The 109,154-nt window shown below is 54.4% G+C and carries 119 protein-coding genes, 1 tRNA gene and 2 pseudogenes (2 of these 122 running past the window's edge); 64 read left to right on the top strand and 58 right to left on the bottom strand.

What is annotated here, in order from left to right:
* The 9 genes from ACYQ04_RS06505 to ACYQ04_RS06465 all read left to right on the top strand — a co-directional run.
* Positions 1 to 207, top strand: the 3' portion of a protein-coding gene (locus tag ACYQ04_RS06505) for a DUF3194 domain-containing protein (RefSeq protein WP_460130001.1). 102 nt of this gene lie to the left of the window's left edge; 207 of the gene's 309 nt are visible here — the last part of the coding sequence; its start codon lies beyond the left edge, outside the window; the stop codon is at positions 205 to 207.
* Positions 208 to 240: 33 nt separating this feature from the next.
* Entirely contained in the window at positions 241 to 561 is a 321-nt protein-coding gene (locus ACYQ04_RS06500; protein ID WP_460128237.1) for a nucleotidyltransferase domain-containing protein, read from the top strand.
* A gap of 27 nt (positions 562 to 588) precedes the next feature.
* Positions 589 to 1,572, top strand: coding sequence for a DHH family phosphoesterase (locus ACYQ04_RS06495; RefSeq protein ID WP_460128234.1), 984 nt, complete (start codon positions 589 to 591; stop codon positions 1,570 to 1,572).
* Positions 1,573 to 1,577: 5 nt separating this feature from the next.
* Positions 1,578 to 1,904 carry a hypothetical protein gene (locus ACYQ04_RS06490; protein WP_460129999.1) on the top strand — a complete coding sequence of 109 codons (327 nt, stop codon included), beginning with the start codon at positions 1,578 to 1,580 and terminating at the stop codon, positions 1,902 to 1,904.
* Positions 1,905 to 1,939: 35 nt separating this feature from the next.
* Positions 1,940 to 3,061, top strand: a complete 1,122-nt coding sequence (locus ACYQ04_RS06485; protein ID WP_460128230.1) for a tetratricopeptide repeat protein — start codon at positions 1,940 to 1,942, stop codon at positions 3,059 to 3,061.
* Positions 2,988 to 3,713 (top strand): tRNA-binding protein, encoded by a 726-nt coding sequence (locus ACYQ04_RS06480; RefSeq protein WP_042689100.1) that lies wholly within the window; start codon positions 2,988 to 2,990, stop codon positions 3,711 to 3,713. The genes ACYQ04_RS06485 and ACYQ04_RS06480 overlap by 74 nt, the downstream gene beginning before the upstream one ends.
* Before the next feature lie 216 nt (positions 3,714 to 3,929).
* Positions 3,930 to 5,015: a hypothetical protein gene (locus ACYQ04_RS06475; protein WP_460128227.1), complete on the top strand. Its 1,086-nt coding sequence runs from the start codon at positions 3,930 to 3,932 to the stop codon at positions 5,013 to 5,015.
* Between the two features lie 128 nt (positions 5,016 to 5,143).
* A complete protein-coding gene (locus ACYQ04_RS06470; protein ID WP_460128224.1) occupies positions 5,144 to 6,121 on the top strand; it encodes a hypothetical protein in 978 nt (325 codons plus the stop codon).
* Between the two features lie 5 nt (positions 6,122 to 6,126).
* Positions 6,127 to 6,432, top strand: a complete 306-nt coding sequence (locus ACYQ04_RS06465) for a hypothetical protein (protein WP_460128222.1) — start codon at positions 6,127 to 6,129, stop codon at positions 6,430 to 6,432.
* Positions 6,433 to 6,459: 27 nt separating this feature from the next.
* Here ACYQ04_RS06465 and ACYQ04_RS06460 read toward each other — a convergent pair whose 3' ends face one another.
* The 9 genes and pseudogenes from ACYQ04_RS06460 to ACYQ04_RS06420 all read right to left on the bottom strand — a co-directional run bounded on the left by ACYQ04_RS06460 (position 6,460) and on the right by ACYQ04_RS06420 (position 12,963).
* Positions 6,460 to 8,319 (bottom strand): aldehyde ferredoxin oxidoreductase family protein, encoded by a 1,860-nt coding sequence (locus ACYQ04_RS06460; RefSeq protein ID WP_460128218.1) that lies wholly within the window; start codon positions 8,317 to 8,319, stop codon positions 6,460 to 6,462.
* A complete protein-coding gene (locus ACYQ04_RS06455; RefSeq protein ID WP_460128214.1) occupies positions 8,319 to 9,146 on the bottom strand; it encodes an aldo/keto reductase in 828 nt (275 codons plus the stop codon). The genes ACYQ04_RS06460 and ACYQ04_RS06455 overlap by 1 nt, the downstream gene beginning before the upstream one ends.
* A gap of 84 nt (positions 9,147 to 9,230) precedes the next feature.
* Entirely contained in the window at positions 9,231 to 9,419 is a 189-nt protein-coding gene (locus ACYQ04_RS06450; RefSeq protein ID WP_042689110.1) for a hypothetical protein, read from the bottom strand.
* Positions 9,420 to 9,443: 24 nt separating this feature from the next.
* Positions 9,444 to 9,737 (bottom strand): ArsR/SmtB family transcription factor, encoded by a 294-nt coding sequence (locus ACYQ04_RS06445; RefSeq protein ID WP_460129997.1) that lies wholly within the window; start codon positions 9,735 to 9,737, stop codon positions 9,444 to 9,446.
* A gap of 77 nt (positions 9,738 to 9,814) precedes the next feature.
* A complete protein-coding gene (locus tag ACYQ04_RS06440) occupies positions 9,815 to 10,015 on the bottom strand; it encodes a translation initiation factor IF-2 N-terminal domain-containing protein (protein ID WP_460129995.1) in 201 nt (66 codons plus the stop codon).
* 192 nt (positions 10,016 to 10,207) lie between these two features.
* Positions 10,208 to 10,456 (bottom strand): annotated as a pseudogene (locus ACYQ04_RS06435) (DUF4405 domain-containing protein); the annotation flags it as partial.
* A gap of 22 nt (positions 10,457 to 10,478) precedes the next feature.
* Entirely contained in the window at positions 10,479 to 10,652 is a 174-nt protein-coding gene (locus tag ACYQ04_RS06430) for a hypothetical protein (RefSeq protein WP_167913541.1), read from the bottom strand.
* Positions 10,653 to 10,697: 45 nt separating this feature from the next.
* Positions 10,698 to 11,525 carry a DUF2202 domain-containing protein gene (locus tag ACYQ04_RS06425; RefSeq protein WP_460128210.1) on the bottom strand — a complete coding sequence of 276 codons (828 nt, stop codon included), beginning with the start codon at positions 11,523 to 11,525 and terminating at the stop codon, positions 10,698 to 10,700.
* A 202-nt stretch (positions 11,526 to 11,727) separates the two neighbouring features.
* Positions 11,728 to 12,963, bottom strand: coding sequence for a 2,3-bisphosphoglycerate-independent phosphoglycerate mutase (locus ACYQ04_RS06420; protein WP_460129992.1), 1,236 nt, complete (start codon positions 12,961 to 12,963; stop codon positions 11,728 to 11,730).
* Positions 12,964 to 13,056: 93 nt separating this feature from the next.
* Here ACYQ04_RS06420 and ACYQ04_RS06415 point away from each other — a divergent pair, with 93 nt between their 5' ends.
* From ACYQ04_RS06415 to ACYQ04_RS06405, 3 genes are all read left to right on the top strand, one after another.
* Positions 13,057 to 13,989 (top strand): sodium:calcium antiporter, encoded by a 933-nt coding sequence (locus tag ACYQ04_RS06415; protein WP_460128207.1) that lies wholly within the window; start codon positions 13,057 to 13,059, stop codon positions 13,987 to 13,989.
* A 47-nt stretch (positions 13,990 to 14,036) separates the two neighbouring features.
* On the top strand, positions 14,037 to 14,531 hold the full coding sequence (locus tag ACYQ04_RS06410) for an HIT family protein (RefSeq protein WP_460129990.1): 495 nt from the start codon (positions 14,037 to 14,039) through the stop codon (positions 14,529 to 14,531).
* Positions 14,532 to 14,606: 75 nt separating this feature from the next.
* The gene (locus ACYQ04_RS06405; RefSeq protein WP_460128205.1) at positions 14,607 to 14,831 is read left to right on the top strand and encodes a TRAM domain-containing RNA chaperone; all 225 of its coding nucleotides are present in this window, start codon (positions 14,607 to 14,609) and stop codon (positions 14,829 to 14,831) included.
* 6 nt (positions 14,832 to 14,837) lie between these two features.
* Here ACYQ04_RS06405 and ACYQ04_RS06400 read toward each other — a convergent pair whose 3' ends face one another.
* Both ACYQ04_RS06400 and ACYQ04_RS06395 read right to left on the bottom strand, forming a co-directional pair.
* Positions 14,838 to 15,524, bottom strand: coding sequence for an STK_08120 family protein (locus tag ACYQ04_RS06400; RefSeq protein ID WP_460128202.1), 687 nt, complete (start codon positions 15,522 to 15,524; stop codon positions 14,838 to 14,840).
* A gap of 65 nt (positions 15,525 to 15,589) precedes the next feature.
* Positions 15,590 to 15,685, bottom strand: a pseudogene (locus tag ACYQ04_RS06395) (FAD-dependent thymidylate synthase); the annotation flags it as partial.
* Positions 15,686 to 16,020: 335 nt separating this feature from the next.
* Here ACYQ04_RS06395 and ACYQ04_RS06390 point away from each other — a divergent pair.
* A complete protein-coding gene (locus tag ACYQ04_RS06390) occupies positions 16,021 to 17,265 on the top strand; it encodes a radical SAM protein (RefSeq protein WP_460128199.1) in 1,245 nt (414 codons plus the stop codon).
* On the top strand, positions 17,262 to 18,827 hold the full coding sequence (locus ACYQ04_RS06385; RefSeq protein WP_460128196.1) for an ABC transporter ATP-binding protein: 1,566 nt from the start codon (positions 17,262 to 17,264) through the stop codon (positions 18,825 to 18,827). The genes ACYQ04_RS06390 and ACYQ04_RS06385 overlap by 4 nt, the downstream gene beginning before the upstream one ends.
* Positions 18,828 to 18,885: 58 nt before the next feature.
* Here ACYQ04_RS06385 and thyX read toward each other — a convergent pair whose 3' ends face one another.
* Positions 18,886 to 19,620: an FAD-dependent thymidylate synthase gene (gene thyX / locus ACYQ04_RS06380; protein ID WP_460129988.1), complete on the bottom strand. Its 735-nt coding sequence runs from the start codon at positions 19,618 to 19,620 to the stop codon at positions 18,886 to 18,888.
* A gap of 218 nt (positions 19,621 to 19,838) precedes the next feature.
* Here thyX and argF point away from each other — a divergent pair, with 218 nt between their 5' ends.
* Positions 19,839 to 20,786 (top strand): ornithine carbamoyltransferase, encoded by a 948-nt coding sequence (gene argF / locus ACYQ04_RS06375; protein WP_460129986.1) that lies wholly within the window; start codon positions 19,839 to 19,841, stop codon positions 20,784 to 20,786.
* A 162-nt stretch (positions 20,787 to 20,948) separates the two neighbouring features.
* Entirely contained in the window at positions 20,949 to 21,878 is a 930-nt protein-coding gene (locus ACYQ04_RS06370) for an NOL1/NOP2/sun family putative RNA methylase (protein WP_460128194.1), read from the top strand.
* Here ACYQ04_RS06370 and ACYQ04_RS06365 read toward each other — a convergent pair.
* The gene (locus ACYQ04_RS06365; protein ID WP_460128188.1) at positions 21,875 to 22,861 is read right to left on the bottom strand and encodes a hypothetical protein; all 987 of its coding nucleotides are present in this window, start codon (positions 22,859 to 22,861) and stop codon (positions 21,875 to 21,877) included. The genes ACYQ04_RS06370 and ACYQ04_RS06365 overlap by 4 nt on opposite strands.
* Complete coding sequence (locus tag ACYQ04_RS06360) at positions 22,861 to 23,433, bottom strand: metallophosphoesterase (RefSeq protein WP_460129984.1); 573 nt, start codon at positions 23,431 to 23,433, stop codon at positions 22,861 to 22,863. Before ACYQ04_RS06360 ends, ACYQ04_RS06365 begins: the two co-directional genes overlap by 1 nt.
* Before the next feature lie 97 nt (positions 23,434 to 23,530).
* Here ACYQ04_RS06360 and ACYQ04_RS06355 point away from each other — a divergent pair, with 97 nt between their 5' ends.
* The 8 genes from ACYQ04_RS06355 to speB all read left to right on the top strand — a co-directional run bounded on the left by ACYQ04_RS06355 (position 23,531) and on the right by speB (position 30,449).
* Positions 23,531 to 24,604 (top strand): saccharopine dehydrogenase family protein, encoded by a 1,074-nt coding sequence (locus ACYQ04_RS06355; RefSeq protein WP_460129982.1) that lies wholly within the window; start codon positions 23,531 to 23,533, stop codon positions 24,602 to 24,604.
* The gene (locus tag ACYQ04_RS06350; protein WP_460128184.1) at positions 24,582 to 25,244 is read left to right on the top strand and encodes a 16S rRNA methyltransferase; all 663 of its coding nucleotides are present in this window, start codon (positions 24,582 to 24,584) and stop codon (positions 25,242 to 25,244) included. Before ACYQ04_RS06355 ends, ACYQ04_RS06350 begins: the two co-directional genes overlap by 23 nt.
* A gap of 95 nt (positions 25,245 to 25,339) precedes the next feature.
* Positions 25,340 to 26,719, top strand: coding sequence for a sodium-dependent transporter (locus ACYQ04_RS06345; RefSeq protein ID WP_460128179.1), 1,380 nt, complete (start codon positions 25,340 to 25,342; stop codon positions 26,717 to 26,719).
* Between the two features lie 67 nt (positions 26,720 to 26,786).
* Complete coding sequence (locus ACYQ04_RS06340; RefSeq protein ID WP_099210243.1) at positions 26,787 to 27,197, top strand: translation initiation factor IF-5A; 411 nt, start codon at positions 26,787 to 26,789, stop codon at positions 27,195 to 27,197.
* A gap of 55 nt (positions 27,198 to 27,252) precedes the next feature.
* Complete coding sequence (locus ACYQ04_RS06335) at positions 27,253 to 27,798, top strand: adenine nucleotide alpha hydrolase family protein (protein ID WP_460128174.1); 546 nt, start codon at positions 27,253 to 27,255, stop codon at positions 27,796 to 27,798.
* A gap of 9 nt (positions 27,799 to 27,807) precedes the next feature.
* Positions 27,808 to 29,085 (top strand): ArsB/NhaD family transporter, encoded by a 1,278-nt coding sequence (locus tag ACYQ04_RS06330; protein WP_460128171.1) that lies wholly within the window; start codon positions 27,808 to 27,810, stop codon positions 29,083 to 29,085.
* Between the two features lie 9 nt (positions 29,086 to 29,094).
* Positions 29,095 to 29,541 (top strand): universal stress protein, encoded by a 447-nt coding sequence (locus tag ACYQ04_RS06325; RefSeq protein ID WP_460128169.1) that lies wholly within the window; start codon positions 29,095 to 29,097, stop codon positions 29,539 to 29,541.
* Between the two features lie 38 nt (positions 29,542 to 29,579).
* Positions 29,580 to 30,449, top strand: coding sequence for an agmatinase (gene speB / locus ACYQ04_RS06320; protein ID WP_460128166.1), 870 nt, complete (start codon positions 29,580 to 29,582; stop codon positions 30,447 to 30,449).
* Here speB and ACYQ04_RS06315 read toward each other — a convergent pair.
* From ACYQ04_RS06315 to ACYQ04_RS06305, 3 genes are all read right to left on the bottom strand, one after another.
* Positions 30,444 to 31,769, bottom strand: a complete 1,326-nt coding sequence (locus tag ACYQ04_RS06315; RefSeq protein WP_460128164.1) for a cation:proton antiporter — start codon at positions 31,767 to 31,769, stop codon at positions 30,444 to 30,446. The two genes, speB and ACYQ04_RS06315, sit on opposite strands and share 6 nt — an antisense overlap.
* Before the next feature lie 149 nt (positions 31,770 to 31,918).
* On the bottom strand, positions 31,919 to 33,634 hold the full coding sequence (locus tag ACYQ04_RS06310; RefSeq protein WP_460128161.1) for a chloride channel protein: 1,716 nt from the start codon (positions 33,632 to 33,634) through the stop codon (positions 31,919 to 31,921).
* Between the two features lie 5 nt (positions 33,635 to 33,639).
* Positions 33,640 to 34,110, bottom strand: coding sequence for a hypothetical protein (locus tag ACYQ04_RS06305; RefSeq protein ID WP_460129980.1), 471 nt, complete (start codon positions 34,108 to 34,110; stop codon positions 33,640 to 33,642).
* A gap of 90 nt (positions 34,111 to 34,200) precedes the next feature.
* On the opposite strand from ACYQ04_RS06305, the gene ACYQ04_RS06300 reads away from it, so the two are divergent.
* From ACYQ04_RS06300 to ACYQ04_RS06260, 9 genes are all read left to right on the top strand, one after another.
* A complete protein-coding gene (locus ACYQ04_RS06300; protein WP_460128158.1) occupies positions 34,201 to 35,466 on the top strand; it encodes a TIGR00375 family protein in 1,266 nt (421 codons plus the stop codon).
* A complete protein-coding gene (locus ACYQ04_RS06295) occupies positions 35,463 to 36,416 on the top strand; it encodes a thiamine-phosphate kinase (protein WP_460128156.1) in 954 nt (317 codons plus the stop codon). Before ACYQ04_RS06300 ends, ACYQ04_RS06295 begins: the two co-directional genes overlap by 4 nt.
* A 17-nt stretch (positions 36,417 to 36,433) precedes the next feature.
* A complete protein-coding gene (locus tag ACYQ04_RS06290; RefSeq protein ID WP_460128155.1) occupies positions 36,434 to 37,312 on the top strand; it encodes a lysylphosphatidylglycerol synthase transmembrane domain-containing protein in 879 nt (292 codons plus the stop codon).
* Entirely contained in the window at positions 37,288 to 38,433 is a 1,146-nt protein-coding gene (locus ACYQ04_RS06285) for a glycosyltransferase family 4 protein (protein WP_460128154.1), read from the top strand. Before ACYQ04_RS06290 ends, ACYQ04_RS06285 begins: the two co-directional genes overlap by 25 nt.
* A complete protein-coding gene (locus ACYQ04_RS06280; protein ID WP_460128153.1) occupies positions 38,426 to 39,148 on the top strand; it encodes a polysaccharide deacetylase family protein in 723 nt (240 codons plus the stop codon). Before ACYQ04_RS06285 ends, ACYQ04_RS06280 begins: the two co-directional genes overlap by 8 nt.
* Positions 39,149 to 39,172: 24 nt before the next feature.
* Positions 39,173 to 40,222 carry an AmmeMemoRadiSam system radical SAM enzyme gene (gene amrS, locus ACYQ04_RS06275; RefSeq protein WP_460129978.1) on the top strand — a complete coding sequence of 350 codons (1,050 nt, stop codon included), beginning with the start codon at positions 39,173 to 39,175 and terminating at the stop codon, positions 40,220 to 40,222.
* A 2-nt stretch (positions 40,223 to 40,224) separates the two neighbouring features.
* Complete coding sequence (locus ACYQ04_RS06270) at positions 40,225 to 41,058, top strand: hypothetical protein (RefSeq protein WP_460128152.1); 834 nt, start codon at positions 40,225 to 40,227, stop codon at positions 41,056 to 41,058.
* A gap of 190 nt (positions 41,059 to 41,248) precedes the next feature.
* Positions 41,249 to 43,228 carry an S-layer protein gene (locus ACYQ04_RS06265; protein ID WP_460128151.1) on the top strand — a complete coding sequence of 660 codons (1,980 nt, stop codon included), beginning with the start codon at positions 41,249 to 41,251 and terminating at the stop codon, positions 43,226 to 43,228.
* Positions 43,229 to 43,282: 54 nt separating this feature from the next.
* Positions 43,283 to 44,080 (top strand): hypothetical protein, encoded by a 798-nt coding sequence (locus ACYQ04_RS06260; protein ID WP_460128149.1) that lies wholly within the window; start codon positions 43,283 to 43,285, stop codon positions 44,078 to 44,080.
* Here ACYQ04_RS06260 and ACYQ04_RS06255 read toward each other — a convergent pair.
* The gene (locus tag ACYQ04_RS06255; protein WP_460128148.1) at positions 44,070 to 45,815 is read right to left on the bottom strand and encodes a radical SAM protein; all 1,746 of its coding nucleotides are present in this window, start codon (positions 45,813 to 45,815) and stop codon (positions 44,070 to 44,072) included. The genes ACYQ04_RS06260 and ACYQ04_RS06255 overlap by 11 nt on opposite strands.
* Before the next feature lie 59 nt (positions 45,816 to 45,874).
* Between ACYQ04_RS06255 and ACYQ04_RS06250 the strand changes: the two genes are divergently transcribed.
* Complete coding sequence (locus ACYQ04_RS06250) at positions 45,875 to 46,396, top strand: ferritin family protein (protein WP_460128146.1); 522 nt, start codon at positions 45,875 to 45,877, stop codon at positions 46,394 to 46,396.
* On the opposite strand, the gene rsmA is transcribed toward ACYQ04_RS06250, so the two are convergent.
* The 6 genes from rsmA to ACYQ04_RS06220 all read right to left on the bottom strand — a co-directional run bounded on the left by rsmA (position 46,374) and on the right by ACYQ04_RS06220 (position 51,479).
* Positions 46,374 to 47,207 (bottom strand): 16S rRNA (adenine(1518)-N(6)/adenine(1519)-N(6))-dimethyltransferase RsmA, encoded by an 834-nt coding sequence (rsmA, locus tag ACYQ04_RS06245; protein ID WP_460128145.1) that lies wholly within the window; start codon positions 47,205 to 47,207, stop codon positions 46,374 to 46,376. The two genes, ACYQ04_RS06250 and rsmA, sit on opposite strands and share 23 nt — an antisense overlap.
* Positions 47,204 to 47,824 carry a DUF655 domain-containing protein gene (locus tag ACYQ04_RS06240; protein WP_460128143.1) on the bottom strand — a complete coding sequence of 207 codons (621 nt, stop codon included), beginning with the start codon at positions 47,822 to 47,824 and terminating at the stop codon, positions 47,204 to 47,206. Before ACYQ04_RS06240 ends, rsmA begins: the two co-directional genes overlap by 4 nt.
* Before the next feature lie 70 nt (positions 47,825 to 47,894).
* On the bottom strand, positions 47,895 to 48,263 hold the full coding sequence (locus tag ACYQ04_RS06235; RefSeq protein WP_460129976.1) for an RNA polymerase Rpb4 family protein: 369 nt from the start codon (positions 48,261 to 48,263) through the stop codon (positions 47,895 to 47,897).
* A gap of 2 nt (positions 48,264 to 48,265) precedes the next feature.
* Positions 48,266 to 48,562 (bottom strand): 50S ribosomal protein L21e, encoded by a 297-nt coding sequence (locus ACYQ04_RS06230; protein ID WP_460128142.1) that lies wholly within the window; start codon positions 48,560 to 48,562, stop codon positions 48,266 to 48,268.
* A gap of 178 nt (positions 48,563 to 48,740) precedes the next feature.
* The gene (locus ACYQ04_RS06225) at positions 48,741 to 50,258 is read right to left on the bottom strand and encodes a CGP-CTERM sorting domain-containing protein (protein ID WP_460129974.1); all 1,518 of its coding nucleotides are present in this window, start codon (positions 50,256 to 50,258) and stop codon (positions 48,741 to 48,743) included.
* A gap of 60 nt (positions 50,259 to 50,318) precedes the next feature.
* Complete coding sequence (locus tag ACYQ04_RS06220) at positions 50,319 to 51,479, bottom strand: tRNA pseudouridine(54/55) synthase Pus10 (protein ID WP_460128141.1); 1,161 nt, start codon at positions 51,477 to 51,479, stop codon at positions 50,319 to 50,321.
* A gap of 44 nt (positions 51,480 to 51,523) precedes the next feature.
* On the opposite strand from ACYQ04_RS06220, the gene ACYQ04_RS06215 reads away from it, so the two are divergent.
* Positions 51,524 to 51,817: a transcriptional regulator gene (locus tag ACYQ04_RS06215; RefSeq protein ID WP_460128139.1), complete on the top strand. Its 294-nt coding sequence runs from the start codon at positions 51,524 to 51,526 to the stop codon at positions 51,815 to 51,817.
* On the opposite strand, the gene ACYQ04_RS06210 is transcribed toward ACYQ04_RS06215, so the two are convergent.
* Positions 51,818 to 52,789, bottom strand: a complete 972-nt coding sequence (locus ACYQ04_RS06210; RefSeq protein ID WP_460128138.1) for a glycosyltransferase family protein — start codon at positions 52,787 to 52,789, stop codon at positions 51,818 to 51,820. It lies immediately after the preceding gene.
* Between the two features lie 84 nt (positions 52,790 to 52,873).
* On the opposite strand from ACYQ04_RS06210, the gene gatD reads away from it, so the two are divergent.
* The 4 genes from gatD (at position 52,874) to ACYQ04_RS06190 (ending at position 57,307) form a co-directional block, all read left to right on the top strand.
* Positions 52,874 to 54,193, top strand: a complete 1,320-nt coding sequence (gene gatD, locus ACYQ04_RS06205; protein ID WP_460129972.1) for a Glu-tRNA(Gln) amidotransferase subunit GatD — start codon at positions 52,874 to 52,876, stop codon at positions 54,191 to 54,193.
* Positions 54,194 to 54,198: 5 nt separating this feature from the next.
* Complete coding sequence (gatE, locus tag ACYQ04_RS06200; protein ID WP_460129970.1) at positions 54,199 to 56,091, top strand: Glu-tRNA(Gln) amidotransferase subunit GatE; 1,893 nt, start codon at positions 54,199 to 54,201, stop codon at positions 56,089 to 56,091.
* Positions 56,092 to 56,121: 30 nt separating this feature from the next.
* Entirely contained in the window at positions 56,122 to 56,625 is a 504-nt protein-coding gene (locus ACYQ04_RS06195) for a hypothetical protein (protein WP_460128137.1), read from the top strand.
* 109 nt (positions 56,626 to 56,734) lie between these two features.
* Entirely contained in the window at positions 56,735 to 57,307 is a 573-nt protein-coding gene (locus ACYQ04_RS06190; protein ID WP_460128135.1) for a hypothetical protein, read from the top strand.
* On the opposite strand, the gene hmgA is transcribed toward ACYQ04_RS06190, so the two are convergent.
* Positions 57,304 to 58,524 carry a hydroxymethylglutaryl-CoA reductase (NADPH) gene (gene hmgA, locus ACYQ04_RS06185; RefSeq protein ID WP_460128134.1) on the bottom strand — a complete coding sequence of 407 codons (1,221 nt, stop codon included), beginning with the start codon at positions 58,522 to 58,524 and terminating at the stop codon, positions 57,304 to 57,306. The two genes, ACYQ04_RS06190 and hmgA, sit on opposite strands and share 4 nt — an antisense overlap.
* A gap of 16 nt (positions 58,525 to 58,540) precedes the next feature.
* Entirely contained in the window at positions 58,541 to 59,284 is a 744-nt protein-coding gene (locus ACYQ04_RS06180; RefSeq protein WP_042689209.1) for a MinD/ParA family ATP-binding protein, read from the bottom strand.
* Positions 59,285 to 59,476: 192 nt separating this feature from the next.
* Here ACYQ04_RS06180 and tdh point away from each other — a divergent pair, with 192 nt between their 5' ends.
* From tdh to truA, 5 genes are all read left to right on the top strand, one after another.
* Positions 59,477 to 60,526 (top strand): L-threonine 3-dehydrogenase, encoded by a 1,050-nt coding sequence (gene tdh / locus ACYQ04_RS06175; RefSeq protein ID WP_460129968.1) that lies wholly within the window; start codon positions 59,477 to 59,479, stop codon positions 60,524 to 60,526.
* Positions 60,527 to 60,594: 68 nt separating this feature from the next.
* A complete protein-coding gene (pheS, locus tag ACYQ04_RS06170) occupies positions 60,595 to 62,094 on the top strand; it encodes a phenylalanine--tRNA ligase subunit alpha (RefSeq protein ID WP_460128132.1) in 1,500 nt (499 codons plus the stop codon).
* Between the two features lie 5 nt (positions 62,095 to 62,099).
* Positions 62,100 to 62,324 (top strand): DUF2283 domain-containing protein, encoded by a 225-nt coding sequence (locus tag ACYQ04_RS06165; protein ID WP_460128131.1) that lies wholly within the window; start codon positions 62,100 to 62,102, stop codon positions 62,322 to 62,324.
* 2 nt (positions 62,325 to 62,326) lie between these two features.
* A complete protein-coding gene (gene pheT, locus ACYQ04_RS06160; RefSeq protein ID WP_460128129.1) occupies positions 62,327 to 64,033 on the top strand; it encodes a phenylalanine--tRNA ligase subunit beta in 1,707 nt (568 codons plus the stop codon).
* Positions 64,034 to 64,271: 238 nt separating this feature from the next.
* The gene (gene truA, locus ACYQ04_RS06155) at positions 64,272 to 65,075 is read left to right on the top strand and encodes a tRNA pseudouridine(38-40) synthase TruA (protein WP_460128128.1); all 804 of its coding nucleotides are present in this window, start codon (positions 64,272 to 64,274) and stop codon (positions 65,073 to 65,075) included.
* Here truA and ACYQ04_RS06150 read toward each other — a convergent pair.
* Complete coding sequence (locus tag ACYQ04_RS06150) at positions 65,022 to 66,410, bottom strand: DEAD/DEAH box helicase (protein ID WP_460129967.1); 1,389 nt, start codon at positions 66,408 to 66,410, stop codon at positions 65,022 to 65,024. The genes truA and ACYQ04_RS06150 overlap by 54 nt on opposite strands.
* 73 nt (positions 66,411 to 66,483) lie before the next feature.
* Here ACYQ04_RS06150 and ACYQ04_RS06145 point away from each other — a divergent pair, with 73 nt between their 5' ends.
* A complete protein-coding gene (locus tag ACYQ04_RS06145) occupies positions 66,484 to 67,749 on the top strand; it encodes a UbiD family decarboxylase (RefSeq protein WP_460128126.1) in 1,266 nt (421 codons plus the stop codon).
* Between the two features lie 5 nt (positions 67,750 to 67,754).
* Here the strand turns inward: ACYQ04_RS06145 and ACYQ04_RS06140 are convergent, their stop codons facing one another.
* The 6 genes from ACYQ04_RS06140 to ACYQ04_RS06115 all read right to left on the bottom strand — a co-directional run bounded on the left by ACYQ04_RS06140 (position 67,755) and on the right by ACYQ04_RS06115 (position 72,123).
* Positions 67,755 to 68,672: an ABC transporter ATP-binding protein gene (locus tag ACYQ04_RS06140; RefSeq protein ID WP_460129965.1), complete on the bottom strand. Its 918-nt coding sequence runs from the start codon at positions 68,670 to 68,672 to the stop codon at positions 67,755 to 67,757.
* A 5-nt stretch (positions 68,673 to 68,677) separates the two neighbouring features.
* Entirely contained in the window at positions 68,678 to 69,532 is an 855-nt protein-coding gene (locus ACYQ04_RS06135; protein ID WP_460128124.1) for an ABC transporter permease subunit, read from the bottom strand.
* Between the two features lie 76 nt (positions 69,533 to 69,608).
* On the bottom strand, positions 69,609 to 70,397 hold the full coding sequence (locus ACYQ04_RS06130) for an N-glycosylase/DNA lyase (protein WP_460128121.1): 789 nt from the start codon (positions 70,395 to 70,397) through the stop codon (positions 69,609 to 69,611).
* The gene (locus tag ACYQ04_RS06125) at positions 70,394 to 70,771 is read right to left on the bottom strand and encodes a HEPN domain-containing protein (protein WP_460128120.1); all 378 of its coding nucleotides are present in this window, start codon (positions 70,769 to 70,771) and stop codon (positions 70,394 to 70,396) included. The genes ACYQ04_RS06130 and ACYQ04_RS06125 overlap by 4 nt, the downstream gene beginning before the upstream one ends.
* Positions 70,747 to 71,148, bottom strand: a complete 402-nt coding sequence (locus ACYQ04_RS06120) for a nucleotidyltransferase domain-containing protein (protein ID WP_460128119.1) — start codon at positions 71,146 to 71,148, stop codon at positions 70,747 to 70,749. Before ACYQ04_RS06120 ends, ACYQ04_RS06125 begins: the two co-directional genes overlap by 25 nt.
* A gap of 3 nt (positions 71,149 to 71,151) precedes the next feature.
* Positions 71,152 to 72,123: a beta-ribofuranosylaminobenzene 5'-phosphate synthase family protein gene (locus tag ACYQ04_RS06115; protein ID WP_460129963.1), complete on the bottom strand. Its 972-nt coding sequence runs from the start codon at positions 72,121 to 72,123 to the stop codon at positions 71,152 to 71,154.
* A gap of 48 nt (positions 72,124 to 72,171) precedes the next feature.
* Here ACYQ04_RS06115 and folP point away from each other — a divergent pair, with 48 nt between their 5' ends.
* On the top strand, positions 72,172 to 72,990 hold the full coding sequence (gene folP, locus ACYQ04_RS06110) for a dihydropteroate synthase (protein WP_460129962.1): 819 nt from the start codon (positions 72,172 to 72,174) through the stop codon (positions 72,988 to 72,990).
* Here the strand turns inward: folP and ACYQ04_RS06105 are convergent.
* From ACYQ04_RS06105 to sppA, 3 genes are read right to left on the bottom strand one after another with little or no spacing between them, the layout of a single operon-like run.
* Positions 72,968 to 73,972, bottom strand: coding sequence for an AI-2E family transporter (locus ACYQ04_RS06105; protein WP_460128117.1), 1,005 nt, complete (start codon positions 73,970 to 73,972; stop codon positions 72,968 to 72,970). The two genes, folP and ACYQ04_RS06105, sit on opposite strands and share 23 nt — an antisense overlap.
* Positions 73,962 to 74,441 carry a PH1570 family protein gene (locus ACYQ04_RS06100; protein ID WP_460128116.1) on the bottom strand — a complete coding sequence of 160 codons (480 nt, stop codon included), beginning with the start codon at positions 74,439 to 74,441 and terminating at the stop codon, positions 73,962 to 73,964. The genes ACYQ04_RS06105 and ACYQ04_RS06100 overlap by 11 nt, the downstream gene beginning before the upstream one ends.
* 4 nt (positions 74,442 to 74,445) lie before the next feature.
* Positions 74,446 to 75,432, bottom strand: a complete 987-nt coding sequence (sppA, locus tag ACYQ04_RS06095; RefSeq protein WP_460128115.1) for a signal peptide peptidase SppA — start codon at positions 75,430 to 75,432, stop codon at positions 74,446 to 74,448.
* 93 nt (positions 75,433 to 75,525) lie between these two features.
* On the opposite strand from sppA, the gene ACYQ04_RS06090 reads away from it, so the two are divergent.
* Positions 75,526 to 76,332, top strand: a complete 807-nt coding sequence (locus tag ACYQ04_RS06090; protein ID WP_099210327.1) for a sugar phosphate isomerase/epimerase family protein — start codon at positions 75,526 to 75,528, stop codon at positions 76,330 to 76,332.
* On the opposite strand, the gene ACYQ04_RS06085 is transcribed toward ACYQ04_RS06090, so the two are convergent.
* From ACYQ04_RS06085 to ACYQ04_RS06070, 4 genes are read right to left on the bottom strand one after another with little or no spacing between them, the layout of a single operon-like run.
* Complete coding sequence (locus ACYQ04_RS06085; protein WP_460128113.1) at positions 76,318 to 76,722, bottom strand: ribonuclease III family protein; 405 nt, start codon at positions 76,720 to 76,722, stop codon at positions 76,318 to 76,320. The genes ACYQ04_RS06090 and ACYQ04_RS06085 overlap by 15 nt on opposite strands.
* Positions 76,723 to 76,728: 6 nt before the next feature.
* Positions 76,729 to 77,016, bottom strand: coding sequence for a DNA-directed RNA polymerase subunit L (locus ACYQ04_RS06080; RefSeq protein ID WP_460128111.1), 288 nt, complete (start codon positions 77,014 to 77,016; stop codon positions 76,729 to 76,731).
* Complete coding sequence (locus ACYQ04_RS06075; protein ID WP_460128110.1) at positions 77,006 to 77,635, bottom strand: DUF2067 family protein; 630 nt, start codon at positions 77,633 to 77,635, stop codon at positions 77,006 to 77,008. The genes ACYQ04_RS06080 and ACYQ04_RS06075 overlap by 11 nt, the downstream gene beginning before the upstream one ends.
* Positions 77,632 to 78,225 carry an exosome complex RNA-binding protein Csl4 gene (locus ACYQ04_RS06070; RefSeq protein WP_167914705.1) on the bottom strand — a complete coding sequence of 198 codons (594 nt, stop codon included), beginning with the start codon at positions 78,223 to 78,225 and terminating at the stop codon, positions 77,632 to 77,634. Before ACYQ04_RS06070 ends, ACYQ04_RS06075 begins: the two co-directional genes overlap by 4 nt.
* Before the next feature lie 112 nt (positions 78,226 to 78,337).
* Here ACYQ04_RS06070 and ACYQ04_RS06065 point away from each other — a divergent pair, with 112 nt between their 5' ends.
* Positions 78,338 to 80,218 (top strand): threonine--tRNA ligase, encoded by a 1,881-nt coding sequence (locus ACYQ04_RS06065; protein ID WP_460128107.1) that lies wholly within the window; start codon positions 78,338 to 78,340, stop codon positions 80,216 to 80,218.
* Here the strand turns inward: ACYQ04_RS06065 and ACYQ04_RS06060 are convergent.
* Genes ACYQ04_RS06060 through ACYQ04_RS06045 form a run of 4 tightly spaced genes read right to left on the bottom strand, consistent with a single transcriptional unit; the run spans position 80,177 to position 83,004 of the window.
* A complete protein-coding gene (locus ACYQ04_RS06060; protein WP_460128106.1) occupies positions 80,177 to 80,941 on the bottom strand; it encodes a hypothetical protein in 765 nt (254 codons plus the stop codon). The genes ACYQ04_RS06065 and ACYQ04_RS06060 overlap by 42 nt on opposite strands.
* Before the next feature lie 3 nt (positions 80,942 to 80,944).
* The gene (locus ACYQ04_RS06055) at positions 80,945 to 81,619 is read right to left on the bottom strand and encodes a TBP-interacting protein (RefSeq protein WP_460129960.1); all 675 of its coding nucleotides are present in this window, start codon (positions 81,617 to 81,619) and stop codon (positions 80,945 to 80,947) included.
* Positions 81,620 to 81,679: 60 nt separating this feature from the next.
* Complete coding sequence (gene uppS / locus ACYQ04_RS06050; protein ID WP_460129958.1) at positions 81,680 to 82,474, bottom strand: polyprenyl diphosphate synthase; 795 nt, start codon at positions 82,472 to 82,474, stop codon at positions 81,680 to 81,682.
* A gap of 5 nt (positions 82,475 to 82,479) precedes the next feature.
* Positions 82,480 to 83,004: a gamma carbonic anhydrase family protein gene (locus ACYQ04_RS06045; protein ID WP_460128105.1), complete on the bottom strand. Its 525-nt coding sequence runs from the start codon at positions 83,002 to 83,004 to the stop codon at positions 82,480 to 82,482.
* Between the two features lie 71 nt (positions 83,005 to 83,075).
* Between ACYQ04_RS06045 and hjc the strand changes: the two genes are divergently transcribed.
* The 6 genes from hjc (at position 83,076) to ACYQ04_RS06015 (ending at position 88,145) form a co-directional block, all read left to right on the top strand.
* Positions 83,076 to 83,474: a Holliday junction resolvase Hjc gene (gene hjc, locus ACYQ04_RS06040; RefSeq protein ID WP_460128104.1), complete on the top strand. Its 399-nt coding sequence runs from the start codon at positions 83,076 to 83,078 to the stop codon at positions 83,472 to 83,474.
* Positions 83,464 to 85,029 (top strand): Ig-like domain-containing protein, encoded by a 1,566-nt coding sequence (locus ACYQ04_RS06035; RefSeq protein WP_460128102.1) that lies wholly within the window; start codon positions 83,464 to 83,466, stop codon positions 85,027 to 85,029. The genes hjc and ACYQ04_RS06035 overlap by 11 nt, the downstream gene beginning before the upstream one ends.
* An 82-nt stretch (positions 85,030 to 85,111) precedes the next feature.
* Positions 85,112 to 86,152, top strand: a complete 1,041-nt coding sequence (locus ACYQ04_RS06030; RefSeq protein WP_460128101.1) for a lysyl aminopeptidase — start codon at positions 85,112 to 85,114, stop codon at positions 86,150 to 86,152.
* Positions 86,153 to 86,199: 47 nt separating this feature from the next.
* Positions 86,200 to 86,763: an archaemetzincin family Zn-dependent metalloprotease gene (locus ACYQ04_RS06025; RefSeq protein WP_460128099.1), complete on the top strand. Its 564-nt coding sequence runs from the start codon at positions 86,200 to 86,202 to the stop codon at positions 86,761 to 86,763.
* Complete coding sequence (gene cyaB / locus ACYQ04_RS06020) at positions 86,760 to 87,296, top strand: class IV adenylate cyclase (RefSeq protein WP_460128096.1); 537 nt, start codon at positions 86,760 to 86,762, stop codon at positions 87,294 to 87,296. The genes ACYQ04_RS06025 and cyaB overlap by 4 nt, the downstream gene beginning before the upstream one ends.
* A complete protein-coding gene (locus ACYQ04_RS06015; RefSeq protein WP_460128094.1) occupies positions 87,297 to 88,145 on the top strand; it encodes a hypothetical protein in 849 nt (282 codons plus the stop codon). It abuts the gene before it with no gap.
* Here ACYQ04_RS06015 and ACYQ04_RS06010 read toward each other — a convergent pair.
* On the bottom strand, positions 88,048 to 88,881 hold the full coding sequence (locus tag ACYQ04_RS06010) for an energy-coupling factor ABC transporter ATP-binding protein (RefSeq protein WP_460128093.1): 834 nt from the start codon (positions 88,879 to 88,881) through the stop codon (positions 88,048 to 88,050). The genes ACYQ04_RS06015 and ACYQ04_RS06010 overlap by 98 nt on opposite strands.
* Positions 88,878 to 90,356 carry a TrkH family potassium uptake protein gene (locus ACYQ04_RS06005; protein ID WP_460128091.1) on the bottom strand — a complete coding sequence of 493 codons (1,479 nt, stop codon included), beginning with the start codon at positions 90,354 to 90,356 and terminating at the stop codon, positions 88,878 to 88,880. Before ACYQ04_RS06005 ends, ACYQ04_RS06010 begins: the two co-directional genes overlap by 4 nt.
* A 90-nt stretch (positions 90,357 to 90,446) precedes the next feature.
* Here ACYQ04_RS06005 and map point away from each other — a divergent pair, with 90 nt between their 5' ends.
* Positions 90,447 to 91,334, top strand: a complete 888-nt coding sequence (gene map, locus ACYQ04_RS06000) for a type II methionyl aminopeptidase (protein ID WP_460129957.1) — start codon at positions 90,447 to 90,449, stop codon at positions 91,332 to 91,334.
* Between the two features lie 280 nt (positions 91,335 to 91,614).
* Here map and ACYQ04_RS05995 read toward each other — a convergent pair.
* Positions 91,615 to 91,701, bottom strand: a tRNA-Ser gene (locus ACYQ04_RS05995).
* A 136-nt stretch (positions 91,702 to 91,837) separates the two neighbouring features.
* Between ACYQ04_RS05995 and ACYQ04_RS05990 the strand changes: the two genes are divergently transcribed.
* Entirely contained in the window at positions 91,838 to 93,013 is a 1,176-nt protein-coding gene (locus ACYQ04_RS05990) for a CBS domain-containing protein (protein WP_460129956.1), read from the top strand.
* On the opposite strand, the gene ACYQ04_RS05985 is transcribed toward ACYQ04_RS05990, so the two are convergent.
* From ACYQ04_RS05985 to ACYQ04_RS05975, 3 genes are read right to left on the bottom strand one after another with little or no spacing between them, the layout of a single operon-like run.
* On the bottom strand, positions 93,006 to 94,121 hold the full coding sequence (locus ACYQ04_RS05985) for a DUF835 domain-containing protein (RefSeq protein ID WP_460128090.1): 1,116 nt from the start codon (positions 94,119 to 94,121) through the stop codon (positions 93,006 to 93,008). The two genes, ACYQ04_RS05990 and ACYQ04_RS05985, sit on opposite strands and share 8 nt — an antisense overlap.
* On the bottom strand, positions 94,118 to 95,374 hold the full coding sequence (gene glmU, locus ACYQ04_RS05980) for a bifunctional sugar-1-phosphate nucleotidylyltransferase/acetyltransferase (RefSeq protein WP_460128089.1): 1,257 nt from the start codon (positions 95,372 to 95,374) through the stop codon (positions 94,118 to 94,120). Before glmU ends, ACYQ04_RS05985 begins: the two co-directional genes overlap by 4 nt.
* Positions 95,371 to 96,141: an undecaprenyl-diphosphate phosphatase gene (locus ACYQ04_RS05975; protein ID WP_460129954.1), complete on the bottom strand. Its 771-nt coding sequence runs from the start codon at positions 96,139 to 96,141 to the stop codon at positions 95,371 to 95,373. Before ACYQ04_RS05975 ends, glmU begins: the two co-directional genes overlap by 4 nt.
* Before the next feature lie 55 nt (positions 96,142 to 96,196).
* On the opposite strand from ACYQ04_RS05975, the gene ACYQ04_RS05970 reads away from it, so the two are divergent.
* Positions 96,197 to 96,991, top strand: a complete 795-nt coding sequence (locus ACYQ04_RS05970) for an MBL fold metallo-hydrolase (RefSeq protein WP_460129952.1) — start codon at positions 96,197 to 96,199, stop codon at positions 96,989 to 96,991.
* Positions 96,992 to 97,054: 63 nt separating this feature from the next.
* Positions 97,055 to 98,128: an NOG1 family protein gene (locus tag ACYQ04_RS05965; RefSeq protein ID WP_460128087.1), complete on the top strand. Its 1,074-nt coding sequence runs from the start codon at positions 97,055 to 97,057 to the stop codon at positions 98,126 to 98,128.
* Positions 98,129 to 98,204: 76 nt separating this feature from the next.
* Here the strand turns inward: ACYQ04_RS05965 and ACYQ04_RS05960 are convergent, their stop codons facing one another.
* Entirely contained in the window at positions 98,205 to 98,597 is a 393-nt protein-coding gene (locus ACYQ04_RS05960; protein ID WP_460128086.1) for a 30S ribosomal protein S8e, read from the bottom strand.
* Between the two features lie 108 nt (positions 98,598 to 98,705).
* On the opposite strand from ACYQ04_RS05960, the gene ACYQ04_RS05955 reads away from it, so the two are divergent.
* Positions 98,706 to 99,554 (top strand): hypothetical protein, encoded by an 849-nt coding sequence (locus ACYQ04_RS05955; RefSeq protein ID WP_460128085.1) that lies wholly within the window; start codon positions 98,706 to 98,708, stop codon positions 99,552 to 99,554.
* On the opposite strand, the gene pyrG is transcribed toward ACYQ04_RS05955, so the two are convergent.
* The 4 genes from pyrG to ACYQ04_RS05935 form a co-directional block, all read right to left on the bottom strand.
* Positions 99,548 to 101,146, bottom strand: a complete 1,599-nt coding sequence (pyrG, locus tag ACYQ04_RS05950) for a glutamine hydrolyzing CTP synthase (RefSeq protein ID WP_460128084.1) — start codon at positions 101,144 to 101,146, stop codon at positions 99,548 to 99,550. The two genes, ACYQ04_RS05955 and pyrG, sit on opposite strands and share 7 nt — an antisense overlap.
* Before the next feature lie 59 nt (positions 101,147 to 101,205).
* The gene (locus ACYQ04_RS05945) at positions 101,206 to 101,583 is read right to left on the bottom strand and encodes a DUF555 domain-containing protein (protein ID WP_042689311.1); all 378 of its coding nucleotides are present in this window, start codon (positions 101,581 to 101,583) and stop codon (positions 101,206 to 101,208) included.
* 10 nt (positions 101,584 to 101,593) lie between these two features.
* Entirely contained in the window at positions 101,594 to 101,881 is a 288-nt protein-coding gene (locus ACYQ04_RS05940) for a DUF357 domain-containing protein (RefSeq protein ID WP_460128082.1), read from the bottom strand.
* Between the two features lie 546 nt (positions 101,882 to 102,427).
* A complete protein-coding gene (locus ACYQ04_RS05935) occupies positions 102,428 to 102,679 on the bottom strand; it encodes a hypothetical protein (protein WP_460128080.1) in 252 nt (83 codons plus the stop codon).
* Positions 102,680 to 102,981: 302 nt separating this feature from the next.
* Here ACYQ04_RS05935 and ACYQ04_RS05930 point away from each other — a divergent pair, with 302 nt between their 5' ends.
* Positions 102,982 to 103,482 carry a hypothetical protein gene (locus ACYQ04_RS05930; RefSeq protein ID WP_460128078.1) on the top strand — a complete coding sequence of 167 codons (501 nt, stop codon included), beginning with the start codon at positions 102,982 to 102,984 and terminating at the stop codon, positions 103,480 to 103,482.
* Positions 103,483 to 103,550: 68 nt separating this feature from the next.
* Positions 103,551 to 103,802: a hypothetical protein gene (locus ACYQ04_RS05925; RefSeq protein ID WP_460129951.1), complete on the top strand. Its 252-nt coding sequence runs from the start codon at positions 103,551 to 103,553 to the stop codon at positions 103,800 to 103,802.
* Here ACYQ04_RS05925 and ACYQ04_RS05920 read toward each other — a convergent pair.
* Complete coding sequence (locus ACYQ04_RS05920; protein WP_460128075.1) at positions 103,783 to 105,003, bottom strand: WD40 repeat domain-containing protein; 1,221 nt, start codon at positions 105,001 to 105,003, stop codon at positions 103,783 to 103,785. The genes ACYQ04_RS05925 and ACYQ04_RS05920 overlap by 20 nt on opposite strands.
* A 71-nt stretch (positions 105,004 to 105,074) precedes the next feature.
* Here ACYQ04_RS05920 and ACYQ04_RS05915 point away from each other — a divergent pair, with 71 nt between their 5' ends.
* The gene (locus tag ACYQ04_RS05915; protein WP_460128072.1) at positions 105,075 to 105,836 is read left to right on the top strand and encodes a 7-carboxy-7-deazaguanine synthase QueE; all 762 of its coding nucleotides are present in this window, start codon (positions 105,075 to 105,077) and stop codon (positions 105,834 to 105,836) included.
* On the opposite strand, the gene ACYQ04_RS05910 is transcribed toward ACYQ04_RS05915, so the two are convergent.
* A complete protein-coding gene (locus ACYQ04_RS05910; RefSeq protein WP_460128070.1) occupies positions 105,823 to 107,577 on the bottom strand; it encodes a hypothetical protein in 1,755 nt (584 codons plus the stop codon). The two genes, ACYQ04_RS05915 and ACYQ04_RS05910, sit on opposite strands and share 14 nt — an antisense overlap.
* Before the next feature lie 220 nt (positions 107,578 to 107,797).
* Between ACYQ04_RS05910 and ACYQ04_RS05905 the strand changes: the two genes are divergently transcribed.
* Positions 107,798 to 109,072 carry a RuvB-like domain-containing protein gene (locus tag ACYQ04_RS05905; protein WP_460129949.1) on the top strand — a complete coding sequence of 425 codons (1,275 nt, stop codon included), beginning with the start codon at positions 107,798 to 107,800 and terminating at the stop codon, positions 109,070 to 109,072.
* Between the two features lie 70 nt (positions 109,073 to 109,142).
* Positions 109,143 to 109,154, top strand: the 5' portion of a protein-coding gene (locus ACYQ04_RS05900) for a hypothetical protein (RefSeq protein ID WP_460128068.1). 672 nt of this gene lie beyond the right edge of the window; 12 of the gene's 684 nt are visible here — the first part of the coding sequence; its start codon is at positions 109,143 to 109,145; the stop codon falls past the right edge of the window.

Raw genomic sequence — 109,154 nt, 5'->3', positions numbered from 1 at the left:
TTCGACGCCCTCAATCGAAGCGACGTCAAGGACATCGAGGTGACCACGAGAATAAACCGGGACGAAACGCTCAACCTCGAAATCGAGGTCTACCTCGAAGTCCCGGTCTTCGTCAAGGTGGACGTCGAGAGGCTGATTGACGAGGCCCTCGAGAAGGCCTACGAAGCGGTAGAAAGAAAGCTGAGGGAGATTGCGGGTAAGGGTTAAATTCAGTTTTGACAACATCTTCTCGGTGGGAGAATGAGGCACAGGGAAGTAGCCGAGGCCTTCGCAAGGGACGTCAGGAGACTGCTGGGAGACAACGTCGTCGAAGTCATACTCTTCGGCTCCGTCGCGAGGGGAGAGGCCAGTGAGGAAAGCGACGTTGATATCCTCGTGATTGTCAAGAAAAACCCTTGGGATAGCCAAAAGAAGCTTGCCGACCTCGTCGTTGATTATCTTCTCAAGTACGGCGTCTACGTATCTCCCAAAGTTCTGAGCGTCGAGGAGTTCGAGTTCATGAAGGGCATAAACTCGGCGTTTTACATCAACGTGAGCAGGGAGGGTTTGAAGGTTGCATAGCGCCAAAAACATCATGGAGGAGCTGAAATGAAGGGAAAGCTCAAGCTTAAGCGCTTCCTCCAGCGCTCGCGGGATAAATCTTACCTCCTCCTCTGCCACCACAACGCCGACCCCGATTCCCTTGGCTCGGCGATAGCCTTCGCCCGCTACCTCAGGTTTATCGGCGTTGAGAGGGTCAGGATAGGCGTTGCCCAGAGCGTTTCCTCCTACGCGAAGAGGCTTTTGACGCTCTCGCCCGTTCCCGTTGAGAAAAACCCGACCGTTGAGGAAGACGTCGTCGTAATCTTCGACACCTCCTCCCTCGAACAGCTCGAACCGATTGAGATTCCGAAGGGGAAGACGGTAATCCTGATTGACCATCACGTCGAGAAGGAGAGGCCGATTAAGGCCGACATAGCGGTCGTTGACTCCTCAATGACATCAACCGCCGAAATCGTGTGGGAGCTGTTCAGGTACCTTGGATTTGCCGACGAGGAGAGCGCGAGGGCCCTTTTGGCGGGAATCGTTACCGACACGGCCAACTTCCGCTTCGCCAACGCGAAGACCTTCAAAGCGGTGAGCGAGATACTGGAGAGGTTTCCGCTCCAGATGGGGGAGATATTTTCCCTCGTTGCCCCTTCCAGCGACGAAAACACCGACAACGCCCGGAGGATGGCCGTCCTAAAGGCCTGCCAGAGGCTCGAAATCAGAAAGTTCAGGAAGTACATCATCGCCGTCTCGAAGGTCTCGGCCTACGAGTCCTACGCCTGCAAGGTCTTCCTCCAGCTTGGGGCCGACATAGCAATAGTCGGAAGCGAGAAGAAGGGCGTTAGGATTTCCGCGAGGGCAAAGGAGAGCCTCGTGAAGAAAGGTCTCCACCTCGGGAAAATCATGGAGAAAGTGGGACCCGTTATTGAAGGCTCTGGCGGTGGCCACGCCGGAGCCGCTGGGGCGAACGGAAAGGCCAACCTTGATAAGGCCATAAAGCTAATCCTCAAGGAGATTGAGAACTTCCTCAGGGAGAACGGGTGATTGAGATGGCGAAGTGCCCGCTGTGCGGAAAGCCCCTCGACTGGGGGAAGCTGATTGAGCAGATGCTGAGCATTGAGAACGCCGAGGAGACGCTGAAGGACCGCGAAAAGTTTATCGAGGCCGTCGAGGGCTTTGCCTTCAAGTGCCCCCACTGCGGTGAGGAGTTCTACGGCAAGTATTTGCCGAGGGATGAAGCGGAGAAGGTCTTCGAGCTCCTCAACGAGTTCAAGGGCTCGATAGACTGGGAGAACAAGCGTGTCCGCCTCAGGCTGAACAGCCTCTTAGCTCTTGACAAGATGCTCGAGAACTGGGACAGGAAGATGAAAGGGTAACCCTTTTTAGGTTTTGGCACTATTTTAATCGTCCGGTGGTTTCTGTGGAATCGGTGAAGGAGAGGCTCAACGCCGGTGACTTCAAGGGCGCCCTTGAGCGGGCGAGGTCCTTAGACGACCCTCTGCAGAGGATTTTAGCGCTCAGCCTGGTCATGACAGAGTTCCCGCGCGAGGAGGTTCTCTCCGAGATGCTTGAGTCGGTTGAGAAGGTCACCGGCACCTACGAGAGGGCGATAGCGTATTCGCTCGTCGGCAGAGCTTTTTACATCCTCGACCGCGAGAAGGGTGGTTCCTTCTACTTCGAGCGGGCGGTGAGCCTTGCGAAGTCCCTTCCATCGCCGAGGCTCAGGGGCGAGGCTTTGGCGGGAATCGCGAGGAACCTCGTTTTGGCCGACAGGTACGGCGATGCCTACATACTCTTCAGCGAGGCCGTTGATGAAATCCAGCGCGCGAGGGGGTTAAGTTCAAGGGCCCTTGAAACGCTCCGCAGGGTCGCGAGGCTAATCGAGAAGAGCGCCGACGAGATTCCCAACGAGAAGGCCTTAGCATTTTACCGGCTCGCCCGCGACATCTACGACTCCCTCTTCTTCAAGCTCCAGGCCAAACACCTCTCAGACAAGATTGCGCTCATCGAAGACGTTCTCAAGCACGGCAGGGCCGTCGTCACCGAGCTGATAGAGAAGGGCGACGTCGAGAGGGCCATCGAGGTGATGCGCTTCCTCCCGCTGGAGGACAGGGCCGTCGAGATGCTCCACCTGAGCTACTGGCTCTTCCTCCATGAGAGACCCTACCTTGCGAGAAAGGTCTTCAACGACGCGCTCGATTTAATCCTCGTCGGCAAGTTCCAGCCGAGGGACGGCGAGATTCTCTCGATAGCCAGGAAGATGCTCAAAATCGGCCGTCTCGAGGAGCCCCTAATCCTGGCCGGCGTCATCAGGGACGTGGGGCTGTCATCGGAGCTCCTCGGCGAAGTTGCACTAGCCTACTCCCGGAAGAACCCGGCGAGGGCGCGCTCGATAGCCGAGGGGATAAGGGACGAAAGCGTTAAGAGACGGGTTTTGAATGCCCTCGAGGGTGGTGAAGATGTGGGACACGAGCAAGGACTACCGCTTACTGGTGGCGGAGAAGGCGATAGAGCTCTTCCTGAAGACGGTTGAAGGGGCGAAGTTCAAGGGTCACTGGGACAAGAAGAAGGCGATAAAGCTCGGCAAGGAGATGCTTCCGGAGATACAGGCGATGCGCTACAGCTACATAGAGCCGAACGAGCTAATCGAAACCCCCCAGATGAAGGCCCTGAAGGAGAAGGCCCTCGGAATAATCGAGGCCCTTGGTGGAGAGGACTGGCACCACAAGTTCATAAGCAACGCCTCAAAGGACGAGCGCGAGAAGGTTGAGGAGCAGGTTGCGAAGATTCGCTTCTTCCTGAACACGATACTCGGCCTCGACAAAAGGCTCGCCCTCGGCAAGATAAACGACCCGGTTATAGCTGTCGACATCAAGGTCGGCGAGGTGATGAGCGTCGCCAAGCACCCCAACGCCGACAGGCTTTTGGTTACGAACGTCAACATCGGCGACAGGGCGATAACGGTCGTCACCAACGACTTAACGGTTAAGGAAGGAAACCGCGTGGCGGTCGCGTTGCTCCCGCCGGCCAACTTCAGGGGGATAGTCAGCGAGGGCATGTTCCTTGGTGCTGGAGAGGGCGTTCTCAAGGACGTCAAGGGCGAAATCGGTGGCCTGCCCAAGGGCATTCCGCTGGAGGCCTTAAACGAGACGAGGAATCTCGTTGAGGCGTTTTTGAAGGGCTAAGCTTTTGGCTTTTTGTTCCGATGTATTCACTAGCTTACTCGATTACTCTTCTTTCTTTTGGATTATTCTTGTCGTAAAATCCAACTCTGAATAAATTCATACTCGAAAAAAAAGGAAGAAGCTTTACTAATAGTAAACGAAAAAGCTTATATATGCTAACATTTCCATAAGTGTAATGAAAACTCTCAGGAGGTGAACCACTTGAGGTGGAAACCTATGTTAACAGTCCTCTTGGGGCTGCTGATAGTTGAGATGATTGCAACATCGAGCTACAGCATCGCTACTGGTCTTCAATCCTCTCCCTCCACAAAGTTACCACCGTTAGAGCCCCCCAAAGAGCTATCCAAAGTCTTTACTGGAAAAAATGCCGTATCTCAAGCAAAGGCCTTCCTTGCTAGGAAGCATCTAACATTGATTATTAAATTCGACTCAATGAAAAACGTGACTTTCGTGGGAATAGCTCTTAGGCCAGTAGGTGATGATGCATATATACCCGCTTACTACATAGTTGAGGGAGCAAAGCCATCACAATATCAACTCCTAAGAAAGAAGTTTGAAACATTTGCTGAGGCTCATTTCAAGGCTGAAGTCTCTAACGTTAGAGTTAATTCTGCAATTGAGCCTAACGTGAACTGGAACTATGCCGGCTTAGTAGACTGGATAACATCAACGACATCTTTTCTTAACCAAAAAGGGGTTCTTGAGCTTAAAGGGTTTTACTACTATTATATCGTAGATTCAAACACAATTGAGTACTACGCAGTAACAAAAGTTCGCGGGGACGTATCATCGTCTTGGGTATCTCTTAAAGACCTTCGCCTGCATGTAAGCAGGGAGGAGACCTATGAGGCAATCGATGATTTCCTCCCAGATGGACACATCGGGCCAACTACAAGCTATTCGGAGTCAATATTAATTGGATTAAGTTCTGATAAAACTGCCCAGATAAGTGCCAGCGCTAGTTATACTGTAAATACTAACGACAAATATTACTTCAGGATGGACACCCATACGTTGAATCCAAACGAGTACGTTGACTTTCATGCATATGACTTTAAGAAAAACGTAAGATTTGCACCGGACCATCCAGCATGGGGTAAGTCTTTCTACTTTAAGACTGCCGTTACAATGCATGTTAACTCACCTGACAATGCCTGCTACTTTGGAGTTTTCAAATATGACGCAAGTGCGGAATTTTATTTCCAAGTGCCCGTAGGTTTAGTGCCAGTAATAACAAAATCACCAAACGACATAAAAATCTCTGTATATGTATATCCTCCACATACAGTGTTCCATAGTTAACATCTCTCTTTCCTTTCTATATTTTTTCTATCTTTGCTGAGCCGTTTTGAAGAGCTAACTTCTTGCTTTTGACTACTTTTTGAAGAAAAAGTTATAATCTTGAGTGACAATATCTTTTAGGTGGTGTTATGCCAAAGTATCGGGTTATTCTGGCCGTGCTCTTGATACTTTTCGTAATTGGAATGGCCTCTTTGGGCTGGAATTCAAACCCGATGAATACGAGCTCAGTGAACAACAGTGGGGAGAGGGACACTCACCGCCCGGCGTGTTCCCTCTTGAAATACGGTCATTATAGAGGAGAGCCGATTGGAGTTTTCAACGGCACGGCGGTTTATAGGTTAAGCGACGGATTCTCGATTGGTGTTGAGAACTCAACCTACCTAATCAACGCGAGCAGGGTTTTCTTCTTTGACTGGGGCTTCGTTGCCTTCAGAAACGAGAGCGAAGTTAACACTGTCCCCCTTGTAAAGTTCATCGTCGGCCAGTATGGCAAAACGAACGTGAGCACCGGCAACGTGACGGCAGAGGTGCCGGTCGTGGTTCTAAAGGCTTGCACCCACGATGGAAACCCCCTCTGGAACCTCACGCTTTCCGGCTACGCCTGGGCCTACGATGGTGGAAGATATGGCGTTAAATCAAACGGAACGGCCCTTCCTACCCTCCTTGTAGCGAATACGAGCGACTACCTCTACGTTCTCGTTTATCAAACCACACCGAGGTCTTATTCTGAATTTAGAAACTACGTGCACATCAACGACTACTTCTACGTTCTCGGCAAAAACGGGACGGTCAGGAAATTTGACCTTGGGCGGGGCTTCGTTCCCATCAGGAACACATTCCTTATCTCCAACGGTAGCTACGTGCTTATGGGCTTTGAAAGACCCCAACCCGATGGTTCTCCGATGTCCGGCTACGTCATGATTCTGAACGGGACCGAGGTCGTCTGGAGCAGACTCTTCCAGATGAACGACCCGAGCTGTCTTTGCTACGTCATTCCCGGCTGGGGCAGGATTAACGAAAACGGCTGTGCTGTATTTGGCCTCTACGACGGGGAGGGCAGATACTGCGACGGAAAGTTCATCTACGTGGCCAACACAACGGGGTGAATAAAATGAAGGTTGAAGACGCTATCACGGCCATTCTCTACGGTATCTTCCTCCTCTTCGCCGTTCCCTTCTTCCTCTACTGGAGCTCGGCCATCGTTGACACGCTCGGCGTCGACCGGCACCTTCCTTTGGAGGTCACGCCCATTCTCGTGGTTGCCATGGCGTCGTTGGCTTTCACCGGCGTCGCTCTGATACCCGGGATTGCGTTTAGAAGCCGGAAGGACCTTAAAAAGCCCGCCGTTGCGTTCTTCTCGGTGAGCTTTACTTTTTCCCTCTTCCTCCTCTGGCTCGGCTTTTTGAGCACAAAATAAAAATGACAAGAAAAGAAAAAGACCTTATTATTCCATGCCCATTCTCTTTCTCACTACCTCCAAAGCCCTCTCCGCGTCTTCCTTGAACTCTGGATAGCCGAGCTCCTCCATCGTCTCAGGCAAGGGAACGCCGAGCTCCTCGTGCCAGCCCCTAAGCCTGTAGAACTCTCTCCTCGCCTCAAGGAAGTCGTTGTAGTCAATGAAGGCCTTGTTGCCCTTGGCCGGTCCGTCCGGCTCCGGCTCCCACCAGCGCGGTGGAATCGTGTCGTCGAGCGGAGGCGTCACCCAGTCGAGGGCGTCGTGGATTCTGGCTATGCTCTCAACGGCCTGGGCAATTTTCCTGAGCCTCTCAACAGTCCACTCCTCGCCGGTCGCGAGCGAGTAGAACTTGGCAAGGTCCTCCATCTTGTAGGACACGAACTTGCACGTTCCGAGCATGTCGGTGATGTAACTCTCGTCCCTGCCCTCTATGAGCGAAGGCACGAGCTCCTTTGCCGGTCCCTGGTTCGGTAGCTGATGGGGTCTCGGCCAGCCCCTCAGGTGAGAGGCCCCGACGTCGGCGGTGGCGTAGCTGAGGGCGTAGGTCCTCCTTCCGCGCGGGTCCCAGGCTGGACTTTCCATGCCCTTTACGTGCACGGCGAACTCGCAACCTCTACCGAGCCTCTCGCAGGCCCTCTTCACGCCATCGGCAAGAATCGCCCCGATGCCCTTCCTCTCGGCCATCAGCTTGATGAGCCTCTCCTCGGCCTCCTCGTCACCGAAGCCCTTGACAGGGAACCCTATCTCCTCCTCGCTTATGAGGCCCCTCTCGACCAGCTCAAAGAACCAGCCTATCGTCGCTCCCGTCGCTATGCTGTCGAGGCCGAGGTTGTTGACGAGCCAGTTGAAGTAGGCAACTGCCGGGAAGTTGAAGACGCCCGTTGCCGCTCCAAGCATCGCGATACTCTCGTACTCGGGCTTGACGCGGATTTTCCTGCCCCTGTATTCGACCTCCACGTAGCGGGCACACTTAATCGGACAGCTCTTGCCGTGAACGAACCACTCCGGCTCGACCTCGTACTTCTTAACCTCGTCCCCGCTCAGCTTCTCCGCCAGCTCCTCCGGAATGTAGGGCCTTGAGAAGTTGTAGGCCGGGCTCATTCCGAGCGAGGCGGAGCTCCTAACTCCGTCGCTCGTCCCGTAGTTTCTCAGGTGTTCGTACTTCGGGTCTGTCGCGAAGTGCTCGTAGAACTCCTGCCAGAGCCTCTGAAACTCCTCCGGGTTGGCAACCTCCGGCTTTTCACCGGGCTCAACAACAACGGCTTTAACCTTCTTGCTTCCAAGAACTGCTCCAAGACCGCCCCTCCCACTCGCGCGCTCGGTGTCGTAAATCACGTTGGCAATCCTGCTGAGCCTCTCGCCGGCCGGGCCAATCATCGCCATGCTGGCCTTCGGGTGCTCCTTCCAGAGTTCTTTGGCCACCTCATAGTTGCCCCTGCCCCAGAGGTGCTTCGCATCCCTGATTTCCACCTCGCCGTCGTGGACGTAGAGGTAAACCGGCTCTTCGGCTTTCCCCTCGATGATTACCGCATCGAAGTGTCCCTTGAGCTTCGGCCCGAAGGCGTCTCCACCGCTGGAATCGCTTATCAGTCTCGTCTCGGGGCTCTTGCTCACCGCGATTACCTTGCTCGAACCCGGAATCAGGCCGGTTAATCCACCGGTGGCAAAGACGAACTTGTTGGCCGGGCTGAGCGGGTCGGTTCCCGGCGGAACCTCCCGGTAAATCAGGTAGTAACCGAGGCCCTTTCCGCCGACGAACTTCCTTATCACCTCGTCGGGCAGTTCCTCGTAGGTTACCTTTCCCTCGGTCAGGTTCACTCTCGCTATCCGGTTCTTGTATCCGTACATCAGACACACCTCCTGGCTTTCTCTCTATCCTCTTCACTCAACCTCCAGCCCATAGCGCCGGCATTCTCTTCCACGTGTTCCTTCCTGCTGGCCTTGGGAATTGCTATAACGTTCTCCTCCCAGATGAGGTAGTTGAGCGCGACCTGGGCCGATGTTTTTCCGTATTTTCTCCCAATCTCGGCTAAGCACGGGTTCCTCGCGAGGAAACCCTTCTCCAGCGGGGTGTAGGCTATGAGAGCTATCTTCTCCCTCTTCATGTAGTCGAGCAGACCGCTCGTTTCGGGCCAGCGGTCGCGGAGCGAATACTTCACCTCGTTGGCAACTATCTCGTACTTCCTCATTGCCTCTTGGGAGCGCTTGAGAAGCTCCAAATCGAAGTTGCTGACGCCGATGTAGCGGATGAGGCCTTCATCAACCAGCTCCTCAAGGGCGTGGAGAGTTTCTTCTATCTTTTTCCAGCTATCGCCGGGCCAGTGGAGAAGGTGCAGGTCGATGTAGGTGCCCAGTCTTTTCGCGCTCGCCCTTACCGCTCTCTTCGCCCTCTCGTAGCCGAAGTTCGTGGGCCAGACCTTGCTGATGATGAAGAGCTCGTCCCTGTCAACGCCCTTAATTGCCTCGCCTACGAGCTCCTCCGAGTGGCCGGCGCCATAGAACTCGGCGGTGTCTATGAGGTTTATGCCGAGTTTGAGGCCGTATCGGAGAACCTCAACGTTCTCCTCGTCCAGGGAGTAGTCGGGGCTCTCGTAGCCACCTATTCCCCAGGTGCCGAGGCCTATGGCGGTTACCCTGTCAGAGCCGATGACCTTAGGGTCTCGAAGGGCACCCACGCTATCACCTAATAAAATAGAAGCGTTTAACCCCTTTTAAGGTTTCCGTTTGAACGCTAAAATCTATGTCGCAAAGTTGTGGAATCAGACCTCTTCGAGCTTCTTCCTGACTTCCTCGGTGTTTCTCCTGGTTTCCTCAAGGGCGTTCTTAAGCTTCTCCAGCTCGACCTTAAACTCGTTCAGGGTCTTGTTCACTTGGTAGAACGCGAATATGAGCACGACGAGTATAATCAGACCGAGGATTATGCTTATCCATCCGCTTGGGGTCGACATATGCTCACCTCCCCAGGGCATTTTTCATCCCTCCAGAGTCCTTATCAACTCGTTGTCTATGACTACCTTGAAGGACTTGGCCCGGTAGTACTTTTTGGCCCTCGGGTCATCTGGCTCGAGACGAAGTTCGCTTTCAACTAATCCTGCCTTCTCAAGCTTTTTGAGGTGGAGATACAGGAGTTGCCTCGATATTCCAAGGGTTTTGGCGAGTTCGTAAACGTACCACTCCTTTTCGCAGAGTAGCTTGAGTATCTTAACCCTGACGGGATTTGAGAGTGCATCGCAGACCTTTGCCAGCTCCTCGACGCTCTGGACCATGGTCAACACCGCTGATTGGGCCTGAATGGAGTTAGGAAAAGAGGGATAAAAGCTTTCCGCTGGGAACTTGGCACTCATCAGGACCCTCTGAGTTCCGCAATAGCTTCCTCCAGCAGGGCCTTGAACTCCTCCCTGTCCAGGTCGTACTTGTACTCAATCTCAACGAGCTTCTCGTCGGGGGTTGCCTCTATTCCCTTCTCCTTTAGCTTCTTTACCAGCGCGTCCGCTGAGACGTTGAACTCGTCTGCCAGTTGTTTGACCGTGTAGTCTTTTATCATGGTGCCCGTGATGTAGACCGTTGAGTTCGTGGACTCCTCGTAGTAGGAGTCGTAAGTCGTATCGCTCTCCTCACTGCCAACGTAGGCCGAAAAGGCCTGGTATCCTCCCGCGAGGAGCAGGAGTGGTATTATCAGCCCCGCGATGGTCTTTACCTTAGAGCCCCTGAAGGCGGACTTCAACATGACCCACATGCTCTTGAAGCCGACGACCAGATGAACGGCTACGAGGCCAATCATCACGAAGCCAAGGTATGTGTGAACGTTGGTCAGCGTGTCCTTGTCCATTCCGAGGAACGTCCATCCTGTTGTGTGGGCAATCCTCCCACTTGGTGCCAGGTACAGGCCTATTCCCGTTATCGCTATCGCCACGAAGACTACCAGGAGGAGCAGGTCAACGACTCCCCTGAGGAGTGCGGAGGCCCTCATTGGACCACCTCCGGTGGGGTTGGGCGGAGCATCTTTTTCACCTCATCAACGCGTATATTATGAGCCCTATCACGATGAAGGGCAGGAGCAGGAAAGCCAGCTTGGCGAATATTATCAGCAGGGCGAAGGGGAGGAACAACCAGCCGAAGCCGAATCCCCTCCTCCCGTGCATTGGACCCATTACCGGGCCGAATCCCCTCGGCATTTTCACCACCAAATCACGATATCAAGGCTCGACGAAAAGAAATGAAAGGCTTCAGATGCCAAACCTTCCGAGGAATCCCCTCATCCACTTCCAGGCGTGGGCGAAGGCGTTGGTGATTGTGCTGGTTATGCCTCCGTCCTGGGCAGTGTTCATCTGACCACCCATGGTGCCGTGGCCGTGGCCCATTCCGCCCATACCGCCCATTCCGTGGGCCGGTGCGGAGCTCAGTATCTCGTCAACCTGCTCCTGCGGAAGCACCTGGGCGGTGTAGTTCACGCCCATCGCCTCGAGCTGGCCAACGAAGGCCCTGAGGTGGTTCTCACTGCCGGCCATGAGGTTGCTGTAAACGGTCTTGATGTCCTCGTTGTCGGTCTTGGCAATCCAGTCCTCAAGGTCCTTTATGTCGGTCTCCTCGATGAGGGCACCAACCTTGAGGGCATCCTCGGTGCTCTGGCTTCCCATCTGGACGAGCTGGTCGTAGAGGTTCTGGAGCTCCTCGTTCTGGAAGACTCCGACCTGGTTGAGCGTGTCCGGGGCGGTCAGGTTGTACTTCTCTATAAGGCTGAGCACCATGTCCATATGAGTCTGCTCGCTCTGGGCTATGTTGCTGAAGACGACGAGGCCGGTCTCGTTGTAGAGCGTCAGGTAAACGTCCCTGGCAAGCTTCTCCTCCTCAACCATATAGAGCAGGCCGTTAATCTCGTCCTCGCTCAGGGGTGCGTAGTAAGTGGTTAGCGTGCTGTTAAGCATGGGCGCCGTCTGGGTGCTCCGGCTCGCGTAGGGATTGGGTCCCGGCTGACCGCGCCACGCCGCGACTCCTCCCAAGGTCATTCCTATTAACAGGGCAATCAGCCCCAATCCAAACCACATCTTTCTCATGTTCTCAACCTCCTCCATGTGTAACTTTAATGTTACATATGCATGGATGGTTTATAAAGTTTGCGGTTCTTGAGGACGATAACTCGGGAGTCTAAAATGGCACCATCGAAAGGGAAGGAGAATACTCCGTCCGGGAAAATCCGGCCAGAAAATCCGGTGGGAACTCGTCGCGGTTTAAATAAGAGAAATTTGGAGAAAAGGGTCAGGCTCCGAACTTCTCGGAGCGGTTCATGAGGTCCATCATCATGGGCACTATGTCGTGGCCCCTTATCCTGCCGAGCCCGCCACGCATGCACTCGCGCTCGCCGAAGCTCTCGGTGTAGTCCGGCCTGACGCCACCGCCGGCTATGAGAACCGGAACGGGGTCCCCGCTGTGGTTCATGACCTCACAGGGCGTGCTGTGGTCGCCGGTTATCGCTATAACCACGTCCTCAAGGTCAACGTGCTCGATGATGTATCCTATCATCCTGTCGGCCTTCTCAATCATCTCCGCTTTGAGCTTCGGGTTGTTGTCGTGGCCGGCAGCATCGGTCGGCTTGAAGTGGAGGAACACGAAGTCGTACTCCTTGAGCAGTTCGACGGTCTTCTTTGCTTTAGCCATCTCGTCGGTGTTGTACTCGCCGGTTGCCCCCTCTGGAGTGTAGACGTCGAAGCCTATCGCCCTGGCGACGCCCTTGACGAGCGAGACCGCTATGACGGCTCCGGCCTTGACCTTCCACTGCTCGGTGAACTTCATCGGAATGTTCGGGTAGGTTCCGGCTCCCCTTATCAGGAGGTAATTGGCCGGTGGCTTTCCTTCCTTCCTGCGCCTCTCGTTGATTGGGTGCTTCTCAAGAACCTCGTGGGCCTGCCTGACGAACTCCTCAAGGATTTCTGCAACTTTTTTGCTCTCCTCGTCTTCCCAGGTGAACCTGTGGGGGGGCTTTCCGGCCTCGTGGGGGTCGTTCTCGCCGACGCGGTAGCCCCTGGCCATGCCTTTGAGGACCAGAACGGCCCTGTGACCGGTGGCCCCAACGAAGATGAAGTCAACCGGGAGCTTTACCTTCTCCTGAATGGCCTTCGCGAGCTCGTGGGCTTCCTCGGTGCTTATCCTCCCGGCCCTCCTGTCAACGATTATCCCGTTCTCGATTGTTGCGAAGTTAACCCTAAAGGCCAAATCGTCCTCATCCAAATCCAACCCGACGCCGAGGGCCTCAAGGAAGCCCCTTCCGCGGTAGACCTTGTAGGGGTCGTAGCCGAAGATGCTCAAATGGGCCGTGTCGCTACCAGCGGGCTGGCCGGGCTTTATCGGGTCCTGCTGGCCGAGGATTCCGAGTTTCGCAAGCTTGTCCATGTTTGGAGTCTTTGCGTACTCTAAGGGGGTCTTTCCTCCAAACTCTTTAATCGGTCTGTCGCCGAGACCGTCGAGGATTATGAGAAGTCCCTTCCTCTTCTTCATACCTATCACCGGGAGTGATTAGTCGGGCCGGTTAATAAGTTTGTTGGGCAATCTTTTAAACGGCTCCTGGGAAGGTGTTCCTGGGGGAGAAGAATGCTTGAATTCGTGACGTGGACGCTGGCGATAGTCATCGGAATAGCGATTCTCGTGCTTGCAGGGGACAAGCTGTCTGATAAGATAATCGAGGTCGCGAGGAAGGCTGGGATATCGCCCCTCGTCATAAGCATCGTTTTGGTTAGCCTCTCAACGACCCTTCCAGAGATGACCACGAGCGCCCTCGCGAGCTACCAGGGCGTCAACGGAATAGCCCTTGGAAACGCCCTTGGGAGCATATTCGCCAACATCGCCCTAATCCTCGGCCTCGCCTCGATGATTAGGCCCCTAAAAGCCGGCAAATCGGCCTACGAGAACTCCCTCGTCATGCTCGCTTCACTCGTCTTCCTAATCCTCCTTTCAATCGATGGCACCCTCAGCAGGCTCGACGGACTTCTGCTCCTCTTTGCCTACGCGGTCTACCTCCGCTGGCTCCTCAAGAAGCACGCGAGGAGCGAGGTCGACTGGGAGCCGAGCGGGAACGTTACTGCCCTCGACTACGTTCTCCTAATCGTCCTCGGCCTCTTCCTCGTCGGCGGTGCCGAGGCTGTAGTCTTCGGTGGCAAGAACATCGCCCAGGCCCTTGGAATCTCGGACTTCGTGATAGGAGCGACAGTCGTTGCAATCGGAACGTCTCTCCCCGAGATGACCAACGCCCTCTACGGGGCCCTGCGTGAACGCGGAAGCATAAGCGTCGGCAACATAATCGGGGCCAACATAATGAACGCCCTCGTGGTCCTTGGAATAGCCTCCATCATAAGGCCCATCCAGACCGGGGCTTCCGTGCTGACAATCCTCCTCGTGCTCTTCGCCATGATTCCGATGATAGTTTCGCTGAAGAGAACCGGCGGAATAGACAGGCGCGTCGGGGCGTACTTCCTCGTCCTCTACGTCGTCTACCTCGTCCTGATTTTCTCGGGCGTGGAGCTGTGAGGTGTAAGGTTTTTAAGTCCTCTCCCTTTCTTCCTTCGGTGGTGAGAATGAAGGTCCTGTGGGCACCGTGGAGAATCGAGTACATACGCTCACCCAAGCACGATGGCTGTATCTTCTGCGACTTCCCGAAGGAGAACCGGGACAGGGAGAGGCTAATCCTCTACCGCGGAAAGCACGCCTTCGTCATAATGAACAACTACCCCTACAACCCCGGCCACGTGATGGTCGCCCCTTATCGGCACGTCGCCAACTGGGAGGAGCTGACCGACGAGGAGCTACTTGAAATTATGAAGCTCACCCAGCTCATGATTAGGGCGATAAAGAGGGCCATGAACCCGGACGGCTTCAACCTCGGCGTGAACCTCGGCAGGGTTGCCGGTGCGGGGATAGACAGCCACGTTCACCTCCACATAGTCCCGCGCTGGAACGGCGACACGAACTTCATGCCGGTAATAGCGGACACCAAGGTCATCCCCGAGTCACTTGAGGAAGCCTACGACGAGCTCAAGAAGGCAATAGAGGAAGTCGAGAGGGAAGTTTGAGCTTCCATATGGATTCTCTTTCTTCTGGCAAGCTTTTTATAGTCCTTCGTCCCCTCATTTCTCGAAAACCCCTTGGTGGTGTCTGAGTTGGAGCGGAAAAGCCTTCCCTCCAGGAAGCCCCCCGTAAAGAGGGGTGAGCGCTACAAGGTTCGGATTGAAGCCCTCGGGAAGGGCGGAGACGGCATCGCCCGGATTAAGGGCTTCGTGATTTTTGTGCCGAACACCGAGGTTGGAGAAGAGGTTCAGATTGAGATAAAAAGTGTGAAGGAACGCTTTGCCTTCGGGGAGGTCGTTGGCTGACCTCCCTCATATCTTCCTTGCCCTAATCTTGAACTTCTTGTCGAGGGGAAGGCCCTCGAAGGGCTCGCTTCCGAGCTCTATGACCGGTATCTCGGCCTCGATTACGGATTCCTTCATACCGTGCCTGACCCGTAGCTCCCTCAGTTTGCCGTCCTGAACCTTGACCGCGAGGTACGTTCCGTCCTCTGCCTCGCCCTCCAAGATGAAGTCCTTACCGAGTTCCATCGCGATTCTTTTGACGAGTGCTGGAGCCGTTTCGGGACCTATGTGTTCGACTTCACCTTCACTTCCCCGGAATCTTACCACCGGACACGCCATGGATGAGCAGAACTCCTTTATTGCCTCCGCTATGCCCTTTGCGAAGTTTTCGAGAGGTTTCCCCATGAAAGCCTCCCCAAAGCCCGCCCAGCTTGCCGTGACCTTGAGCTTTCGCCCCTCCATCTTGAACGTGACCGTCAGGATTCCCTTGTCCCCCCTGAATGTGTATATTGCTTCATCTCTACCCATGCCCACGTCGAGCTCGAACTCGTAGCCGAAGTTGAAGATGAACCGGGGGACTTTGAACCTGACCCGACCGTTCTGGAAGCTCTCGAAGTACGGGAAGAACGGCAGCGTTTTCTCGGGCTCACTGAGTATGACCTGGAGTGTCTCCCACCCGTACGGCAGTTCAACTTCAAAGCTCTTTGACTTCACGTTTGTCCACCCCTTTTTAAATACGAAGAAAAGACAGTTGAGGGATTTTTAAATCCTGCGGAATATCACTCACGATTCGCAACCTTTGCCCACCTTTCCTTTGTCCTCTTCCAGCAGCCGGGTGGCATCAGCTCGCCCTCTGGACAGTAGCCAAGCTGAATCCTGAATAACTACCCTCTTTTTATTTCCTCAGATAGTTGTGGAGGAACTGCAGATTTCTGAATGTGTATTCTTACCATAAAAAGTTTTTAACTTTAGGTTGTTATTTAGAAAAAGTTATAAATTTAATTACATCATGATATAATGCCCACTACTATGGTGGGCATATCAATTGAGTCGAGGTGGTAGGAATGGTAAGGAAGGCAGAGATTAAGGGATTGCCTTCCCCATCTGCCGCAGGGAATGGAAACTGTGGAAATGGGTGTTGTGAGAACGGCATGAGTGTTTTCTGACAACTGTTTTTTCTAATTTTTTTCTACAATTGGAGGTGTGTAAAATGAAAGAAATAGCTCCTGGTGTGTATGAAATAGCACAAAAACATGGTAAACATTTGGTTTTCCACATGGAGACACATTCCTTTTGGTGGATAGATGACCTCGAAAATGAAATTAACCTGTTGTTTCAAAGTATTTTAGGATACAAAAGAGACAGTGAGGGCAGTCTAGAACTTGATTTCAGAGATCCAGAAAAAATCAGTACCCTTGGAAAGTTGACGTTGATTACTGCTAATTCTTGCAACTTAGCTTGCAGATATTGCTATGCTGGTGAAGGGGATTATAGTTTTGAACCTAAAATCATGGATCCGCACACTGCTATAAATATTATAAAAAAAGCAATAGCTACCTTTGGAGAAATCCCCTGGATACAGTTTTTTGGAGGTGAGCCCCTATTGGGTTATACCGCCATAAAAGCCGTGGTGGAAACATTCAAAGATATGGACTATACAATAAATACCAATGGCATTCTAATAAACGACAGAATTAGCAAATTCTTGAAAAAAAACATGAGAGAAATATACATATCTCTCGATGGTCCTAAAAATATTAACGATATAAATAGAGTCTTTAAAAATGGACGGGGATCTTTTAGGTATGTTGAAAAGAGCTTAAAAAAGCTACAGAATGCACCGGGGGATGCAAAAATAATTGCAGAAGCAACTTACACTAAAGAACACTTAAAAGCTAAGATTTCCATGGTAGATATATACAAGTATTTAACAGAAGAATTGGGATTTGATGATGCATACATAACCTGGGCAATGTATCCTCCCACGAGGGCGTTCACTAGAAAAGAGTGGGAGTCGATCTTAGATCAGCATATCGAGTTGATTAAATACATAATGTCCAGAAATCCCGAGTCTTTACTCTATAGAGAAGTTGCTGGGATTCTGCATCCAATTAAAAAAATTTACCCATGTACTGCCGGACTCTCCACTATTACTATCATGCCTACCGGAGATGTTTACCCATGTTATTTGTTAATAGACCAGAAATTCTGGATGGGAAACGTTCTGTCGAAGCAATTTCCAGGACCAGAGTTTTTCAAAGTAAGAGACCTAATAGAGACATTAACTAACAAAATAACACATCCGAAATGTAGCAATTGTATACTAAAGTATGCCTGTGTTGATTGCATTGGAAAAAGACTGCACCAAATGGGAGACGTTTATCTAGTTAATCCCCGAGAATGTCAGTTCAAGAAAAAAGTGTTCACTAATATGGCAAGGGAGGTACTGGAATGAGCGTGCTCAGGCACTCGTTCTCCAGATACTGGGAGCTGTCAAGAAGCCTGAGGAAGAGGCAGGCAGTTATCATTCTCGTGAATTTAGTTGTTTCTTACCTTAACATTCGCTTTGCCCTGATGCTAAGGGATGCCATAAACAGCCCTAGTGCGGGTAGGATTCTCACACTGGGGGTTTTTCTCGTTTTGATAAACGTCCTGAGCTTCGTGGTTACATATCTCCTTGATGTATCGAAGAGGGCAATGCAGGTGGAGATAATCGGCCGAATTTACAGGAAAATCCTGCACGCAAAGGAGGATGCCTTCAGGACAAAAAGCCCCGGCGAATACCTCACCGACCTGATTTCAAACGTTGTTTATGTCAGCTCCCTGTCCGCTGCCTTGATACCAGCTTTGATGGTGAACGCGGTAAGCTTCGGGGCTTATCTCATAGCCCTCTTCCTCCTTAGCCCGCGGCTCTCCCTCGTGTTGCTGCCGTTTTTGATAATAACAGTCCTTCTATTCAAAAAGCAGGTTGGGGAACTCGCTAAAGTGTCTGCCAAAGAGAGGAGCAGATTCTCAATGCTGGTTGAAAGGATAAGGACAAAACTTGAAGGCAGGAAAACCATCAAAAACACAAACGCTTTAAACGGTGCTATCAGTAAGCTGAACGAAGAGTGCAATGGATGGTACGACTCAGTTAAGAGCTTGGTGCTCGCATCATTGAAATACCGGTACCTGTACAACACCCTCTACCGGCTCGTGCCTCTAATCAGCATTCTGGTTGGACTCCTCTGGAAGGTGGATACCGGAACTTTGGTGGCGTTTTATATGATGGCGGGCGAGGTCATAGAGCCATTGGTTGTCATTTTAAGCGATCTCAGCCACGTCCCCCAATCTTACCCCGCGCTGAAGAGGATTGACGAGGCGCTCAACATGGAGGAGGAGAGCTTTGGGGACAAGACGCTCACGAAGGTTGAGTCGATAGAGCTGAAAAACGTCTCATACAGCGGGATACTGGAGAATGTAAACCTGAGGATATCCCACAGGGACAGCATCGGTATCATCGGGGAGAGCGGAAGCGGTAAAACAACCCTCGCCAACATAATAGCCTGTTATTATCGCCCCGAGAAAGGGGAAGTCCTGATAAACAGTATGCCGGCCTTTGAGTTCAGGAATCCCCGAGAGAAGATAATTCTTGTGGAGACCAACGAGTTCGTATTCCCGGGAACCGTCAGGGAGAACATAACCCTCTGGGAAAAATTTGACGAAGGAGACCTGAGGGATGTGATGGAGGTAGCAAAAGTAGACCTGCCTCCCGATGAGAAAATCGGACCAGGACACAGGGAAGTTTCCCTTGGCGAACGCCAGAGGATAGCACTGGCCCGGGCCTTAATCCGCAGGCCTGATGTGCTGATACTCGATGAGGCCCTTTCAGGAGTTGATCCCGACGTGGAAGCTGAGATAATTGAGAAAATAAAGGCCAGGGGGATAACTTTGATCACCATATCCCACAGGCCCTCCACCACTAAGCTCGTGGACAGGATAGTGCTGGTTGAAAAGAGAACCGTGAAGGAACTTTAAGTTGGAGCTCTATCCGGTTTCCATGGTTCATTGCTCGCCCTCCAAAGCTGGAAGCTGATTATATTCCGGCTATTCTCCTCCACTTCTCTTTCGTCCTCTTCCAGCAACCCGGGGGCATGAGTTCCCTCTCCGGGCAGTAGCCGAGCTGAATGCAGCGCGGCCCGAGCTTTGCCCACCTTATAATCGGTCTGAGCTCGTCGTTCTTAGCAATCTCCTCCAGCATCTTCCAGGCCACTTCGCGAATCTCCCACTGTGCCCTCTCGCAGAGCCTGAGGCCAAAGAAGTGCTTCAGCTCGCGCAGGTTCATCGTTACCACTATCTTCGTCCGCACTGCCTGGGGGAGAATGAAGCGCGCGTCCTCCTGATGAATTCCGGCTTTGTAGCTCTCCTCGTAGAGCTCGATGGCCTCGCGCATCAGATTTTTCCACTTTTCGTAGAGCTCAGGCCTTTCCCTCACGCTTTCGGGAATCACGAAGGTATCCTCAACGTCTTCCGGGTTTAATTTTATGTAGCGCTGTGACTGCTGGGTGTAGCTCGCTATTCTGTGGCGGACAAGTTGATGGCTACAAACGCGGGAACAGCCCTCCACCGAGAACGTCAGGACCGCGTGTTCAAGTATTGACTCGTGGCCGTAGCCGAGAACCCTCGGGAGGTGCATCTCGACGTCCGTTTTGGTGATTCGCTCAAAGGCCTCACTCTCCCATTCATCCCAGTAGCTTATGAGCGCCGACCATGTGACGGTTTCAAGAGGCTTTTTCGTATAATTGACGAGCCTGACCCTGATTCCACTCATGCCGAGAATCACCAACGGGCAAAGGCGCTCAACCTTATTAGGTTTGCTTTGACGCAGGGGAGTTAAAGTGATGGTTTCTTTAGTGCTTCTTCATGTCCAGTTTTGGTCTACGTTTGGAAAGTGAGAGGCGAGGTGACTTCAAATAATTTCAGGAAAACCGATGTTTTTCCGACGAAAGGGTTATTAAATTCAGGGAACAGCCTTAAACGGTGATGCACATGGTGGTTAGCCTTGCCGGAAGGGATGTTCTCTGCCTCCAGGACTTCACGAGGGAGGAAATTGAAACGGTTCTCAAGACCGCCGAGATGATGAAGATTTGGAACAAGATTGGAAAGCCCCACCGCGTTCTTGAGGGCAAGACCCTTGGAATGATTTTCCAGAAACCCTCGACTAGAACCCGCGTCAGCTTTGAGGTCGGTATCTACCAGCTTGGAGGTCTGGGACTCTACTTCAGCGCCAACGACCTCCAGCTCAGGCGTGGTGAAACCATAGCCGACACCGCGCGCGTTCTCAGCAGGTACGTTGATGGAATCGTCGCTAGGGTCTACGCCCATAAGGACGTTGAGGACCTCGCCAAGTACGCGAGTGTTCCGGTGATAAACGCACTCAGCGACTTCAGCCACCCGTGCCAGGCCCTGGCGGACTACCAGACCATCCTCGAGAAGAAGGGCCGCATAGCCGGCCTCAAGGTCGTCTACGTCGGTGATGGAAACAACGTTGCCCACTCACTCATGATAGCGGGAACCAAGCTCGGCGCTCACGTCGTCGTTGCAACCCCCGAGGGCTACGAACCCGACGAGAGGGTCATAAAGTGGGCCGAGGAGAACGCGGCTGAGAGCGGTGGAAGCTTTGAGTTGCTCCACGACCCGGTTCAGGCCGTCAAGGACGCGGACGTCATCTACACCGATGTCTGGGCGTCGATGGGTCAGGAAGCCGAGGCAGAAGAGAGGAGAAAGATATTCAGACCGTTCCAGGTCAACAAGGAGCTCGTCAAGCACGCCAAGCCGGACTTCATCTTCATGCACTGCCTCCCGGCCCACAGGGGAGAGGAGGTTACCGACGACGTTATAGACGGCCCGAACAGCGTCGTCTGGGACGAGGCCGAGAACAGGCTCCATGCCCAAAAGGCCCTGATGGCCCTCATCATGGGCGGGATAAAGGTCTGACGCCTTTTCCCCTCTTTTCTATCTAACGGTTTTTGCCAGTTGTGAAAGCAGTCTTTTATAAACCGTGCAATTTATGAACGTGGTCTTTCACAAAAGGTGCAGTTTGTGAAAGTAGGGTTTCATAAAACGAAGGATTTTAAACTCTCCGCTTAACCTTTCATCATGATCGAAAAGTTGTTTTCCCTTGGCTACTCCAAGACCTTCGCGGAGCGCTATTACGAGCTGTGGGGCGAGAGGGCATTAAGCATAGCCGAGGCGATGGAAAGGCCCCTACCGAGGTGCTTCCGTGTAAATACCCTCCGCATCGAAGTGCCGAAGCTCACCAAGCTCCTCAACAAGAAGGGCTTCCAGTTTAAGAGAGTTCCCTGGGCAAGGGAGGGCTTCTGCCTCACGCGCGAGCCCTTCTCAATTACATCCACGCCCGAGTACCTGAGCGGTCTCCTCTACATCCAGGAGGCCAGCTCGATGTACCCGCCGGTTGCCCTCGAACCAAAGCCCGGTGAAACCGTTGCGGACATGGCTTCCGCCCCTGGCGGAAAGACGAGTTACCTGGCCCAGCTGATGGAGAACGAGGGCATTATCTACGCTTTCGACGTCGGTGAGGACAGATTGAAAGAAACAAGGCTCAATCTCTCGCGCCTCGGCGTCACCAACACTGTTCTCTTCCACCGCTCGTCGCTCTACATAGACGAGCTCGGCGTTGAGTTCGATAAAATCCTCCTCGATGCCCCCTGTACCGGCTCGGGAACGATACACAAGAACCCCGAGAGGAAAGCTAACCGCACGATGGAGGATGTTAAATTCTGCCAGAACCTCCAGATGAAGATGCTTGAGAAGGCCTTGAGCGTCCTCAGAACGGGCGGAATCCTGGTTTACTCCACCTGCTCGCTTGAACCGGAGGAGAACGAGTTCGTAATCCAGTGGGTTCTTGATAACTTCGACGTTGAACTGCTCCCCCTCCGCTACGGCGAGCCGGCCTTAACGAGGCCCTTCGGAATCGAGCTGAGCGAGGAAATAAAGAAGGCGAGGCGCTTTTATCCTGACAAACACGGGACGAGCGGCTTCTTCGTCGCGAAGCTCAGGAAGCTTTAGCCGTCTCTTCTTCCCCTATCGGTTTCTCCAAGGAGCTTCTCCTCTATCTTGTGGAGCTTTTCCCTGACATCGTCGCTTAGCATCTTCTCAAGTTCGGCCCTTGCTTTCTCGGCCAGCTCGAACTTTGAATTGAACTTTCCGAGCTTCACCCAATCTATCTTCTTGTCCTCGACGAAAACGTCTATGTCACAGAGCCTCTTGTAGCCTTTGTACTCCAGTCCCTTCAGCAGGAACTTCACGCGAAGCGGGTCCTCCCACGTTAGAAGCTTGAGCTTGTAGACCGGAACGCGCATAAACGGTCTTGGATAGTCCCAGTCCCAGCCCTCGCCGACGATGAAGCCGAGGTCAAGGTCCTCTATGACAAGCATGAGTCTCTCGATGTTCTCGTCGTAGCGTCTCTCGGTGTCGTAGAGCTTTATCGTTATCTCGTTCCACTCGGGGAGGAGCTTGAAGAGCAACAGCGGCGTATCAATCAGCAGTTCCCGGTAAACGCTCAAGAAGTCCTTCTTCACGAGGACCGCTCCTTCAACGTCTTCCGGCCCTATCGGTGAGCTCAGCTTTTTCCTCGTGACCGAAATCACAGTGTCACAGGCCTCGCCGAGGTTCAGGGCGTCGAGCTGGCTCATTACCTCTCCGTTGAACTCCTCTGCGAGCAACTTCAGGGCCTCGTCAACCTTCTCCGGGACGCGGAGGAGTATTATCGTGCTCTCAATCTCGACCCTCTCAACCGGCAGGTCGCTGTTCACTATCTCCGCGAGAACGACCTTCGCCCCCCTCCTTATGAGAAAGCCCGTGTCCGGTGGTACCGTCTTGGTTTCCTCCGGCGGTGTCACGAGCAATATTGTTTCGAACTCACTGCTGTCCCTTATCGCCCGCTCCGTGGGAATCTCCTCAACGCCGAAAAGCTCTCGAATTCCCGATTTCAGCCTCTCAACGTCCCCCCTCAGGAACACGATTGAAGGACCAAAGCGCATGAGTCTCATCACAACCCCCTCCTGAGCTTGTAACCCCGGGCCGTGTCTGTGCCCACGGGATAGTCAACTTTCACGACCCTCCCGCTCGGCAGGAAGATGAAGTTGACGCCGAGAACCGCGTTCAAACCCTTTGGAATGACCTTGAAGTTGTGGCCGTAGAGCTTGAAGTCGGCATCTTTATCGGCAACGTCCTGCCAGCAGTGGCCGAGGGCGAAGGTTCTCCCGCCAATCTCGACGACGCTTCCCGGCTCAACCAGGCTCTCCCCAAAGAACCGTCTTAGGAGCTCAGGGTCGTCCTCGTTGCCCGGAACGATGTAAAGCTTAGCGCCTGAACCCTTGAGAACCCGCGCGAGCTTTCGCAGACCTGCCTCATATGCCGGCTTCAGGTCAGGTCTCCGCTCGAGCTTGACGTTGTCCACCAGGTCCCCTGTGTGGATTATCACCTCCGGCTCCTGCTCGTCTATGAGCTCCTCAATGAAGCGGTAGACGCTCTCCGGCGTGTCACCTATGTGCATGACGAGAGTCCCCTCTGAGTTTCCCCTGAGCTTTCTAAGCTTTCTCCTCCTCAGGAAGCCGAGCATCGGAAGCACTGTACGTTGATTGGTGCTTGGTGTATATACGGTTTCCGTCCCGCGAAGGTTATTAAAGGTTCCTGAGTAAAGCGAGTCGGTGTCCAAAATGAAGGTTCTTGTCCTCGGCGCCGGAAACGTTGGTAGAGCTATAGCGTGGGACCTTAGAGATGAGTTTGACGTCCACGTTGCTGACCTCTGCGAGGAGAGGCTGAAGACCGTCTCCGAGTTCGCCACACCGCTCAAGCTCGATGCCTCCCGCTTCGACAAGCTCGTCGAGGCGATGAAAGGGTTCGAGCTTGTTATTGGCGCACTCCCCGGTCGCTTCGGCTATTCATCAATCAAAGCCGCGATAAAGGCCGGCGTTGACATGGTGGACGTCTCCTTTATGCCTGAAAACCCCCTTGAACTCCGCGAGGAAGCTGAAAACGCCCAGGTTACGGTGATATTCGATGCGGGCTTCGCCCCAGGACTGAGCCACATCCTCATGGGCAGAATCTGGAACGAGCTCGACGACATGAGCGAGGGCTACATCTACGTTGGTGGCCTTCCAAAGGAGCCGAAGCCACCGCTTTATTACAGAATTACATGGTCACCTAAGGATTTAATTGAAGAGTACACCCGGCCGGCGAGGGTGATAAGGGACGGCGAGGTTAAAGAGATAGACCCGCTCTCTGAAGTTAAGACCGTTGAAATAGAGGGCTTTACCTTCGAGGCCTTCCCGAGCGATGGTTTGAGGAGCCTGCTTGAGAGCGTAAGGGTCGAGAGGCTTGAGGAGTGGACGCTCCGCTGGCCGGGGCACCTTGAGAAGATGAGGGTTTTGAGGGAGCTGGGGTTCTTCAAGCCTGAGCACATCGACAAGACGCTTGAAGTTATAACCCCGCGGATGACCTACGATAGCAGGGACTTCTCGATTATGAAGGTCACCGGAACCGAGCCTGGAAGAACGATAAGCTACACCCTCTACGATGAGGAGCGAGAATTCACCTCGATGGCGCGCGTGACCGGTTACACTGCTTCCGCCATAGCGAGGCTCGTGGCAGAGGGGAGTTGCATCTTCGGCGTTATCCCGCCCGAGATTCTTGGCATGCGCATAGACACCTTCGAAAGAATCATCGCCGACCTTGAGGAGAGGGGAATAAGACCGAGGAGGGAGGAGAATGCTCCACCTGGTGATAGCTGATTCCGAGCTTGAGCTCGTGCCAAAATCGATAGTGGAGCATCCAGCCGTTGTGAACTACGCGAAGAGAAGGGGCAAAAAGCCGGAAGAGGTAATCCTTGAGGGCAGTTACCACCACTCGGCGCTCAGGAAGCTTGACGACGGCGAGAGAAGGGGAAGGCCGGACATAGTGCACATCTGCCTCCTCAACGCCTTAGAGAGCATAGCCAACAAGGAGGGGAAGCTCAGGGTTTACGTCCACACGAGGAACAACGAGGTGATATACATAAAGTCAGAGACAAGACTTCCACGGAACTACAACCGCTTCTTGGGCTTGATGGAGAGCCTCTTCAAGAACGGGGTCGTTCCAAAGGATTTAACTTTACTCCGCATCGAGGAGAAGACGCTAGGTGAGCTCGTGGAAGAAATTGGCCCCGACGAGGTCTTCGTTATGCACGAGGAAGGGGAGCTGATGAAGCCGAGGGACTTCGGCAAGGTTTTAGCGGGACTGGAGAACCCGCTCGTCATCGTTGGCGGCTTCCCGCACGGGGACTTTAGGAGTAAGGTCGAGGGAAAAAAGGTAAGTCTCTACCGCGAGCCCCTGATGGCGTGGACGATTGTAAACGAGATATTGGTAAATTTCGAGGCCAATCTACTCCTTTGAATTCCATTTCCGTTATTGAACGTCTAGCATGCCACAATGTTTTTATATAATCCTTACATTTCGCCCTTGAGAATCATAGAATAGGGGTGTTTGCAATGAGGAAGGTAAACATAATGATGGCCCTGCTCATTACGGGCTACATCCTCGGTGTGTGGAGTTTTTTAGTGGTTCCAAAGTACTACATGGTCTTTGGTCTCAAGGGCTTCCTGATTTCGCTGGTTCCAGCTGTCGTTGCCCTGTTCCTGGCATACAACGAAGCCCAGAGCACCAAAAAGACGAGATATCTTATATATGAGCTGTTCTTCAAGGTTGCGAGGACCCCCGCGGTGATATTCACCCTGCTGATGTTCCTGCTTGTAATCCTTGGTGTTACGGCCTATGCCTCTGGCTGGGGTCTCGTATACCTGCTCGGTGGTAACACCACGTACACCGTCCCCCTTGCAATCCTGACGATTCTCCTCGCGGCACTCCTCCTCATGCTGGCCAAAGGCAAAACCCTTGAATTCATATCTGGAATCTCCGTTCTGATGATTATCTTCACGATTATCTCAGCGTTCCTTATCAGGAGCAAAGCCCTCAGCGTCGTTACTTCCCAGCAGGCAACCTACTACATGAATCAGGCGGTCTCCAGTATAACCTCTCTCCACCAGCCCCTCTCGTTTGAGGGCGTGATACTGCTCCTCGCTTCGGTCATAGTGGCGTTCGGTCTCGGCGCTGGAGTTTACTACGTCCTCGGTAGCTTTGCTCCGGAGGACCTCGATTTCAGGCGTGTCCTCCTCGGTGTGTTCATCCTCCAGATAATCCTCAGCTTTGCGGCCGCCTACACCATGGCGTACTCCCTCGGCCCCGCTTTCCAGGCCTTCGAAAAGAGCGTCCACAACCCAAACATGAATGTTGAGCAGAGCTTTAAGCTCTACTCCCAGTTCAGGGCTCTTCAGGCGTACGCGACGAACAGCACCGCACCGCTTCCCCAGTCGGTTAGGGTGTTCTACTTCATCCCACAGGTTCTCAAGGGCAACGTTCCGGGGGCAAGTACAATCACGTTCCTCCTGATACTCTCCTTCTACTTCGCGGGTCTCACCACTATAATCGTCCTCCTTGAGATGGGCACCCAGATGCTCTCAGAAGTCATGCAGCTCGGAAGGACGAAGGGACTCGCCGGCGTTTCCATCGTTGGCATGATTGTCGCGATAGTCATGGAGCTCGGTTCGGCTAAGACGATGTTCTTCACGGTCCCGTTCAGCGTCGGTGCAATAATAGCCATAGCTGAGGCATACCCGGTCCTCAAGTCAGACCTTACCTCCAAGAAGAGCCTCCTGTCGCTTTCCCTGGCCTTTTTGGCGTTCGTTGGTATATTCTCCCTTTACTACGCCTTCAGGAGCTCAAGCGACGCCGTTAAGCTTGGTGCGGTACTCGGTCTCGTCCTGCTGGTACCCCTCTTGATGAACGGGGTGCTCTTAAAGAGCCGTCGCTGAGCTTTTTCAAAAATTTTTTAAACGCCTTTTCTAACTCCTCCCAGAACGCTTATGGGAGGTATGAAAAATGGGAGACAAGACCAAGGTTCAGGTCAGCAAGCTCAAGCCCGGAAGGTACATAATTATCGACGGCGAGCCCTGCAGAATCGTGAACGTGACCGTTTCTTCCCCAGGAAAGCACGGCTCCGCCAAGGCCAGGATTGAGGCCGTTGGAATCTTCGATAGAAAGGTCAGGAGCATCGTTAAGCCGACCAGCGCGGAAGTTGACGTCCCGATTATCGACAAGCGCGTCGGTCAGGTCATAGCCATAACCCCGGACACCGTCCAGATTATGGACATGGAGACCTACGAGCTCTACGACGTCCCAATCGAGACCGGCGTCGAGGACGAGGTCAAGGACCAGCTCAAGGAAGGAATCACCGTCGAGTACTGGGAGACCCTCGGCAGGATTCAGATTAAGAAGGTCAGGGGCGAGTGAGCCCCTTCCACACAACCTTTTAAAGGCCTCTTCTCGATAAACTTAGGGTGTTGCCATGGTAAACTTCAGCGAGCTTGTTCTCCGCAAGTTCAGAAACATAGCGGGCTCTCGCTACGAGGAGATACTCAAGGCGTATCAGGAGTTCTTCCTAACCGAGGAGGAGCTTCAGATTCCGGTGGTAACATCGATTCTTCTCATCCTGGACAGGTTCTCGGGCAGGGTTCCAAACGAGGTTTTTGATGTCCTCTCCGCCTACCCTGGTGCAAGGGTTGACGTGGTCTACCTTATAGACGAGGGGTTGTTCGCGTTAATCCACGACACCCTCGGCGAAAATGAGGCAGAGGAGTTCCGCAGAAAGGAGGAAGCCCTTGGGAGGGAGATGATAACCCTGGCGGAGAGGGCTCTGAGCGAACTTGGCCTCGACTACTCGGTTGAGATAACGTTCGCCGACAAGGTTGAGTTCGTTGAAAGGGAGAGCGAGGAAAGGGATTTGCTGGTTCTCTCAAGGCACTTTGGCTCCGAGAGTGTGAAGACCCACAAGGTCAGCCCAGTTGTTTTCAGAATCGTCCAGGGAATTAAGAAGCCCGTAATCGTTTACTGAGGTGGTATCATGAACGCCCAGGAGATTATAGCGCTCGCAGTGTTCCTCGGGGTTTACGCCTTCATCATAACTGAGAGGATTCACAGAACGGTCGCCGCGATGGTCGGCGCGAGCGTCGTACTGCTCGTCGGCATAGTGCCCTGGGAGAAGGTCCCAGAGTACCTCGACCTCGGGACGATTCTCCTTTTGGCCGGAATGATGGTCGTCGTGAACGTCTCCCGCGAGAGTGGGCTCTTCGAGTACATTGCCATAAAGACTGCAAAGTTCTCAAAGGGCGACCCCATGAAGGTCCTCCTGCTGTTCTCGGTCGTTACCGCGGTTGTGAGTGCTTTCCTTGACAACGTCACCACTGTTCTACTGCTCACTCCGATGCTCCTCTACATAACCAAGAAGATGAACGTTAACCCAGTTCCTTTCCTGCTCGCGGAGATATTCGCGTCCAACATAGGTGGAACCGCGACGCTAATCGGTGACCCCCCGAACATCATGATTGGCTCCGCCGCGAAGCTCAGCTTCAACGAGTTCCTCACCAACATGGGGCCGATAGCGGTCGTTGACCTGTTCGTGACGGTAGCCATAGTTTACCTCGCATACAGGAATACGATTAAGGTCAGCCCGTCGAAGAGGGCCGAGATTGAGAGGCTGATAATGGGAATGGACGAGCGCGATGCAATACGTGACCGGGAGCTCTTCAGGAAGTCGGTGATAATAATCCTTGGTATCGTCTTGGGATTCTTCCTTCACGACACTATGGGCGTTGAGCCGGCGGTCATAGCGCTCCTCGGCGCTTCTGCGATGCTTCTCTGGAGCGGTTTCTCGCCGGAGGAGGCCCTCGAGAAGGTCGAGTGGGCGACGCTCTTCTTCTTTGGAGGGCTCTTCTTAATCGTTGGAGCCCTCGTCGAAACGGGGATTATCGACGCGCTCGCCGACAGGATTATAGGACTCATTCACAGCGAGGCACAGGCCATATTCGTAATCTCATGGTTCTCGGCGATATCGAGTGCAATCGTTGACAACATTCCCCTCACGGCTACGATGATTCCGCTGATAAAGGCGATGGGTTCGAGCATGAACACATATCCTCTCTGGTGGGCACTCTCCCTCGGCGCCTGTCTCGGAGGAAACGGTACCGCTATCGGTGCGAGTGCCAACGTTGTCGTCATTGGAATAGCTCACAGAGAGGGAATTAGAATAACCTTCGGCGAGTTCCTGAAGGTCGGCGCCGTGATAATGTTCTCGACAGTTTTGGTGGGGAGTTTAATGCTCTGGATTAGGTACGGACTGTGAGGTGGTGGTATGAAGATACTTGTCCTTGTTGATGGTTCGAAGTGGAGCCAGAAGGCGGCCCTGCATGCCTTTGCCGTTGCGAAGAGCAAGGGGGCCAAGGTAGTCCTGTTCTCGGTTCTCGACAGGAGGGAAGCCCGGGCGATAGCGTTCCATGCCAGCGTCAGGAGCGGAAGCCTTGAGGAAATCAAGCGCTTCGAGGAAACCTTGTGGGAGGAGAACAAGAGGAGCATAAAGGACCTGCTGACGACCCTCCTTGAGCTCGGCCAGCGCGAGGGCGTCAACTGCGCCTTCAAAATCGTCGAGGGGCCGGCCAAGGACAGAATCCTTGAGGAAGCGAACTCGGGCTACTCCCTCGTCGTCATGGGCGCCTACGGAAAGAGCGGAAAGACAAGGATAGGCTCCCTCCTCGAGGAGGTCGTCGGCCACATTGAACCGCCCGTGATGATTGTGAGGTAGCTTTAAAACCCCCATTCCAATTCCGGCCGGGTGGTGGTATGGAGTTCCTGTACACCTACGAGACCCTCAAGCTCGAGTTTCCCCTCACGGAGCCTGAGAAGGCAAGATACGTTATACTCGGAGTCCCCTTCGATGGCACGACGAGCTACAAGGCCGGAGCGCGCTTCGGGCCGACGCTGATACGGCAGGCGACGCTGAACCTTGAGAGCTACGTACTGGACTACGACCTCGACATAGCCGAACTCCAGATAGCGGACATAGGCGATATAGCGGTCGTCGCCGGCGACCCAAGGAGAACCGCCGACAGGGTCAGGGAGACGATTGAAGAGCTCAAACGTGCCAACCCCAGCGAGATACCGATACTCCTTGGCGGTGAGCACTCCCAGACGCTCGGAGCGGTTGAGGCTTTAAGACCCAAAAGCTACGTCGTCTTCGACGCCCACCTCGACCTCAGGGACAGCTACGAGGACAACCCCTACAACCACGCCTGCGTCGCCCGGAGAATAGCGGAGCTGGGCGTTAGGGAGGCCATGTTTGGAATCAGGAGCGGGACGAGGGAGGAAGTTGAGTTCGCAGGAAAGAACGGAATTCGCTGGGTTCACGCAAGGGACTACGACTTCGATTCTTTTGTCGAACTCGTTAGGCCCCTTCCGGAACCGGTTTACCTCTCGGTGGACATAGACGTCTTCGACTTGTCTCTAGTCCCGACGACGGGAACGCCCGAGGCCGGCGGTCTGGGCTTCTGGGAAGTGATAGAGGCAATAGAGTGGCTGGTGGAAAACAAGAGAATAGCGGGCTTTGACATTATGGAGGTAGCCGGCGAAACCCTTGGCAATCCAACGGCCTTGACAGCCGCAAAGTTGCTCTTCTACTTCATCGGGGCAATGGAAAAAATGGGGAAGTCATGAGGCCCTTGCCCTCTTCTTCTCGTGGTACTTTCTCATCCTGTCCTCTACCGTTTCTGGCTGGAGGAGCCGGCTCTTGAGGAAGGGCACCCACAGGGTCTCGGTTATGACCGAAGCCAGAACCGTGATAACCGTTACCGCGAGGATTACCTCTCCCCAGTAGACGGTCAATGTACTGCTGTGGTATTTCATTGCCAAGCTGAGCGGCAGGGCCGCGAGTGCCGATGGAACGACACCCCTCGGGCCCTCGAGGGCTATGAAGATGTACTCCTTCTTGCCCCACCACTTGAGGATTGGCAGCGCCGCTATCGGCCTGGCGACGAGCATTATGAAGTACGCCACGAGAATTCCGCCCCAGAGGTTGTTCAGCAGGGGCTTGAGATTTAGGCTCGCCCCGAGGAGGACGAATATGAATATCGTCGCTATGGCGGCTATGCTCTCGTTGAAATGAACTTCCTTTTCGATGGCCTTCATGACCTTGTTGAGCACCTGGGGCTTCTCCTTCTTGCTGAAAACCTTGTAGTTACCGAGGATTATTCCGGTGGTGGTCGCCACGAGGTAACCCGAAGCTTGGAGCTTTTCGCCAATCATAAAGCCTCCAAAGGCCAGGAAGAGGGAGAAAATCTCAATCTCTGGGAACTCGAATATCTTGGTTTTCTTGATGAACCAGTAACCGAAGGCACCGACGGCTATGCCTACGACTATGGAAACGACGACCTCGTAGAGGAAGTAAACGACCGCCGCGCCGTAGACACCGAGGTGTGAGCTAAAGCTTGCGAAGATGCCGCCACTGGCCTTGGGCACGAGCATGGCAACGGCAACGGCAGTGAGAACTATACCGAGGGGGTCGTTGAAGATTGACTCCGTGACTATCGTCGTTTCGATATCCTGCTGGACGCGGTACTGCCTGAAGAGTGGAATCAACGTGGCAGGGTCGGTTGCGCTTATGATGGCGCCGAAGAGGAACCCGATGAGAAACGGGGCATGAAAGACGACCGAGAAGAACCATGCCGACAGAAGAGCCGTGATGAGGAGCCCGACAGTGTCGAGGGTTGCTATCGTTGGAAAGTTCCTCTTCAACAGCTTCCAACTCAGGTTGTGGCCCTCCGTGAAGAGAATCATTACCAAACCGAAGACACGAACGTAATCAAAAAGCTCGTGGGCAACGTCCCTTGGTACGAGTGCGGATATCGGACCGAGTATCATGCCCGCGATTATGAAGAGCGGGACGTAGGAGATGTTATAGCGCCTGCTTATCAGCATGGCAATTATCCCTGAACCCAGCACCGCCACAAGGACCCTCGCAACCATGTCTGTTGTCATGTTACCGCCTCCTTTTTTCTTCGTTTCACGTCTTGTAGGATAGAATTTAAAACTTTCCCCAGGCATTTTTAAGAGTTAGGCATCTCTAACGATAGAGTTTCGAAAAAAAAGGCCGGAACTGGGCGTTTATCCATAGAAAGTTGAACCACTCACCAGAGGTATATCCCCTCGATGGCGTGATAATAGGCTTTGTAGATGTCTCTTTTCGTGACGACACCGAGAAGCCTTCCGGAATCATCCACAACGGGAATGAGGTTCTGGTCGTTCATGAGAATCTTTTCCAACGCGTCCTGTGCCGTCTCCCTCGGCGTTACAACTGCAAAGTTCCTTCTCATGAACCTCTCAACGGGGAGCTTCTTGATGGCGGTTGACTTGCCGAGTATGTCGGGAACACCGATTATGCCAACAACTCGTCCCTCGTCATCCACAACGGGGAGGAAATCGTGACCCGTGGAGGCTATTATGCGCTCAACCTCCATTAGGGGTCTCCTTTCGTGAATCCTGACGACTTTCGTGCTCATTATCTCGTGAACGGCTATTGTCTCCAGGATTAATGGTCTTCCCGTCTTGACTTTGATGCCCTTCCGTTCGAGTTTAATTGTGTACACGGAGGACCCCTTAAAGAATGCCCTCGCCGTCAGGAACGCAACGACTGAGGTCAATGCAACCGCCGGCGAGTAGGCGTAGGTTCCGGACATCTCGGTTATCATAATTATTTGAGTCAGCGGGGCCTGAGTTGCCGCCGCAAAGAAACCGGCCATTCCTGCTAAAGCGTAGGCCTCGACGTTTGCTGGAGCGAAGTGTGAGACGAGGGTTCCAAAAGCCGAACCGAGCATGGTTCCAATGAAGAGACTCGGGGCAAAGATTCCGCCGGAGAAGCCGGAGCTTATCGCCAAAAGCGTCGCCGTCATCTTTGCCAGCGCGAGAACAATTAGCATATCAAATGCAAACTTTCCAAGGAGTGCATCCTTTATTCCCCCAAAGCCGATTCCAAAGATACCATCGTGGGGCAGGAGCATTCCGATTAGGCCGATTCCCAGGGCGCCGATGATGAGACGGAGCTCGAAGGGGTACTTTTCGGAGAACCTATCAAAGACGTCGGTGGCCCTGTAGAGAGCCTTCGTGTAAGCGTAGCCAATGAGACCAAGAACGACACCAAGGAGGAAGTAGAAAGGAATCCCCGCGAGGACGCTTATGTTGGGATTCAGAACCGGAAAGCGCGCCGGATTGTGGAGAACCACGAGGGTTATGGCGTTGCCGATTATGGCGGATACGAATATCGGGACGAGGTTTATCGTTATCGCACCCATGTAGATGACCTCAAGGGCGAACATTGCCCCGGCCAGGGGCGTGTTGAAGGTACCTGCGATTCCAGCGGCCAGGCCACAAGTCGTTATGAGCTTTCTCGCCTGCGGTTTGGGCAGCTTCTCGGCCAGCGCCGAATCGAGCGCGGCACCTATGAACGCGGCAGGACCTTCACGACCGAGCGGACCTCCAGCCCCAATAGAAATTGCAGTCGCGAGCGTTTTCAGAAATGCCAGCTTCGCACCGATTTTACCGCTCTTGAAGATTATGCCCTCGATGACCTCGGGGACGCCGTTTCCCCTCAACTCGGGGTATTTCTTCACCATCGGGGCTATCAAGAGCGCGCCGAATACAGGGAGAAGGATGTAACCAAGGTTGGCCCCGTGGAACTCGTAGGAAATCCTCGGGAGCACGGAGGTGAAAAAGAGGGAGTGGATGACCTCAATCAGCACTCGAAACACGAGCGCACCCAATCCCCCAACTAAGCCCGCCAGCGCGGAGATTCCGAGGAGGATTGACCACTTCCTGACGTACTTCTGAAGGTCCCACTCCCCGTTCATAGCCCTCAACCGAAGAAGGCTCCCATCATGTCCATCTGCTCGTCGCTCATGGACTTCACTTTGAACTCGGGCATCTCGGCCTTGAGCTTTTCGTACTCCTCTCTGGTTATCTCCTTAGCCTCCCCGTCCTCGACGAGGTAGAAGATGCCGTAGTCCGGGTCGTGGTAGGCCACGAGGAACTTCTCGACCTCGATGTCGTCGAAGTTCACGAAGATGACGTTTCCGCCGGTGTATGGCTTCTTGCACTTGAAGGGGAAGCTGGAGGAGTTGAGCATCGCATCGCCGAGTGCCTGGTTGGCCTTCTCGCCGTTTATCTCGGTCCAGAAGGGCCTTCCCTCGAAGTCGCCCTCGACGACGATGAGGAACCTCTGGCCGTCGAGTTCGACTATCGGAGCTCCCTTTTCCTGCAGTATCTTGAAGAGCTCGCCGATGGTTTCGGCGTTTCTCAGAGACGAGACGAATCCCTCAACCTTCATGCCTTTCACCGTTCTCAACTCCAAAATCCGGGTTATAAGGGTTTGGGAGAAGGTTTTTTAGAGGCCCCGAAAACTTTGGGCGGTGGTGAGATGTTAGTAGATGCAGACCTTCACCTTCACTCCCGCTACTCCAAAGCCGTCTCGAAGTCGATGACGATACCGAACCTGGCTCAAAACGCGCGCTTCAAGGGCCTCGGTCTCGTCGGGACTGGGGATATACTCAACCCCCGCTGGGAGGGGGAGCTCCTCAGATACGCCAAGAAAGTCGACGAAGGGACTTACGAGCTCAACGGGGTTCGCTTCCTCCTCACGACAGAGGTCGAGGACAGCAGAAGGGTTCACCACGTCCTGATTTTCCCGAGCATTGAAACGGTTCGCGAGATGAGGGAACTCCTTAGGAAATACTCAAACGACATCGAGACCGAAGGCCGGCCCCACCTGAGCCTCTCCGCGGCTGAAATAGCCAACTTGGCCAACGACCTCGGCGTCCTAATCGGTCCGGCCCACGCCTTCACCCCCTGGACGAGCCTCTACAAGGAGTACGACAGCTTGAAGGAGGCCTACGGAGGGGCCAAAATTCACTTCCTCGAGCTCGGCCTCTCAGCGGACAGCGAGATGGCGGACATGATAAAGGCCCACCACAGGCTCACTTATCTCAGCAACAGCGACGCGCATTCGCCGATGCCCCACCGCCTCGGCAGGGAGTTCAACCGCTTCGAGGTTGAGGAGGTTACCTTCGAGGAAATCCGGAAGGCGATTCTAAGGCGCGGTGGGAGGAGAATCGTCCTAAACGCGGGTTTGGACCCGAGGCTTGGAAAGTACCACCTGACGGCCTGCTCCCGCTGTTACGCTCACTACTCCCTCGGCGAGGCGAAGGCCTTCAAGTGGAAGTGTCCGAAATGTGGCGGGCGGATAAAGAAGGGAGTTCGCGACAGAATCCTCGAGCTGGCCAATACGGAAGAGATGCCGAAGGACAGACCGCCCTACCTGCGCCTCGCTCCCCTCGCCGAGATTATATCGATGGTCATCGGCAAGGGGGTTGAAACCAAAGCCGTCCGGCTGATATGGGAGCGCTTTTTGAGGGACTTCGGGAGCGAGATTAGGGTTCTCGTCGACGTTCCAGTCGGGGAACTCGCCAGGGTTCACGAGGAGGTTGCCAAGGCGATATGGGCCTACCGCAACGGGAAGCTCATCGTTATCCCCGGAGGTGGCGGGAAGTATGGAGAAATCAGACTGCCTGAGGAAATAAGGAACGCTAAGATTGAGGAGCTTGAGAGCGTTGAGGTAGAAATTCCTGAGGAGACCGGGAGGCCGAGGCAGAGGAGCATAACGGACTTTCTGGGGGTGAAACGGTGAGGGAATCCGAAATCATCGAACTCTTCCTCAGGCACCTCAAACGACAGGGAGATTTACCCCTCGGGGACGATGCCGGCGCCTTGAAGCTCGGCGAGAGGTGGCTCGTCGCTACCAACGACATGCTGGTTCGAAAGACGGACGTGCCCGATATAATGACTCCTGAGCAGGTCGGCTTCAAGGCCGTGACGATGAACGTGAGCGACATCGCTGCCATGGGGGCGAAACCGCTCGGCTTCCTCTTCTCGCTTGGTATTCCCCGGGATTTAGGTGAGGACTACCTTGAGGGAATTGCGAGGGGAATCGGTGAGGCCCTCGACTTCTACGGCCTTCCCGTTCTGAGCGCCGACACCAACGAGGCCGACGACCTCATCATAGACGGTATAGCGCTAGGGCTTGCCGAGAGACTGCTCACGCGCTCTGGAGCCAAACCGGGCGAGCTGGTCTGCGTTACAGGTGACCTTGGGAGGAGTTTGGCAGGTTATCTCGTCTGGAGAAAGGGGCTTGATGTGAGCGACGCCGTCAGGAAGGCCCTCTACGAGAAGTTTCTCCAGCCAAGGGCGAGGGTTGAGGAGGGAATGGCCCTCTCGAAGGTGGCCAGCTCTGCCATAGACGTCAGCGACGGCCTCGCGAAGGAGCTTTACCTCCTCGTGGAGATGAGCGGTGTTGGAATCGAGGTTTATCCGGAGAGACTTCCTATCGGGGAGGGCGTTGATGAAGTGGCGGAGCTTTTAGGCCTCGACCCGGTGGAAGTCGCCCTTGCGAGCGGGGAGGAGTTTGAGCTGGTCTTTACGGTTTCGCCGGACCTCGCGGATAGTCTCGACTTTGAGTTTTCGGTCGTTGGTGTTGTTACTCCCAGGAAAGGCGTTTACTCAGTGGTTAATGGGAATAAAAAACCAGTTCCAAGGCTTGGTTGGGAGCATCTGAGTCACCAGAAGGTTTATAACCGCTGACATGGAAGGACTTCCGTATGTTCAGTAGTATTAAAATGGAAGTGTTGACTGGAATCCAGCAGGCAAAGTGCGCAAGCCTACACTACTTCCTCCTTGCGATAGCCACCTACTACGTAAGCGTCTTCCTGTTCGCCGTCAGATGGAAGTACGTGCTTAGGGGTACCGGTGTTGACGTCCCAATCAGCGAGCTCTTCAAGGCGAACCTTGCCGGGCTATTTATGAACAACATAACGCCGATGAGCAGGGGAGGGGGAGAGCTCCTCAGGATGCTGTGGGTTTCAAAGCTTCGTGGGGTTCCAATGGGCATCTCTGCGGTTACGATAGTCTACGAGAGAATCCTTGAGTCAATTCCCGTCATGGTCATGGTCGCAATAGGCTTTCTGTACTTCGCAACGTCCGAGGCTCTCGTGTTGATTCCTCTCCTCCTTGGCCTGTTAATGATTTGGCTCAAATGGGAGGAGTTCATCGAGTTAACGCTTCGGCTCTTCCGCGTTGAACTCTCCGATGAAGACCGGGGGAGGATACTAACCCTTAGGAGGCGCGGGGAAGTCAATCTCGTCGGAATCACCGCCAGTTCGCTCGTGTGGGCCCTTGACGTTGCGAGGCTCAAACTGCTCACGCTGGCCTTTGGTTTGAAAGTTTCCCTTCCGGTTCTCGTGTTCGTGTCCGTCGTCAACCTTATCCTTGGGATAGCCGCCTTCACCCCCGGTGGGATAGGCATAGTTGAGGGTGGTCTAGTTGGGACCCTCACCTACGTTGGCCTTCCCCCCACACTGGCCGTGTCGGTGGTTGTACTCGAAAGGTTTATTTCCTATGTCTTGGGTAGTCTATCTGGGCTCGTGGTGCTCTTTACCTCCGGGGGAAGGGAAGTATGGAGAGCCTTAAAATCGCGTTAGTGAGTGACTGGTACTACCCAAAGCTCGGCGGCGTTGCGGTTCACATGCATGACCTTGCGCTTCACCTGCGAAAGCTCGGTCATGAGGTTTCGATAGTCACCAACGACCGGGTGACCGGCAGGGAGGAGGAACTCAGGAGAGAAGGTATCGGTTTAATCAAGGTGCCGGGATACACCCTCGGGAGCGTTGGAATCAACATGAGTATCTTCTCCAAAAACGCCTCTCACATGATACCCTACATTGAGGGGCACGACATAGTGCACGGTCAGCACGCCTTCACACCGCTGGCACTCAAAGCCGTTTCCGCCGGCCGAAAATCTGGAAAGGCAACCCTCCTGACGACCCACAGCATAAACTATGAGAACTCGTCGGCTATCAAGGCTCTGGCGAGGATGACGTTCCCGTACTTCAAGTACTACCTTGGAAACCCGCACAGGATAATAGCCGTCAGCAGGGCCTCAAAGGAGTTTATAAGGCGCTTCACGAGGGTTCCCATAGAGGTCATCCAGAACGGTGTTAACGTGGACTTCTTCGACATACCCCTTTCAAAGGAGGAGGCCAAGGAAAAGCTGGGGCTCGGTGAACGGGTGATTCTCTACGTTGGCCGGCTGGAACCAAGGAAGGGCGTGAGCACGCTCATCAACGCGATGAAGCACGTGGACGGAACCCTTCTCGTGGCCGGTCAGGGGAGTATGCTCCCAATTCTTAGGGAGAGGGCCAAGCTTCTCGGCGTTGGGGAGCGGGTCAGGTTTCTCGGCATGGTGGAGTACCCGAAGCTCCCCCTCCTATACCGGGCTAGTGACGTCTTCGTCCTCCCGAGCCTGAGCGAGGCCTTCGGGATAGTTCTCCTTGAGGCAATGGCCAGCGGTACGCCGGTTATTGGGACGAGTGTTGGGGGGATTCCCGAGATAATAGACGGATGCGGTCTGCTCGTCCCCCCAGGGAACTCCGAGCGGCTGGCCGAGGCCATAAACCTCGTCCTCGGCAATCAGAACGTGGAGAAGCGCCTCGGCCGTCTCGGGAAGAGGAGGGTCGAGAGGGTCTACGACTGGAACGTCGTTGTGAAAAGAATAGTGGCGCTCTACCGTGAGGTCCTCGACGAGGTGGCCGAGGATGGCTAAGATAGTAATGCTGACCTTCGACGTTGAACACGACTGCCCGCCGTTCGCAGAGACAAGGAGGGGCATGGAAGAGGGCCTCCCTCGCGTTATGGGCCTCCTCGAGGAGTTTGGAATCAAAGGAACTTTTCTCTTCACCGGCAGAATCGCGGAGGAATTTCCGGAGCTGGCGGAGCGCGCTGGAAAAAAGCATGAACTCGGCTGTCACGGTTTTGAGCACGAACGCTTTGACAGGCTCTCCTTTAAGGAGGCGAAGCGCAGGCTTGAAGATGCTAAAGAGATTCTCTCCCGCTTTTCCGAGCCAGTTTCTTTCCGCGCCCCCAACTTCCAGTTTCCAGATAGCTACTACCGCATCCTGGCCGAGCTCGGCTTTAGGGTTGACTCGACCAAGGCCCGCCACAAGGGCTGGCGCAAAGGGGTTACCGAAATCAACGGCGTCCTCGAAGTTCCCGCCACGACGACCTCTATAGTCACGCGCCTCCCGTGGAGGATACAGGAGAGGTTTCACCGGAAGTTTGAGAGTCCGGTCATTTACATCTTCCACCCCTGGGAGTTCGTGAGGATGTCCAAGCGCTTGAGGCCCGACTGCTGGTTCGGGACCGGGGAAGGTGCCCTTGAAAAGCTCAGGAAGCTGATTGAGTTCCACCTCGATAACGGTGCGAGGTTTCTAACGCTCCGAGAGTTCTACGAGGAATACCAAAAGCTTAAACGTGAGTGAACGGACTTCTTCTGGGTGAGAACCATGAAGGAGGCCCTTTACTGGGAGCCCTTGGAGGGGGATAAGGTTCGCTGTAAGCTCTGTCCCCTCAACTGCATCATAAACGAGGGCAAGCGGGGTTCCTGTAAGATTAGGAAGAACATCGGCGGAAAACTTTACACGCTCAACTACGGCAAGGTCTCGGCAATCGGAGCCGACCCGGTGGAGAAGAAACCGCTCTTCCACTTCTGGCCCGGCTCGTGCGCGCTCTCGATAAGCTCCGTCGGCTGTAACATGCATTGCAAGCACTGCCAGAACTGGGAGATAAGCCAGGCCGACGAGAGCTTCCCCTACCTCCACGACATGACGCCTGAGATGGTCGTTTCCATAGCGAAGCGCTACGGCTGTGAGAGCATAGCTTACACCTACAACGAGCCCGTAATCTGGTACGAGTTCGTCCTCGACACTGCTAAACTTGCAAAGGAGGAAGGAATTTACAACCTCCTCATCACCAACGGCTACATCAACGAGGAGCCGTTTAGAGAGCTCGCCCCCTACATCGACGCGATGAACATCGACATCAAAGCCTTCAGCGACGAGTTCTACATGAAGATAGCCGGAGTTCCGAGCGGTGAGCCGAGCAGGAGGACGGCGGTAATAGCGAAGAAGGACTTTGGAATCCACGTCGAGCTGACCTACCTCATAATCCCGACGCTCAACGATAGGGAAGAGGAGATACGGGCCTTCGCCCGCTGGGTGGTTGAAAACCTCGACGACGACACGCCGGTGCACTTCTCGCGCTTCTTCCCGCACTACAAGCTCCTCCACCTTCAACCGACACCGCTCGAGACGATAGAGATGGCCTACCGCGTAGCTAAAGAGGAGGGTCTGAAGTTCGTCTACATCGGCAACGTGCCCGGGCACCCTGGAGAGCACACCTACTGCCCGCGTTGCGGAAAGCCTTTAATAGTCCGCTACGGCTTTGAGATTACCGAGTACAAGGTCACCGAGGACGGAAGGTGTAAGTACTGCGGTGAGAGAATCCCGATAGTTGGCACCTACAAGAAAAGGCGCTATCCGGGAATGTGGTGGTGAAAATGGACAAGATTGAGGCGATTTTTTATATCGAAGGCCTTTCCAACGACAAGAAAGCTTTAGAAAGCGCTATGGCCAAGACCGTGGAGATGCTCAAGTCCGAGAAGGAAGCCAGTGTTAAGGATATCCACGTTGAGGACATCTTGGAGGACCCCGAGAGCGAGCTGATGCCGTACTCCGGCATGATAGAGGCGAGGATAGAGGCCCCCTTTGAGGTCATGGTGGATTTGGCCATCCGCTACGCTCCAGCGGCGATAGACGTCGTCACTACATCGAAGATTGAGCTCGATGCGAAAAGGCTTACCGAGATTCTTGGAGGTGTTTCATACCTCATGGGCCAGCTGATTGAGCGTTTTGGTGCCTTGGCCGCTTATCCAAAGCTCGATGAGCTTGAGGAGCCTAGAATCGGCTATTCTCGGGAGGAGATTGAGTCGATGATTCTCGACGAGAGGATGGTCCTCTACCGCTTCGTCGTTGAGACCTTCAGCGAGGACGAGGAAACACTCAAGAGGGACTTCTCAAAGGCCCTTGCGTATGAGGGATGCAGGATTAACAAATTTGTGGCCAGAGAGCAGGGCACCAGCGAAAAGAGCGGGCTTAAGTACTTCCTCGTTGCAACGGAGCTCGTTTCTGACATCGAGACCCTCTTCCAGCTGGTCGCCAAGTACTCGCCGGTTGCGATTGAGGTCGTCGAGCCGGAGGTCGTTGACGTGACCCCACCGGAGGTTCAGGGAATCTTGTCTGACCTCGCCGGCTTTGCCTACGAACTTGTCACGAGGCCCCTAAAGGCGAGGGTCCTTGAGAAGGAGGGCACATCGTTCAAGTTGCAAAGATAATATCGGCAAAAGGCGAATTGGCTGTAGGCATTTAATTAAGCTCCCTTTTATTTTTACGGCGATTGGCGAGCTTCTTTGGGTCTCTGAAAGGGTCTGAAAGCGAAAAGTATATATACCCCTGATGGCCAGAAGGGTATGACAACACTTTAGCGGGGGTTAATCCCCCAACAAATTAAGGAGGTGTTGTGGCATGAAGGTGAAGAAGATCGCGGCACTGGCCGTTGGTGCCGCCATGATTGGTGCCACCATGGGCTTCGCCAGCGCCCAGCCGACCGTCCCGAACATCCCGAAGGACTTCTTCGTTAAGAACGGACAGCCAAACGTTAAAATCGTGGTTGGAAGCCAGGGTGCCGCTCAGGATGTTGCGAGCGCTGCTGACATAGCCGTTGCCATCGGTAGCATACTCTACACCCAGCAGGATGTTAAAGTCACCGACGCGAGCGTTGTCGTTAAGAAGGATGTGTCCTACGACCCGGAGGACATTCCCGTCTTTGACAACACCTACGTTGGTACCACCCGCTCCTACCCTGACAACTACGCTGGTGTTGCCGGCTGGTGGAACGGAGGCTACGTTCCGAGCTACCCGACCTACTCTGACTACTACGATGACATAACCATCTCATTCAGCCCTGACTACAGCGCGACCGACGGTGGAGTTTGGTCCGACGGTGTTCTTGACCAGAGCGAGATTCAGACCTCAACTCCGGTTAAGCTCTACAACGGAACCAGCGTCTACACCGCGTACTACCACAACGACCCGATGGTCTTCGGTCCGAGCGACGCCCTCTACTGGAAGCTTGCCCAGCCGGTTACCTACACCGTCAACGGCCAGACCGTTGCCTCGTTCAGCGAGGGCTACATCCTCGGCTACACCGTCGACATAAAGAGGATTGAGTTCGACCACGACCAGTGGGTCCAGTGGACTTCCAAGTACGGTGTCGTTCCGCCGCAGAGCATCGATCTCGTTATCCCGGAGAACAGCGTTAACGTCACCATCGACTTCCAGCTCTACGCCGACAAGTACTACTATCCCTCCGCTGCTGGAGTTATCCACAGCGGCTACTTCATCGAGAACTATCCATACAACGCCCAGGCGGTCCTTAGGGAAGGTGCTACCGTTGGAGACACCATTGACCTCTTCGGAAAGAAGCTCCAGATAGTTGACATTGGAACCCCGAACTTCCTCGGTGACCAGAACACTTACGACATAGTCTTCGGCAACTACCAGGGCGAGTACTACATCGACAAGGGTGCCTCCAAGCAGTTCGGCAACTACACCGTCAAGGTCCTCGACATTGATATAAACAGCGTCAAGGCCCTCATCCAGGTCACCGGCCCGGAGGGAAGCGTTACCACCACCCTCGACATCGACCCGACCACCCCGACCCCGAACGCCACCGTCCTCTTCGGCGGCAAGATAAGGGTCCAGCTCCTCGACACCTTCATCGGTATCGGTGGAACCACCAGCGCCAAGATTGCGGTCTGGACCAACCTCTTCGGCGTCAACGGTGAGGACGACTCACTCTACCAGGGCTGGACCGTCCACTTCGTCGTTAACAGGACTGCTAAGCTCCTCAAGGAGATATGGCTCACCAACAACGAGGAGCTCAAGGGCTCCGAGATAAACCTCTTCGGCCAGTTCGTCGTCAAGTACGAGGAGCACACCTACACTGACACCGACAGCTATGGAACCAAGCACTACGCCGTTGATGCTTACGTCGCCATTGACCCGGCCAAGCCCGAGTACGAGTACGAGACCTACAAGGTCGGCGACGAGATTGGAGACACTGGCTACTACGTCAGCAACATAACCGCCACCGTCAGCCCGGCCAAGGCCGACGTCTTCAGCAAAGTCACCCAGCCGATAACCGTCCTCGACACCGAGATAATGGCCGAGGGCCTCAACAAGGTTGACAGCAACCTCATCCTCGTTGGCGGCCCGGTCGTCAACAGCGTCACCGCCGCTCTTGCCGACAAGCTCGGCATCCCGGCCAACTACAGCGGCTGGAAGGCCAAGTACGGCACCGGCAAGGAGAGCGGTGTCATCAAGTACATCGCCAAGTGCGGCGCCATCAACGACCACGGCGTCGTCCTTGTCGCCGGTACCGACAGGGAGGGTACCAAGGCCGCTGCCGAGGCCCTCATGGAGTACATCGCCAACCTTGGCTGATGTTTCTTTTCTTCTCCTTTAGTTCTCCTTAATTAACACCGGGAGGTTCTTGGAGTGTCAAAGAAGTTACTTGCAGTATTGCTATTGGTAGTTCTGATAGCCGCTCCACTCGGCTACATCGTCTACGGATACGAAGAGTACAAGAGCGTCATCAACCCCTCGAAGCCCACAACCATCCACACGTACGTCGTTATAAAGTACCCGAACGGAACTTACGTTTCCCTGCCGCTACCCGCGTACAATGAACTCGTCTCACAAGGCTACAGACCCCCCGTGGGCACGGAGAAGTACGTTATAAACGTTACCGGCTATCTTACTGGCTCTCCAGAAGTGGACGTAAACATGACGATGCTCGCCCCGTACGATAGGTTCACAATAGTCATCGGAAGTCCAAGTGTCAAACTCTGTTCGTCGAATCCGAGCGAGTTCATCGGTAGCTGTCCGCTCAGAACCGCGGCGGTTAGTGAAATCAGCGCACTGGTGAGCTCACTCTTCAAAAGGTATTATTACCAGAAGGCCCGTGCCATGGGAATGGACAACGCCAGCGCCAAGCAGTACGCCTACGAACAGACGATGAACAGGTACGATATCAGATACCTCTCGTTCATGACGAAGGTCTCGATAGGTTTGGGAAGAATCGGCAACGAGAAGCACCTCGCCGTCGTCCTGCTTGGACCTGCGGAAGGGGCAACCAAAAACGAGATACTCATCCCAAGGAAGGGTCTCTTAATCCTCGAGGGCAAAACCGACGGTGCCCTTCGCGCTGAGGTGGCCCTCATCGAGTACATCATTAACTTCCAGTGGCCCACTGGAAATCAGACGAAAAAAGCCACGGTAGCGGCTACAGGCTGACTTTTCCCTCGAGGATTTCCCTTTTATCTTCCCCTACAACCGTGAAGAATTCCTCCTCGCTCTTGAATGGTCTCTTTGCGAGGATTCTGGTCGCGGTCTTCTTTCCTATTCCCGGTATAAGCTGCAGAACCTTTGGACTCTCGCGGTTCACGTTTATAGGAAGGGGAACGCCGGTTATGCTCCTGAAGCCGTGGTCAACTATGAGAACGTCGTAGAAGCGGTTGAGGGGGACTTCCTTGGGAATCCCAACTATAAGGGGGTAACTCCCTATCTGCCTTCCGTAGGTCAGGCCGTCCTCGAAGACCTCGGCCCGAACGTCCCTCAGCACAGTTCCGACGGGGACGACCCTTCTGAGCATCGGCAGGTCAATCTCGTGCCTTATCTTGTGCCTGTAGTGCCGAATCAGCCACTTGTGCTTCTCCGTCTTGACCCTGCTCCGCACATGCCACAGGGGCGTTCCCGGGAAGACGACGACCTGTCTTATGTTTATCCTCCTCACCATCAGCCCGTCGTCAAGGAGCCTCTTAAGAAACTGGAAGGTTACCTCGTAGCTCTTCTTCGTCTCACCCGGCAGGCCGAAAATTATGTTTATCCCCGGCAGGAGCCAGGGCATTCCGTTGTAGCCCCTCCTCGCGCCGACCTCGTTGAGAATCTTCACGGCTTCATAGGTCTCCTCTGCCGTCGCGTTCAGATTGTTCAGCTTGGCAACCCTGGGGTCGGCGCTCTCAAGGCCGAAGGCAACAACGTTGCCTGGCGTCCCGTACTTTATGAGCGCCTTCGCAATCCTAACGCTCTCCTCCGGGTAGTTAGCTATAACCGCCGGATTCGCGTTGTCCACGTGGAGCGTTTTAACGTCCGGCGCGACCGCGCGGATTCCGGCGAAGAGCTTTTCAATGGCATCGGGATTGGGAACCGGAACTCGTCCGTTCGGCCTCGCCATGTAGGAGAATATACAGCTCTGCCTTCCAACCCTGAAGTGCCTTACGCCGAGGTTGTAAAGGGCTTCCACCTCAGCCACAACGTCCTCAACAGGCCTGTCCTCAACGGTTTTATAGCGAACTGGCTCGGTGCAGAAGGAACAGCCTCCTATTCCCATCGCCTTCGGACAGCCACGCTGGGTTTCAATCTCCACGATGACGAAGTCGGGGTAATCGGGAAACTGCCTCACGACCTCTGCCCCAATAATCGCATAATCGCGTAATTCGTTATAATCCCTGAACCTGAAGGGGTCGGCGTCCTTTGGGTTGGTCAGGTAGTCGAAGAGGAAAGCCTCAAGGTCGCCGTAGACGATGTGGTCAAACACGCTCTCAGCCAGCTGGAGCTCCCTGCTCGTGATTCTAACGCCTCCCATCGAGGCCGAACCCATGAATGCAGGCCCTCCAAGGATTTTGGTCGCCTTTATGTCCCTTATGAATCGTGCAACTTCCTCCACGCTTCCCGGAACGGCGGAGAGGTATTTCCCAGGTGTGTGCAGACCACCGATGTAGACCACCAAATCGGCCTTCTCCAGAATCTCCTTGGTCTTTGGGAAGTTAGGGGTCTTGTTTCTCGTCTCTATACCTCGCTCACCGAGGAAGGTCGCGCGCAGGTCGTCAATCGTCAGGTAGAATACCTGAGCGTCCTTTTGTACCTTCTTTATCGCGCCGTAGGCGTATCTGGGGTAAATTCCAAGGTAGGGTGGAACTCCAAGACCTGCCGGCTCATCGGTGTAACCGTCTATCAGCACTATCCGCATGTCCCGCCGTACGCGATGGGTTTTAAAAACCAATCGGCCTACAAGTATGGGGATACTCAATGGAAGGGGGAGCCGTTCCCGACTGGGTTGATGAGGTGCTGAAGGAGCTTTCGAGGCTCGGTTCAAAGGAAATTCTCTCGCATATCATCGCGCAGGAGCTCAAGAGGGCCGAGCTCTACTATGAGCTTTACGAGATGAGCGGCGAGGTAACCTGGGACCAGAGGGTGCCGAGGCTTTTCAAGCACCTTTATGAGAACTCCCTTAAACGGGCAGAGGGCTACGTTAATCTCTTCCGCGAGCTTTTTCCGGGGGAATCCCCCGAGCCGCCTAAGATTAACACACCTGGCCCCAAAATTTTAAAAGACCGGCTTTGGAAACTGGTTTACTCCGGCAACGTCGGCGAAATAATAGAATACCTGATTCAGCTTGAAGACCTCTCCGACAGAATTCTGACGAGACTTGAGGGACTTCTTTCAGGAGACGCCAGAGAAGCCCTTTCTCAGGTAAGGGCTCTTGAAAACACGAACCGAGAACTGGTGAGGGAGCTTTACCGCGAGCTCACGGGTGAGGAGCCCCTATAATCCCTTCCCTCTTCAGGTGCTCTTCAATCTCTTTGACTTCAGCCGGGCTGAGCTGAAAGACTCTCTTGCCCGAGTTTGGAACGGAGTTCAGCAGGTTTCTCGCCTCTTTGAGCTTTCTCTTGTCAACTCCGAGCATGTGGGCCGACTTCTTCAGGGCTGAAGCAACGGTGCTTCTCCTGTGCTGGAAAAGGGCCTTGACGAGGTTTTCGTCGAGCTCTATACGCTCATCCCTCGGTTTTGGCTCGATTACGACGACGGCCGAATCAACCTTCGGTCTCGGCCAGAAGGCGCCCTTGCCAATCCTCTCGACGAGCTCGACGCTGGCCTTTGCCTGAACCATCAGCGAAAGGCGCGAGTAGTTCTTATCCCCTGGCCTCGCGACCATTCTCTCGGCGAACTCGAGCTGGTAAATCAAAACCGCCCGCTCAAAGTCGTGCTTTAGGAGCTTGAAGGTCACCAGCGAGGAAATCTGATACGGCAGATTGGAAACCATCTTGTTGAATTCCGGCCACTCGACTTTAACTGCATCCCCCTCGATGAGCTCAACGTTTGGCCAGGCATACTCCTTCCTCAGAACCTCTATTATCCGCCTGTCCTTCTCGATGGCGTACACCTTCCCAGCCCTTTCGGCGAGCTCCTTTGTGAGAACGCCCAGTCCCGGTCCGATTTCGAGAACGACATCGCGTTCGCTCAGCTCTGCCCTCTCGACGTTCCTCTCAATGATATCGGGCACTATCAGAAAGTTCTGGCCGAGGTCGCGGTTGGGTCTGAGGTTGTACTTGTAAATAAGGGAGAAGAGCTCGTCCCTCATCCCCTGAAAATCCTCCTGTGGCCGACGAAGAGCTTGTAGCGGTCCTTGTCCTGGAGCTCATCAACGATTCTCTTGGCTATCATCTTGACCGGGTCGGGGAGGCCCTTAACGCGCTTTCTCAGGTCCTCAAAGCTCTTGAAGGGCTCTCTCTGCCTCTCTTCAATGATTTCCCACATGTGCTTTTTTCCTATGCCTGGCAGGAGCTCGAGGCTGTGGAGCCTGTTGGTTATCGGGGGGGCAACGTTGAAGAACTGAATGAAGCGTTCTTCATTGTTCTTAACGATTTCCTCTACGACGTAGGGGAGTTCCGCTTTGGCAGTGTCGGTCAGGTCGTTGTAGGTTATCTTCTTGTTGATGAGGAGGATTTTATCACGGTTCCCCTTGCCGATGAAAACCCTCTCGTAAAGCATTAGGTCCTCTTTGGGTGTTACCTCAAGAAGCGTGAAGGCCTTCTCGCCGAGCACCTGGGCAACTGGCTTCCCACTTCGTCTGCCGGTCGAGATATCAAGGTACCCTTCGGGAAGGTAGTCGAGCACGTAAGCGTACTCCTCATACTCTTGATTTCGCCTCTTCTTCTCGAGGCTTTCACGGTAAGAGTGTCTCCGGTACCTGTCCATTCTCTCTCCCCCAGAACTTATTTTGGCCCGAAGTTTTTATACTTTCCTCCGCGTTAAGAAAAGGAGAAAATCAATCGAGGGGCCGGTACTCATCGACAAGCTTGACTATCCCCTCGGCCTCCTCAGGTGAGGGCATGTAGTCCTCCTTCGCGAAGATGACCCTGATGTCGAGGTAGTCCTCGGGGAGAATGTCCACTATCTTCGAGGCTATTCTGTCGTCAATCCAGTCAAAGAGCTCCATGAGCTTCTCCTTGAGCTCCTTTGCCTTCTCGGGGCTGAGCTTGGCGAACTTCTCGGCGTGCTCAAGGCTAACCCTTGCCTCGTAGAACATCGGCTCCTCGGGGTTCTCCTCCATGCCCTCCTCTTTCCTGCGCTCGAGGAGCTCCCTGGTCTCGGCTATCGTGAGGTAGCGCTCCCCGAGCTTTTTACGGCCTATCATGCTCATCCCTTCTGTGGCCTGAGGTGAACCGGGTGTATGAAGAAGGTCTTAACCTTGCCCCCATCCCTTATCTGGACGATGTAGGCGTCACCGCGCTTGCCGACGACGGTTCCGGTCCTTCCGTGGAACCTCGGGTCGGGCATGCCCTTGTGGTAGCTCGGCTCTATGACGATGTGAACCCTCTGCCCGACCTCAAACTCCTGTAGGAACCTGGTGAGCGGGGGAAGGCCCCTCCTTCTTGGCTTCTTGCTGAGCTTACCCCTAGTCTTCCTCCTGAAGCTGTGCGCCTTCTTAACCATTTTCACCACCTCTCAACTTTCACGGGCCCCACCGGGCGAACAGAGATTTCCAACACGGGATTTTCAAGGGGGAACGCTTTTCGCTCCGTTTAGACTTAGGACTAACCCCCTGGGAATCACTAAAACCTACAAGGGCTCCTTTATAAATCTTTCACTCGAAAGGTGGAAAAAGGAAAAGTCACTTACGCCTCCTTAGTGCAACGAGAAGCGAAAGTAGAAGAATGATTCCTGGTCCGCAGATGCTCCCTTCAGGGGATTCCTCTGTTGTGAATACCTTGACAGGAACTCCCTGTGTTTTCTCGATGGTTACCGGTTCCTCCACTGTCTTCACACTGAGTTCTCCCTTTGTGGCCACTGGTCTGGGAGTTAGTTCAACGTTCACAGGCATTACGTTGACCCTGAAGCCGTACGTTCCAATGACGGGGCCCTCTGGTTTTGATTGCAGGTTGGAGAGTATTGCAAAGCCCCGGAAGTGTAGCACCGCTCCTGAGGCGGTTGCTTCCCTCCAGAGGGCTATGAAGGAATTCCCGTTTGCGCTCACTCCCTCGGGCTCTCCAAAGTCCCCAATGAGCGTCCTCTCGTTCATGTCCTCTCCTCTCGTGACCGCGACAAAGCTACCAACCACTATTCCCATCGTGTCGGTTTTTATGACCGCGTAGGTGGTGTTAAGGTCATCGTTGCAGGCCAGCCTGAAGGCCTCAACGACAGTTGGCTGAAAAAGGAGGTAGTTCCCTGAAACGGTCAGCGCCGGTGCCGGTTCCGTTGAAGATGCACTCGTGCTCAGGACGGTGACGTTTTCACTTTTTTCAGTGCAGGTTTTCTCGGGAATCAGGGTGTACAGCTTGGCCCAGATGGTGGAGTTCCCGACGATTGCCCCAAGAACCGTCCCGTTTGAGGAACCTCCGAGAAAGTAGACTGTATTCCCCAGCGAGAGCGCCGATTTTATGAAGAACCCCTTGAGCGAACTCGTCACCTTCCACGTTCCAACTGGGTTGCCATCTTTATCGAGCCTCAGGTAGTACCAGTTCCTCTCATCGTGCAGTATCAGGTAGTATCCGTCCCCAACCTTTCCAATCGCCGTGCTGTAAAGTTCCCTGGGGCCGTGAGGTATCCTGTACTCTCCGGCCCAGAGGGGGCTCCCGTTTCCGTCGAGTGCCAGGACGACCGGAACCGTGACCTGCTTGTTCCCCCTGAAGCTGTCAACGTGGGTCGCGATGAGTATCTGGTTTCCCGCCTGAACAGCGTCGTCAACGGTCATTACCCAGCCCGGGCTCACGTTGAGCAGGTAATCCTTGGACCACAGGAGCCTTCCATCTTTCCCGAGTTTAATCACCCAGATGTCTGTGTGATTTCCCTCGTCGCTCTGCCCGATGAGAAGGATTGAGCCGTTGGCGGTTGCCCTGAGAATTCTCGGTGAGGGGTGCAACGGGGCACCCTTTACGCTCTCGCTCCACTTAAGCGAGCCGTTGGGGTGGAAGTCCCCAATCCAGGCCCCCGGAACCACTGGCGTTCCATTGGGGGTCATGTTGAACGGAACAACGACGATAAAGCCTCCTGTCCCATCGTTCCCTACACCCGCTATCACCCCTGGATACGTTGCCATGCCTTCTGGCGGTGCAAGTATAACAGCAGACCCGCTGACGAGGCCAATCGTGAGCAATGCAACAAACACCGCTGGGAGAAGCCTCCATGACATATCTGCCACCAAATCCAACTTTGCAGAGGAAATATAAAAAGATTTCCTGGGAAAACGTTTCTACTCGTCCAGGATGTTCAGCACGTCGAGCCTCTCGCACCAGGCCTTCTTCCCAAGCAAATCGCTAACGCTCGGCCTCGTTCGGCCTTTATCTCCTGAGACCAACTCCTTGATGTAGAGCCCGCCGTCGGTGACGAGACGAAGCTCGAAGTGCTTCTCGTCAATCCACCTCGCCTCGGCCTCGTGAACCTTCCTCACCCTCACCTTGTCGGCCCTCGCCTTCCTGACGCGCCAGGGCGTTCTCTGGTGTATCTCAAGCCCCTTCAGCTTCCTCGCAACTTCCTCGGCTTCCTCCGGCGTTACGCCCTCCTCGACGAGGACGAGCGCGAGGTATTCCTTCCGGTGATTCTTCGTTAGAACCTCCTCGGCATCCTTAGCCGAGACGAAGCGAAGATTAAGAACCTCCACCTTCCCGCTCGCGTTTATCTCCTCCTCTATCTTCCGGAGGTCAACCTTTCTCCTCTTCGGGCTCTTAATTTCAACGATGAAGGGCCTTCCGTTGCCGAGGGTTCTGACATCAACGTCCTCCCTTCCCGCACCTTTGAAGACGCACTTACCTTCGAAGGCCTTCAAAAACGCCCGGCAGATTATCGAGGCTACGCTGTCCTCGAAGTCGGGCAAGGGCGTCTGGGGAATCCCGCGCACGAGCTTTCTATAACGCCCGTAAACGTAAACCGGGTTGATTTGAAGCTCTATTCTACCCGAGAACGGCTCGACTATGAAAACAAGGTCGGGGTTCTTCGAGGTTTCCTTTCCCGTTGCCCTCCCGAAGGCTTTGCCGAGCTCGCGGTTAAATTCTCTGTTTATTGGCTCGGCGGTGTCAATATTGAACTCCTCCCAGATGGCTTTCTCTTTCTCCCTGATTTCCTCCGGAAAGCGGGAACCGACGAGAAACGTCTCGAACTCGATATCCCTGCTCGCTTCTTCCATGACCTCCACGAGCTCGGGAATCCTCTCAAAGACGTTGTAGCAGAGCTCGCACTTCTCGGGCTCAGCTATCGGTTCTAAGCCCCTCGCGGAGCGCTCCATGTTGAGGACGAACCTTATCGCCCTTCCGCGCTCTTCATTCGTCCCTTTCCCGAGCTTGGCGAAGAGCCTGCCGAGGCAGTGGTCGCAGAGTTTGTGCTCCTCAAGAACCTTTTCGGCCTTCTCGACTATCATCGTCCCACCCTAAAGCTTTTTATTCCTCCGCCCAAGTTCCTCCGATGGCCACTCGGAGGGAACGGATAATAAGCCTTTTGGAGGAGCGGGACTATTCCGTGAGCGAGTTAGCCCAGGTTCTCGGAATCCGGGGCAAGGGGAGCAAAAAGCTCATCTTAGAGGACCTCAAGGCGATTCAGAAAACCCTCAGGCGCGAGGGAAAGGTTCTGCTCGTCAAACCGGCCGAGTGCAGGAAGTGCGGTTTCGTTTTCAGGCCCGAAATCAACATTCCCTCCCGCTGTCCCCGCTGTAAGAGCGAGTGGATTGAGGAACCGAGGTTTAAAATCTCGATTAAGTAGCTATTGGCTGGTCATTATTTTGTATACATTCTTAAACCAATTCTTCATCAGCTTTTCGTGCTCCGGGTTTATTCTTGGAACTTTATCGTAATGTTCAACGTAATATTTTAACTTCTCGACAAAATCCTCTTTAGTTTTGTACAAATACTCTTCAGGTAGCAATTCAGGGAAGCTACAACAATCTGGGGCTAATACAACTGAATTATTCATTATCGCCTCAACTACTTGGTATCCATAGGTTTCCTCTCTGCTCATCATCAATACAACTTTTACTTTGCTGAGCCCTCTATAATACTCTTCCCAGCTTTTGAAAAATGTCAATCTTGCCTTTAATCCCAGATTTAAAACCGTATTCCAGAGCATCTTGTTAAACTTCTGCTTCGTGAGTCTCCCCGCGTATAGCACGTCATACTCCTTCCTTTCACGGTATGTCTTGAACGGAGGTTTTGGCAAACCAACTACCCTTATTTTGTTTGCGAGATATTGTATTCCATATCTTCTAGACGATATTAATTTTGTCTTGTGATAATGAGAACTAACAAACACTCCATCCAACATTCTCATTATTCCCACTTCCTGCATAAACTTGCCCCGTCTTACTGGGGCAAAGTAGTCATATTTGTTCAAACTTGTTGCGTGGCAGAATCCAAATTTCTTCCCTTTTCTTTTGAGGTATATAACCTGAGGCACCAACCCTGCAAAACTTATGTCAGCGAAAAACACATAGTCCGTATCCCTTATATCCTGTTTTGTGAACTTCTTCAACTGCTCTGCTTCAAATTCAATGGTTTCATCAATCGGGCTAAACAGTTCTAGGGGAGCTTCTTTAATTCTCACTGCATCAGGAGCTATAACGATAACTTCATCAAAATATTCTTGAAATTTCTTGGGCAAGTACCAGTACCACCATTCCTGGTACCTCATCTTTGCGGGGTACTGTGGGACAAAATACAGCCTCTCCACTTCAGACATTCTCTCAACCCGCAGGTATTTAGGCAAAAGCCCTTATAAGCCGAGCCCCTATTCTCATCGGTTGAAGTGAGCGAGGCGATGCTTATGAGGAAGGTTGAGGAGTTCATGAAGAGACATGGACTTGAGGTAGGCGACCTCGTGAGGGTCGTCAAGAAGGAAGGGGACGAGAGAATTACCTTTGAGGGCCTCGTGATGCCGCCGTACGAGCTTTCGCCCGGCGAAACGCTGACGATAAAGCTCGACAACGGCTACAACGTCGGCGTTCTCATCGATGCAATCGAGGGCGTTGAAATCCTTGAGAAGGCCGTCGAGAAGCCGAAGATGGAGTTCAAGGAAGTTCTCCCGCGGAAGGAGGGCCTCCCGAACGTCAGGATCCTCGGAACCGGAGGAACGATAGCGAGCAGGATTGACTACAAGACTGGCGCCGTTCACCCTGCTTTCACCGCCGAGGAGCTTGCGAAGGCCGTCCCAGAGATATTCGAGATGGCCAACGTTAAGCCCGAGCTCATAATGAACATACTCAGCGAGGACATGAAGCCTGCCTACTGGGTTAGGATTGCCGAGGAAGTGGCCAAAGCTCTCAACGGCGGTGAGGACGGCGTTGTAATAGCGCACGGAACGGACACGATGGCCTACACTGCCTCGGCCCTGAGCTTCATGCTGAGGAACCTGACAAAGCCCGTCGTCCTCGTTGGTGCGCAGAGGAGCTCCGACAGGCCGAGCAGTGATTCTGCCATGAACCTCACCTGCGCGGTCAGGATGGCGACGAGCGACGTTGCCGAGGTCATGGTGGTGATGCACGGCGAGACGAGCGACACCTACTGTTTAGCCCACCGTGGAACGAAGGTTCGGAAGATGCACACCAGCAGGCGCGATGCTTTCAGGAGTATAAACGACGTCCCGATAGCAAGGATATGGCCCAAAGGCGGGATAGAGTTCCTCAGGAACGATTACAGAAAGAGAAGCGGGGGAGAGGTCATAGCCGACACGAAGATGGAGGAGAAGGTCGCAATCCTGAAAATCTACCCCGGAATCAGCGGTGAGCTCCTTGACTTCCTCGTTGATAAGGGCTACAAAGGTGTTGTGATAGAGGGAACGGGCCTCGGCCACGTTCCGCAGGACTTCATCCCCCACGTCCAGCGCGCGGTTGAGGAGGGCGTGGCAGTTTGCGTCACGAGTCAGTGCCTCTACGGCAGGGTGAACCTCAACGTCTATTCCAACGGCAGGAAGCTCCTCAAGGCTGGAGCGATACCCTGTGAGGACATGCTCCCGGAGACGGCCTACGTCAAGCTCATGTGGGTCCTCGGCCACACCAACGACCTGAGCGAGGTAAGGAAGATGATGCTGACGAACTACGCCGGTGAGATTACGCCCTACACTAGGTACGACACGTTCCTGAGGTGATGAAGATGACCGAGAAGTTCGATTACAAGGAGCTCGGCCTTAAGGTCGGCCTTGAGATTCACAGACAGCTCGATACCAAAAAGCTGTTCTCGCCCGTTCCAAGCGAGCTGACCGAGAAGGTTGACTTCACCTTTGAAAGACGCCTCAGGCCCACGATGAGTGAGCTTGGTGAAATTGACCCCGCGGCACTTGAGGAGTTCAAGAAGGGGAGGAAATACATCTACGAGGGCAACTACGAGCTGAGTGACCTCGTTTACATGGACGAGGAACCGCCAAGGGGACCGGATAGGGAAGCCCTTGAGGTTACCCTCCAAATTGCCTACTTGCTGAACGCCAAGCCCGTTGACGAGGTTCACTTCATGCGTAAAATCGTCATTGATGGCTCGAACGTCTCCGGCTTCCAGAGGACGGCGATAATAGCGCTCGACGGAAGGGTTGGTACTCCATGGGGAAGCGTTGGAATCCCGACTATATGCCTTGAGGAAGATGCCTGCAGAATAGTCGAGAGGAGGGAGAAGGAGGTAATCTACCGCCTCGACCGTCTTGGCATTCCGCTCGTTGAGATAAGCACGACCCCGGACATACACCACCCGGAGCAGGCGAAGGTGGTCGCTAAATACATCGGTGACGCCCTGAGAGCCACCCGGAAGGTCAAGCGCGGTCTCGGAACGATAAGGCAGGACCTGAACGTCTCGATTAAAGGTGGCGCCCGCGTCGAGATTAAGGGAGTGCAGGAGCTCGACATGATTCCGCTCATCATCGAGCGGGAAGTTGAGAGACAGCTCAACCTGCTCAAAATCCGCGATGAACTCCGCGAGAGGGGCGTTAAGCCTGAAGACATCAAGGAGGAGTTCTACGACGTTACCGACGTCTTTGAGAACACCGGGTCAAAGATAATCGCCCGGACGATAAAGAACGGCGGGAAGGTTTTGGCAGTCAAACTGCCGAAGTTCAGGGGTTTAATCGGCAGGGAAATCCAGCCCGACAGGAGGCTCGGCACGGAGATGGCCGACAGGGCCAAGAAGTACGTGAAGGGCATTTTCCACATCGATGAATTGCCGAATTATGGAATTACTGAAAAAGAGGTTAATGCAGTTATTGAAAAACTCAACCTCGGAGCGCTCGACGCCTTCGTGCTGGTCGCGGCGGACGAGGAGACCGCAAAGAAGGCCCTCCGCGAGGTGATTAAGCGCGCGAGGGAAGCCATAGAGGGCGTCCCCGAGGAGACGAGGAGGGCTCTGCCTGACGGAAACACCCAGTACATGCGCCCGCTCCCAGGAAAAGCCAGGATGTACCCTGAAACGGACATACCATCGATTTTCATTCCGCCGGAGGAGAAGGAGAGGATTAAGGCAAACCTGCCCGAGCTCCCGCAGGAGAGGGTCGAGCGCTACGTGAAGGAGTACAGGATTGACAAAAGCCTTGCCGAAACCCTCGTAAACGACGAGCGCGACGAGCTCTTCGAGGAGCTCGTGAAGAAAGGGGTCAAGCCGTCTTTAGCGGCTTCAATCCTCGTGGTCGTCCTCAAGGGCCTCAAGAAGGAGGTTCCGATTGAGAACATCACGGACGAGCACATCAGAGAGGCCTTCGAGCTCTACCTCAACGGCAAGATAGCGAAGGAGGCCTTTGAGGAGATATTCAAGGAGCTCGCGAAGAACCCGGAGAAGACCGCCGAGCAGGTGGCCGAAGAGAGGGGCCTGACGCTCCTAAGCGAGGAAGAGGTCGAGAAAATCATCGACGAGGTAATCCAGGCAAACATAGACGTCATCAAGGCCAAGGGAATGGGCGCGATGGGCATGATAATGGGAAGGGCAATGGCGAAGCTCCGCGGAAGGGCCGACGGCAAGCTCGTGAGCACCTTGGTGAGAAAGAAGATTCAAGAACTGAGTGGGAGCTAACTTTTTAAGTCCCTTTTCTTACTTTTCTCGATGGTTAAGGCGAAGTTTGTTGTCTACTATTACGAGCTTGAAGACGATGCCGGGTTGAGGAGGACCCTCAAGGGTTACCTTACGCTTTTCTCTCCTGACTTAACAACGCTAACGGACGCGCTCCTCCAGGTTTCGTATTCGAGCCCGAAGATAACGGTTGTGAAAACGCCGAAGGCCATCTACGTCGCTCCAGGAGAGTACGAGGTTGAAGGGAAGGCCTACGAGTTCCTCGTTTCAAGCGAAAACGGCCTCAGAAAAGTTGCCGAGGAAATCCTCGGTGTGAAGAGGCTCAATCTCGACACCGTTGTGAACATCGTTCAGGGCGCTCTCTGGGCGCTTGTCCTGTTGTTCGGCTACCTTGGCTACAAAAACGACGTTCTCCGGGCGGCTTCGTCCTACATGATTGTTCTTCTCGCGCTCTCGTGGGCGATAGAAAACTTCAGGAGGGGCTACAAAAAACGGAAGCGGGTCAGAGCATCGGCTCCTCATCACGCCTCAGAGTGAGGGAAAAGCGCTCATCATCCCCGTTTCCGTTTTCCCTCTGCCCTTTTAAAGCCTGTCTTACCAACGCGGGGCGAAAACCATTTAAGGCGTGAAATTGTTTTTTTTTCCGATGAAGTTCATCAACGCCGTTCCAATCCTCTACTACGAGCTCAACGTTCCGCCGGAGAGGGTTAGGGAGGCCTTTCCATCGGCGCTCGAGTTCAAGAACCCTACCCCAGAGAGCTTCTCAATCGTGCAACCACCCGGAAAGAACGCGGGACTGCTCGTAATCGACGTCAAAGCTGAAAACCGCTACGTCTTCATCCTCCCTGTTAAGGACGAGCTGATTTTAATCAACGAGACCTTACCGAGGGTCTTTGTAATCCACCCAAAGAACATCGGAGAGTTTTTCAGGGCACTCGCTGGGGACGAGCTTGAAAGCCTCAAAGGCACAAAGAGAGAAGGAAAGTGGTGGCGCTTCCTCATAGACTTCGCCGCAACCTCCGCGGTTATTTACATCGAGAACGAACTTCACATGGGCCTCTGGACGGCTATTTTACTGGCCGTAATCTTCGCTGAGGTTGAACACCTATTCGGCCCCAAGCGGGTTAGGGGCCTTGCCACCGAGTTCGATGAGAAGACGGTCAGGAAAATGTACGAGGTCTCGGAGAAGAAGGGAAAGGTGGTGAAGGTTTCCCTTTAGCGCCCCAGCTCTTTATGGGCCTTCGCGAGGTGTTTCGCCGCTATCGCCGCGAGGAGCGAGAGCTCTCCAGCGAGAACCGCCCCGGCAACTATCTCCGCGAACTTCTTAGCGTTGGTTCCCGGTGGGTTCCCTCCTCCAGCGACGCCCATAATCGAGAGCGCCTCCCTCTGGGTCGGGACGCGCGTTCCTCCGCCGACGGTTCCGATTTCAAGGCTTGGCATGGTGATGCTGATGTAGAGGTCTCCCTCAGGCGTAACTTCGGCGAGGGTTATGCCATGTGAGCCTTCGGTAATCTGCGCCTCGTCCTGACCCGTGGCGAGGAAGATGGCTCCAACGATGTTGCCGAAATGGGCGTTGAAGCCGTAAGAGCCGGCCTGGGCGGAGCCGACTAGGTTTTTGCGGTAGTTCACCTCGGCTATGAGCTCCGGCGTGGTCTTCAGCTTCCTTTCGACTATCTTGCGCGGAATTATCGCCTCGGCAATGACGGTCTTACCGCGCCCGTTGATGAAGTTCATCGCGTTGGGTTTCTTGTCAACGCAGAGGTTGCCCGAGAGCGCCAGATACCTCACGTCCGGGAAGTGCTCCTCAATGACCTTCATTATCTCCTCGCTTGAGATGGTCACCATGTTCATCCCCATGGCGTCGCCGGTCTCGAACTCGAAGCGCAGGTAGAGGTTGTTTCCGACTATGAAGGGCTTAACGTCCCTGAGCTTGCCGTGCCTGGTGACCTTGCTGACGGCCTTCTCCTGGAGGTAGTCGATGTTCTCCTTCACCCACTCCGCGACTTCTCTAGCTCTCCTCGCGTCTGGGCACTTGAAAAGCGGTGCGCGGGTCATTTTGTCGCCTATGATGGTAGTCTTAACGCCTCCGGCCTCAGTCAGGGTGGAGCAACCGCGGTTCACGCTGGCAACGAGCGCACCCTCTGTTGTGGCGAGGGGTATGTAGAACTCGCCCTTCGCGTACTCACCGTTGATTTTAAGCGGTCCTGCGACACCCATCGGTATCTGGACGACACCTATCATGTTCTCGATGTTCCTGCCGATGACCTGCTCGGGGTCTATACTGTAGTGCCCGATGTGCTCAAGCTTCACGCCAAGCTTCTTCTCGAGGGCTTTCCTCCTGACCTCGGTCGCGGTCCTCTTGTCCGTGTATTTCTCAACCTGGTAGAGCTTTACCTCTCCCTTAACGACCTTCTCAACGAGCTCCTCAAACTCCATTTCAACACCCCCAGAATCAGCCAAAAATCCATTCCTCAAGGACTTCTCCGATTTCCTTGAACGCGACGGCGGCGTCGCTGTTGGGGAGGTACTTGATTATCGGAACTCCCACGTTGATGGACTCGGGGACGTTGTAGTCGAAGGGAACCCATCCGAGAACGGGGACGTCCAAATCCTCCTCTATGGCCTCGATTATCTTGTCAACGACGTCGGCGCTCTCACGAACCTTGTTCAGGACGACGCCGATGTTGAGGTTGTACTTCTCTCCAAGGGCCTTGAGCTTTTCAATCTCGTTCTTAACCATGGTCTCAAATGAGTAAATCGGAGAACGCTCTATTTCAACGACTATAAGCTGGTAGTTAGCGACCTGAAACGTTGGAAGGGTATCAAACGGAACGCCGGTTGGAGAATCGACAAAAACAACGCCGAACTTGTATTTCACCCTTTCGAGGATGTCAACGAGCCTCCTCGGAGATATTCCCAGGACGTCTTGAAGCTGTGTGCTCCCGGGCATCACGTAGACGCCGGTTTCTTTGTGGCGGTATATGGCCCACTCTGGGTCAACGTCAGGGTTCTTCAGGAGGGTGTGAACCGTGTATTTGACAGTGTCGAGGGCGAAGTGAAAACCGAGGTTGGGCAGGTAGAGGTCACCATCAACGGCCAGAACGCGATACTCCTTCATGGCAAGGTAAGAGCTAAGGTTCGCCGTCGTAGTTGTTTTGCCGGCTCCACCACGCCCCGTTACGACTATCAGTGCCATCGCTACCCCTCTAAGCTTTCTGTAGGGGATTGAGGATATAAGGTTTCCGATTGAACTTCCGTCAGTACGTCGTTTTCTGCGTATGTACCTACACAATTCTGTCCAGTGATGGGCCTTAAGGACTCGATGAACACAAAAGGTTTATATCGTCCCCGTTTAGATTCCCATTGTAAGGTTAAGGAGATGGTTGCCATGGCTGAAAAAATGCCCGCTATTATGAAGACCAAACCTGCCTACGGGGCGGAGCTCGTTGAGGTTGACGTTCCCAAGCCCGGGCCGGGCGAGGTTCTCATCAGGGTTCTCGCGACGAGCATCTGCGGAACCGACCTCCACATCTACGAGTGGAACGAGTGGGCTCAGAGCAGGATTAAACCGCCCCAGATTATGGGCCACGAGGTTGCCGGTGAGGTCATCGAGGTTGGGCCCGGCGTCGAGGGCCTCCAGGAAGGCGACTATATCAGCGCCGAAACCCACATCGTCTGTGGAAAGTGCTACGCCTGCAAGCACAACCGCTACCACGTCTGCCAGAACACCAAGATTTTCGGCGTTGACATGGACGGCGTCTTCGCTACCTACGCCATAGTGCCGGCCCAGAACGCCTGGAAGAACCCCAAGGACATGAAGCCCGAATACGCCTCACTGCAGGAGCCCCTTGGCAACGCAGTTGATACCGTTCTTGCAGGCCCGATAGCGGGCAGGAGCACGCTCATAACCGGAGCCGGCCCGCTCGGACTGCTTGGCATAACCGTCGCGAAGGCGAGCGGTGCTTACCCGGTCATCGTGAGCGAGCCGAGCGAATACAGGAGAAAGCTCGCCAAGAAGGTTGGAGCAGATTACGTTATCAACCCCTTCGAGGAGGACCCGGTTGAGGTCGTCATGAGCATAACCGACGGAGCGGGTGTTGAGGTCTTCCTCGAGTTCAGCGGTGCGCCTAAAGCTCTGGAGCAGGGCCTTAAGGCGACGACCCCAGGAGGAAGGGTCTCCCTGCTCGGTCTCTTCCCGAGGGACGTTACGCTCGACTTCAACAACCTCATAATCTTCAAGGCCCTTGAGGTTCACGGCATCACCGGAAGGCACCTCTGGGAGACCTGGTACACCGTCTCAAGCCTCATCCAGAGCGGAAAGCTCAACCTCGACCCGATTATCACCCACAAGTACAAGGGCTTCGACAAGTTTGAAGAGGCCTTCGAGCTCATGCGCGCCGGAAAGACCGGCAAGGTCGTCTTCTTCCCGAAGGAGTGATTTTTCCTCCTTTTCTTTCACCGCAATTCTTAAGTAAACCCTCTCCCACTTCCCCCGGAGGTGTTGGAATGGAGCTGAGCTATCAGGAAAAGCTCACCCTCATCAAGCTCAACGGACTGAAAAAAGTGAAATTCGAGGAGCTCGTTAAAGAGACCGGTCTCGAGCAGGTAGCGGTCATGAGGGCCGTTCTCGGCCTGCAGGCGAAGGGTTTGGCAAAGCTCCACGAGAGGAGCGAGAGGGTCGTTAAGCTCACCGAGACCGGAAAGAAGTACGCCGAAATCGGCCTTCCTGAGTGGAGGGCCCTAAAGCTCCTCGCCGAGAGGGGAAAGGTCACGCTCGACGATCTCAGCGAAGTCCTCAGCGACGACGAGCTGAAGCCGATAGTCGGCCTCCTCCGGAAGGAGGGCTGGGCGAGCGTCAGGAAGGAGGACGGTAAGCTAATCCTCGAAATAACCGAGAAGGGACTTGAAGCTGGGGAAAGGCCCATTGACAGGGCCCTAAAGTTCCTCGCCGAGAGGGAGGTTGTCCCGGTTAAGGAAATCGAGAAGCTCGTTCCCGTCAAGGAGCTCAAGAGGAGGAAAATCGGCGAGGAGGAAACCGTAACCGAGAGAGAAGTCGAGATTACTCCGGAGGGCGAAAAGCTTGCGCCAAAAGTCGAGCTGAAGCGGGAGGTTTCGGTTCTAACTCCGGAACTCATAAAGTCAGGCAAATGGAGGGAAGTTGAGTTCAGGAAGTTTGACATAAAGGCCCCTGTGAGAAGGATTTACCCGGGTAAAAAGCAACCTTATAGAGCGTTCCTCGACAAGATAAGGAGAAGGCTCATCGAGATGGGCTTCATCGAGATGACGGTTGAGAGCATGATTGAGACCCAGTTCTGGAACTTCGACGCCCTCTTCCAGCCCCAGAACCACCCCGCCCGCGAATGGACCGACACATACCAGCTCAAGTACCCGAAGAGCGGTTTCCTGCCCGAGGCGGAGCTCGTTGAGAGGGTTAAGACCGCCCACGAGCGCGGTCTGGCCGGCTCGCGTGGCTGGGGCTACGTTTGGTCTCCGGAGAGGGCTATGCTCCTCATGCCGAGGGCTCACGGTACTGCCCTTGACGCAAGGCAGTTAGCTAAAGGTGTCGAGATTCCGGGGAAGTACTTCACGATTCAGCGCGTTTTCAGGCCGGACGTCCTCGACAGGACTCACCTCATCGAGTTCAACCAGATTGACGGCTTCGTCGTCGGCGAAGAGCTGAACTTCAGGCACCTCCTCGGAATCCTGAAGCGCTTCGCGGTGGAGATAGCTGGGGCCAAGAAGGTGAAGTTCCTGCCCGACTACTACCCGTTCACAGAGCCGAGCGTCCAGATGAGCGCCTACCACCCTGAACTCGGCTGGGTCGAGTTCGGTGGCGCCGGAATCTTCCGCGAGGAGATGACCAAGGCTCTGGGCATCGACGTCCCGGTCATAGCGTGGGGAATCGGAATCGACAGGTTGGCAATGTTCAAGCTCGGAATAGACGACATACGCTACCTCTTCAGCTACGACCTCCGCTGGCTGAGGGAAGCGAAGCTGGTGTGGTGAGTGGGATGGTGCAGAACGTAAGGTATGACCTTGACGTTGATATCCTCTACGTTCAGCTCTCAAAGAAGAAGCCCGTTGATGCCGACATGAGAGGGGATGTAGTCATAGACCTCGACGAGAACGGGGAAGTAGTTGGCTTCGAGATATGGCGCGCGAGGGAGCTAATCCTGCCGGAGTTCATGAAGTTCATCGAGAAGATAAAGGCTGAGAAGGCCCACGTGGAGGGTTGAAGATGCCAAAGTTCGACGTGTCAAAGCGGGATTTGGAGAGGCTTGTCGGGAAGGAGTTCACGGTCGAGGAGTGGGAGGACCTCTTCCTCTACGCCAAATGCGAGCTGGACGACGTCTGGGAGGAGAACGGTGAAATCTACTTCAAGGCCGACTCCAAGGACACCAACAGGCCCGACCTCTGGAGCGCCGAGGGGATAGCGAGGCAGATACGCTGGGCGCTCGGTTTCCAGAGGGGTCTACCGAAATACGAGGTCGAGAAAAGCGACGTTACCGTTTACGTTGACGAGAAGCTGAAGGATATCCGCCCCTACGGCCTCTACGCAGTCGTTGAGGGCCTTAAACTCGACGAGGAAGCGCTCAGGCAGATGATTAACCTCCAGGAGAAGGTGGCTCTGACCTTTGGAAGGAGGAGAAGGGAGGTAGCGATAGGCATCTTCGACTTCGACAAGGTGAAGCCCCCGATATACTACCGGGCAGGGGAGAAAACCGAGAGGTTCGTCCCCCTCGGTTTCGAGGAGGAGCTTACGCTGGAGGAAATCCTTGAAAAGCACGAGAAGGGGAAAGAGTACGGCCATCTGATTAAGGACAAACCCTACTACCCGCTCCTCGTGGACAGCGAGGGTAAGGTTCTCTCGATGCCCCCAATAATCAACTCCGAAACGACCGGCAGGGTGACAACGGAGACGAGGAACGTCTTCGTCGACGTCACCGGCTGGGATTTGAACAAGGTCATGCTTGCCCTTAACGTCGTCGTTACTGCTTTAGCGGAGCGCGGAGGGAAGATTAAGGGCGTTAAAGTCGTTTATCCCGACTTTGAGGTTGAAACGCCCGATTTAACTCCCAAGTCCTTCGAGGTTGAGCTGGACTACATAAGAAAGCTCGCCGGCCTCGAGCTGAGCGACGGCGAAATCAAAGACCTCCTCGAGAGAATGATGTACGACGTAACCCTTGAGGACGGTAAAGCAAAGCTCCTCTACCCGGCCTTCCGAGACGACATAATGCACGCCAGGGACGTTTTAGAGGACGTTCTCATCGCCTACGGCTACAACGAGATTGAGCCCGAGGAGCCGAAGCTTGCCGTTCAGGGTAGGGGCGACAAGTTCGTCGAATTTGAGGACGCCGTTAGGGAGCTCATGGTCGGCTTCGGCCTTCAGGAGGTCATGACCTTCAACCTGACCAACAGGGAGGCCCAATACGAGAAAATGCATCTCCAATACAAAAAGGACTACTTTAACAACCCGCCGGCTGAACTCGTCGAGATAGAGAACCCGATAAGCCCGAAGTGGTCGGCGCTGAGGAACTGGCTTCTGCCGAGTTTGCTTGACTTCCTGAGCCAGAACACCCACGAGGAGTACCCGCAGAGGCTCTTCGAGGTCGGCAAGGCCACTCTGATAGATGAGAGCAGGGAAACGAAAACCGTCAGCGAGAGCAAGCTTGCCGTCGTGCTGGCCCAGCCGAGGGTTACCTTCACAGACGCGAAGGAAATCCTTGACAGCGTGATGAGGCACCTTGACTTCGAATACGAGCTTGAAGAGGTTGAACACCCGAGCTTCATTCCGGGCAGGGTTGGAAAAGTAATCGTGAACGGAAAGACAATCGGTGTAATCGGCGAAATACACCCAGCGGTTTTAGAAAAGTGGGGAATCGAGATGCCCGTTGCGGGCTTTGAGCTGTTCTTAAGGCCACTCTACACGGAGCCCTACCTTTAGTCCCTCTTTTTCCTCTTCTCAAGAAGGGCACACATGAGCTCGAAGTTTGTAACGCTTATGAGCACCTCAACGTCAAAGACTTCCTCCATTCTCTCACCTCAAATTTAGGTTCTCGTGCCTCTTTATCAACTTTGTGCGAATTTTTTCGTATTTCGTTCGAATTTTGGGTTTACAAAAGTCAAGAAAGTTGGAGGATTTTCGGGGAAGGCTTTTTATACCCTCCGCTGAAGCGCCAACCATGAAGCTGGCTCTCCGCGTGGCCTACGACGGAACTGCATTTTACGGCTTCCAGAGACAGCCCGGAGTGAGGACGGTAGAGGGTGAACTCATTCGCGTTTTGACCAAACTAAAAATCATCGAAAGCCCTGAAGAGAACGACTTTAAAGGTGCTTCCCGGACGGACCGCGGAGTTTCCGCGTTCTTCAACGTGGTTTCGTTCGTTCCCGGCGAAAGGGCCGATCTGGCGAGGCCCGAGGTGTTGAATCATCATCTCCGCGACGTCTGGGTTCTCGGCGTTGCCGAGGTTCCCGACGGCTTCCACCCAAGGTTCTGGGCGACCTCGAAGACCTACCGCTATTATCTCATAGACGAAGGCTTTGACGTTCTCGATATGGCCGAGTGCGCCAAGCTCTTTGAGGGAACCCATGACTTCTCGGCCTTCGCGAAGCTCGAACCCGGCAGGGAGCCTGTTAGGGAGATAACGCACATCAGCATCGTTCCAAGACACGGCTACTACGTGGTTGAAATCACGGGCAAAAGCTTCCTCTGGGAGATGGTGAGGAGAATCGTCAACGCGCTCCGCTTCTGCGGACTCGGGCTTCTGGAACTTGAGGACGTTAAGGCTATGCTCGCGGGAACTTACAGGAAGAAGGTCCCGCCAGCTCCGGCGGAGAACCTCATTCTGTGGCGCATAGAATACCCCAACGTTGACTTCAAGACCGACGAGAAGGGCCTTGCAAAGGCCAAACGCGACCTCTTTGAGCGCTACTCAAGAGCCCTTGCGAGAGCGGCGCTTTTTGGGGACTGCCTCGTTGAGCTTTGATTCTTTGTCGTAGTACTTCCCGTAGTACTGCTTGAGCGCTTTCTGCCTCTCGATGAAGTGCGTGTAGAGGAGCGGGTCGTCGTCGGCTACGTCAACTATAACTGCCCTCATGCCCTTCTTCGGCCTCAGGGCCCTTCCTATGGTCTGTATTGTCATAATGTCGCTCTTTCCGCCCCCGGCGAGGATTATCGCGGAAATCTCGGGTATATCAACCCCTTCCTTGAGCAGGGTCGAGATTAAAACCGGAATCTCGCCGTTCTTGAAGGCCTCAAGGACCTCCCAGCGGTTCTGACTCTTGGAACTGAGGAACTCGGCCTTTACGCCCTCCTTTTCAAGCATCTCCTTCAGGATTTTGCCGTGCTCTATGCGCTTTACGTCGATGAGGACGCGGTGGCCCTTCCTGACGAGCTCCTTGGCCTTCGCCACTATCGCCCTGTTCCTCTCATCGTTGTTCATGACGACGTCCTCGTAGAGTTCCTTATAGCGCTCGCTGAAGGACGGCATGCTCGACTCGTAGGTTATGACTTCAAAGCGGGGCTTGGCCAGGAATCCCTCCCTTATCAGGTCCTCGGCCTTCACCTCGTAGATTATCGGCCCAACGACGGCCTCAATCTTTATCTCCTCACCGCGGACGCGCCTCCACGGCGTCGCCGAGAGCCCGAAGCGGTAAACCTGCGGGAGGCTTATTCCAAGCTGGTAGAACTTCTCGGCGGCGGAGGTTCTGTGGCACTCGTCAAACATGACTATCGCGTAGTCGTTCTTCAGCTTGCCAACGCCCCTCGAAAGAAGGGTCTGTATCATGGCCACAGTTACGTTCTCCTCGTTCCACTTGTTGTCGCCGACGATTCCGGCTTTAACGCCGAGGAGCTCTTCAACCTTCTCGGCCCACTGGTAGAGGAGCTCCTTTGTGTGGACGACGATGAGCGCTGAAAGGTCGAGCTCGTGGATTATCCTTAACCCGACAACCGTCTTTCCGCTCCCGACTGGCAGGGCCAGAACGCCCATCTTCTCCTTCAGGGCTTTCCTCACGGCCCTTTGCTGATAGCGCCTCAGGGAGTAGTCCTCGTTCCACGTTGAGTTGAGTTTAACCCCGCGAACCTGCCGTTCGTCTTTGATTCTAACGCGGTATCCCTTGCTGTTGAGGAACTTTTTGACCCGCGGAAGAAGGCCCACAGGAAAGGTCTTCTCGTAGGGGTCGTAGAGGCTTTCCGGCTTCTCCCACTTGCCGTAGTCCTTCTTGTAGGTGAGCAGGTCGTAGATTTTGAAGTAGACGCTCGGCTCCGCCTTCTCGACTTTTACCAGTGCTGAACCGTCGGAAATCCTGAGGACAACCATGGGCATGGCCAATCAAAGCGAGTGTGGAAAAAGGCTTTATAGACCTTTTGGAACAACGGCCTAAGGTGGTGGCATGCTGAGGGAAATTCTTCAAACCTTCGACGACCTGATTGTCATAAAGGAACCCGTGAGCAAGGAACTCGAGGTGACGCGCTATCTGCTGAAGTACCGCGACAGGCCGGTTCTCTTCGAGGACGTTGACGGCTGGAAGGTCGCCGGAAACATCTGGAGCACCCGCGAGAGGATAGCCCGCTTCCTGAACACGAGCAGGGAACGCCTGATGCACGTCGTGGCGGACGCGATGGAGAATCCCGCCCCTTATAAAATCGTCGAAAGCGCCCCGTTTCTGAAGAACTCGACGGAGGACTTTTCCCTTCTTGAACTGCCGGTTCCGAAGTACTATCCCAAGGACGGCGGACCCTACTTCACCTCGGCGATGGTCATCGCAAAGGACGATAACGGCTTTGTCAACGTGTCTTTCCACAGGATGATGGTCAGGGACGAGAAGACCGTTGCGATGAGGCTCGTCCCGAGGCACCTCTACGCGATGTGGAAGGATAAAGCCGAGCGAGGGGAGGAGCTGGACGTCAGAATAGTCGTCGGCAACCCAATTCACCTGCTCTTGGCTGGAGCTACGAGCACAGCCTACGGAATCAGCGAGCTCGAGATGGCATCGAAGCTGAGCGAGCTCGCCTTCGGGAAGCCGGTTGAGGTCGTTGAGCTGGACGGAATTCCTGTGCCGATCGAGAGCGAGTTCGTCTTCGAGGCAAAGATAACTTCCGAGCTGGTCGACGAAGGCCCGTTCGTGGACATAACGGGAACCTACGACTACGTGAGGAAGCAGCCACTGGTCGTCTTTGAGAAGATGTACCACGTTGACGACCCGATTTTCCACGCCCTCCTGCCGGGAGGTTACGAGCACTTCATGCTCATGGGCCTCCCCAAGGAGCCACAGATTTACGCGAGCGTCAAGCGCGTGGTTCCAAAGGTTCACGGGGTAAGGCTGACGGAAGGAGGTGCTATGTGGCTCCATGCCGTTGTTTCGATAACCAAACAGCACGACGGCGACGGCAAGAACGCGATTTTAGCGGCCTTCGCCGGCCACCCGAGCCTTAAACATGTGGTCGTCGTTGACGAGGACATAGACATCTACGATGACCGCGACGTGGAGTGGGCGATAGCGACGCGCTTCCAGGCAGATAAGGACCTCGTGATAGTCCCCAACGCCCGCGGTAGCTCCCTCGACCCCTCGGCGGAGAGGAGCTTAACCGCCAAGTGGGGCATAGACGCGACGAAACCTCTCGATAGAAAAGAAGAGTTCGAGAGGGCGAGCCTCTAATCTCTTTATTTCACGAGGGTTAGGAAGATTTCTTCGAGGCTTGGCTCCTTTACCTGCATTGTCAGAATCTTCGCCCCCTGGGAAGCAACGTAGTCGTGAAGCTCCTCGCGGATGTCCTCGGGCGAAACCACCCGATACTTGTTCTCTCCAAGGGGAGTGACGTTCCATTCAGCAGAACTCCAATCTACGGGCCTGTTCGTCTCGATGATGATTGTGTAGCCTGCCTTCTTGAGGAACTCGCGCTTGATGTTCTCAATGCTGTCCTCCAGCACGAGCCTGCCCTTGACGATGACGCCAACGGTATCGCAGACCTCTTCAACATGGGCAAGGATGTGGCTCGAGAAAAACACCGTCTTTCCAGCCTTCCTCTGCTCGCGGATGATGTCCTTGAATTCCGCAATTCCAGTTGGGTCGAGGCCGGTCATCGGCTCGTCGAGAATTAAAAGCTCGGGGTCGTTTATCAAAGCCTGAGCGAGGAGTAACCTTTGACGCATTCCCTTCGAGAACTTTCCGACCTTCTTGTTCCTGACCTCCCAAAGGTTAACGAGCTTCAAAAGCTCCTCCGCCCTTTTCTCCCTCTCAATCTTGGGAAGTCCAAAAGCCTTGCTGATTATGTCGAGGGTTTGCATGGGGGTCAAGAACTCCCAGAGTGTCGCGTGCTCGGGCATGTAACCGATTTTGGCTTTGGCCTTGACTAGTTTGCCCTCTTGGAATTTTCCATTGCTGAAGACTTCTTCACCGAGGAGTTCTATGCGTCCCTCCTGGGGGAACACAAGGCCGAGGAGGCTCAGTATTGTCGTGCTCTTTCCGGCGCCGTTCGGTCCGAGAAAGCCGTAAACTACCCCGTTGGGGACTTTGAGGTTAAGTCCATCCAAAGCTCGAACGTCCTTGTAATTCTTGATGAGGTTTTTAATAACAATCATCCTCATCACCTCAAATCCATTCTAAGGAAGCGCCAGGTCGCGATGCCGAGGTAGATGAGGGTCATTACGATTAGAATGACGACGTTTGTGCTTCTCTTGTGTATTGCATGGCTAATCCCTGCGTATTCAATTGTGAGGCTTCCGTTGTTCTCATGGTACGTGTTCACGGCGTCGAGGATTAATGAGAACTGGGAACTCGGGGAATAGAAAAGGTATTTGGTGTAGTAGCTGGCCGTGTAATCTAGACGCTCCTGGATGTTTGCGTGACTTGGTGCGTGAACACTCGCTTCGTATGCAACTATTGATGGGATGAAGAGGTAGAGCAGGAAGAATACGCCAAGGGCAACCCCGAGGGATGTCCCAGAGGAGCGGACAAAGGTTGAGATTATATAGCCGATGGCGATGAACCCAAGCATAGTGAGAAGGAGCAGTAAATTGAGGAGAAAGACGTCAGAGGCTATCTTTGAGACGGAGACTCCAACCCATTGGAGGCCCGCAAGGGTGACGAAGCTCGTGAGGAGGAGTGCAACGCCGAAGACAACGAGCTGTCCAACGTACTTCCCAAGGATGTACCCGAGCCTCGTCACGCTCTTGCTAAGGGCTATTCTGATTGTTCCGTCTTCAATCTCCTTGTTTATTGCCCCGGCTCCAAAGACTATCGCTAAGATTCCGAGGAAGAACAGCGCAGTCTTGCTGGAAAAGGTTATTATCGCCGCTATAGCTTCGAGCTCATTTTTTATTCCTTCCTGTTTCATGTAATAGAAAACTGGGACGTAAAGAGCTATTATTATTGCCAGTATTGCCCATAGCTTCTTAGTTCGCATTCCCTTCATGAATTCAAGCTGAAACCCCCAGAACACGGGGAACACCTCCTTCCACTCTCGGTGGAACTAAACCAAGGAGTATAAAAATTTTGCTCTTAAAATAGGAATGAAATTAGAGTCCCCTAAGTTCAAGGACCAGCTCTGCCCGTGGGCAGTGCTTCCTTAGCCTTTCCAGGACCTCTCTCCTGCCTCCGAGAACCGGCCACAGGATTGAGTCAATGTGGAGCGGTGGAATTTCGGTTTTCTCTGCAATCCTGTTCCAGAAGCTCACGGGTGGCTCGCTTGTGAAGCGCTTGGTGTAGGCGTTTATCCGCACGTCGTCCGGAATCTCGATGGTCATCGGGTACGGAACGAAAGCGCTAAAGGCAATCCTTCCCGCGTAGCCGAACATCTTCACGGCGAAGACTATCGTTTTCGCGCCCCGTTTAGCCTTCATAACCCTCGCGAGGTCGTCTCTGAGCCGTTCCATGCTGTTGAAGTAGTAATCCCTAAGCTCGTCCATCGAGAGAGAGTTTAGAAACGGCTCGACCCGCTCGATTCTCTTGAGTTTTCCGGCAACGAGACGCCTGTTGGTTTTCGAGTTGGGGAGAAATTCCGAATAGGCTTCCGCTATATCTCCGGATGGGTTCTCCGAGAAGTGTCTTGAGAACTCCCACCACCAGTCCTCGCCCTTCCCGCTCAGCTGGTAGCTGACGAGCGCGTTGGCGATAACAAGTTTGATGAAGAGTTCGTCGTCCTTCAGGTTTTCCCGGAGGTTTTTGAGGGCGTCGAACTGCAAATCAACCTTCTCCTCAATGGTTTTCGCGCAGTCGAGGCCGAGCTCCCGCAGTATTTCCACGAGCCTCTCGATTTTATCTTTCTCTTCCCGATATTTTATCTTCACGAAGCGGTCGAGCGTCATAACAGACCCCCAACCTTAGTGTATATCCGCTTGGCCACCTCGTACCATCTCTCAACGTCTTCCCGTCGGTAGTCCGTGAAGGGATTAAAACCGGGAGTGTAGTATCGGCTTCGGGTGTATTCCCTTTCAATTTCCGCTAGACTCGTGATTTCGTCGTCCGAAAGCGGGATTTTCGCCAAGGCAACAAGCTGACCCAGTTTGTGCGTTCTCATATCTATTCCCCTTGAAAGGAGGAACGCTTTAAGGCTCTTTTCTATTGCCTGCTGAATATGGAACACAGCAAAGTTCAACCTCCCACTCTGAATCTCGTCGAGGGCGGCGTTTAGGTGCTCTTCAGCCAGTTTATACGTCAAATCAGCTGGGCTATCTCCCATGAACTTGCCCCCTCCACTAGCTTTGGTTTGAGTTCCTTTATCTTCCTCTTGAGCTTGGACAGGAGCCGTTTCCATTCTTTCTCTCCGTAGAGAACACGATAGCCCGTGAGAACGCCCCATAGGAGCGGGTTGGTGGGCTTGAGCGAACCTTCATCAACCACGATGACATCTATTGAGACGCCGGTCTTGGTTTCGAACAGAAAAACCTCCTTCCAGAATTTGGAGCTTTCGGCTTTTTTCTTGGTGATGATTAGAAAGTCGTAGTCGGAGTCATCTCTGGCCGTTCCTCTAGCTCTGGAACCGAACAGTAGCACGCACATCAAGTTTTTTCCGAAGTGCTCCTTGGCGAGCTCGAATACCTTATCCTCAACGTTCATGTTCTAACTTCCTCCCACGCTCCTTATCAACCTTTCCAGGAAGGCGTTCTCGCTCACAATTTCCGCCCCGGTGTTCCTCGGAAGGCCGAGCTCGACCTTGGCCCTTATCCCGTGCTCCTTAAGGTGGTCGTTAAGCTCCGCCGAGAGCCTCTGGAACTCCGCCTTCAGAATTAGACCGTAAACGGTCGGCCCCCAACTGCTCTGGCCTGCGCCGTAGGTTTTCTTGCCCAGCCAGTCGAGGATTAACTTAACATCCTCCCTGAACTCCCCTCCCTGGAACTCCGCAAAGTGCCTGCCGACGAGCCTCTGTATCGCCGAGAGGTGCTCACCGAAGGCCCTGACGTTCCTCTCCTTCAATGCGGGCAATAAGCCGAGTAAAATGCGATGGCTTATCTCCCTGGCCACGTTGACGTTCCCGAAGTTTCCTCTCATTATCGGCTTCTCCTCCTCTTCATCGAGGCCCGGCTTTACCTCAGGAATCACGAGCAGGAAGGCCCACTCCTCGGGAAAATCCTCGCGGAGTATCAACGGAGGAACGCCCTCCTTAACCCCGCCATCGAGGACGAAGCCTCCGTGAGCGAAGGCGTAAATCCCGGCCCCGCTGTTCTTTCCCCTTCCGAGGACCTCGGCGAGTTTCTCAACCGAAACGTTCAGGTTGTTGAGTCTCGCTATTGCGGTTCCAACGGCTAAGCTTAGCTGTGTCGTCGAGCCGAGGCCGATGTGCCTTGGAATGGCCTTCCGCACCTCGATTAAGTAACCGGTCCCGGTTCCAAAGGCCGAGTTCATTCTCTCGACGGCTTTCTTTATCGTCTCCACGTCCTCACCTTGGGCCTTTACCTTGAGCCGTTCAGCGGGCAGAACCTTTACCTCGTAGCCACCTTCGAGCGCCACCCCGAGGCTCCCGAAGCGCCTTCCGAGCGAGCCCGTTGGGTCTATCAGGCCGAGGTGAAGCCTTTTCGGCGTCCGGATTATCATGCCCATCACCCTTTTATTGACTCCCGAGAAGCATAGGCGGTGATGCTAATGAAGTTTGCGGGAGTTAATCTTGACGAACCGAAGATAATGGGAGTGATAAACGTCTCGCCCGAGAGCTTCTACAAGGGGAGCGTGAGGAACGACGAGAAGGCCCTTGCCGAGACGGCAGTTAAGATGGTCGAGGAAGGGGCGAGCTTCATAGACATCGGGGCGAAGTCAACGGCTCCCTACCTTGAGACACAGATTCCACTTGAGGAGGAAATTCGGAGGGCAGTTTGGGCCGTCAAGGTCGTCAAGGACGCGGTTGATGTTCCCGTGAGCATAGACACAACCAACGCGAGGGTTGCTGAGGAAGCCCTGAAGGCCGGCGCGGATATCATAAACGACGTAACCGGCTTCAAGGGCGACCCGGAGATGGCGAGGGTTGCCTCTGAGTACAGCGCTCCGGCCGTTCTCTGCGCCCACGGGAAAGTGGGGGACTTCTCGGACCCTGTCAGGACTGTCATTGAGTTCCTCGAGGAGAGCCTGACGATAGCGGAGGAGCACGGGGTTGAAGATATTGCCGTTGACCCTGCCATCGGTTTCCTTCGCCCGGAGTGGCCACCCTGGTACGAGTGGGACTCGAAGGTAATAGCGAACCTCAACCTGCTCAAGCTCTTTGGAAGGCCAATTCTCGTCGGCATCTCTCGGAAGTCCTTCATAGGCGCGATAACGGGCAGAGAGAAACCGGAGGAAAGGCTCGCAGGCAGTCTGTCGGCAACTGCCATAGCGGTTCTGAAGGGTGCGAGAATAGTGAGGACCCACGACGTGAGGGAAACGCTCGACGCGATTAAGGTCGCCGGGTTCATCGGGCGGCTTTCACCTTAGAGTTCTTCGCCCTCTTCCATTCTTCGAGGAGCGTTATCAGAAGCGACAGAGAGACGGGTCCGATGATGATTCCGACGAAGCCGAATGCAATGTAGCCCCCGAAGATTCCCACGAGGCTGACGAGCGCGTTAACGCCCCACTGCCTCCTACCAAGTCTTTTGGATAGTACTATGTCGGGCAGGGGTGAGATGAGGGTGAAGCCGAGAACCCCAATAGTGAACGCCTTTCCGTAGAGTCCAGACTTAAAGAGGTACACTGCACCGGCACCCCAGACAACCCACCCGCCGACGACCGGAAGGAGCTCGAGGACGACCGTTAGTATTCCGGCCGCTATCGAACCGCCAGCATCAGAGATTCCAATGAGGTAAAAGAAGAATGCAAGCACGGCGCCTTTGCCAACGCTGACGAGGAGCCATCCACGTAGGAGGTAGTGAAGGGTTTCCGTTGCGCTGTTTATGAGCTTTCTTGCGAGCTCTTCCCTGCTTGGAGGCAGGAGGGCGTATATTTCGTCCCTTATGGCTTTGGCATTTACGAGGACACCGTAAAAGGCAAAAACTGCAACGATAACCTGAAGGGATAGCTTGGGCAGGGAGTAAGTGTAACCTAAAACATACGCGTTGAATCGTTCGGATATTGCCCCGGAGAGCCTGTGAAGGAGGTCGTACATTCCCTGAGGAAGGTTTAGACCGAGTAGCCATTTGAAAAACGTATCAACGTAGTCCGTCAGAGAGTACTTGATATCGTTCATCCAGAGGGCAAAGCCGAGGATGAAGAGGAATGAGAAGACGGTGAGAAGCCCTGTGAGGAGCAGAGCTGACCAGCGGTTGCCTATCTTGGCGCTGAGCCTTTCATGGAGGGGGTAGAGGATGTAAGCGAGGGTAACGGCCACGATAAGGGGAGAAAGAACGGGACTAACCGTCTGCCACGTGAGGTAGAGGACCCCCAGTGAGACGCCAATCCAAACCGCCGTTTCAAGTTCCATCCAGCATCCCCAGGTATTTTAGGATTAGCCCCCTCGCGCTCGGCTTGCTGAAGACTATCAAATAGCCCCTCTCGTCGAGGATGAAGTCCTTCCCGAGCGCGAGCAGAGTCTTCTTGAGCTTCACGATTTCGGCCCTCTCGATGTCCACCCGCTCCTTAACTTCCTCCGGCGCGTCTATCTCGTTCAGGACCTTCTCGAGCCTGTTGAGAACGCTCCGGTTGATGAACTTAATCAGGCTGAAGTTCGGCTCTTCTGCGACAATCTCGCTCGGGTCAAGGTAGACCCCCCAGTGCTCCTTGGCGCACTCGAAGGGGTATACGTAATCCTCCCCGTAGTCCGGAAGGTAGAGCTCCCTTATCACCGCGAGGAGAAGCCTTCTGGCGTCTTTCCCGTAGAACTCAACCCTGAGCTTGAACTTCCCGTCGTCGAAGCCGTTCTCGAAGACCTCGAGCCTCTCCTCGCAGAGCATCCAATCACCCCCTCAGGTAAGGCTCAAGGTAACTCGGGTCGAGGTAGAGCGCCTTACTTCCGGTTATTCCGAAGTTGCTTGGGGTTTCAAGGTTCTTGTATATCACAACGTTTGCGCTCGTAACGTTCATTAACTTTTCGAGGGTCGCTATGGCGGTGTCCATTCCTCCGGTCTCGTCCACGAGCGTCCCTGTAACGTTCTCGGCGAACCATGTCCTTCCTGTGGCGAACTTCTTGACCTCCGAGACGCTCATGTTCCTGCCCTCGCTCACCGCCCGAAGGAACGCTTGGAAGTAGGTGTTGACCATGTTGGCGATTATCTTTTTCTCCTCGGGCGTTAGGTCACGCCACTCGGCTCCCATATCTTTGTATGGGCCCGTTTTGAATACCTCGACTTTGATTCCGTTCATCTGGTAGTTCTTCTGAAGGTCGTAGTGAACGTAGATGACGCCGATGCTCCCCACCTCCGCGAGGGGACTCGCGACTATCTTGTCGGCCCCGTTGGCTATGTAGTAGCCGCCGGAAGCCATTATTCCGCCGGAATAGGCAACCACAGGCTTGACGAGGGCGAGTTTCTTGACTGCGGAGTAGATGTCCATAACAGGGCCAACGTCACCGCCGGGGCTCTCAATCCACAGGAGGACCCCTCCTATTGAGTCGTTGCTCGCGATTTCCCTCAACAGGGGGACGACTTCAAGGGCGGTATAGTCGGTTATTATTCCAAAAATCGGAACTACGGCTATCGTTTTTCCTCCGGTTCCGTTGATGAGCGAGCGAAGGTAAGCGACCTCATCCTTCAGCTGGCTGAGCTGGTAGCTTGATGTCCCGTTGCAGGTGACGTTCAGCGGGTTTTCTATCACCGCTGGGGCAGTTGCGTTTGGTGAAACCGCTATCGGGGAAGTCGCCTGGTAGAGCACCGCTATTGCCACCACTGAGAGGGCGAGCAGAAGAGCGAGGACGGCCGAGACGTACTTCCAGATGTTCTCCCTCATCCTCTCACCTTAGACCCCTTGTCGGGCCAACTTTTAAACCTACCCTCGCTAAGCTTTTTATATTACCCCGAGAAATTCGGGGCAGGTGATTGCATGGAGATTGGGGTGACAATTTATCCCCATTTCGTTACAAAGGACAAGAGCCTCGCGTCAATCCTGGCGGACGTCAAGATTAAGGACTACGACTTCGTTTCAATATTCCCGCACACGCTCGGACTAATCAAGAACGGCATCGTCGTCGAGAAGAAGCTCAGGAACATCGAGACGACCCTCAGGGGAGTCGGGATAAGCTACATCGTCAGGATGCCGACTTCGGTCAACCTGCGCGACCACATCTACTACACACGCCACTTCCGCGTCGCCAAGGCCGTCGCCGATGTTGCAATCAAGCTCGGCGCCAAGGTCATAGTCATGCAGAGCGGAAGGACCGGGAGGCTCGACCTCGAAATCGAGGCCATACAGCAGTTGGCCGACATGGTCGGACCCTTCGGCATAAAAATAGCCCTTGAGAACACCTTCAGCGTTAAGGACACCCTCTACGTCGTCGAGAACGTCGAGAGGGACAACGTGGGCTTCGCCCTCGACGTTGCCCACGCCTTCCTCAGCGCCCAGGGCAACGAGGAGAAGCTTTTGGAAGATGTCAAGCTCGGCACCGACAAGACGGTAATCCTCATGATACACGACAACTTCGGAAAGCTCTTCCCGCAGGTCGAGCCAGAAGATGCCCTCGCCTACGGTGTCGGCGACCTCCACCTGCTCCCGGGAGAGGGCAAGATACCCTTCGGTAAGGTTCTTAAACTCTTTGGGGACGTCCCACTGCTCCTGAAGGTTAAGGACCCCGAGAAGTTCTCCAAGATACCGAGCAAGCAGGGGCTCATAGAACTGCTAACGAGCCTCTAATTCCAGCCTTTTTCCGATTTCCCTATAGAGAACCGTGAGGGCCTTTCCTATTGCCTCTTTCTTCCGGGTGAAGTGGGTAACATCGTCGCTCAGGTTCTCGTGGATTAGCTTGACAGCTTCTTCAATCGTTATCAGCCCTTCGAGCCACGCGTAGGCGAATATCGCCTCGGCGACGTCTCCCCTCGCGTGCTTGTCGCTCCTCGGCGGGGCGAGCTTCCTCAATCCAGACATCTCAAGGGCTATGCTCAGAGAAGCATTCGGAACCCTCTCGCCGGTTGGTCTTCCGAGGTACTCGCTCAGGGCGAGGGAGAAGACGAAGTTAAGAAGAGAATCGCCGAACTTTGCCAGACCCTTGTCGGTGAAGTCCTTGGGGTAGGGAAAAGAGGCCAAGGGGCTTCACCCTTTAAGGGCCTTCTTCCAGGCGTCGAGAAGAACCCTCGCGCGGTCGAATATCTTCTGCGCGGCCTCCTCAAGGACTTCCTCGGGCTTGACCTTACCGTCGGTAACGACCTTGAAGCGGGGCTTTCTAGCCATTAGAACGGGGTGTTCGATTGTGTAGCCGGCGAACTTGACGTGCTCGTTCTCGTGGAGCACCTCGTTGAGCAGGTTGGCAAAGGTGTGGTCCTCTCCCTCAAGGTAGAACTCAAGGAGGTTCTCCTCGCGCTTTATAACCTCAATCCTCATCAGCATCACCCGATAAAGCTTTCAACAGCTCTTCTAAGGCCTGCTCCTTGTTCTTGACCAGTTCGTATTTAAACTTATCCTCCTTCCACTCCGCTAGGCCGAACTCGACCAGCTTTTCTATCACCTCGTCGGGCTCAAGGTTGAAGGCGACGCTGACCGGGATTACAACCTCTCTAATCTGCCTCGTCGTCTGGAGGACTATCTCCGAAAGGGTCTCGCCGAGTTTTCTCACGAGTTCAACCGCCTCGCCCCAGGGAAGGGAAGTTACGAGCTCATTATCTTTCAGCTCCGCCGTTTCGCCGAGGAGCTCAAAGGCCTTGAGGATTATCGGCGTTGATACGCTCGTTCCGGCCTCGCGCAGGAGGTCGTCTATTGTGTAGTGGTAGAGCCCGCGCCTGTCAGGGTAGAGCTTAGCCCTTACGCGGTTGTGAATCTCGCGTATCTTTCTTATGGCTTCTCTAATGTCGTCCTTCGTTCCCTGGACGTTTATCTTGATGGCGTCGAGCTTGCCGTGGACGTAGATGAAAGCCGGCAGGCGGAGTCTCTGGAGCTCCTTCATGAACTCCTCCTTTTCCACGTCGCTCTTGACGTGAATCGTTATTACCTTCTTGGCCCTCATAGAGACACCTTCATCTTCCTGTAGTATGGGGAGAGCTTCCTCGTCTCGACGTTTCCACAGCGCGGGCAGATTAACTTGTCCCCACGCCTGATGAGGGGCGTTCTGCAACGGGAGCAGAGGGCGTAAACGACGCCGAGGTCCTTTCCGCGGGTGGTGAGCTGTATCGGGCTCTTCTCGTTGGCTATAACCTTCGCCCTGACCACGTCGCCAATCTTGAACTCCTTTGTTATGTCCTCGACGAAGCCTTCCTTAACCTGCGAGATGTGGATTCCGGCCAGTTTTGAAGTCGCTATTTCCCTGTCGTTCTCGCGACCCTCTATCTGGAGGAGCTGAACTATAACGGCCTGTGGCTTGACCTCTATGACCCTCGCCAGAACTATGTCACCGACCTGCGGGAGGGGCGGGGTGTCGGTCACGGGTTCGACGCTTATCTCCATTTTCTCCGGGTTGATTCTAACCTTGCCCGCTCTGGTTGCGTAAAGTTCGCCGTTCTCCTCTCTAACCCCCTCGCCGGGCATGAACTCTTCTATGACCCCGAGGTAATCTCCGGGGAGGACGAGGTCACCGTTTTTAACCTTCCTGTCTTCCATCCCCTCACCTCCGAAGATTTTCCTACACCTTCTTTTTAAGCGTTCCCCAACGTTTATAGGCCGAAGGAAAAAGTTTTAGTAATTCGAAGCGATGGAAGGGTGGTGGTAGGTAATGAGAATGCTTCTGATACACGCCGACTACCTCGAGTACGAGGTCAGGGATAAGGCCTTGAAGAACCCCGAGCCCATAAGCGACGAGCAGAAGAAGGGCAGGCTCGACGAAGTTCTGGCGGTTTTCATAAGCGTCGAGAAGGTCGACGAGACCAACCCAGACTACGTCGTCGAAAAGGCCATCGAGGAGATAGAAGAGGTCGCGAAGCAGGTCAAGGCCGAGAGGATATTCGTTTACCCCTTCGCCCACCTCAGCAGTGAGCTGGCGAAGCCGAGCGTTGCCCTTGAGATACTCAAGAAGATAGAGGAGAAGCTCCGCGAGAAGGGCTACGAGGTCAAGCGCGCTCCCTTCGGCTACTACAAGGCCTTCAAGCTTTCCTGCAAGGGACACCCCTTAGCTGAGCTCAGCAGGACGATAGTTCCCGAGGAAGGAGTTAGCAAGGAGGAGCGCAACATAGCCCTTGAAAAGGAGGAGAAAGAACTGGTAAGCTACTGGTACATCCTCACCCCAGAGGGCGAGCTCATAGAGGTTGACAAGTTCGACTTCACCGGCCACGAGAACCTGAAGAAGTTCGTCAACTACGAGATAGCCAAGAACAGGATAGCCGACAGGGAACCACCGCACGTCAAGCTCATGCTGGAGCACGAGCTCGTTGACTACGAGCCGGGAAGCGACGGCGGAAACCTCCGCTACTACCCGAAGGGACGCCTTATAAAGGGCCTCCTCGAGCAGTACGTCACCGAGAAGGTCGTCGAGTACGGAGCGATGGAAGTGGAAACTCCGATTATGTACGACTTCGAGCACCCTGCCCTCGAGAAGTATCTCAACCGCTTCCCGGCGAGGCAGTACATCGTCAAGAGCGGTGATAAGAAGTTCTTCCTCCGCTTCGCGGCATGCTTCGGCCAGTTCCTCATCAAGAAGGACGCGATAATCAGCTACCGCAACCTTCCGCTCAGGATGTACGAGCTCACCCGCTACTCCTTCAGACGCGAGAAGAGCGGTGAGCTTTCAGGTTTGAGAAGGCTCAGGGCCTTCACGATGCCCGATATGCACACCGTGGCGAAAGACCTCAAGCAGGCGATGGACGAGTTCAAGAAGCAGTACAAGCTCAGCATGGAGGTTCTTAAGGGCGTTGGGCTAACTCCAGACGACTACGAGGTTGCCATAAGGTTCACCCGCGACTTCTGGGAGGAGAACAAAGACTTCATCGTCGAGCTGGCGAGGATAATCGGCAAGCCTGTCTTGATAGAGATGTGGGACCAGAGGTTCTTCTACTTCATACTCAAGTTCGAGTTCAACTTCGTTGACAACCTCGACAAGGCGGCCGCTCTGAGCACCGTCCAGATTGACGTGGAAAATGCGGAGCGCTTCGGCATAACCTACTACGACGAAGAAGGAAAGGAGCGCTACCCGCTCATACTCCACTGCTCGCCGAGCGGAGCCATCGAGCGCGTTATGTACGCCATCCTCGAGAAGCAGGCGAAACTCCAGGCCCAGGGCAAGAAGCCGATGTTCCCGCTCTGGCTCAGCCCGATACAGGTTAGAGTGATTCCGGTCAGCGACGACGTCATGGACTACGCGCTCTACGTGGCAGGAAAGCTCGAAGGGGCGAAAATAAGGGTGGACGTCGACGACACCAACGACAGGCTCAACAAGAAGATAAGGAAGGCCGAGAAGGAGTGGATTCCCTACATCATCGTCGTCGGCAGGAACGAGAAGGAGCAGAACACCGTCACCGTCAGGAGGAGGGAGGACGGCAAACAGGTCGAGATGCAGTTGGAGGACCTCATCAGGGAAATCCGGCAGAAAGTCGAGGGCTTCCCCCACAAGCCGAGGCCCCTACCGCTTCTCCTCAGCAGAAGGCCCAAGTTCAGGGGCTGAAAGCTTTTTCAATCGTATTTTTCTCCTTCCACTTTTAACCCTGAGCGAGTACACAGCGGGTTCGAAGTCCGCGTACGGTGCCTTCAGGAAGTAGAGGAGCTCCTTTATGTGGTCCTCGCGAATCCAGGACTTAGCGAGGAGAACGTAGTCGCTGACGTTTGAAACCCACGCGACGAAGCGCCGTGAGACCATGTCGGCGTTTATGGGTAGCAACAGAATCGATTCCGGAAAGCGAACGCTTTTGTCGGCCACCGTCTGGTTTAGAAGCTTCAGCGTCTGGTCCTCCCCGAGCATGAGGGATGCCCCGTCGAGTGTATATACCAGTCTTAGGACCTTTCCCGAGCGAACCCGCTCGCGGAGGGGACCGCAGTAAATTCTGTCTATTTTTGGGTTTATCGTCTCGGGCTCAACCCTGTCGAGGTAGAATACGTTGTTGATATTGTCCTCAAGGTGGGTGTAGCGGGAGCCGAAGACGTCTATCACTGCCATGTCTCCCCGTTCGAGGACCTTAATCGGATTGAAACCAACACTCCTACACCTTCTGAAGAAGCTCCGGAGGGGGACGCTGTAATTGGAAACCACCGCGAAGTAGCCGTCTTCAACTGCTCTCCTGAGAAAAAGGAGGAGAATCTGCCAGGCGGAGGAATAAGCGTCGTAAATAACGGTAACGGTCGAACCCCTCACGTGTTCCGGCGGGAACACTTCCAGAACGTCAACGTCCATCAATCACCCTCCCGGGGGCGCTCCCGAGAAGGCTTCTCTGAGGAATTCTTTGGCTTCCTCACTGAACTGGTCGAGCTTGACCTCCTTGCCGAACTTGTCGTAGACCTTGCCGTCCCTGAAGTTGAGCTCGAATATCTCGTAGTGCTCCTCGCTCTTCTCGTGGAGTTTTATCCCATGACCCTTCAGGTGGTTCTCGAGGTTCTCGATGTCCACGTACTTACCGCATTCCTCGCACTTATAGAACTGCCAGAAGATGTAGTCCTGGCCCGCTAAAACGTTGGCCTTTATGTGGTTTATCAGCGCGCCGCCGAGGTACTCGTAGACGTCCTCCTGAACGAGCTTGCCGTTGTCGTTAACGACCTTGAAGCCGGCCCAGACTATGTGGTCGTTTATGTCGGCGAGGGTTGCCTTGAGATAGCGATAGGTAAGCACGAACGTGCCGTTCTTAACGTAGAAAACTCCCTTGTCGGGAATGGCCACGATGTGGATTCCCTTAACGTCCTTCCCGGCGAGCGAATCAGCCTCATCCTTGTTCTTGGCCACATCGATGAAGACCTCGACGTTGCTCTTCTTGTGGGTTCCGATTATGGTGCTTCCCTCTATCCGCCAGTGGTAGTCGTCGAGGTAGCGGACCTGCGTGTACACCTTCTTAACGCCGGGACTCAGTTGACTGTACATGCTCACCACCTGAGAAGGTTCTCGCGGGCCTTAATAAGCTTTAGCGGAAAAGCTTAAAAACTACCGCCCAAAGCGCCTCTGCCTCTTCTGGAACTCGCGGATGATTCTGAGGAAGTCAATCTTCCTGAACTCCGGGAAGTAGACGTCAACGAAGAAGAGCTCGCTGTAGGCTATCTGGTAGAGGAGGAAGTTGCTTATCCTTACCTCGCCGCCGGTCCTGATGACTATGTCGGGGTCAGTCATGTTCGGGTAGTACAGGTAGCGCTTTATCAGGTCCTCATCTATTTCCTCGGGCTTTAGTTTTCCTGCTAAAACGTCGCTCACTATATCCTTCACCGCATCGGCGATTTCACTCCTCCCACCGTAGGCTAGGGCTATGTTGAGGGTGTAGTTGCCGTACTTCCTGGTAACCCTCTCGGCTTCCTCCGCCGCCTTCCTGACGTTCTCGGGGAGCATCTCCTTTCGGCCCAGAACGTTCACCCTTATCCCGTACCTGTGAACCCTCTCGTCCTTCACGAGCTCCTTAAACTTCTCCTCGAAGAGGTTCATAAGGGCGTTTACCTCCTCTGGGGAGCGCTTGAAGTTCTCGGTCGAGAAGGCGTAGACGGTGAGGGTCCTTATCCCGAGCTCCCGGCACCACTCGAGGATTTCTTCAAGCTTTCGCGAGCCGAAGAAGTGGCCGTACCAGGGGGGCTTCTCGAGCTTTCTTGCCCACCGCCGGTTCCCGTCCATTATGATTGCCACATGCCTTGGAATGTTCCCCGATTTAACCTTCTCCATGAGATAGCGCTCGTAGAGGTCGTAGGCGGGCTTGAAAATAATATGGGGGATGTGGGAGAGGAGCCTGTAAATCATGGCCCTCACTCAAGCCTCTTCCTTGATTTGAGGTGCTTCTCGGCGAGCTCCATGTAGATTTCAGCGTTCTTCTTGGTCCACTTGATTTCCTCCTCGGTGAGCTGTCTGACGACCTTGCCTGGAACGCCGAGGACGAGGCTGTAGTCGGGAATCTCCTTGCCCGGCGGGACGAGAGCTCCGGCTCCGATGACGACGTGCTTCCCTATCTTCGCGCCATCGAGTATTACGGAGCCCATTCCTATAATGACGTAGTCGCCTATCTCCGCCCCGTGAACGACGGCGTTGTGGCCGATGGTGACGTACTTGCCTATAATCGTTGGCTGGTTGTGGGATGTGTGTATGCTCACGTTGTCCTGGACGTTTGAGCAACAGCCGATGTAAATCTGCTCGATATCGCCCCTGAGGACAGCCGAAGGCCAGACGCTCGTCTTCTCCTCCAGAACAACGTCCCCGATGACAGACGCGCTCTCGTCAACAAAAGCGGTCGGGTGAATCTTCGGCTTCTTTCCGTTGAACTCGTAAATCGCCATTTTTCATCACCGGGTTATAGTCCCGGGGAGAACTTATAAAGATAACCGGCCAACTTAACCGGGGAAAGACCATGAGGTACAGGAGAGGTGCCAGCGCCGAACGGGAGCTGATACGACTCCTTGAGGGAGCGGGGTTTGCGGTCCTCCGCTCGGCGGGGAGCCACAGGGTTGACCTCGTCGCGGGCAACGGACGGGACTACCTGTGCATCGAGGTTAAGAGCACCCGCTCGAAAAGGCTTTATATATCCTCGGAGGACGTTGAGAAGCTCGTCTCGTTCGCGAAGCGCTTCGGCGGGAAACCCCTCTTAGCGGTCAAGTTCATAAACGTGGGCTGGCGCTTCTACTTTCCGGACGAGCTCAGAAAAAGCGGTAAGAACTACCGCGTTGAAGCCGGTGACGCGTTCCATACCCTTGAAGAGCTCGTCGGGAAGCAGAGAACCCTTGATGGGGTGATTGGCGATGAGGTTTAAATTGTGCGCCCTCCTGCTGGTTACGCTCCTGATTTTGTTGACTCCGGTTCCGTTTGTCTCGTCAAGTGATTCTCCCCTCTTGAGCGTCACGGTTCTCAACGACAACATTCCCGCACTTCCCGGGAGCACCATTGTCGTTCCGTTTTCCATAACCAACCTTGGAAACGAGACCATAAACAACGTTACCGTTTACGTTACCGGGCCGGCCCAGGGCTTTCAGTACAGTGTTAAGGTGATACGAACTCCAATAGAGCCCGGAAAGAGCGTGAACGACACGATAACGGTCAAAGTTCTAAATCCAGAGCCGGGTCCCTACCTTCTCACCCTCGTCGCGAGGGTTGGGAATGTATACGCGAGCTCAAAGTTCGTTGTTCGCGTTAGGAGCGTTATCGACTACACGCCTTCAATCGTTGCAGGGACCAGGTACATTTACGGCCACGGAGTCAACGTTACGCTCAGGATTTATTCGAACTCGAACACGGTGATAACGGGAAAAATCGGGTACGTAATCGAGAGGAACGGCGTTCCCCTCGTTAATAAAACGTTGATAACCTTTGTCAGGCCAGCCTCGTTCTGGATAAAAAGGCTTTCCTGGAAGACCCTTCCGGTCGGCAACTACACAGTACTTCTCTGGGCCAACCTCAGTGGGGTCTACAAGTCAGCAACCGCCTCCTTCGAGGTTTACCAAAGAAACCTCCACTACAGGGTCTACTTCTGGGACGGGGCGATACACGTTAGGGTCTACAATTCAACGGGGGGCGTTCCAGGCATTCCTGTTGAGATAAACGGTCTGAAGTTCACGACGGGTCCTGACGGCACGTTTACGTATGCGGTACCCTCACCCGGGCTCTACAACGTTGTCCTGAACCTCGACGGCAGGATAGCCGTCGTTCCGGTTACCGTTGAGAAGCTCTCGATAAGCACCGCCCAGAGCGGAAACGTCCTGACCGTTAGGGTGACCTCCAACAACACCCCGGTCCCCAACGTGACGGTAACCGTTCTTGGTCCTGCTTCAACCGCCTACGGCGTGACAAACGCCAGCGGAGAGGCAGTTTTCAACCTCACGGACATAGGTTACGGCACCGTCGTGGTACGTGCTCAGAGCGACCGTTATCTTCCCAGTGAAACCGTGATTGCGGTTTCAAGGCCATCCCAAACCACGACTTCAAGTCCAAGCCCAACTCGGACATCATCCACCACGTCAACGCCCTCGAACACAACGTTTCCAGTTCCAACAGAGACATCGAAAGCCACATCAACCGGCCCGAGTCACGTTGGGATAATCCTAATACTCGCGGGTCTCATCCTCGCGGGAACATCCTACCTCGCCTTTGCCGTTCCAATAGTCCACGAGGAGACCCTCGACCGCTACTACTTCCTCAAGGTTCGCGCGCCGAGGCTTCGCGCTCTCAAGGGCTACCGCGTCGAGAGGGCTGTTAACGCAGTTGAGGTGAGGGCAACAAAGGGTAAAGCCCAGCTTGAAGACGGAAGGCTAATCTGGGAGCTCGACCTTGAGCCGGGTGAGGAAGCCTACCTCCAGGCAAGGCTTGGATGAAGTTCGGCTTTTTCTTTTCATACGCAAACCTTATTAAGCCGACCGAATACATTCAGATGACAGTCTAAAGGAGGCGAAAGCCATGGTGAACCTCGAACTGCTGAAGAAAATCGTCGAGGCCCCGGGCGTTTCTGGATTCGAGTTCCTGGGAATCAGGGACGTCGTTGTGGAGGAGCTCAAGCCCTACGTTGACGAGGTTAAGGTTGACAAGCTCGGAAACGTCATAGCGCACAAGAAGGGAAGCGGTCCAAAGGTCATGATTGCGGCTCACATGGACAAGATAGGCGTCATGGTCAACCACATAGACAAGGAGGGCTACCTCCACATCGTCCCCGTCGGCGGCGTTGACCCGAGGACGCTCGTTGCCCAGAGGATAAGGTTCTTCACCGACAAGGGCGAGCGCATCGGTGTCGTCGGCCACATTCCGCCCCACCTTCAGAAGCCCGAGGACAGGAAGAAGCCCGCTGACTGGGACACAATCGTCGTTGACGTCGGCGCCGAGGGCAAGGAAGAGGCCGAGGAGATGGGCTTCCGCGTTGGAACCGTCGGCGAGTTCGCTCCAGCTTTCACCCAGCTCACCGAGAACAGGATTGCTACGCCGTACCTCGACGACCGCGTTTGCCTCTACGCCATGATAGAGGCCGCCAAGGCTCTCGAGAGCCACGAGGCGGACATCTACTTCGTTGCGAGCGTTCAGGAGGAGGTCGGCCTCCGCGGTGCCAGGGTTGCGAGCTACGCGATTGACCCGGAGATAGGCATAGCGATGGACGTCACCTTCGCCAAGCAGGTCGGCGACAAGGGCAAGATCGTGCCCAAGCTCGGTGGCGGACCGGTAATGGATGCTGTTGGCCCGAACATCCACCCCAAGGTTCGCGCCTTCGCAGAGGAGGTCGCTAAGAAGTACGAGATACCGCTCCAGGCCGAGGCCAGCCCGAGGCCGACCGGAACCGACGCCAACATAATGCAGATTAACAGGGAGGGCGTAGCGACCGCTGTGCTGAGCATACCGATACGCTACATGCACAGCCAGGTCGAGACCGCGGACATAAGGGACATTGACCTCACCATAAAGCTCGCCAAGCACCTCCTCGAGGAACTTAAGCCGATGGACCTCACTCCGTGATGGAAAGGTTTATTGGCTTTTCTTCCCTTCTTATACCCGGTGACCCGATGATAGCGGTCGTTTCAGTTGGCCCCATCGAGCGGGCACTCGTTGAGGGGGTCGTTGACTTCGTAAGGAATTACTACTCACGCTTCGGGATTAGTGTCGAGTTCGTTGGAGAGGTTCCGGCCGAGCCTTTCTCGGTTGCCTTCAACGCTAGGAGAAACCAGTACCTCGGGAGGGTTTTCCTGCCAACGCTCTCCGCCCTTCGAGAGGAGCTTGGAGCAGTAGCTATTCTCGGCATCACGGAACTCGACCTCTACGAGGAGGGGCTGAACTTCATATTCGGCCTGGCAAACCCCTCCTTGAGGAGCGCCATCGTTTCGGTTCACAGGCTCAGGAACGAGTTCTACGGCCTCAAACCAGATGATGGACTCCTCCTTGAGCGGGCCGTCAAGGAGGCGATGCACGAGCTCGGCCACGTTTTCGGTCTCAAGCACTGTCCGAATCCGAGGTGCGTCATGCACTTCTCGAATTCCCTCCTCGACACCGACGCCAAGGGGCCCCTCTACTGCCCGAGGTGCGAGGAGAAGCTTGAGGAAAACCTTAGGAAACTGGGGGTGTTGTCGTGATTGAGGTTGAAGTCAAGGGCTACGCCGACGATAAGGTCTTTGAGAGGGTTCGCGAGAGCTTTCGGCTCATAAGGAAGGAGTACCACGAGGATACTTACTACCAGCACCCGTGCAGGGACTTTTCAAAGACGGACGAGGCCCTGAGGATTCGCGTGAGGCGCTTCAACGGCCACTTCGAGGCCTTCTTGACCTACAAGGGGCCGAAGCTCGACTCGGTCTCGAAGACGAGGGAGGAGATAGAGGTTCCCATCGAGGACCCCGATGCCCACGCGAGGATTCTTGAGGCACTGGGCTTCCGCGAGGTTCTGACCGTCGAGAAGGTTCGCGAGAAGTACTACGTTGAGAAGGGCATCACCCTGACCCTCGACGAGGTTGAGGGTCTCGGAAAGTTCGTGGAGATTGAGGCTTTGACCGACGACAGGGAGAAGGTCCCTGGGCTGGTTGAGAAGCTGAGGAAAATCCTCATTGAGCTCGGCGTTACGCGCTTCGAGAGGCGTTCCTACCTCGAGCTACTGCTCGGGAAGGGGGGCTGAATGGGAAAGCTGGACGAACTGTTCGGTGCAATCAAGGGGAAGCGGCCTGATACGGAAGTGCTCACCGAGATAGAGGACAGACTGCTCGTTGATGATATTCCCGGGGCCATAGCCCTTCTCGAAGAGCTCGAGAAGGAGCAAAACGTCGTTATAGCCGTCAGGATGATTCTCCGAAAGATTCTCCGCATGAAGGAGTCCGAGGAAACGGAAGTCCGGCTCGTCCCACTTCTCAAGCAGCTCGTTCCCTACATAAACGGGGTGAAAAACGAGCGCTACCGTGCGCTTCTCCTCGGTGAGCTGGCGATGGGCTTCTACATCATCGGGGCTGAGCTCGAGGGGGACTTTGCCCTCAAGGCCTCGATAAACCTTGCCCTTAACCACCCGGACATACTGCGGGACATAATAATGGGTCTGATTGACGCGGGCCTCTTTCCAAAGGCAGGATACGCCATGAAGTTCGTCAAGGACAAGGAAAAGCTTGACGTTGTTCTCGTTCACCTTGCCGAGGTTCTGTACGAGAGGAGTGAGGCCGAGAAGGCTTTGGCGGTGATAGGTCACATAACGAGCAACTTCCACCGGGCCATTGCGCTGCTTCACCTGGCCCAGTTTGAGAAGGAGAGGGATAGGGAGAAGGCCCTTCAGTTCGTTGACTGGGCAATAAAGCTCGCCGAGAGGATAGAAGACCCCGACGCGAGGTTCGAGCTGATGCTCAAGCTCTACGACCTGAGGCACGAGATAAGTGGCGAGCCCCTCAGCCTCTCCGAGCTACTCGCGAGGGGAACTCCTGAGGAGACAGGGCAGGTGGAAGACCAAGGGTCCTCGACAGGAGGAGGGAGTGAGGAACCTTAACGCCTATCTCTATGAGCTCTTCAACCCGTTCTGCAACATCTCTGGGGGTTCCCTGGAGGATTACTCTCCCACCGTTTAAAACCACGAGTCTGTCAGCTTTTCTGAAGAGAAAGCGCGAATCGTGCTCGACCATAACGACTGTTGTTCCGGCCCGGTGGAGCTCTTCTATCACTCTCAGGACTTCCCGCTTCCCTTTCGGGTCGAGCTGGGACGTTGGCTCATCGAGGACGAGGTGGTTCGGCTTCATCGCTATTACGGACGCTATGGCCAACTTCTGCTTCTCCCCTCCACTGAGGTTAGGGGGAAACTCGTTTTCGAGGCCCTCGAGACCGACCACCTTAAGCGCCCACTCAACCCGCTCCGCTATTTCCTCCCTTGGAAGGCCGAGGTTTTCAAGGGCGAAGGCAACCTCGTCCTCGACGGTCATGTTGAACAGCTGGCTCTCCGGGTTCTGGAGGACAAGACCAACGAGCGTTGAGAGCTTTGAAACTGGCGTTTCCGTCGTTTTGAAAGTTTCCCCGGTTTTTGGGTCCCTAACGATGACTTCCCCCGAGAACGCTCCCCTAATCGAGTTGGGTATTATCCCGTTCAGCGTTAGTGCGAGCGTTGACTTCCCGCTCCCGCTCGGGCCGAGGATTCCTACGAACTCGCCGTCCCCTATTTTTAGGCTCACCCCCGCAAGGGCCGGCCTTTTCGAGCGGGGGTATCTGAAGGTAACTTTTCTAACTTCAATCATCTCCTCGTCACCCTCGGGAAGATGAAGGCAACGCTCAGTATGAACACTAGCGTCGAGAATATCTCCAGTCTGCCAATCCACATCAGGAGGATGTAGAGAATCTTGAGGTCAACGGGCATGTGGGGGGAGGTTATGCCAACGCTCAGCCCGACGTTGCCCTGAGCAGAGGCCACCTCGAAAAGCGCATTCGCGAGGCTCGTCTTGACACGGAGCATCGTGTAGACGGTCCCGACGAGGAGGAACGCGAGGTAGGTCATTGTGAAGCTCATGACTTCCTGTATGTCCTCCTCGCTGAAAACGTAGTTGCCGACCTTTCTCTTTATGACTGCCCCCCTCGGGAGGATTGCGCTCTCTATGGTCCACTTTAGGCTCTCGTACATCAGGGTAACACGGATTAGCTTGATTCCACCGGCAGTGCTTCCGGCGCCACCGCCGATGACCATTAGAATCGCGATTATGAACTTCGCGACCTCTGGGTAGTTTGAGAGGCTCGTTATCTGGAAACCGGTACAGCTGATGGCCGAGACCGCGTGGAATATCGCCCCCTGCAGGGCCTGGCCGACCGGGTCACCTACTTGGTAGAGGCTGTAGGCGATTATCGCGATTGCAGGAATCAGGAATATGAACATGTAACGAACCTGAATGTCCTCGAAGAAGGGCTTTAGAGACTTGCTCTTGAACACGCGGTAGTGAACGGTGAAGTTGACGGCGCCCATTATCATGAGGAAGATGGTGACGGCGTTTATCGCGGGGCTGTGGAAGAAGCCTATGCTCTGGTCGTGGGTGCTCATACCACCGGTTCCCAGGCCCGTCATCGCGTGGGTGAGGGCGTCGAACGGGTTCATCCCGTTAATGTAGTACAGGTAAGCGCCGACGAGCGTGAGGGCAAGGTAAATCTCGAAGATGACCTTTGAAGTGTTGACGAGGTTGGGGAGTATCCTCTCGCTCCTCGCCTCGGCCCTGTAGAGCCTCGCCGCCGCAACGCCCGGTCGTATCAGAATCGAGAGGGCCACGAGGACGATTCCGATTCCACCGAGCCACTGCATCCACGCGCGCCAGAAGAGGAGTATCTTCGGGTAGCTGGAGAGGTGACTCATCATGGTAAGTCCTGTTCCCGTCCACGCACTCATGCTCTCGAAGTAGGAATCCACGAAGCTCATGTTCGCTATCTTCATGAAGGGAACGACGCTCACGAAGGACGCGAAGAGCCAGGTGAAAGCGGCCGCAATCATGGCCTGCCTCAGGTTGACGTCCTCAACCTTGCTTGAGTGTCTGCTCAGCCAGGCACCAAAAAGAACGCACGCCATTCCTGGAATGGCAAAATAGGGAACATATTCAATCTGGTCGGGATAGAACCACACCAGGAGCACCGGGAAGAGATAGGCGAGGCCTACTCCTTGAAGGATTGAGCCTATGAGGTTCTTAACGACGAAGAGGTCGGCCGAGACGTTGATGCGCTTCCTGAATTCGAGCATCGCCTCACCGTCTCGCCTAAGGGTGGCGAGAATAAAAGGTTTTTCGTAAGGTTTAAGGGGAGCCTAACACCACTTGGGTCGGTGGTAGAGGTGGACGAACGGGAAGCACTGATTAAGGCCGGCGAGATAGCAAGGAAGGTCAAGGAAGAGGTTGTCGACCTAATCAAACCTGGGACGAAGCTCTACGACATTGCGGAGTTCGTTGAGAGGCGCATAGTCGAACTCGGCGGAAAGCCAGCTTTTCCCTGCAACCTCTCGCTCAACGAGGTAGCAGCGCACTACACCCCCTACAAGGGCGATGATACCGCCCTCAAGGAGGGGGACTACCTCAAGCTCGACCTCGGCGTTCACGTTGACGGCTACATAGCGGACACCGCGGTGACGTTCCGCGTCGGAATGGAGAAAGACGAGCTAATGGAAGCGGCGAGGGAAGCCCTTGAAAACGCCATAGCGACTGTCAGGGCTGGAGTGATGGTCAGGGACGTTGCGAAGGCCATTGAGGAGACGATACGCGGTAAGGGCTTCAACCCGATAGTGAACCTAAGCGGTCACAAGGTCGAGCGCTACAAGCTCCACGCTGGAGTCAGCATTCCGAACGTTTACAGGCAGGCGGACACGTACGTTCTCCAGGAGGGGGACGTCTTCGCGATAGAGCCCTTCGCGACGACCGGCGCGGGGCAGGTGATAGAGGTCCCGCCGGCGCTGATTTTCATGTACGTCCGCGACAGGCCCGTGAGGATGCTCCAGGCGAGAAGGTTGCTCATGCACATCAAGCGCGAGTACAAAACCCTACCCTTTGCATACCGCTGGCTTCAGGGATTCCTGCCCGAGGGACAGCTCAAGATGGCACTCGCACAGCTTGACAAGGCCGGTGCGATATACAGCTACCCAATACTGCGCGAGGTCAGGGGTGGCACGGTGGCCCAGTTCGAGCACACGGTCATAGTCGAGAAGGACGGGGCTTACATAACGACGTGAACTCCCTTCTCTTTTGTTTGTTCCAGATGACTACAACATCTCGAGTCCCGCGCTTCTACTGGGGATGTACGGGAAGTGTGTGAGAGGAACCCCCTAAGAGGCATGGAAAAGTTTGCATCTCTTTTTCCAACTTTGGCGCTAAGTTGTGGGTTCTTTCAAACACGCGGAATTGAGTTATGTTTTCTATTTCCCAACGTCCGAAGGACGTTTTTGATGGTCGAAAACGATAGAAGGGTAGAAATTTGAGTAGGAACCCCCTCAACGGGCTCGGCAGTTTGATTGGCGCCGGGGCAGGGATTTGAACCCTGGTGGGCGGACGCCCACGGGATCTCGAGTCCCGCGCCTTCCCAGGCTAGGCTACCCCGGCGCGGTCTTTGGTTTGCCAACCGGTTTTATAAATCTTTCCGCGAAAACTTTATTAACCTAAGTTAACTAAAATGTCGCCGGTTGCAAAGGTTTAAATCCCAGGAAAACCAATATATAAATTGCAGGAGGTGGCAGAAATGGTCGGAATTCAGGTGCAGGAGGTAATGACGGACAGGTTCCAGAAGATAGACATCGACGCCCCCCTTTCTGATGCCATAGGAATCTTCGAGAAGGAGGACCCCGACCTCATTCTGGTGTTCGATGGAAACCTGTACAAAGGCGTTCTGACCCAGGACTTGATTATTCGCTCCCACCTCAAGTGGGACCCCACGAAGGCCAAGGTTAGGGACGCTTACAAGCCTGCCCCGGTTATAAAGCCCGACGAGGATTTGAGCAAGGCCGCAAAGCTTATGATGGAGGTTGACCTCCGCTCCCTCCCGGTTGGGGAAAGCAAGGCTGAAATCATCGGCGTTATAAACGATATAGCTGTCCTTGATAGGGTCGCCGAGACCGACTTTGGTAAGAAGACCGTCGAGGAGTTCATGACCAAGGACGTCATAACCCTCAAGCCCGACGACACCGTCGCCAAGGCCCTTGCAACGATGCGCGACCACGCGATATCAAGGATTCCGATAGTTGACGAGGAGGGAAGACTTGAGGGTCTCGTCACACTCCACGACCTCATAGTGAGGTTCATCAAGCCCCGCTTCAGGGCCAAGGCTGGTGAGCTCGCTGGAGAGAAGATACCGCCCTTCAGCATGCCGCTCCGCGACGTGATGATTAGGGGAGTAATAACGGTTCTCCCGGACGCAAAGGTCAGGGAAGCGGTCGCCACGATGAAGGACAACGATATAGACGGCCTTGTCGTCGTCAACGAGAACAACAAAGTCGTTGGAATACTCACCGTCAAGGATCTGCTCCTGCCGATTTCAAAGATGGCGGAGAAGGAGGCAAGGTTCTACCTCCAGCTCGGTGGTGACGCCTCAATACTCAGCGACTTCACGAGGGAAAGGATAATCGAGGACATCAAGCGCTTCGTTGACGGCTATGAGGATTTACTCGGCCAGGAGGGTATAATATACCTCTACATCAGGCGCTTCCCCGAGAAGTTCAGGGGAGTTCACCTCTACCAGGCCAGGATGAGGGTCGTTACCGACAGGGGCGTCTTCGTCGCCACCGGCGAAACCTGGGGAGCGATACAGGCGGTTCACGACGCTTTGAGGGCCATCGAGAGACAGCTCCTCCAGAAGGCAGAATTGGAAAAGGACACGCGCTACGCCAAGAGGTTCCTTGAGAAGCTCGGCCTCAGCTGAGCTCCTCGAACTCCCTCTCTATTATTCTCTTCTGACGCTCCTCAAGGGCCTCTGGATTTATAACTAGAACCAGTGTTCCTCCATCTGACACTACCCTGTCCTTAAGGTTCAGAAGGAACTTAACGGCGTTTTCAAAGCCGTTCTCAAGCATCAGGTACTCGAAGGCCTCGACGTATATTGTCTTGTACCCCTGGGCGAGTGCGCGCGCGATTAAATCAGTAAGGATTTCAATCTTCGTCGGACTTATTGCATAAATCTGGGGTTTCTCCTCCAGCTTACCCTCCTTTGCACGCGTAACCCAGAATACAAGGGTCTCAGAGTTGAGGGAGCTTTTCAGGGTTCTCAAATCTTCCCTTGTTATAACAACGGTTCCCGGCATTGACCAAAGCTTGCCGAGCTTTCTAAAAGCCTCCCCTCTGGAGCGGAACAAAAAAACGCCTTTCTGAGGTGGATGTTTCCCTTCGGTTTTAACGGGGGTCACAGGATAGAACACGAACTTGACTGCACCGACTGCGGCCATCAGACGGAATATTCCGCCAAGAAAGAACCCTATAGGCGCAAACCAGTTTATGAAACGTGTAACAGGGTAGGTAAGGTTGAGGGCCCCCAAGAGAATTAATCCCCAGGGAAAGAGCGCCTCTGGCGTTCCCCGTGAGATGACGTATTTATCCAGGACCCACCCGAGGTAAACGAGCGACCCTCCGAGAACGAGGGAAGGAAGGATGGACCTTTCAGTGGGACTCTTAAAGACGTCGGTTGCGAGAAGGAAGAGCCAAATGTACGAGGCCACGGTCAGAATGGAGATGTAAACTGTGTGCTTGAAGTCGGTCTTCCCGTACTTCAAGTGGAACGTTCCCCAGATTAACAGGATTCCAAAGAAGAAGTTCGGAATCTTCGCGGCTATCATGTAGGCCTGCTGGTTTATGTGAACCCCAAGGGGGTTCAGGATGTAATCTTCTATTCCGAGAGCGTCTATGAAGAACGCGGTGCTAATCAAAACCCATCCCTTATCCCTAGTTTCGTGGGCTTTGTAGGCAACGGCAACGAAAAGTACCCACCTTGAAATAAAGTTGAGGTAAGGTATGAGGTTGCTTCCAGGGATGCTCATTTCTCCATCACCAACTTCTCCTGCCTCACTACCACGAGGCTGTTTGGCGGGACGTTGCGGTCAACGATAACACCTGGCCCTATAAAAGCGTTGCTCCCAATCTTTCTGCCAGGATAGATGCTGACGTTGATACCAACCTTTACGTTGTGTCCGATGATTGCTCCGAGCTTGTGCCTGCCGCTGTCTTCGAGCTTGCCCTTGATTTCGACCCTCACGTTGCCCCTATCGTGCCTCAGGTTTGCCGTTATCGTTCCGGCTCCGAGGTTCGTGTTCTCTCCTATTATCGAGTCGCCGACGTAGTTGAGGTGAGGCGCGTTGCTGTTGTCCATTATGATGGAGTTCTTGACCTCAACCGCATTGCCGATGTGGCAGTTGTCGCCTATGCTCGTGTACGGCCTTATGAAGCAGTTCGGCCCTATCCGGGAGTTCCTGCCGATCTTCACCGGCCCGATTATGTAGGCCCCGCTCCTGACGACGGTTCCCTCGCCGATTTCAACGGGAGGAACTATCACCGCCCCTTCCTCGACCGTCCCCCTGATCCCGTGCCTGAGCTTGTTCTTGAGCAGGTACTCGTTGAGCTCGAGTAAATTCCACGGCCTTCCGACGTCGTTCCAGTAGCCGTCGTAGGGAACCGCTATGACTTTCAGCCCGGCTTCAATCATGAGGTTAATCGTGTCGGTTATCTCGTACTCCCCGCGCTCACTCAGGCCAGTTTTCTCTATGAAGTCGAAGACGCTCGAACGGAAGGCGTAGATGCCGAGGTTGGCGTAACCCGGTATTTTACCCGGCTTTTCTGCTATGCGTTTAACCTTTGAGCCCTCAACCTCGACCTTGCCGAAGTGGCTCAAATCCTCGAAGCGTTTCACAACAAGGGCGACGTCCGCTTTCTCCCTCCTGAAGGCCGAGACGAGCTCCCTCACCGCTTCCTCCTCGAAGTAGATGTCGCCGTTTGCAACTATGAACTCGTCCTCCACGCTCTCCCTGGCGCTCTCTATGGCCTTCGCCGTTCCTTCCCCCGGCAGTTGCTCCACGTAGGTTATCGGTTTGCCTCCGAACTCGTCTCCAAGGGTTTTCTTTATCCACTCGCTCCTGTACCTAACCACAACCACAAACTCGTCAACGAACGGGTACAGGTTCTCGAGGACGTACTCGATTATCGGCCGGTTGGCGACCTTTAGAACAACTTTCGGCCTGTCGTCCGTGAGAGGGCGGAGCCTTTCACCCTTTCCAGCCGCGAGGATTACCCCCTTCACATTATCACCTCCAGAGTGTAAACGATTATCGGTATCAGCCCGAAGGCGAGGAGAAACTTTCTATCGTGAGACCCGGCGAGGCGCTCAAGCAGGGAGATGCCGAGCAGGGTAACGAAGAATGCCGCGAGGAATGCGGAAAACGGAATCCACACCGGCCCGTCCGGTCTCCACGTCCCCGTGAGGAAGAGCCTGAGGACGAAGTACGCCGGGGAAGCCATGAAGCCCCACTGAATGGCTTTTCTGGCGCTGTGGCCCGGTAGAACGAGGCCGAGCGTGACGAGACCGGTCCTGCTGAGGGGACCTAAAAAGGACAGTCCCTGAAGGACCCCGCTTGAGAGGGAGTCGAGTATGCTCGGCTGTTCCGGCAGTCTCTCGTCCAGACCCCTGAGAAGCGCCAGCTTCGGCCACGAAAGGGCAACGGTGAGCAGAAAAATCCCGACGATGAGGTTAATAACGCCCGCCTCAAGCTGGGAAACCCTACAGGCCAGTTTCGAGACCGAGAACCCGAGGAGCACGGTGAAGACGGCCACGAAGAAGAGGTACTTGAGCTCGGCCTCGTAGATTCCGCGCATGGCCTGAAGCGAGAGGCGGGAGTAGGTTTCCCGGTACCTGAAGAAGACGGCGAAAGTCACCCCTAGGTAAGCGGGCACGAGGAAAGCCGAGTAACCGGGAATCAGGGACGCCAGACTCCCCTCCGGACTGAGGGGTAGCACCGAAGCAACCGCAACCAAGACCCCCGAGAGGAGAGCCTCCACGAGTCCAACCATGGTCACCACACAGCAAGTTTTAAGCCACAAACATAAACTTTTCGCGGTGATGCATATGAAGGTTACGATAATTTACGAAAACCACTCGGGTTTCCGGAAGGGCCTCCTCGGTGGGCACGGCTTCTCGGCCCTCGTGGAGCGTGGGGACGTTAGGGTACTCGTCGATACCGGCACGGACGGGAGGGTTCTTCTCAACAACATGGAAGCTCTAGGAATCGAGCCGGACTCGATAGACTACCTCCTCATCACCCACGGCCACTACGACCATACGGGAGGATTGAAGGCGCTTTTGGAGGCACGCTCGAAGCCGCTGAAGGTAATCGCCCACCCCGGAATCTTCCAGAGGAGGATTGCCCTGAAGCCGAGGAGAAGGGAGATTGGAATTCCCTTCACGCGGGAGGAGCTTGAGGAGCTCGGCGCCGAGTTCGTTCTGAGAGAAGGGCCGTTTGAGTTCGCCGAGGGCTTCATGGGCTCCGGCGAGATTGAAAGACTGACTTGGGACAGGGCCGTCGGCTACTTCCCAGATGGAACTAAGGACCCGGTCAGGGACGATATGGCGCTCATCCTCGACCTCGGCGATTCAACGGCCGTAATCACCGGTTGCGGGCATTCGGGAGTGATTAACATCGTCAGGCACGCCGAGAAGGTCAGCGGAAAGCCGGTGAGGGTCCTACTCGGCGGACTGCATCTGATTGGCGCGAAGGAGGGACTGCTTGAAGATATTGTCAAAAACGTCAACGTCAGGCTCTACGCGGGTCACTGCACGGGACTTGAGAGCTTTGCGTACCTCCGTTGTCGGCTTGGAAAGCTGGTCGAACCCCTGCACGTGGGCAAGGTCATCGAGCTTTAGCGAACCTTTAAATACCCGGCCGAAAAGCCCAACATCGCGAGAGAAAAAGGAGAGGTGGGAGAGATGAAAAACCCCTTCGAGAAGATGCCAACGGTTCTTACCGCTGACGAGCTCATCGACAAGGCCTTTAGGAGGGCCGAGAGAGCTGCATCTGCCTACAACCCGCCCGGCGGGAAGGTCGCTAAGGCGAGGCAGAGGGAAGAACTCAGAGTTAGAACAGTCTCGAACGTCGTTCGCGACAACCTCAGGAAGATACTCGACAGAACGCCCGGCGTCTCGACGCTCCCGAAGTTCTATCAGGAGTTGGTTGATACCCTCGTCGACCGCGACCAGTTCCACCGCTCGCTGGCCAGGGTGAACTGGGCGATAAAGACCATAAGGAACCTGGAGCAACGCTACGTGGAGAAGATACGTTATGAAAGGGACCCGAAGGAGATAGCCAAGCTTAGGAGGGCCTTTTACGGCCGAGTTGCGGACATACTCCACGAGATTGACGACGATTTGCGCTATCTAAATCAGGCCAGAAACGTTCTCAAGGAACTGCCCGTCGTCGATTTGGAGCTCCCAACGGTCGTCATAGCCGGCCACCCGAACGTGGGCAAGAGCACCCTGTTAAGAGCTTTGACCAATGCGAAGCCCGAGGTGGCGAGCTACCCCTTCACGACGAAGGGCATAAACGTCGGTCAGTTTGAGGAGCACTACCTCCGCTACCAGGTCATAGACACGCCCGGTTTACTCGACAGACCGCTCAGCGAGAGGAACGAGGTTGAGAAACAGGCGATTTTAGCGTTGAAGCACCTCGGAGACGTTATCGTTTACATCTTCGACCCGAGCGAGTACTGTGGCTTCCCAGTCGAGGAGCAGATGCACCTCTTCGAAGAGATACTGAACGAGTTCGGCGAGTTCCCGTTCATAGTCGCGATAAACAAGGTGGACATCGCGGACGAGGAGAAAACTAAGGCCGTCGAGGAGTTTGTTAAGGCCAAGGGACTTGAGCCCGTTAAGATTTCCGCCCTGACGGGAGATGGCCTCGACGAGCTGAAGAAGAGGGTAATAGCAGTCGTCGAGCCGAAGGCGAGAGAACTCGCGAGGAAGATTATGGAGAAGGAGCTTTCGAAGTTCAGAGAGGGGATTTAATTTTCTGATAATGCCTCTTTTTTATCATTCTCCAGAAATCCCTACAGGCTCTATCAAAGGCAAATTAGAAAAGGGTTCAGGCGTTCTCCTCCTTGAGGAGAACCGCGTTGACGACTCCGTCCTGGCCGGGTCTGCTGGTGACGACGGCCTTACCAATCTCGGTCTCGATTATCGCTCCCTTGGTGATGATGTTTCTCCTCGCGTACTGCCTGTTGGCCGGGTTCTCAACGACGTTGAGTATCTTGACCTTCTTGCCCTTTCCACCGTCGAAGACGTTCGCGTAGAGTGCCTCGACGAGGCGGACCTTCCTGTTACCGCCGTAGGTCCTGATTATCTTCCTCTTCTCCCTCTCCTCGGCGACCCTGGTGTTGGCGGGCTCTCTTCCGAGCTCCCTCTTCCTCTTCTTCCTCGCGAGGACAATCCTTCCACCTGAGGGCTTCTTGAGTGACCTTCCCTGCCAGATAGCCATTTATCTCACCTCGATTAGCTTGATGAACCCATCGCCACTTTCGGGGGTTCGTTTATAAGCTTTTCTTAGGGACAACGCTTTTAAATCCTCCTGTCGTTACTAACCTCGGTGGTGTATGTGGGGGCGCTTGACGCATTTTCAAAGGCCTTCTCCCTCGTCGCGGAGAACAAGAGAGTTTACGTTCTCGTCCTCGTGGCGTTCATTGCGGTTTCCCTCCTGAGCCTTCTCCTTCCATCTCAGGCCGGTGAACTCCCCATAAAGGAGCACTTCTCCTCAAACGTCATCTTCGAGGAGTACGGTACGACGCACACGTCTTCAACTGCCTTAATTCACGACCTGAAAGTTTCCCTGCTGGAGCTCTTTATAGCCGTGGTTGTGCTTTCCCTCGTTGAGTACAGCGTCGTTAAGGCCTACTTCCTCTCGCTTGAGGACGAGGAATACTCCCTTCTCGAACTTCTCACAGAAGCCGTGCCAAGGATTCCGGCGGTGATAGTGGTGAACATCCTCACGTACATAACGGCTCTTCTCGTTGCGGCAATACCCTTTGTACTCCTCCTCGTAGGCGCGGCCACTTTGAACCTTCCCATCGCGTTCCTTGGCCTGTTGCTGTTCTTTGCGATTCTCCCGGTAATCCTGACGTTCTTTGTCCTCGTTGTTCCCGCGTACGTTGAAACTGGAAGCATCGGGGCGTTCGTGGAGGCGTTGGGACTTACGTTTAGACGGCTCCCGAGCAGTTTTGGTTATGGCGTCCTCATAATACTCCTGGGCTTTGCTGTAGCAATAGCAATGACACCCATTATACTTCCCCTCATGATGACCACTGCGAACCCGGTGATAATTGACCTCGCTGGTGCCCCATTTGATGCATTTCTCGTTTGCTTCCTCTGGGCGGGAGGGGTTCTCCTCTACAGGGACTTCAAGGGGATTAAGGGAAGAAAAGAGGAGTTCCTTTACTGATACCTCTTCTTTTTCGCGGCCTCAACGAGTCCCCTGAAGACCGGTGCCGGGTTCATGGGCCTCGACTTGAACTCCGGGTGGAACTGAGTCGCTATGAAGTAGCTGTGCCCCGGCAACTCAAGTATCTCCATCCTCCTCTCGTCGTCGCCCGCTATTCCGCTGAAGATGAGACCGGCTTCCTCAAACTTCTCCACGTAGTCCGGGTTGACCTCCCAGCGGTGCCTGTGCCTTTCGTAGACTATCTCCCTGCCGTAGAGCCTCTTCGCGAGGGTGTTTGGCTTTATGTGAACCGGGTAAGCGCCGAGCCTCATCGTTCCGCCGAGCCTGTCGAGGTCCCTCTGCTCCGGCATCAGGTCAACAACAGGATACGGCGTCTGCGGGTCAATCTCCGTCGAGTGCGCCCCCTTGAGCCCGAGGACGTTCCTCGCGAACTCCACAACCGTCAGCTGGAAGCCAAAGCAGATTCCGAGGAACGGGATGTCGTTCTCCCTCGCGTAGCGTATCGCCATCATCTTGCCCTCGCTTCCGCGAGCGCCAAAGCCACCGGGGACGATTATACCGTCAACGCCCTCGAGGAGCTTAACGCCCTTCCTCTCGACGTCTTCGGCCTCAATCCACCTGATTTTGACCTTGACGTCGTTGGCAACGCTCGAGTGCTTCAGGGCTTCCTTAATGCTCAGGTAAGAGTCTGCCAGCTTGACGTACTTCCCAACGATTGCAATCTCGACCTCTTTATTAAGGCCCTTGTACTTATCCACCATCTCGCGCCACTTCTCGAGCTCCGGTTCCCTTTCGGGAAGGCCGAGCCTCCTGACGAGGTACCTCGCGAGTCCCTCCTTCTCAAGCATTAAAGGCACTTCGTAGGTGTCCTCGACGTCGTAGGCACTAATTACCGCCTCCTCGGGGACGTTGGTGAAGAGGCTTATCTTCCTCCTCGCGCTCTCCTCAAGGGGCTCCTCGGAGCGGGCAACTATCGCATCGGGCTGGATCCCGAGGGAGCGCAGTTCTTTAACGCTGTGCTGGGTGGGCTTTGTCTTCTGCTCACCAACCACCTTGAGCTTGGGAACGTACGTAACGTGGACGAAGGCGACGTTCTCCCTTCCCTCCTCAAGTTGCATCTGCCTCGCGGCCTCGAGGAAGGGCATCCCCTCGATGTCTCCAACCGTTCCGCCAATTTCAATGATAACGACGTCGTAGTCCCTCGCGATTCTCCTTATGCGCTCCTTTATCTCGTTGGTGATGTGCGGAATCACCTGGACGGTCGCGCCGAGGTATTCGCCCTTCCGCTCCTTCTCGATGACGGCAGAGTACACCTTGCCCGTGGTTATGTTGTGGTCGAAGCTCAGGCTCGTGTCTAAGAAGCGCTCGTAGTTTCCGAGGTCGAGGTCAACCTCACCGCCGTCGTCGAGGACGAAAACCTCGCCGTGCTGGTAGGGGTTCATCGTTCCTGCGTCGTAGTTGAGGTAGGGGTCGATCTTGATGTTCGTCGTTCTAAAACCGCGAGCCTTCATGAGCATGCCGAGAGAAGCGCTGGTGATTCCTTTCCCGAGACCGCTGACGACACCACCCGTAACAAAGATGAACTTCGTCATGGCAAAACCTCCAGAGGTTATGTGGGGCTTTGATGGGAGGGTGTTTAAAAAATTAACCGTCAAAGCTCGGCCTCGATGCCGTCTTCCTCGTCCTCCTCAAGCTCCCGAATCTCGTAGACCTTGAGGGGGACCTTCTTGAGGGCCTTGCCGACGACGGCCTTGGCTATCCTCTCGGCGTGCTCTATCGTCTGGGCGTTGTAGACCTTGAGCGTTAGATACATGCCGACGAGGCCGACGTTTCCGATTACGAAGGCGCTCTCGAAGTGCGCCCCGCAGACGGGACACTGGGAGTAGCCGAGCTCAACGCGGACGAAATCGAGCTTCTCCCTGTTGAGTGCCTTCGTTACCTTGCTCACCGCCACGTTTATCGCGTCCTCGCTCGTCTCAACGTCCCTCACGATGATAGGCGCCTCGAGAACCACCAGATAGTCTCCCATCTCGCTCACCTCACCCGAATGCGAAAAGCCTGTCGTCTTCACCCTTAAACACGCCGAGCCTCACGCCGGCATCTATGAAGCCGTGCGCGTAGTTCAGAGCGGCGAAGGCGGTAACGTAGTCGCCCTTCTTGTAGTAGTACCTTGCGTCCTCAAAATAGCTCTTTGCCATCGTTAGAAAGTCCATCGCAACCGCGTGGAGAAGGCTCTTCTCGTGAACGGCTACCTCAAGTCGCTTGAGGGCCTCTTCGGTGATTCTAAAATACTTCTGGAGCTTCTCATCGGTTACCTCGCGCTCCACACCGCTCGCCTCGGTCGTGCTTTGAAAGTCCTCTTATAAACCTTACCTCAAAACTTTGCTGGGCAAAGTTTTATCAAAGTTTGTAGCTTCTTCTAAAGCGCTAAGTTTTGAGTGATTTTCTAATCACCTAGCTCTTTTGAGAGGGAAAACTTTTCAGTTTGCTCCTTTACTGTGGGTTTACCTTTAAATCGACGCCCGACGGGCGTCAAGAAAGAAGTAAACCCCTTGGAAAGGCTTTTTTGGTGTGTTCTCCTTTTGAAAAGTGCAATTTTGCAAGCAAAATCTGCTCTACTTGAGCCTTGGATTGGGAGCTACTAACTTTTGGTGAAGCTTTTCCCAAAAGCTACAATCACAAACCTTGGTCAAACTCTGCGGGACTATCGTCCCTCGCGTCGAGCAAAGCTCGACGTCGCGCAGGCGAACAAGCTTTAACAAAGCTTGACCAAACAAGTGCCCTTCTCACCAACGAGCAAAAAGTTAGTCGTGCACTCTCAAAATGGAGAGTTCAACGCGAGTTTAACATTAAAGGAACCCCGTGGGGTAGTTTCAGTTTATTTTTGGCGTCCTCCGGACGCCGTTTGGGGAGTGAAACCCTTTTGAAAGAGCAATTCCAAAAGAAACTCCCTCATAATTGCTAAATCTTGGAACACGCACCCACTCTTCCGCCAGTGCTGAAACTTTGCGAAGGCAAAGTTTCATCAAAGTTTGTAATTCCTCTATCAAGGGCTTCTTTTTGAGTGTTTGCGCCTTAATTGCTTTTGTGGGTTGTGAATTCCTTAATTTTGGAAGCTTTCTCACACGGGTTTACATTTTCCCGCGCTCCAAAGGAGCGCCTCCTAAAGAAACCCCTTCCAGAGGGTTCCTTGAAGAGAATTCTTTGAGAGCACTGCCATCTGATAGTACAAACTTCTTAGAGTTGCGTTTTTAGAAAAGAATCACCGACCTTGGTCAAACTTCGCGCAGGCGAAGTTTGCAAGGGGGGCAGTAGGGGCTGTCGCCCCCCTGGGGGTCCCGACGTCATCGCAACCCCGTACTCGTCGGGCAGGGGGAGTAGGGCAAAGGTCTTATAACCTTCACTCCAACCGAGAACGGTGCGAAACATGGGTGGAACAGTGAGCAAGATAATCCGCTTCCGCGATGAAGAGGAGTTCATAGAGGATATAGACTTCGCCCTGGAGCGCTTTTCCTATCTGGCGAGCAAGTACGGCCACAACCCGGTTGGCGGAATCGTCCTCTGGGACAGCATAGCGGTTAGAGACGACGAGGGGATAAAGCTCTTCCGCGTCGGCGAGTTCCCATACTTCGAGGGGACTCTAAAGCTTGACCTCGAAACGCTCCGCGTTATGGAGCGCTACTTCGACGAGCTTGAGAGCAGGTGGGACGAGCTCACCGTCGAGGAGATAAACTACTTCGTCGAGATGCTCAACGAAGCTTTAGGTGAGGAGAGGGTTTACTACGACGCCTACTCGCTTGGCCTCGACCGGAACACCGCCTACATAATCCTTGATTTGGTTGCGCTCAACTACCTTGAGGGCGTTCTCGACGGGAGGGACAGGGAAATCTTTGAGGAGGCCGTTGAAGTTCTGCTCAAGTACATCTAAGCGGTTGATGAATTATTTAATCGCAGAATTACATAATTCCTTGATTGAACAATCATGGGGTGATGTCGGTGCTCTTTAAGAAGAAAGGTGTCTTTACTGAGGACGACGCGAGGAAGGTAATTGAGGAGATGAGCAAACATCCGGAAGAGAAGGAGCTCATAGTGATGGCCGAAGCTGTTACGGCAGAGGCGAAAAGGCGCCTCTGGGACTACGCGAGGGCAGTAAAGCTGATGGCAGACATGACCGGTGATGAAAGGGAGGTTCGCGTTGAAATCCTCGAGGGCTACGTGAGCGAGAAGGTTAAGGGGATTGAGCTTTAGGTCCAACGGGAACCTCGTACACGTATCCCCTCCATTTTTTGAAGTCGTTAATTGCCAGAATAAGGTTGTCTCCCCAGCACGCCCCCCGAACGTGCGACATATAGTCTGTGGGAGGCTTACCCTCCACATTGAATATCCCGTGGATTTCATCGGCTGTGAGCAGGTAGACGTAGGTTTTCCATGAGGAATCCGAGTACTCAATGACGGTTAACGCCAAACTGTGACCGCACCTGAAAAACGTTCCGGGCCCCGAAACAAAACTTGGAGAGTACAAACTCCGGAGGAGGGTTCCGTTGAGACTGTAAACCTTAACGAAGCTGTTCGCCGTTTCTGAGACGTAAATCTTCCCCTCCCAGATGGCAACGTCCCACGGACAGCCGGAGGAAGGCCTGTGCCAGACGATTGAGCCGTTTTTAATGAGGTAGACTCCTTTCCCACAGTCCACGTAGGCAACGTAGGTCCCGTTAGACGTTTTGAAAACGGCCAGACCTCTGGGCGCGCTCCAGCGGGTGGTATTGGAGATGACAACAGTCCAGCCGTTTCCTTCAAAGGGAACCTCCATTATACGGGTCGTCCCATTCTCGTCCTCCACCGCCATGTAGAGAGCCGAGTCGATAGTCCGTACAATGACCGCGAGAGGCGATGAGTTCATCTCAAGATAACGCACGAGACTTCCGTTGGTCGAAAAAACCCAGACTTTGAGGGATTCGCCCCAGGTGTAAGCGACCACGTGCTTGGAATCTGGGGTGAAGAGAACGCGGGAGTAGGAATCCTCGGACTGATTGAGAGGAACCTTCCACAGGAGTTTTCTTGATGGATTGTATAATCTCAGGTTCCTGTCGGTCAGGACTGCAATGTACCTCCCGTCCGGTGCAACAGAAACCCCTTCGACCGACTCATATACCACGAGAAAGTCAGGAGTTCCAAACTTCAACGTCCACAGTCTTTGACCGTCCGCCGAGTAAACGGCCAGAAAACCAGTGGGAGAAGCGTATTTGGGCACTTCAACAACGGCGACGCCCCCGTTCGGAAAAACAGAGACGTCTCTCACGGTGTCATTGGGGCTCAGAAACGGCTTGGGTGTGCTGGGAAACAGCTGGGAGTAGGCATCAATCGCGATGAAAACGGCGAAGGCAACTATCACCACAACGAAAGGGGAGGCTAGCCTCCTCATTTCCAATCCCTTCTCAATCCTTCTCAATGAAGTAGTATAACACTTTTCATTTAAAAGAGTTTCCAAACCCTTAAAACCCCGTGCGGGTATTTCACCCTATGAGACTCATAATGGCCGAGGTCTTCAACAGCTGGCAGGGCGAAGGGGGGAGCGTTCCGGGGAGTGCTTTCGGGAGGAGGCAGATTTTTGTTAGATTTGCGGGCTGCGACCTTAATTGTGTTTGGTGCGACTCAAAGGAATTTATCGACGCCTCTCGCGTTTCGCGGTGGCGCTACGAGGTTGAACCGTTCACCGGAAGGTTCGAGTACAGGCCGAATCCCGCGGAGCTTGAGGGGGTCGTTGAGGCAATTCTCCGCCTCGACACGGGTGATATACACTCGATAAGCTACACTGGGGGAGAACCTACCCTTCAGGTGAAGCCCCTGAAGGCCCTCATGGGAAAGATGAAGGAGCTCGGCTTCGACAACTTCCTCGAAACACACGGCGGACTCCCAGAGCTCATAAGAGAGGTCGCCCCACTCACCGACTATGCGAGCGTTGACATAAAGGACGAGACCGCTAAAGCGACCGAGGACTGGCGCTCATTGGTTCTCCGCGAGGTTGAGAGCATTAGGATTCTGAAGGAAGCGGGGGTTAAAGTTTACGCCAAGCTCGTGGTCACTTCGGAGACAAAGACTGAGAACGTCCGCTGGTACGCCGAGCTTCTGAAGGACCTTTCCCCACTCGTAATCCAGCCAAGGGAGCCGATTGAGATTAGCCAAGCGAGGCTGATGGAGCTCTACCGCGAGGCCTCGCTCATCATGGGGCGGAAGAACGTTGGACTGAGCTTTCAGGTTCACAAGTACCTCAACGTTCTCTGAGGCGGATGAGCAGGATGAGGAGGACCATTAGCCCGGGCCCGCAGATTGATTTCTCCTCTTTTCCCCTCTCTGAGGTTGACCCTGTTGTGTTCTCTGGTGGAACTGTGGACGTTGTTGAGTTCGTGGGTGTTATCTTTTCCTTCGACACCTCTTTGTAATCGACGAGTTCAGGATAAATCGTGAATTTTTCGCCCACGCGGAAGAGGCCGTAAACTGTGCCGTTGTCACGGAAGGCGTATGCCGGCCAGAGTGAGCAGGTTGGGAGTATTCTTTTTCCAACTTTCGCGTATCCAGAGGGGAGCCCGTAAAAACTGACCGAATATCGCGCGGGATAAACGAACACCCCACCCTTAACCGGAACGTATTCCAAGAGCGGGGTCGAGAGGAAGTACTTGGAGTAATGGGAGACGTTGGAAAGCCTGGTTCCCTTTGTTGAAGCCATCATCATTCTCTTCCAGGTTTCATAAGGCACGGAACCTGCTTTGACCCACTCCCTCTTTTCGGGCATGAGGCGTATCAGCGCGACGTCTTTCAAGCCCTTCATCCAGACGCCCAGGTAGGGAGTTCCGTTCACAAAGGCCACGCCGAGGTGGAAGATTCTCTCATTGGCACCACCGAAATAGAAGGCGGGGTTGCCGTAGTCGTCCTCCTCCGGCGGGTCGAAGGTTCTCAGTATGGAACTCAGGTTTACCTGGAAAAGCCTGCCGTCGTAGCCGAAGAGGAGAACGTAGTGTATGTCCGCCGGAACGTTGGGGCCACCGGGGATGAGGATACCGCTGGCGGACAGGTCCAGGAGGAAGAGGGCAAAGGTGCCGTTCGTGAACCCACTGACGTCGATGCTGACATTATGAGGAGCGACGTAGACGTAGGAGTAATTCCTCCCTCCCGTGAGCTCAACGGGTGGTTTCACCGGCCTGGGGAGTTCAAGGTTCGGTAGGGAGCAGGCGTAGTAGTAGCCTCCCCACTCTCCTTCCCTTCTCTCCGTTTTGAGCTTTAACACGGGCTCCATGCTCCCGTTGCGGTAGACGAGAATAAGCAGCGGGGCGCTCGGAGTTGAGCCGTTGAAAACCAGGGGTATTATCGGGGAGACGTAGTTCCCCGTCGCGCGAAATTCCTCGGGTATGAATTTAGTGCAGTCCACGAGCTCAGCCTGAGGAAAGTAGACGTAGATTGTTCCCTTGTAAACGAAGCCCCTCATTCTCGAAACGACGTCTGCCGTGCCGTTAAACTTCGCCAGGAGCGGTTTGAGGTCCGGGGAATAAGTGTTGTTTTGAGTAAACGTTCCGGTGATGTTGAGGACCGAGAGGTACGTTTTGAGAACGCCGAACGGGAATGAGACGTTTAATCCCTCCAGCTCCACGACCGACCCGTTCAGGAGCTTTAGGGGATAGGTCTTCAGCGGAACTCCATCAACACCGCCGAGCCTGCCGACAGCGCTTCCGTTCTCGAGGGTGTAGTGAACCCTGAAGTCAAGGGCTTCGGCGTCCAGACACTGAAGCCTGTCGGTTAGGCTTGAAATAGGACACATTCCCTCGGGCCACTGGTAGAAGTAGTAAACGTCCAGCTCGAAGGTGAGGGTGCCGTTGACGATGTAGGGCGTTGTGGCGAAGAGAACCGGGTCCGGCAGTTCGACCTCCGGCGGACAGGTTCCCTTTCCCAAAACCTGATGAGTGTGATACATTAGAGAAGCTATCAGCAGAATTATTAGGGCAATGCCCTTCATTTTTGCCATCTTACTCACCATAGTTGTTTCTCACCAAACGTTTAAAAGCTTTTGGTCAACCTTCTCTGGCGATGATGACATTGGCCTTTGGGGTAACCGATGCCCGGAAAACCCACCTGAGCCGTCCGTCAAATTTTTAAATCCTCCCTCTTTTAGTTACCTCCGGAAAGATTAAGGGGGTGAGACCTTGCCGGCTGTCATAGAAGAGGTCGCCAAGGTTTCATTCGAGAGGGTTGGAATGCACTCCCACATAAAGGGCCTGGGCCTCGACGAGAACGGAAGGGCCAAGTTCATCGCCGATGGCATGGTCGGTCAGGTTAAGGCGAGGGAAGCGGCCGGAATTGCGGTCGAGCTCATAAAGCGCGGGAAGCTCGCCGGCAAGGGAATCCTCCTCGTCGGCCCGACCGGGAGCGGTAAAACGGCGATAGCGATGGGTATAGCGAGGGAACTCGGTGAGGACGTTCCCTTCGTCCAGATAGCGGGAAGCGAGATTTACTCGGCCGAGGTCAACAAGACGGAGTTCCTCAAGCAGGCCATGAGGCGGGCGATAGGCGTTAGAATCAGCGAGGAGAGGAAGGTCTACGAGGGCGAGGTCAAGAAGATTGAGATAAGGCGCACGAGGCACCCCTTCAACCCCTACGTCGAGATTCCGGAGAGCGTCATCATAACCCTCCGCACGAGGGACGACGAGAAGACGATAAGGGCCGGCAGGGAGATAGCCTACCAGCTCATGGAGCTCGGCGTTGAGGAAGGCGACGTCATACAGATTGACGCCGAAACGGGCAAGGTTTCGAAGGTCGGAACGACGAAGGAGGAAGAGGGGCTCTTCTTCAAGCGCAAGGTCAGCCTTCCGAGCGGGCCCGTGCTCAAGATAAAGGAGTTCACCTACACCGTCACGCTCCATGACCTTGACGTTGCCAACGCCCGCGGAAACATCTTCGGCCTGCTCTTCAGCACAGGGGCGGAGATAAGCGACGACGTCAGGAGGCGCGTTGACGAGACGGTTAAGGGCTGGATTGAAGAGGGAAGGGCGACTCTCGTTCCGGGAGTGCTCTTCATAGACGAGGTTCACATGCTCGACATCGAGGCCTTCTCGTTCCTCGCGAGGGCGATGGAGGGCGAGCTCGCGCCGATTCTCATCCTGGCCACCAACAGGGGAAGGACGAAGATTAGAGGCACCGACATCGAGGCACCGCACGGAATCCCAGTTGACATGCTCGACAGGTTGCTCATAATCAACACCGAACCTTACAAGAAAGAGGAAATCAGAGAGATAGTCAAGATTCGCGCGAGGGAGGAGAAGATTGAGGTGAGCAAGGAGGCCATAGAGTACCTCGCGGAGCTCGGTGAGAAGACCAGCCTGCGCTACGCCGTCCAGCTTCTCGCGCCGGCGAGCGTTCTGGCCAAGGGCGGAAGGGTCGAGAGGGAGCACGTCGAGAAGGCCAAGGAGTACTTCGCCGACCTCAGGAGGAGCATCGAGTTCGTCGAGAAGCTCGAGGGAATGCTGAGCTGAGTTCCTCTTTTCTTTGGTTCCCTCGGGTAACACTTTTAAGCTTTAATTCTTTAACACTCACGGTGGGAGTATGGACAAAACA

It is taken from the genome of Thermococcus prieurii, from assembly GCF_054657655.1.
Note: the sequence above shows the minus strand (reverse complement) of the source record. Positions and strands in the feature narration are given on the sequence as shown.

Bases quoted from the DNA above. Each gene is read 5' to 3' on its own strand.
- ACYQ04_RS06500 (WP_460128237.1), top strand. From the start codon at position 241: ATGAGGCACAGGGAAGTAGCCGAGGCCTTCGCAAGGGACGTCAGGAGA.
- ACYQ04_RS06495 (WP_460128234.1), top strand. From the start codon at position 589: ATGAAGGGAAAGCTCAAGCTTAAGCGCTTCCTCCAGCGCTCGCGGGAT.
- ACYQ04_RS06490 (WP_460129999.1), top strand. From the start codon at position 1,578: ATGGCGAAGTGCCCGCTGTGCGGAAAGCCCCTCGACTGGGGGAAGCTG.
- ACYQ04_RS06480 (WP_042689100.1), top strand. From the start codon at position 2,988: ATGTGGGACACGAGCAAGGACTACCGCTTACTGGTGGCGGAGAAGGCG.
- ACYQ04_RS06475 (WP_460128227.1), top strand. From the start codon at position 3,930: ATGTTAACAGTCCTCTTGGGGCTGCTGATAGTTGAGATGATTGCAACA.
- ACYQ04_RS06470 (WP_460128224.1), top strand. From the start codon at position 5,144: ATGCCAAAGTATCGGGTTATTCTGGCCGTGCTCTTGATACTTTTCGTA.
- ACYQ04_RS06465 (WP_460128222.1), top strand. From the start codon at position 6,127: ATGAAGGTTGAAGACGCTATCACGGCCATTCTCTACGGTATCTTCCTC.
- ACYQ04_RS06460 (WP_460128218.1), bottom strand. From the start codon at position 8,319: ATGTACGGATACAAGAACCGGATAGCGAGAGTGAACCTGACCGAGGGA.
- ACYQ04_RS06450 (WP_042689110.1), bottom strand. From the start codon at position 9,419: ATGTCGACCCCAAGCGGATGGATAAGCATAATCCTCGGTCTGATTATA.
- ACYQ04_RS06445 (WP_460129997.1), bottom strand. From the start codon at position 9,737: ATGGTCCAGAGCGTCGAGGAGCTGGCAAAGGTCTGCGATGCACTCTCA.
- ACYQ04_RS06440 (WP_460129995.1), bottom strand. From the start codon at position 10,015: ATGATAAAAGACTACACGGTCAAACAACTGGCAGACGAGTTCAACGTC.
- ACYQ04_RS06425 (WP_460128210.1), bottom strand. From the start codon at position 11,525: ATGAGAAAGATGTGGTTTGGATTGGGGCTGATTGCCCTGTTAATAGGA.
- ACYQ04_RS06420 (WP_460129992.1), bottom strand. From the start codon at position 12,963: ATGAAGAAGAGGAAGGGACTTCTCATAATCCTCGACGGTCTCGGCGAC.
- ACYQ04_RS06415 (WP_460128207.1), top strand. From the start codon at position 13,057: ATGCTTGAATTCGTGACGTGGACGCTGGCGATAGTCATCGGAATAGCG.
- ACYQ04_RS06410 (WP_460129990.1), top strand. From the start codon at position 14,037: ATGAAGGTCCTGTGGGCACCGTGGAGAATCGAGTACATACGCTCACCC.
- ACYQ04_RS06390 (WP_460128199.1), top strand. From the start codon at position 16,021: ATGAAAGAAATAGCTCCTGGTGTGTATGAAATAGCACAAAAACATGGT.
- ACYQ04_RS06385 (WP_460128196.1), top strand. From the start codon at position 17,262: ATGAGCGTGCTCAGGCACTCGTTCTCCAGATACTGGGAGCTGTCAAGA.
- thyX (WP_460129988.1), bottom strand. From the start codon at position 19,620: ATGAGTGGAATCAGGGTCAGGCTCGTCAATTATACGAAAAAGCCTCTT.
- argF (WP_460129986.1), top strand. From the start codon at position 19,839: ATGGTGGTTAGCCTTGCCGGAAGGGATGTTCTCTGCCTCCAGGACTTC.
- ACYQ04_RS06370 (WP_460128194.1), top strand. From the start codon at position 20,949: ATGATCGAAAAGTTGTTTTCCCTTGGCTACTCCAAGACCTTCGCGGAG.
- ACYQ04_RS06365 (WP_460128188.1), bottom strand. From the start codon at position 22,861: ATGAGACTCATGCGCTTTGGTCCTTCAATCGTGTTCCTGAGGGGGGAC.
- ACYQ04_RS06360 (WP_460129984.1), bottom strand. From the start codon at position 23,433: ATGCTCGGCTTCCTGAGGAGGAGAAAGCTTAGAAAGCTCAGGGGAAAC.
- ACYQ04_RS06355 (WP_460129982.1), top strand. From the start codon at position 23,531: ATGAAGGTTCTTGTCCTCGGCGCCGGAAACGTTGGTAGAGCTATAGCG.
- ACYQ04_RS06350 (WP_460128184.1), top strand. From the start codon at position 24,582: ATGCTCCACCTGGTGATAGCTGATTCCGAGCTTGAGCTCGTGCCAAAA.
- ACYQ04_RS06345 (WP_460128179.1), top strand. From the start codon at position 25,340: ATGAGGAAGGTAAACATAATGATGGCCCTGCTCATTACGGGCTACATC.
- ACYQ04_RS06340 (WP_099210243.1), top strand. From the start codon at position 26,787: ATGGGAGACAAGACCAAGGTTCAGGTCAGCAAGCTCAAGCCCGGAAGG.
- ACYQ04_RS06335 (WP_460128174.1), top strand. From the start codon at position 27,253: ATGGTAAACTTCAGCGAGCTTGTTCTCCGCAAGTTCAGAAACATAGCG.
- ACYQ04_RS06330 (WP_460128171.1), top strand. From the start codon at position 27,808: ATGAACGCCCAGGAGATTATAGCGCTCGCAGTGTTCCTCGGGGTTTAC.
- ACYQ04_RS06325 (WP_460128169.1), top strand. From the start codon at position 29,095: ATGAAGATACTTGTCCTTGTTGATGGTTCGAAGTGGAGCCAGAAGGCG.
- speB (WP_460128166.1), top strand. From the start codon at position 29,580: ATGGAGTTCCTGTACACCTACGAGACCCTCAAGCTCGAGTTTCCCCTC.
- ACYQ04_RS06315 (WP_460128164.1), bottom strand. From the start codon at position 31,769: ATGACAACAGACATGGTTGCGAGGGTCCTTGTGGCGGTGCTGGGTTCA.
- ACYQ04_RS06310 (WP_460128161.1), bottom strand. From the start codon at position 33,634: ATGAACGGGGAGTGGGACCTTCAGAAGTACGTCAGGAAGTGGTCAATC.
- ACYQ04_RS06305 (WP_460129980.1), bottom strand. From the start codon at position 34,110: ATGAAGGTTGAGGGATTCGTCTCGTCTCTGAGAAACGCCGAAACCATC.
- ACYQ04_RS06300 (WP_460128158.1), top strand. From the start codon at position 34,201: ATGTTAGTAGATGCAGACCTTCACCTTCACTCCCGCTACTCCAAAGCC.
- ACYQ04_RS06290 (WP_460128155.1), top strand. From the start codon at position 36,434: ATGTTCAGTAGTATTAAAATGGAAGTGTTGACTGGAATCCAGCAGGCA.
- ACYQ04_RS06285 (WP_460128154.1), top strand. From the start codon at position 37,288: ATGGAGAGCCTTAAAATCGCGTTAGTGAGTGACTGGTACTACCCAAAG.
- ACYQ04_RS06280 (WP_460128153.1), top strand. From the start codon at position 38,426: ATGGCTAAGATAGTAATGCTGACCTTCGACGTTGAACACGACTGCCCG.
- amrS (WP_460129978.1), top strand. From the start codon at position 39,173: ATGAAGGAGGCCCTTTACTGGGAGCCCTTGGAGGGGGATAAGGTTCGC.
- ACYQ04_RS06270 (WP_460128152.1), top strand. From the start codon at position 40,225: ATGGACAAGATTGAGGCGATTTTTTATATCGAAGGCCTTTCCAACGAC.
- ACYQ04_RS06265 (WP_460128151.1), top strand. From the start codon at position 41,249: ATGAAGGTGAAGAAGATCGCGGCACTGGCCGTTGGTGCCGCCATGATT.
- ACYQ04_RS06255 (WP_460128148.1), bottom strand. From the start codon at position 45,815: ATGCGGATAGTGCTGATAGACGGTTACACCGATGAGCCGGCAGGTCTT.
- ACYQ04_RS06250 (WP_460128146.1), top strand. From the start codon at position 45,875: ATGGAAGGGGGAGCCGTTCCCGACTGGGTTGATGAGGTGCTGAAGGAG.
- rsmA (WP_460128145.1), bottom strand. From the start codon at position 47,207: ATGAGGGACGAGCTCTTCTCCCTTATTTACAAGTACAACCTCAGACCC.
- ACYQ04_RS06240 (WP_460128143.1), bottom strand. From the start codon at position 47,824: ATGGACAGGTACCGGAGACACTCTTACCGTGAAAGCCTCGAGAAGAAG.
- ACYQ04_RS06235 (WP_460129976.1), bottom strand. From the start codon at position 48,263: ATGATAGGCCGTAAAAAGCTCGGGGAGCGCTACCTCACGATAGCCGAG.
- ACYQ04_RS06230 (WP_460128142.1), bottom strand. From the start codon at position 48,562: ATGGTTAAGAAGGCGCACAGCTTCAGGAGGAAGACTAGGGGTAAGCTC.
- ACYQ04_RS06225 (WP_460129974.1), bottom strand. From the start codon at position 50,258: ATGTCATGGAGGCTTCTCCCAGCGGTGTTTGTTGCATTGCTCACGATT.
- ACYQ04_RS06220 (WP_460128141.1), bottom strand. From the start codon at position 51,479: ATGATAGTCGAGAAGGCCGAAAAGGTTCTTGAGGAGCACAAACTCTGC.
- ACYQ04_RS06215 (WP_460128139.1), top strand. From the start codon at position 51,524: ATGGCCACTCGGAGGGAACGGATAATAAGCCTTTTGGAGGAGCGGGAC.
- ACYQ04_RS06210 (WP_460128138.1), bottom strand. From the start codon at position 52,789: ATGTCTGAAGTGGAGAGGCTGTATTTTGTCCCACAGTACCCCGCAAAG.
- gatD (WP_460129972.1), top strand. From the start codon at position 52,874: ATGAGGAAGGTTGAGGAGTTCATGAAGAGACATGGACTTGAGGTAGGC.
- gatE (WP_460129970.1), top strand. From the start codon at position 54,199: ATGACCGAGAAGTTCGATTACAAGGAGCTCGGCCTTAAGGTCGGCCTT.
- ACYQ04_RS06195 (WP_460128137.1), top strand. From the start codon at position 56,122: ATGGTTAAGGCGAAGTTTGTTGTCTACTATTACGAGCTTGAAGACGAT.
- ACYQ04_RS06190 (WP_460128135.1), top strand. From the start codon at position 56,735: ATGAAGTTCATCAACGCCGTTCCAATCCTCTACTACGAGCTCAACGTT.
- hmgA (WP_460128134.1), bottom strand. From the start codon at position 58,524: ATGGAGTTTGAGGAGCTCGTTGAGAAGGTCGTTAAGGGAGAGGTAAAG.
- ACYQ04_RS06180 (WP_042689209.1), bottom strand. From the start codon at position 59,284: ATGGCACTGATAGTCGTAACGGGGCGTGGTGGAGCCGGCAAAACAACT.
- tdh (WP_460129968.1), top strand. From the start codon at position 59,477: ATGGCTGAAAAAATGCCCGCTATTATGAAGACCAAACCTGCCTACGGG.
- pheS (WP_460128132.1), top strand. From the start codon at position 60,595: ATGGAGCTGAGCTATCAGGAAAAGCTCACCCTCATCAAGCTCAACGGA.
- ACYQ04_RS06165 (WP_460128131.1), top strand. From the start codon at position 62,100: ATGGTGCAGAACGTAAGGTATGACCTTGACGTTGATATCCTCTACGTT.
- pheT (WP_460128129.1), top strand. From the start codon at position 62,327: ATGCCAAAGTTCGACGTGTCAAAGCGGGATTTGGAGAGGCTTGTCGGG.
- truA (WP_460128128.1), top strand. From the start codon at position 64,272: ATGAAGCTGGCTCTCCGCGTGGCCTACGACGGAACTGCATTTTACGGC.
- ACYQ04_RS06150 (WP_460129967.1), bottom strand. From the start codon at position 66,410: ATGGTTGTCCTCAGGATTTCCGACGGTTCAGCACTGGTAAAAGTCGAG.
- ACYQ04_RS06145 (WP_460128126.1), top strand. From the start codon at position 66,484: ATGCTGAGGGAAATTCTTCAAACCTTCGACGACCTGATTGTCATAAAG.
- ACYQ04_RS06140 (WP_460129965.1), bottom strand. From the start codon at position 68,672: ATGATTGTTATTAAAAACCTCATCAAGAATTACAAGGACGTTCGAGCT.
- ACYQ04_RS06130 (WP_460128121.1), bottom strand. From the start codon at position 70,397: ATGACGCTCGACCGCTTCGTGAAGATAAAATATCGGGAAGAGAAAGAT.
- ACYQ04_RS06125 (WP_460128120.1), bottom strand. From the start codon at position 70,771: ATGGGAGATAGCCCAGCTGATTTGACGTATAAACTGGCTGAAGAGCAC.
- ACYQ04_RS06120 (WP_460128119.1), bottom strand. From the start codon at position 71,148: ATGAACGTTGAGGATAAGGTATTCGAGCTCGCCAAGGAGCACTTCGGA.
- ACYQ04_RS06115 (WP_460129963.1), bottom strand. From the start codon at position 72,123: ATGATAATCCGGACGCCGAAAAGGCTTCACCTCGGCCTGATAGACCCA.
- folP (WP_460129962.1), top strand. From the start codon at position 72,172: ATGAAGTTTGCGGGAGTTAATCTTGACGAACCGAAGATAATGGGAGTG.
- ACYQ04_RS06105 (WP_460128117.1), bottom strand. From the start codon at position 73,972: ATGGAACTTGAAACGGCGGTTTGGATTGGCGTCTCACTGGGGGTCCTC.
- ACYQ04_RS06100 (WP_460128116.1), bottom strand. From the start codon at position 74,441: ATGCTCTGCGAGGAGAGGCTCGAGGTCTTCGAGAACGGCTTCGACGAC.
- sppA (WP_460128115.1), bottom strand. From the start codon at position 75,432: ATGAGGGAGAACATCTGGAAGTACGTCTCGGCCGTCCTCGCTCTTCTG.
- ACYQ04_RS06090 (WP_099210327.1), top strand. From the start codon at position 75,526: ATGGAGATTGGGGTGACAATTTATCCCCATTTCGTTACAAAGGACAAG.
- ACYQ04_RS06080 (WP_460128111.1), bottom strand. From the start codon at position 77,016: ATGAGGATTGAGGTTATAAAGCGCGAGGAGAACCTCCTTGAGTTCTAC.
- ACYQ04_RS06075 (WP_460128110.1), bottom strand. From the start codon at position 77,635: ATGAGGGCCAAGAAGGTAATAACGATTCACGTCAAGAGCGACGTGGAA.
- ACYQ04_RS06070 (WP_167914705.1), bottom strand. From the start codon at position 78,225: ATGGAAGACAGGAAGGTTAAAAACGGTGACCTCGTCCTCCCCGGAGAT.
- ACYQ04_RS06065 (WP_460128107.1), top strand. From the start codon at position 78,338: ATGAGAATGCTTCTGATACACGCCGACTACCTCGAGTACGAGGTCAGG.
- ACYQ04_RS06060 (WP_460128106.1), bottom strand. From the start codon at position 80,941: ATGGACGTTGACGTTCTGGAAGTGTTCCCGCCGGAACACGTGAGGGGT.
- ACYQ04_RS06055 (WP_460129960.1), bottom strand. From the start codon at position 81,619: ATGTACAGTCAACTGAGTCCCGGCGTTAAGAAGGTGTACACGCAGGTC.
- uppS (WP_460129958.1), bottom strand. From the start codon at position 82,474: ATGATTTACAGGCTCCTCTCCCACATCCCCCATATTATTTTCAAGCCC.
- ACYQ04_RS06045 (WP_460128105.1), bottom strand. From the start codon at position 83,004: ATGGCGATTTACGAGTTCAACGGAAAGAAGCCGAAGATTCACCCGACC.
- hjc (WP_460128104.1), top strand. From the start codon at position 83,076: ATGAGGTACAGGAGAGGTGCCAGCGCCGAACGGGAGCTGATACGACTC.
- ACYQ04_RS06035 (WP_460128102.1), top strand. From the start codon at position 83,464: ATGAGGTTTAAATTGTGCGCCCTCCTGCTGGTTACGCTCCTGATTTTG.
- ACYQ04_RS06030 (WP_460128101.1), top strand. From the start codon at position 85,112: ATGGTGAACCTCGAACTGCTGAAGAAAATCGTCGAGGCCCCGGGCGTT.
- ACYQ04_RS06025 (WP_460128099.1), top strand. From the start codon at position 86,200: ATGATAGCGGTCGTTTCAGTTGGCCCCATCGAGCGGGCACTCGTTGAG.
- ACYQ04_RS06015 (WP_460128094.1), top strand. From the start codon at position 87,297: ATGGGAAAGCTGGACGAACTGTTCGGTGCAATCAAGGGGAAGCGGCCT.
- ACYQ04_RS06010 (WP_460128093.1), bottom strand. From the start codon at position 88,881: ATGATTGAAGTTAGAAAAGTTACCTTCAGATACCCCCGCTCGAAAAGG.
- ACYQ04_RS06005 (WP_460128091.1), bottom strand. From the start codon at position 90,356: ATGCTCGAATTCAGGAAGCGCATCAACGTCTCGGCCGACCTCTTCGTC.
- ACYQ04_RS05990 (WP_460129956.1), top strand. From the start codon at position 91,838: ATGGTCGGAATTCAGGTGCAGGAGGTAATGACGGACAGGTTCCAGAAG.
- ACYQ04_RS05985 (WP_460128090.1), bottom strand. From the start codon at position 94,121: ATGAGCATCCCTGGAAGCAACCTCATACCTTACCTCAACTTTATTTCA.
- ACYQ04_RS05975 (WP_460129954.1), bottom strand. From the start codon at position 96,141: ATGGTTGGACTCGTGGAGGCTCTCCTCTCGGGGGTCTTGGTTGCGGTT.
- ACYQ04_RS05970 (WP_460129952.1), top strand. From the start codon at position 96,197: ATGAAGGTTACGATAATTTACGAAAACCACTCGGGTTTCCGGAAGGGC.
- ACYQ04_RS05965 (WP_460128087.1), top strand. From the start codon at position 97,055: ATGAAAAACCCCTTCGAGAAGATGCCAACGGTTCTTACCGCTGACGAG.
- ACYQ04_RS05960 (WP_460128086.1), bottom strand. From the start codon at position 98,597: ATGGCTATCTGGCAGGGAAGGTCACTCAAGAAGCCCTCAGGTGGAAGG.
- pyrG (WP_460128084.1), bottom strand. From the start codon at position 101,146: ATGACGAAGTTCATCTTTGTTACGGGTGGTGTCGTCAGCGGTCTCGGG.
- ACYQ04_RS05945 (WP_042689311.1), bottom strand. From the start codon at position 101,583: ATGGGAGACTATCTGGTGGTTCTCGAGGCGCCTATCATCGTGAGGGAC.
- ACYQ04_RS05930 (WP_460128078.1), top strand. From the start codon at position 102,982: ATGGGTGGAACAGTGAGCAAGATAATCCGCTTCCGCGATGAAGAGGAG.
- ACYQ04_RS05915 (WP_460128072.1), top strand. From the start codon at position 105,075: ATGAGACTCATAATGGCCGAGGTCTTCAACAGCTGGCAGGGCGAAGGG.
- ACYQ04_RS05905 (WP_460129949.1), top strand. From the start codon at position 107,798: ATGCACTCCCACATAAAGGGCCTGGGCCTCGACGAGAACGGAAGGGCC.